Raw genomic sequence first — 113,893 nt, 5'->3', positions numbered from 1 at the left:
CGTTGACACCAGCCAGCATTTTTTTACGGCCAGCATCGCCGAATTTAACTTCTTTAGCAGCCATGATCGTTATTCCTTAAATACTTTGTAGTAACGGGAAATGGGGTATCAACTCAGCCTTCGACGACCGCGAGAATTTCGTTCTCGCTCATCACCAGCAGGTCTTCGCCGTCTACTTTCACAGTGTTGCTGCCGGAGTAAGGGCCGAACACCACTTTGTCACCCACTTTCACGGCCAGCGCGCGTACTTCACCGTTGTCCAGGATGCGACCGTTGCCGACGGCGATGATTTCGCCACGGTTAGGTTTTTCAGCAGCCGAACCAGGCAGCACGATACCGCCAGCAGTTTTTGTTTCTTCTTCGCTGCGACGGATTACGACGCGGTCATGCAGAGGACGAAGCTTCATTGTCGATCTCCTAATTATGGTTTTTAAACGCCCGGTGCGGACACCGGCGGGTTAAAACATCCGGGCTTGCCGGTTACGGTTCGCGAGCGAACCGCAGAATACGGTCTGACGAAACGCGCCAGAAACCTTGCGGTGACCCATACATAAGGGCGAGCAAGCCGATTTCAAGGCTGACCCGAGAAATTTTTTGCATGAATGGCGGTCGCGAAAACGAACACGGCACCCGCAGGTGCCGTGTCGTAGTGACGTTGAATCACTTTTTATCGAGGGGTTCGAACTCGCCTTCGATCACTTCACCCTCAATGACTTCAGGGCGACGTGCTTCAGGGCGGGCAGCACCGGGGTGCATGGGACCTGGCGAATTCGCCGCATGCATGTTCTCGGCAAACGCACGCTGGCGCGCGGCCTGAGCCTCGGCGCGGTTACGCACCTTGCCGACGATCATGCGACGGGTGAACGGCATGAGAAACAGCAGGCCCAGCACGTCGCTGATAAAACCCGGCAGCACCAGCAAACCGCCGCCAATGGTCATCATCAAACCGTCGAGCATCTGCTGGGCAGGCAGCTCGCCACGGGCCAGACTCTGCCGGGCACTCAACGCGGTGGCGACACCGGCGATCCGCACCACGAAAACACCGAGCATCGACCCGGCAACGACCAACAGGAAGGTCGGCAGAAAGCCGATCGACATCCCGACTTTCACCAGCACGAACAGCTCGAGCACCGGAAAAAGCAATAAAAGCAGAAGAAAAACGCGCATCAAAGTGAGTTCCTAGACGGAAGAAGGCTTCCAGTAGACCTTACGTGACGTCGCAAAGTCGTTAATTCAAGCCTCGGCCTGTTCAAGCGTGGGCCATTTTTCAGCGTGAGCCAGGTGAACCAAGGCCTGGCGGACGTGTATCGGCGTATTACAGGGCTCTGCGAAGGCCAACCAGTGCAGACTTTGACCCACGCGCAGGTGCATGCCCTCGCTGTCGATGCCCACCAGCGTGGCGGGCTCGGTCTGTGGCAAACCGGCCAGCTCGACGTAGTGGGCGATGGCCTTGGCGTGATCGGCATTCATGTGCTCGACCATGCTGATCTCCGCAGCCCCGGCGAAGGGATTGGCCAATGCCGCGTCGTCCAGCCAGTGAATCGCGCCAAACCCGCCAATAAACCGGTAGCGCACCGGCTTCAGCACCCAGAAATCAAAATCGTGAGCACTGTGGTAACTCTCGGATTCAGGGAAATAACGGTAGTAACGCTGAGCGGCCGCTTCAATCTGCGCCTCGTCGCTGATCTTCTCGGCTTCGGCCATCAGCGTGACGCGCCCCACCGCTTGCACATCCTCGGCGCCGCGCTCGCCCACAAGCAAGGAACACTTGGCGTCGAGCTGCAGATTGTGGGTGTGCTGCGCGATGCGGCTGATGAGGATCAACGGACGGCCCTGGTCGTCCAGGCAATAAGGCACCACCGAGCCAAACGGGTAACCGGGCATCGACTTGGAATGGGTCGACAACACGCCGCGGTATTCCTTGAGCAGCAAGGTACGGGCTTGCCGGTTGGCGCTGGCGCTCATGTGAGGCTCCTGAACAGTAAAACGAAGGCATCGAAGGACGCGAAGCAGCAGACGGCGACGCAGGCCCCACGATAATCGTTATCGTAGGAAGGTGCCAGATTGAGCGGGGGTGACGATTTCGCGGAGGATTCGCGTAAGAAGCAAACGCTTGAAAATGAAACAAGCCAACGCACGCAGATCAGGTCGTCATCTGCGCACGCTCAGGCATTGATAAGGCTGTTTTACCAGGAAACACCAAAACCGGCGGTGTAGCGGGTCTTGTCCAGGTCGCCGTTGTCGGAGCCGCTGATGATGTCTTTCTCGGCCTTGAGGTTGAGCGACGCCCATTCTGTGACTTTGTAGCGCAGGCCCACTTCTGTCTCGAGGCTGTAGTCAGCCACGCCGCTGATAGGCTTGCCGACTTCACCGTTGGTGAAGAACTCGACCTTCTTGCCGATCAGGTAACGGTTGTAGTCCCAGGTGCCGGACACGGAATAGAAGTTGTCCTTCTCGCCGTTGGAATATTCGAAATCGGTGCGGTTAAGCAGCGCGCCGATTTTGAATGCGCCCAGTTCGTCGTCCCAGAACTGGTAGCCCGGACCGGTACCCACGGTGCGCTGACGGGCCAGGTCTTCAATGGTGTCACGCTTGTAGGTGATACGACCGTCCCAGAACCACTTGTCCGTGAAGAACCGGTCGACCGAGTATTCGGCGTCCCAGTTATTGGTGGTGGTCAGGCTGTCCTGCGATTCGCGGTTGTACTCGCCCTTGGCGTTGTGGCGCCACTGGCCATGGGTCGCGGAGGTCTTGAAGGCGATGTTGTAATCGTCGGTGTCGTTCTCGGCGCGCTGGAAGTCCAGTGCAGCGTCGACGTTGCCCTTCCAGACCAGATCGGTGACCACCGGCTTGGGCTTGATGATCTGCTGGATGCTCGCCAGTTCAACCGTCTTCGGCGCATCGCCATTGGCCAGCGTGACCTTGCCATCCTCGGCCGGCTGCAACGACTTGGACACTTCGCCAGTGGTGGCGTCCTGCTTTACCAAAAGGTGCTGGTCACTTTCCAGCGTCTTGATTTCCTTCCAGTCCAGCGGGACGTCGCCTGCATATTTGGTATTGATCAGCAGCTTGCCGCCGTCGAAGAACTTGATGGTCCCGGTCATCTTGTCGCCGTTTTTCAACCAGACGGTGTCGGCGAGCAATGGGGTAGAAGCAGTAGCAACAGCAACGCACAACAGGGTTCTGGACAACATAAGCAACGACAAGGCTCTGGTTCGCGGAGAATCGGGCATTATCCGGATAGATAACGGGTTGGCAATCGGCAGACCGCCGACACAGGTAACACTGACAGTAGGAAGTTTCCCTAGTTCCTTATCGAAAATTCCCGTTCATCCCTTTTACAGGAACGAATGCGTGATCGAACAATCATCGGCTCAAAACGACCCTGCCGGCCTCTCTCCCGCTGAGGCACGGCGCACGGCGTTATATCTCACACTGCATCAAGTGCCGGAAGGCAAGGTGGTCAGTTACGGTCAGTTGGCCGAGCTGGCCGGTTTGGGACGAGCGGCGCGTTTCGTTGGCAGAGCGTTGAGCCAGTTGCCGGACGGCAGCAGCCTGCCCTGGCATCGCGTGATTGGCGCCGGCGGGCGCATCAGCCTGGCCCCCGGAACCGTGTCCGGCGAGGAGCAACGGGCGCGCTTGCGGGCCGAGGGCGTGACCATCCGTAACAATCGTGTGGATATGCAGCGTCATGGCTGGCGCCCGACAGAGCACAACGGTTAGAGTGCGCGCTTTGTTTACGTAACCTGAGGCAGATTCCAGCCCATGCCCCGCAAAACCTGGCGCGCCGCGCTCGCCGCATATGCCAGCCCCTCTACATTTGTGCTCCTGTTGCTCGGCTTTGCCGCGGGCATGCCCTACATGTTGGTGTTCTCAACGCTGTCTGTCTGGCTGCGCGAAGCCGGCGTTGCGCGTGAAACCATTGGCTACGCCAGCCTGATTGGCTTGGCCTATGCCTTTAAATGGGTCTGGTCGCCGCTGCTCGATCAATGGAGCCTGCCTTTGTTGGGCCGGCTCGGCCGACGCCGCTCGTGGCTGGTGCTTTCGCAATCGCTAGTGACCCTGGGCCTGATCGGCATGGGGTTCTGTGACCCGCAGCAGCATCTGTCGTGGCTGATCGCGATTGCCGTGCTGGTCGCGTTCTCCTCCGCAACCCAAGACATCGCCATCGACGCCTACCGCCTGGAAATCGCCAGCGACAGCCAGCAAGCGACTCTCGCCGCCAGCTACATGGCCGGCTATCGCGTCGCCGCCCTCCTCGCCACTGCCGGCGCGTTGTATTTCGCCGAAGGCTTCGGCTCGACCGGCTTTGCCTACAAGCACTCGGCCTGGGCCGGCACCTACGTGCTGTTCGGCCTGCTCATGGTGCCCGCGCTGATCACCAGCCTGATCATGCGTGAACCGTCCGTGCCGATCCGCACCCAGCTGTCGGCCGTGCGCTACGGCTTTGCCCATCAACTGGCCTCGGTGTTCGTGCTTATCATTCTGCTGGTCTCGGTGCCGGCGATGTTCACCCAGCTGTACAACACCGATTTCGCCAGCGTGCTGTTTCAGGGCACCACCTGGAAAGACCTGCTGATGGAAGACCGCGCCTTTCTGCGCGCGATCCTCTACACGCTGCTGACCGTGGCCTGCCTGTCGTCCATGGGCCGCCGCGGTCTGGCGCCGGTGCTGACGCCTATCAACGATTTCATCCTGCGTTATCGCTGGCAGGCCTTTCTGCTACTGGGGCTGATCGCCACCTATCGCATGTCCGACACAGTCATGGGCGTCATGGCGAACGTGTTCTATATCGACCAGGGCTTTACCAAGGATCAGATTGCCAGCGTCAGCAAGATCTTCGGGCTGGTGATGACGCTGGCCGGTGCGGCGTTTGGCGGTCTGGCGATCGTGCGCTTTGGCATTCTGCCGATCCTGTTCATCGGCGGCGTGACCTCGGCTGCGACCAACCTGCTGTTCCTGATGCTGGCCGACATGGGCCCGAACCTGAAGATGCTAATCGTGACGATCTCGCTGGACAACTTCAGCTCGGGCCTCGCGACATCGGCGTTCGTGGCCTACCTGTCGAGCCTGACCAACCTCAAGTTCTCGGCCACCCAATACGCGCTGCTCAGCTCGATCATGCTGCTGTTGCCGCGCCTGATCGGTGGCTACTCCGGGGTCATGGTGGAGAAGCTGGGGTACCACAACTTTTTCCTGGCGACCGCGCTGATGGGCGTGCCGACGTTGTTCATGATCGCCCTGCACTGGGCGCAGGAAGCACGCCGGGAAGCGCGGGAAGAAGCGGCAGAACCCGAAGAGCCGGCCAAGCCTGCGGATTCGGTTCTGTAAAAAGATTCGCTGGCGAACCCTATCCTGTGGGAGCGCGTTTATGCACCACAGCGCGGCGTCTGAACGAGAGTGAGCGCGTACAAAGCAGCGAGGTCCATCGACAGATAGCCTTTCCCACTCAACAAAAAGCCCCGCACTCTCACGAGTCGGGGCTTTTTGGTTTCTGCGATCGAGCGTTACGCCTTTGCGGGCTGCTCATCCTGCACCACACGAATCACCCGCTGCGGGAACGGGATGTCGATGTTGGCCGCGCGCAGGCGGTCGCGGATTTCAGCGTTGAAGCGGTTCGACACGTCACCGAAGTCACCAGTCTTGGTCCACACACGCAGGGACACGGTAATCGAGCTGTCGCCCAATGCCGCGACCACCGCCTGGGGCGCCGGATCCTTCAGGATGCGCGGATCATCCGCCATGTCCATCAGCACTTGCAGCGCCTGCTTCAGATCGGCGTCGTAATCGATGCCCACGTCGAAGGTGATCTTGCGCGTCGGCTGACGGTTGGTGTTGGTGATGATGCCGTTGGACAGGTTGCCGTTGGGCAGGATCACCGTCTTGTTGTCGCCGGTGCGCAGCACGGTGTGGAAGATCTGAATCCCGTCCACGGTGCCCGACACACCCTGCGCTTCGATCCAGTCGCCAATGCGGAACGGACGGAACAGCAGAATCAACACGCCGCCGGCAAAGTTCGCCAGGCTGCCCTGCAACGCGAGACCGATGGCCAGACCCGCCGCACCGATTGCGGCCACGAACGAGGTGGTTTCAACCCCGATCATCGAGGCAACGCTGACGATCAGCAGTATCTTCAAAATGATATTGGTGATGCTGCTGATAAAGCCCTGCAACGCCAGGTCGACGTGGCGCAGCGCCAACAGCGCGCCCACGCGGGACGTCAGTCTATTGATCAGCCACCAGCCGACCAACAGGACGACCACTGCCAGCAGCACTTTGCTGCCGTATTGCATGACCATCGGGATCCAGGCCTGAGACGCTTTCACCAGATGGTCTACCTGGCCGTTTAAATCCAAGTCCATCTATTTCTCCTCGGGGTCGCGACATGGAAGGCTGAAACAACGGCGCCGAGTGGGCCCGTTATTTCAGCCAGACCTGCATTCGGACGCACAGGAACCCCTCGGGTTCCTGAGCCAACATGAAATCGCAGGGCAAATCGCGGGGGAATCAGTCGCGGAAGTTGTTGAATTGCAGCGGCATACCGAACTCGTGACCACGCAGAGCAGCGATCGCCTCTTGCAGGTCGTCACGCTTCTTGCCGGTGACGCGCACTTGCTCGCCCTGAATCGCAGCCTGAACCTTGAGCTTGGCTTCCTTGATGTGAGCGACGATCTTCTTCGCCAGCTCCTTGTCGATGCCTTCCTTGAGCGTGGCCTCCTGTTTCATGACCTTGCCGGACGCGAAGGGGTCCTTCAGCTCCAGGCACTGCACGTCGATCTTGCGCTTGACCAAGGCCAGCTTGAGGATCTCGATCATGGCTTCGAGCTGAAAACCTTCTTCGGCGGTCATCTTGATCAGCAGGTCTTTTTCCGTGAACTCGAAGCTGCCTTTGCCTTTGAGGTCGTAGCGGCGGTCCAGCTCTTTGATCGCGTTGTCGACGGCATTCGTGACTTCGTGTTTATCCAGTTCAGACACTACGTCGAACGAGGGCATTTAGATTCTCCAATTGATACGGCGCGGCTCGACATGTGGATGGAGCACGCCTGACTTGACGGTATGAAAGCCCGGTCATTATAACGAGACTTTTCCCACGTTCATGTGAGCCTGCGATGTTGATTTGGTTTTCCTTGCGCACCGAGATCTTCGTCATCGGGCGTGATTTCTTTTGAGTCGCGTTTGCTGGCATGTGCTGGGCGCGGGCAGTCTGGGCAGTCTGTGGGCTACGCGACTGGCCAGGGCGGGTCTGCCGGTGCGGGTGATCTTGCGCGACGAGGCCCGACTGGCGGCCTACAACGCACAAGCCGGCCTGACGCTCAACGAAAACGGTCAGCGTCAGACGTTTGCCATTCCGGCGCAGACGGTCAGCGCGGATGAACCGATCCAGCGGCTGCTGGTGGCATGCAAGGCCTACGACGCTGAACATGCGGTTGCAGCCGTCGCCCATCGACTGACCGACAGGGCCGAGGTGCTCCTCCTGCAAAACGGGCTGGGCAGCCAGGACGCCGTGGCCGCCATGATTCCTGGGGCCCGCTGCATCTTTGTCTCCAGCACCGAAGGTGCCTACCGAGATGAAGACTGGAGCGTGGTGTTCGCCGGACAGGGTTTCAACTGGCTGGGCGACACGCCGCAAGGCGCGGCGCCGGCCTGGCTGGACGAACTCAAGCAGGCGGGCATCCCCCATCAGTGGACCGCTGACATCGCCGAACACCTCTGGCGCAAGCTCGCGCTCAACTGCGCCATCAACCCGCTGACCGTCTTGCACCAATGCCGCAACGGCGAGCTGCAGGCTCATGCCGAGGAAGTGACGGCGCTGTGTGCCGAGCTCGGCCATGTGCTGCACTGCTGCGGTCAGCCCGGCGCGGCTGAAGGGTTGCTGGATCAAGTGCAACAGGTGATTGCCGCCACCGCTGCGAATTATTCCTCGATGTATCAGGATGTCGCCCAAGGCCGCCGCACCGAGATCCGCTACCTGCTCGGGCATGTCTGCGCCACGGCGGCGGCGCTTGATTGCCCGGCACCCACACTGAACCTGTTGCGCCTGCGCCTGATCGAACACCTCAACGCCCGAGGTCTGCCCAGCGACTGACGGGTTTGCTCACGGGCGGAACAGCGCTAACCTGCCCGCTCCTCCTTCCGGTGACCTGCCCCATGCCATTGCGCCAGCGCCTCGAAAACCTGCCGGTCGGTCAAAAACTTCTGGCCGCCTTGCTGGTATTGCTCACCACCGTGCTGGTGGTCGCCAACCTGACCTTCATCAGCGCCGCCTACTACATCTCTCAGGAAGCGATGGCGCCCCAGGCGTTGCAAACGATCGGTCGACTGATCAGCAATCCGGGGCTGTCCGAGCAAGCCTTATCCTCGACCTACAACGCCCAGGCGCTGCTCAAGGAACTGAAAAATTACGGCCCGTTGCGGGCGGCGGCTGTTTACGACAGCAGCGGTACGCGTCTGGCGCAGATGCAGCAGGGCGACAAGTTGCGCATGCCCGACCACTATCGGGATCTGGAGAGCTGGCGCATTACCGAGTTTCGCAACACTCAGGTCATCCCCATCCCCAAAGCAGGGCAAGCGCCGGGGCATCTGTTGCTGGTCGCGAGCAGCGAACTGCCGACGGCGTTCTACACCGGCACGCTGACCGCCAGTATCGGCATTCTGATTTTCAGCATCCTGCTCTGGGCCGGTGTCGCCCGGCAGATTCGGCGCTTCATCACCGAGCCGATCTACCAGCTTGAAGATTTGTCCCGGCGGGTGACCCGCGAGGAGAACTACGCGCTGCGGGCGACCCCCGGCAACAAGGACGAGATCGGTTCGCTCGCCGAGGCGTTCAACACCATGCTCTCGCGCATGGAAGCCCGTGAACAGCAGCTCAGACGCGCGCGCGATGAGTCCCAGGAAGCCTACGATCAGGCGCAGGGTCTGGCGGAAGAAACCCGTCACACCAACCGCAAGCTGGAGCTGGAAGTGCAGGTGCGCAGCAAGATCGAGAAGAAGCTCACGGGGTTCCAGAACTACCTCAACAGCATCATCGACTCCATGCCTTCAGCGCTGATTGCCCTGGACGAGCAACTGTACGTCACCCAGTGGAATCAGGAAGCCGGCGCCCTGTCCGGCACCCCACTGGACGAGGCGCTGAACCAGCCGATTTATTCGGCATTCCCGCCGATGCGCGCGTTTTTGCCGCAGATCAAGCAGACCGTCGAGCGTCACACCGTCACCAAGATCGAGCGTGTCACCTGGGTCAAGGGCGAAGAGTCGCGTCATTACGCCCTCACCTTCTACCCTCTGACCGGCGATGCAGGCCGTGGCGCGGTGATCCGCATCGATGACATTACCCAGCGCCTGTCGCTGGAGGAAATGATGGTCCAGTCCGAGAAGATGCTCTCGGTGGGTGGCCTGGCCGCAGGCATGGCCCATGAAATCAACAACCCCCTCGGCGCGATCATGCACAACGTGCAGAACATCCGCCGTCGGCTGTCGCCCGATCTGCCGAAGAATCTGGAGCAGGCCCAGCAGGAAGGCATCGAACTGGCCGCGGTCAATCAATACCTGATCGCCCGCGAAGTGCCGCAGTTGCTGGACGGCATTCAGTCGGCCGGAGCGCGGGCGGCGAAGATCGTCAGCCACATGCTCAGCTTCAGCCGACGCAGCAACCGGCAGTTGGCGCCCTGTGATCTGCCGGCACTGATCGATCAGGCCGTGGAGATTGCCAGCAACGACTTCGACCTGACCATCGGCTTTGACTTCAAGGGCCAGAACATCATTCGCCAGTTCGATCCTGCTCTGGGCCCGGTGCCTGCGACGGCCAACGAACTGGAGCAAGTGCTGCTCAACCTGCTGAAGAACGCCGCTCAGGCTATTCACCAGCGCGAGAACGCCAGCGAGCCGGGGCGCATCATTTTGCGCACACGCCTGAACCCGCCCTGGGCGGAAATCCAGGTCGAGGACAACGGCATCGGCATGTCCGAGAGCGTGCGCAAGCGCACCTTCGAGCCGTTTTTCACCACCAAGGAAATCGGCCAGGGCACGGGCCTCGGACTGTCGGTGTCGTATTTCATCATCACCAACAACCACAAAGGCCAGATGGAAGTGCATTCCACCCTCGGCCAGGGCACCTGTTTCACCTTGCGCCTGCCGCTGGTGGACAATTCGATAGATATGCCTGCACCACAGGTCATTGGTCAGAACGACCGGGAGTAGAGCCATGGGATTTCGCTTGTCGAAAATTTACACGCGCACGGGTGACACCGGCGAAACGGGCCTGGGCGATGGTCGCCGAGTGCCGAAGGATCACCCGCGGGTCGAGGCCATCGGGGAAGTCGATTCGCTGAACAGTCAGGTCGGCGTGTTGCTGGCGGGCCTTTCGGCGGCGGTCGCGACTCATCCGGCGCTGCAGGAAGTCATCGACGTATTGGCGCCGTGTCAGCATCGGTTGTTCGACCTGGGCGGCGAGCTGGCGATGCCGGAATACAAGGCGCTGAATGCGGCGGAGATCGAGCGCCTGGAAACGGCCATCGATCACTGGAATGAGGAGCTGGGGCCGCTGGAGAACTTCATCCTGCCGGGCGGCTCGACGCTGATCGCCCAAGCCCACGTTTGCCGAAGCCTGGCGCGTACGGCGGAGCGGCGTTGTCAGCACCTGAACGCGGTCGAGCCGCTGGCCGGGGTTGGTCTGGCGTACATCAATCGGCTGTCGGATTTGCTGTTTGTCGCGGCACGCATCATTGCCCGGCGTGAGGGTGTAGCGGAGATTTTGTGGGAGCCTGCGAAGAAGCCGCAGTGATTGGGTTGGGAGTAGGCAGGACTGTGCTGCGGTGATGATGTGCTGATACACCGCAACTCAGCTGGCAAGCGCAAATCCTGTGGGAGTGACCGGGGTGGCGCTCCACCTTGCTCACGAAGACTGCATTTCAGCCACTAGAGATCCAGTGGATGTACAGACCTCTTCGCGAGCAAGCTCGCTCCCACAGTGACCGCATCAGCCGTTGAACAAGCGGTGCCTGATTGCTTGATGAGCGCAGAGCATCAAATGTGCTGCTACACCGCGATTGACTGGCAAAACAGGGATCCTGTGGGAGTGAGCTTGCTCACGAAGACGGCATTTCACCCACTGGAGATCTAGTGGATGTACAGACCTCTTCGCGAGCAAGCTCGCTCCCACAGTGACCGCACCAGCCGTTGAATAAGCGGTGCCTGATTGCTTGATGAGCGCAGAGGTCAAATGTGCTGCTACACCGCGATTGACTGGCAGAACAGGGATCCTGTGGGAGTGAGCTTGCTCACGAAGACTGCATTTCAGCCACTAGAAATCTGGTAGATGTACAGGCCTCTTCGCGAGCAAGCTCGCTCCCACAAGTTCTTTGCCAGCCGGTACATCTGTGGCATTGCTTTGTGCGCTGAGAGGCGGATCGCTGGCTCGTATAGCGATATAGGTATTGATTAGCCCTGCGGCCAGAACGCTCTGATCCCCGCCACACCCTGCGCGCCACATTCCCACGCGTGCTGACGCTCCGTCGGCCCTACCCCGCCCAGCAGATAAACCGGCTTGCTAAAGCCCTCGATCAAGTCGCGAGCCTTTTCCCAACCCAGCGGCTGTGCGTCCGGATGGCTTTGGGTCGGCAGCACGGGCGAGAGGGTGACGAAATCCACGCCCATCTGCTCGGCCAGACTCAACTCTTCAGCGTCGTGACAGGAGGCTGCCAGCCAGCGATCTTCAGGAAACGGACGGCCCTTGCTGGCGTATTTGCGCAGCTGTTCGCTGGTCAGGTGCCAGCCCGCCGCCGGAAAGTCACCCAGCCATTCCCTCGGCCCTTTGAGCATCAACTGCGCCTTGCCCGCGCACAGCCCGACCGCGTCCACCGCAACGTCACGGTATTTCGGGTCGTACATGTTCGGCGCCCGCAGTTGAACCAGCTTGATGCCGCCAGCCACCGCCGTGCGTATGCCACGCAGCAGCTCGGGCGTTTCCAGATCGTCCGGGGTGATGAGGTACTCGCCCGGCAAACGCGCAGCGGCCACGATCGGCCGATTGGCCGCCGGAAATTCATACTCGGCCAGTTCCCGCTGCGATACCCAGGCCAGCGGTTGCCCTTCGACACCGTGGGGCTCGCCGGTAAACGACGAGACTTCCCACACGTCCAGCAACACCTGTTTGTCCGGGTAGTCGTGCTTGATCTTGATCAGCGGACGCGCCGCCGTAACGACGATGCCGAGCTCTTCGTGCAGCTCGCGGGACAGCGCGGCCTCGACCGATTCATCCGGTTCAACCTTGCCGCCAGGAAACTCCCACAGACCGCCCTGATGCTGTTTGTCGGCGCGTCGGGCGATGAGGATCTTGCCGTCGGTGCCACGGATAACCGCCGCGGCCACATGGATGCGTTTCACGTTCAACCTTCCTCCAGACCTGCCTGCTGCCAGCGTTTGAACTCAGGCCACTGATAAATCGTTTCGACGTAGGCGGCCGCGTCCGCAGGCAGCTCAACGTGATAGGTACGAAAGCGCACGGCGACCGGTGCGAAGAACGCATCGACGATGCCCGGCGTGCCGAACAGGAACCCCTCGCTCACACCTGACACCGCGCGGCATTCACGCCACAGCGCAACCATGCGGTCGATATCGGCCTGAGCTTCGACTGCGATGACCTCCAGCGCCTCGTCCTGACGCAGGTCCATCGGCAAGCGCGAGCGCAGTCCGACAAAGCCGCTGTGCATTTGCGCGCACGCCGAGCGGGCCTGAGCGCGGGCGGCGATATCCGCCGGCCACAAGCCTGCATTCGGAAAACGCTCCGCCAGATACTCACAGATCGCCAGAGAATCAACGATGGTGCCGTGCTCGCACTTCAGCGCCGGGACTTTACCGGTCGGCGAATGCTCAAGAATCAGGCGCGTGGTGTCGGTCTGATTCAGGCGAATCACCTGATCGGTGAACGTCTCGCCGGTCAGCGCAAGCGCCAGCCACGGACGCAGCGACCAGGAGGAATAACGTTTGTCGCCGATGATCAGGTGCAGGCTCATGTCTTGGCTCCGTTGAGACCGGTGGACTCGCTCGTGACTCAGGTGCGGTATTCCGCGTTGATTTTCACGTATTCGTGCGACAGGTCGGTGGTCCAGATGGTTTCGCTGCAATCACCTCGACCCAGCTCGATGCGGATAGTGATTTCTTCCTGCGCCATCACCAGCGAGCCTTGCTCTTCAGTGTAGGTGCTGGCGCGGGCGCCTTTGCTGGCGATGCAGACGTCGCCCAGAAACACGTCGATCTTGCTGACGTCCAGGTTCGGTACGCCCGCACGGCCTACGGCCGCCAGGATCCGGCCCCAGTTAGGGTCTGACGCGAACAGCGCGGTTTTGATCAGCGGCGAGTGGGCCACGGTGTAACCCACGTCCAGGCATTCCTGATGATTACCGCCGCCGTTGACTTCGACGGTCACGAACTTGGTCGCGCCCTCGCCGTCACGGACGATAGCCTGGGCGACGTCCATGCACACCTCGAAGACGGCTTTTTTCAGCGCTTCAAACAGTGGGCCCTTGGCTTCAGTCACCGCGGGCAGGTCGGCCTGGCCGGTGGCAATCAGCATGCAGCAGTCATTGGTCGACGTGTCGCCGTCGATGGTGATGCGGTTGAACGACTTGTTGGCGCCGTCGCGAATCAGGTCCTGCAGCACGCTCGGCGCCACCTTGGCGTCGGTGGCGATGTAGCCCAGCATGGTCGCCATGTTCGGACGAATCATGCCCGCGCCTTTGCTGATGCCGGTCACGGTGACCGTGACGCCATCTAGCACGAACTGACGGCTCGCGCCTTTGGGCAGCGTGTCAGTGGTCATGATGCCGGTGGCCGCTGCGGCCCAGTTGTCGACGGACAAATCATCCAGCGCCGCCTGCAGCGCGCCTTCGATCTTCTCGACGGGCAACGGCTCACCGATCACGCCCGTGGAAAACGGCAGCACCGCGCTGGCGTCCACCCCGGTGATCTCGGCCAGCTTCGCGCAGGTGCGCTCGGCAGCGGCAAGGCCCGGTTCGCCCGTGCCAGCGTTGGCGTTGCCGGTGTTGGTCAGCAGATAGCGCACAGTGCCCTGCACGCGCTGTTTGGCGATGATCACCGGCGCCGCGCAAAACGCGTTCAGGGTGAATACGCCCGCGACACTGGAGCCTTCGGCGCAGCGCATCACCACAACATCTTTGCGCCCCGGGCGCTTGATGCCGGCGGAAGCGATGCCAAGTTCAAAACCGGGAACCGGGTGCAGCGTCGGCAAAGGACCAAGACCAACAGCCATGAAGTGCGCTCCTTGAAAGACAGTCACACCGCGCGGCCTCGCCGACACGGCTCGATTGATTGAAAAACGCCGCGACGGCTGAGCCGGTCGCGGCGTGATATTACAGGTCAGCTACAGCTCTTCGCGGTGGGCGAAATCAGCTGATCTGGCCGTGACAGTGCTTGAATTTCTTGCCCGAACCACACCAGCACAATTCGTTGCGACCCAGCTTCTGGTCGTTGCGTACCGGCGACAGTGCGGCGGCTGCAGCTACCGCGACGTCTTCGCCCTCTTCAGCGAGCAGGTCCGGCTGATCCAGGCCCGGCGCTTCGGCGTGCTGGAACTGCATGCGCTGCGCCAACTCCTCGGCTTCGCGACGCAGACGCGCCTCTTCCTCGGCCGGATCTTCGCGGCGAACCTGGACGTGGGACAGCACACGAATGGCGTCGCGCTTGATCGAATCGAGCAGCTCCTGGAACAGGGCAAACGACTCGCGCTTGTATTCCTGCTTCGGGTTTTTCTGAGCGTAGCCGCGCAGGTGAATACCGTGACGCAGGTGATCCATGGTCGACAGGTGGTCTTTCCACAGGTCGTCCAGCACGCGCAGGAGAATCTGCTTCTCGAAGGTGCGCAGCGCCTCGGCACTGGCCTGGTCTTCTTTCTCGTTGTAGGCCGCCAGAATGGCTTCCATCAACTTCGGACGCAGGGTGTCTTCGTTCAGGTGATCGTCTTCGTCGAGCCACTGCTGAATCGGCAGCTTCACGCCGAAATCGCTGTTCAGCGCGGCTTCCAGACCGGCCACGTTCCACTGCTCAGGCAACGACTGCGGCGGGATGTGCGCCGAGATGGTGGCATCCAGGACTTCTTCGCGGAACTCGGCAATGGTGTCACCAATGTTGGTCGCAGCCAGCAGGCTGTTACGCATGTGGTAGATCACTTTGCGCTGTTCGTTGGAAACGTCGTCGAACTCGAGCAGCTGCTTGCGGATATCGAAGTTGCGGCCTTCGACCTTGCGCTGCGCTTTTTCGATCGCGTTGGTCACCATACGGTGCTCGATCGCTTCACCGGACTGCATGCCCAGCGCCTTCATGAAGTTCTTCACCCGGTCAGAGGCGAAGATGCGCATCAGGCTGTCTTCCAGCGACAGGTAAAAACGGCTTGAACCGGTGTCACCCTGACGACCGGCACGACCACGCAACTGGTTGTCGATACGGCGGGATTCGTGACGTTCAGAGGCAATAACGTGCAGGCCGCCCGCCTCGATCACTTGCTGATGGCGCTTCTGCCAGTCGGCCTTGATCTGCGCGATCTGCTCTGGGGTCGGGTCTTCCAGGCTGGCCACTTCAACTTCCCAGTTGCCGCCCAACAGAATGTCGGTACCGCGACCGGCCATGTTGGTGGCGATGGTCAGCGCACCCGGACGACCTGCCTGGGCAATGATCTCGGCTTCTTTTTCGTGGAACTTGGCGTTCAGAACCTTGTGCTCGATACCTTCCTGCACCAGCAGGCGAGACATGTGCTCGGAGGTTTCGATGGTCGCTGTACCCACCAGCACCGGACGCTGCTCGGCTAGGCAGGCCTTGATGTCGGTGATGATCGCCGCGTACTTCTCTTCAGCGGTCAGGTACACGAGGTCGTTGAAGTCTTTCCGCGCCAACGGCTTGTTCGGCGGAATGACCATCACGGCCAGAGCATAGATCTGGTGGAATTCGAACGCTTCGGTGTCCGCCGTACCGGTCATGCCGGACAGCTTGTTGTAGAGACGGAAGTAGTTCTGGAAGGTGGTAGAGGCCAGGGTCTGGCTCTCGGCCTGAATATTCAGGCCTTCCTTCGCTTCGATGGCCTGGTGCAGGCCCTCGGACAGACGACGACCCGGCATGGTACGACCGGTGTGTTCGTCGACCAGCAGGATCTGGCCGTCCTGAACGATGTACTCGACGTTGCGATGGAACAGTTTGTGGGCACGCAGACCGGCATAAACGTGGGTCAGCAGGCCCAGGTTGTGCGCGGAATACAGGCTCTCGCCTTCAGCCAGCAAACCGACTTCGGTGAGCATCTCTTCGATGAACTGGTGACCGGACTCGTTCAGCTCCACCTGACGGGACTTCTCGTCGATGGAGAAGTGACCCTGCTGGGTGACCTGGCCTTCCACTTCCTCGATGTGCTGCTCAAGCTTGGGGATCAGCTTGTTGATTTCGGTGTAGAGCTTGGAGCTGTCTTCGGCCTGGCCGGAGATGATCAGCGGCGTACGCGCTTCGTCGATGAGGATCGAGTCCACTTCGTCGATCACGGCGAAATTCAGTTCACGCTGGAATTTGTCTTCCAGGCTGAACGCCATGTTGTCGCGCAGGTAATCGAAACCGAATTCGTTGTTGGTGCCGTAGGTGATGTCGGAGGCGTAGGCGGCGCGCTTCTCTTCCGGCGGCTGGAAAGGCGTGACCACGCCTACGGTCAGACCGAGGAATTCATACAGCGGGCGCATCCAGTTGGCGTCACGACGGGCCAGGTAGTCGTTCACCGTGACCACGTGCACGCCTTTGCCGGACAGTGCGTTGAGGTAGACCGCGAGGGTCGCGACGAGGGTTTTACCCTCACCGGTACGCATCTCGGCGATCATGCCTTCGTGCAGCGTCATGCCGCCGATCAGCTGTACGTCGAAGTGACGCATGCCCATGATGCGTTTACCCGCCTCGCGGCAGACCGCGAAGGCTTCTGGCAAGAGCTGGTCGAGGGTCTCACCTTTGGCTATGCGGGCCTTCAACTCGTCGGTCTTGGCGCGCAGCTGTTCGTCCGAGAGGGCGAGCATTTGCTCTTCGAAGCTGTTGACGACCTGGACCGTCTTGAGCATGCGCTTCACTTCGCGCTCGTTCTTGCTTCCGAAAAGTTTTTTTAACAAAGGTGCAAACATATCGAAAGGATCTTCCACACATAGGGATGGAGGGCGGCCCCGTGAGTCGCCCGAGCAGCCCTCATGGCCGCATGCGAACGAGCATTCTACCCGGAAATGGTGGTGAGGAAAGTGGCGTTATTCCACGATGCTGGCACAGCAATGTTACGGGGCAGAAGTACAATAGGGTCATTTCCCGTGACTTCAACCCATGGGAGTGAGAAGTTTTATTAATGTTTTTTCATGATTGCGCGGCTTGTTTGCACCCTGGGCGCCTGACGCAAAGGTGCTTCTACCGATTCTGCTAAGATCACGCCCAGGCAACACAAGGCACCTCATCATGGCATTCCGTCCCCTCCCCGCTCGCGCACCGGCTGTGCTTCTGCGCGAAGCCCGGCCCCTCAAAGCCATCTTCAACCACGCCCAACGCCTCGCGCACTTGCAGCGTCTGCTGGAAAGCCAGCTACAACCCGCCGCCCGCGAGCACTGCCACGTCGCGTCATGGCGCGAAGGTACACTGCTGCTCATCGTCACCGACGGCCACTGGGCGACACGACTGCGTTATCAACAGAAGCGTTTGCAACGGCAACTGGTCGCGTTCAAGGAATTTGCCAACCTCACCCGCTTGCAATTGAAGGTACAGCCCTCGAGAACCCACAGGACCGAAGCTGGGCATACGCGCGATCTGTCGGTCGCGGCGGCTGAGACCATCACCGCAACAGCGGAAGGCATCACCGACCCGAAACTGCGTGCTGCGCTCGAACGGCTGGCCGCGCATGCTGTGCCTAAAGAGGCTGGGGATTCGTAAACCTGCAGGATGCCGGCGTTTTCACTGACCCCTTCCCGGCTAAAGCCGGTCCTACTAAAAAGCACCGTGTACACCTGCGGGACCGGGTGCGCCCCCCCCCGTAGGACCGGCTTCAGCCGGGAAGCTTTTGATCTGTTCTTGATCTGCTTTTGATCTTGATCTTCATACGCAAAAAGCTCAGACGACAGCCATCGCGACTTGGGTGCAGGCTGAACGCAGTTCTCGCGCAGTGGGCCGAGCCGCATGGATGCGGCGAGAGCGCCGTCAGGGCATGGATGCCCGTTCGGCGCGGGCCCACGGAGCGAGACCGGAGTGAAGGTATTCCGACGAAGGAGGAACCCAACCAGGAGCACGGCCTTTTTGGTTACTTTTTTCTGGGCCGGCAATCCGGGCTGTTGGGAAAAGTGACCCGCCGTAAGGGCGGAACCATAACTCCAGTACACACAAAAAACGGATATGCCCGCTATCTAATCGACGATCCATAAAAAAGGCCACCCGAAGGTGGCCTGAAAACATCAAAACTAGGAAGAAGAGACTGTTTACACCGCCGCTACAGGGCGCATGTAAGAGATCGGTGCGGTGCTGGCATCTTCGAAGGTCACAACTTCCCAAGCGTCTTCCTGAGCGATCAACGCACGAAGCAAACGATTGTTCAGACCGTGTCCCGACTTGAAGCCCTGATACTCGCCGATCAGACTGTTGCCCAACAGATACAGGTCACCGATGGCATCCAGAATCTTGTGCTTCACGAACTCGTCTTCATAACGAAGACCGTCTTCGTTCAACACGCCGTCCTTGTCCACGACGATCGCGTTTTCAACGCTGCCGCCCAGAGCCAGGTTGTGCTTACGCAGATACTCGATGTCTTTCATGAAACCGAATGTCCGCGCACGGCTCACTTCTTTAACGAACGAAGTGCTGGAAAAATCCACACAAGCCGTTTGCGTGCGGTTCTTGAGATACGGGTGATCGAAATCGATCTCGAACCCGACCTTGAACCCTTCAAACGGTAAGAACTTGGCGGACTTGCCGTCTTCTTCTACGCACACTTCTTTAAGTATGCGGATGAATTTCTTCGGTGCGTCCTGTTCTTCCAGGCCAGCCGATTGAATCAGGAATACGAAGGGACCTGCGCTGCCATCCATGATTGGAACTTCGGAGGCAGAAAGTTCAACGTAGGCGTTATCGATGCCAAGGCCGGCCATGGCCGACAGCAAGTGCTCGACCGTATCGACCTTCACGTCGCCATTGAACAGCGTCGTGGAGAGCGTGGTGTCACCCACATTCAACGCGTGAGCGTTGATCTGGACCACCGGCTCAAGGTCGGTACGGAAAAACACAATGCCAGCGTTCACAGGTGCTGGTTTGAGGGTCAGGTAAACCTTCTCCCCCGAGTGCAGGCCGATACCTGTGGCACGGATAATATTTTTCAGGGTGCGTTGTTTAATCATGGCATTGGCCGCTTCAGCGCGTATCGCGAATTAGTATCAACAAAGGCTGGCGATGATAGCAGACCCCGCCTTTGCTGAACACCAATCACCCTTATACCCCTGATAGAACCCATTAATCAGCCTGACGACGCAGGAACGCTGGAATATCCAGGTAATCCAGATCGTCTTGGGGGTTCATCTTCGCTGCGGCTGTTGCGCCCGCGTGTGCCTGATTGCGCATCACGGTTGGACGGTCCAGATCGCGATAGTTGACCGAAGGCAACTCCTGGCGTGCGGCGTGCTGCTGCGCAGGTGCGGCTTGAGCGGTCTGCATGGTGTTGTCGATGACCTTCACAGGCTTCTCGATTTTTGCACCCAGGCCAGTAGCAACAACAGTCACGTGCAGCTCGTCGCGCATGTCCGGATCGATAACGGTACCGACCTTGACCATGGCGTGCTCGGAGGCGAACGCTTCGATGATGCTACCCACGTCGGAGTACTCACCCAGAGACAGGTCAGGACCGGCAGTGATGTTGACCAGAATGCCGCGAGCGCCTTGCAGGTTCACGTCTTCCAGCAGCGGGTTGCGGATGGCCGCTTCGGTGGCTTCACGCGCACGGTTCGGACCGCTGGCGCAGCCAGTGCCCATCATCGCCATGCCCATTTCGGACATCACGGTGCGTACGTCAGCGAAGTCGACGTTGATCATGCCCGGACGCTTGATGATGTCGGAGATACCCCGAACGGCACCGGCCAGTACATCGTCAGCCTTGGCGAAAGCCGACAGCAGGCTGGCGTCTTTACCGAGGATGGTCAGCAGCTTCTCGTTGGGAATGGTGATCAACGAGTCGACGCTTTCGGACAGCGCGCGGATGCCTTCATCGGCGATCTGCATGCGCTTGCGGCCTTCGAACGGGAACGGACGCGTCACGACCGCAACGGTCAGAATGCCCATTTCCTTGGCCACTTCGGCAATGATCGGTGCAGCACCAGTACCGGTACCGCCGCCCATGCCGGTGGTGATGAAGACCATGTTGGTGCCTTGCAGCACTTCAGCGATGCGCTCGCGGTCTTCCAGTGCAGCCTGACGGCCGACTTCAGGATTCGCACCTGCGCCCAGGCCTTTGGTCACGCCGGTACCCAGTTGCAGAATGGTACGTGCGCCAATGTTTTTCAGGGCCTGAGCATCGGTGTTGGCGCAGATGAACTCGACGCCTTCGATGTTGCTCTTGACCATGTGATTGACTGCGTTGCCGCCGCCACCACCAACGCCGATAACTTTAATTACCGGGCTTTGTGGGATGTTGTCTACGAGCTCGAACATGTTCCCTCTCCTTCAGTTCTCTAGTTTTATGTCGCCTGTTGCCTGCCTACCACTTTTTGAATCTTAGAAATTCCCCTGAACCCAGCGCTTGAGACGCTCTAACACTGGGGCCTTCGGTTCATCGCTATAACTGCTACCGGAGCCGGAAAGGCCGGACAGCGAGATGCCGTCAGACTGCTTTTGCAGTCCGTACAGCAACAGGCCGACGCCGGTTGAGTAGATCGGGTTGCGAACGACGTCCGCGAGCCCTTTGACGCTGTGCGGCACGCCGAGGCGGACCGGCATGTGGAAGATCTCTTCGGCCAGTTCGACCGCGCCTTCCATTTTCGAGGTGCCACCGGTCAGCACGATGCCGGCCGGGATCAAGTCTTCGTAGCCGCTGCGACGCAGTTCGGCCTGAATCAGGGTGAACAGCTCGTCATAGCGCGGCTCGACCACTTCGGCGAGGGCCTGACGGGACAGTTCACGGGGCGGACGGTCGCCAACGCTTGGCACTTTGATGGTCTCACCGGCACCGGCCAGTTTGGCCAGGGCACAGGCATAACGGATCTTGATTTCTTCGGCGTACTGAGTCGGTGTACGCAGCGCCATGGCGATGTCGTTGGTGACCTGGTCGCCGGCAATCGGGATCACCGCGGTGTGACGGATCGCGCCTTCGGTGAAGATCGCGATGTCAGTGGTGCCGCCGCCGATGTCCACCAGGCACACGCCCAGCTCTTTCTCGTCGTCGGTCAGCACCGAGTAAGCCGAGGCCAGTTGCTCGAGGATGATGTCGTCGACCTCAAGCCCGCAGCGGCGCACGCATTTTTCGATGTTCTGCGCCGCGTTCACCGCGCAGGTCACCACGTGAACCTTGGCTTCCAGACGCACGCCCGACATGCCCAGTGGCTCGCGAACGCCTTCCTGGTTATCGATGACGTAGTCCTGCGGCAGCGTGTGCAGCACGCGCTGGTCAGCCGGGATCGCCACGGCCTGGGCAGCGTCGAGCACGCGCTCAAGGTCAGCGGAGCTCACTTCGCGGTCGCGAATCGCCACGATGCCGTGGGAGTTCAGGCTACGGATGTGGTTGCCCGCCACGCCGACGAACGCCGAGTGGATGCGGCAACCGGCCATCAGCTGCGCTTCTTCTACGGCGCGCTGGATCGATTGCACGGTGGATTCGATATTCACCACCACGCCCTTCTTCAGACCGCGGGACGGGTGAGTGCCGATACCGACGATTTCCAGCGTGCCATCAGCCGCGACTTCGCCTACCAGCGCCACCACCTTGGAGGTGCCGATATCCAATCCGACGATCATTTTGCCGCTTTGCACGTTTGCCATGGGTCCTGCCTCTTATCAATTCTTCGCGACGGCGGATTTGTCCGTCGTTGGCGCCGCTGCCTGTTCGCGCCAACCAACGGCAAGGCCGTTGTTGTAACGAAGGTCGACGCGCGCAATGTTCGTGATCTGGTCTTTCAGTGTCTTGTCGTAGATGGCGATAAAGCGGCGCATCTTCTCAAGCAGATTGCCTCGTCCCAGCAGCAGCTCCAGGCCAGGGCCTGCAGTGCCTGCGCCGGTGGTCAGAAACCAGCTGCCTCGCTCACGCAGTTCCAGGCGAGCGATGGAGAACCCCAGCGGGCGCAACATCTGGCTCAGCACCTGGTACTGCTGCATCACCTGCTGTTGAGCCCGTTGAGGCCCGAACAACTGCGGAAGGTGTTCGTAGTTGGCCAGCTCACGCGGGGTGAATGCCTGACCCTGGTTGTTCAGCAGGGATTGATCGCCCCACCGCGCAACCGGTAATTGTTCTTCCAGACGGATCACCACCTGATCCGGCCAGACGCGGCGGACCTCGGCGTGGGCAATCCACGGCATTTGCTCGAGTTCGGTGCGCATGCCCGCCAAATCGATGTTGAAGAAGCTGGTCGCGACGAACGGCGCGATCCGCTGTTGCACGGCTTGCTGACTGATGTAGCTCAGATCGCCCTGCACGTTGATCCGCGAGATCGGCCGATCGGCGTAAGGCAGCAGGCGCTGGGCGGCTTCGTACGTACCAAAACCAAACACCACCAGCAGCACCGGCCACATGAGGCTGCGCAGGAAACCGAAATTCGGTCGTGGCATGCGCGACGACATGGGCTCCTTGGCAACCATGCGGCTGGCACCCCGCGGCACCGGCTTGTTGCGGCCGGTAGCGGATTGCTGATGACGAACCGTTGCGCCGTGCATGATCTACCCTCGCACCTGGACGCTGTCGGCCAGAATCGCTAACACCAACTGTTGGAAATCGAGCCCGGCTGCGCGTGCAGCCATAGGTACAAGGCTGTGATCGGTCATGCCGGGAACGGTGTTGACTTCCAGCAGCCAGAATTTGCCGTCGGCGTCCTGCATGACATCGGTGCGCGCCCAGCCGGCAATGCCGACCGCTTCACAGGCCCGGGCCGTGAGTGCCTTGAGTTCATCTTCTTTGGCTGCATCGAGGCCGCACGGAATCCGGTACTGGGTATCGGAGGCCAGGTACTTGGCGTCGTAGTCGTAAAAACTGTGGGGAGTACCCAGACCGATGGGAGGCAATACCTGCCCACGCAGAGAGGCGACGGTGAACTCAGGACCTTCGATCCATTGTTCGACCAACACTTGCGAATCGTAGGTACGGGCGGCGTTCCAGGCGGCGATCAATTCGTCGACGCCGGTCACCTTGGCCATACCGATACTGGAACCTTCATGGGCGGGTTTGACGATCAAAGGAAAGCCCAGTTCCGTCGCCGCAGAAATACAATCCGCCTCGCTGCTCAGCACGGCGTGGCGCGGCGTCGGCAAGCCGAGACTCTGCCAGACCTGCTTGGTGCGCAGCTTGTCCATCGCCAGCGCCGACGCGAGCACGCCGCTGCCGGTGTAGGGAATTTCCAGGCACTCAAGCAGACCCTGCATGGTGCCGTCTTCGCCGCCACGACCGTGGAGGACGATGAACGCCCGATCGATTTGTTCACTGACCAGCCGCTGCAGGAAATCCTCGCCCACGTCGATACCGAACGCGTCGACGCCTGCGCTTTGCAGGGCTTCAAGCACTGCGCTGCCGGATTTCAGGGACACCTCCCGCTCCGCGCTCTTGCCGCCGAACAGCACGGCGACGCGACCGAAGCGTTTCGGCTCCAGCGTCGAGAACAGGGCGGACTGCAGGGCGGCTGTCATTTCAGCTTACCTTCGGTTGAGGCCACGATGGCGCCGGTGAAGAGCGGGCTTTTCAGCAGCTGTGGTGCAAGGCCGCCAATGTCGCCGGCGCCCTGGCACAGCAGGATGTCGCCGGCGCGCAGCAGTGGTTTGACCAGCGGCGCCAGTTCGACGCCACGCTCGATGTAGATCGGATCAAGCTGACCGCGCTGACGAATGCTGTGGGCCAGCTGACGGCTGTCCGCACCGGGAATCGGTTCTTCCCCGGCCGGATAGACTTCCATCAGCAGCAACACGTTGGCCTCGTTGAGCACCTGCACGAAATCGTCGTATAGATCGCGGGTGCGGCTGTAACGGTGCGGCTGGTAGACCATGACCAGACGACGGTCCGGCCAGCCACCGCGCACGGCATTGATGACGGCAGCCACTTCACGCGGGTGGTGACCGTAGTCGTCGACCAGCATCACGTTGCCGCCTTCCACCGGCAGCTCGCCGTACACCTGGAAGCGACGGCCAACGCCCTGGAAGCCGGACAGCCCCTGAACGATGGCTTCGTCTGAGACGCCCTCGTCAGTGGCGATGGCAATGGTTGCCAGCGAGTTCAGCACGTTGTGCTTGCCCGGCATGTTGACCGACACATCCAGTGGCTCGCGGTCACGACGCAGCACGGTGAAGTGTGTGTGCATGCCGTCCTGGCGCACGTTGATCGCGCGCACGTCGGCGGCGTCATCGAAGCCGTAGGTCATGATCGGACGCTTGACCGAAGGCAGGATGTCGCGCACCACCGGATCGTCGATGCAGACCACGGCCAGACCGTAAAACGGCAGGTTGTGCAGGAATTCGACGAAGGTCTTCTTCAGTTTGTTGAAGTCGCCTTCGTAGGTCGCCATGTGGTCGGCGTCGATGTTGGTGACCACGGCCACCAGCGGCTGCAGGTGCAGGAAGCTGGCGTCGCTTTCGTCGGCTTCGGCGATCAGGTAACGGCTGGTGCCGAGCTGCGCGTTGGTGCCGGCAGCGTTCAGACGCCCGCCGATCACAAAGGTCGGATCAAGGCCACCCGCCGCGAACACCGAGGCGATTAGGCTGGTGGTCGTGGTTTTGCCGTGGGTACCAGCGACCGCGATACCGTGGCGATAGCGCATCAGCTCGGCGAGCATTTCAGCGCGTGGCACGACAGGAATGCGACGCTCAAGGGCGGTCGCCACTTCCGGGTTGGAGGTGTTCACAGCGCTGGAGACCACCAGCACGTCAGCCGTCGATGCGTTTTCTGCACGATGGCCGATGAAGATCTGCGCGCCAAACGATTCGAGGCGCTCGGTCACCGGCGAAGCCTTGAGGTCGGAACCGGACACGTCATAGCCCAGGTTCAGCAACACTTCGGCGATACCGCACATGCCCACCCCGCCGATGCCCACGAAGTGGATACGACGGATACGGCGCATTTCCGGCTGTGGCATGGCGCGTTGATTCTCAACCATGGGCCACCTCCAGGCAGATATCGACGACGGTGTTGGTGGCGTCAGGCTTGGCCAGTTGGCGAGCCGTGACGGCCATGCGGTTCAATTGTTCGGGTTGCATCAAAACCTCTTTCAGGCGAGCGGCCATTTCGGCGGCGCCAGTTGTCGCTTGCGGCATGACGAAGGCAGCGCCCTCGCGAGCCAGATAGTCGGCGTTGCGTGACTGGTGATCGTCGATCGCATGGGGCAAAGGCACCAGCAACGACGGCAGCCCGGCGGCAGCCAGTTCACTGACGGTCAACGCACCTGCGCGGCAGACCACCAGATCCGCCCAGCCATAGGCCTGGGCCATGTCTTTGATGAACGGGGCAACCTGCGCCTCGACACCGGCGACGCGATAACGCTCGGCGGTCACTTCATCGTGATGCTTGCCGGCCTGATGAAACACTTCAGGGCGGATATCGGCAGGCACTTGTGCCAGGGCTTCCGGCAGCAATTTATTCAGCGGCTCGGCGCCCAGGCTTCCGCCCAGCACCAGCAAACGAGGCCGGCGGCCAATCAGCGTCTGGCGCGGCGTTTCGAAAAACAGCTCGGCACGAACAGGGTTACCGGTGGTGCGACGCTTGGCCGACGCGGCGAAGGTATGCGGGAACGCTTCACAGACGCGTGCGGCGAACGACGCAAGACTGCGATTGGCCGTGCCCGCTACTGCGTTTTGCTCATGGATGATCAGCGGCACGCCGGCCAGTTTCGCCGCCAGACCGCCAGGGCCTGTCACGTAGCCACCGAAACCGACGACGCAGACCGGCTTCAACTCACCCACGATCTTGCGCGCCTGCAGCAAAGCCTTGATCAACATGAACGGCGCTTTCAGCAGCGACAGCCGGCCCTTGCCACGCAAACCGGTGACGTTGATCAGGTGCAGCTTCAACCCTGCGGCGGGCACCAGTTCGTTTTCGATGCCGCGCGGCGTTCCGAGCCAGTGCACGGTGTAACCGCGGGCCTGGAACTCACGGGCGCACGCCAGCGCCGGGAACACGTGTCCGCCGGTGCCGCCCGCCATGATCAAAACGTTACCGGCGGCCATGGGTCGGCTCCTCGGCAAAGTCGCTTTCCTGGAACTCGGCCTCTTCACTGCCCATGTTGTTGCGCGATTCCCACTCGATGCGCAGCAACAGGCCCAGGCTGGCGCAGCAGATGATCAACGAACTGCCGCCGTAGCTGAGGAACGGCAGGGTCAGACCCTTGGTCGGCAGCAGACCGACGTTCACGCCGATGTTGATCAGGAACTGACCAATCCACAGGAAGGCCAGGCCATACGCGGTGTACGCAGCGAAGAACTGCTTGGCGCGCTCGGCCCACATGCCGATGTACATCGCCCGGATACTGACGAACACGAACAGCGCGACCGTGGCGAGGGAACCCACCACGCCCAACTCTTCAGCCAGTACCGAGAACACGAAGTCGGTGTGCGCTTCCGGCAGGTAGAACTGCTTCTGCACGCTGTTGCCGAGGCCGACGCCGAACCATTCACCGCGACCGAAGGCGATCAGCGCCTGGGTCAGCTGGTAGCCGGAACCGAACTGATCGGACCACGGGTCGGTGAAGGTAATCAGACGCGCCATCCGGTACGGCTGCGCCTGAACCAGCACAAACACGGCACCCACTGCCAGCGCGACCATCAAGCTGAAACGGAACAGCCCGACGCCGCCGAGGAACAGCATCGCCGCCGCCGCGCCCATCATCACGACCGTGGCACCGAAGTCCGGCTCCATCAGCAGCAGACCCGCCATCGGCAGCAGCACGATGAACGGCTTGAAGAAGCCCATCCAGCTCTCGCGCACTTCCTGCTGGCGACGAATCAGGTAACCAGCCAGGAAAATCACCACGAAGACCTTGGCGATTTCCGACGGCTGCACGTTGAACATGCCGAAGCCGATCCAGCGCATCGAACCGTTCACCTCACGCCCGATGCCGGGCACGATCACCGCGATCAACAGACCGAACGCGCCAATCAGCATCAGCCATCCCAGGCGCTGCCAGGTAGCAACCGGCACCATCATGGTCGCGACGCAGGCGATCAGGCCCAGCACCAGATAGATCAGGTGACGGGTCATCATGTACAACGCGTTGCCCGACTGCACGGCGGCCACTTCCGACGACGCGGAAGTGATCATCACCAGGCCCAGGCCCAGCAACGCGAGGCAGCCGGCGAGCATCGGGAAATCGACGTCAACGCCACGACCGCTGATGATCGGCGACGGGTACGGCTTGATCACGCCAAAAATCATGACAAGTCCCCCACGGCCCGGGCGAACAGTTGTCCGCGCTCCTCGAAATTCTTGAACATGTCCAGGCTTGCGCAGGCGGGCGACAGCAACACGGCGTCCCCTTCCTGCGCGATATCAGCAGCACGTTGCACGGCTTCTTCCAATGTAGTGACGCGTACCAGAGGCACCGAATCGCCGAAGGTCGCGGCGAGCAAATCCGCATCGCGGCCCAGCAGGACGACGGCGCGGCAATGGGCGGCAACCGGGGCTTGCAGCGGGGTGAAATCCGCGCCCTTGCCATCGCCGCCGGCAATCAGCACCAGCTTGCCGTCGATGTCGGCGCCCAGGCCTTCGATCGCTGCCAGCGCGGCGCCGACGTTGGTCGCTTTGGAGTCGTCGTAGTAGTTCACGCCGTTGAGCTCACGCAGCCACTGGCAGCGATGAACCAGACCGGCAAATGTCTTGAGGCTGGCAAGCATGGCATCGAACGGCAGACCCACCGCATGACCCAGGGCCAGTGCGGCCAGGGCGTTGGCCTGATTGTGGCCACCACGGATTTTCAGCTCGCGGACCGGCATGAGGTTGTCGAACTGGAAGGCCAGATATTTCTCGCCGTTCTCTTCGCGCAAGCCGAAGCCGTTTCTGTCGGGCTTGTTCAAACCAAAGGTCCAGCACGGCACGCCTTCGCCGATCAACGGCCGGGTCAGCGCGTCCTGACGATTCACCACCACTTGGCGCGCGCCGCGGAAGATCCGGTGCTTGGCCAGGTGATAAGCCGGCAGGCCGCTGTAACGGTCCATGTGGTCTTCACTGATGTTCAGCACGGTCGCCACTTCAGCGCCAAGCTGATCGGTGGTTTCCAGCTGGAAGCTCGACAGCTCCATCACATACAGCTCGACGTCGTCGCTGAGCAGGTCCAGCGCCGGCGTGCCGAGATTGCCGCCGACCGCAACACGCTTGCCCGCTGCCGCCGCCATCTCGCCCACCAGCGTGGTGACCGTGCTTTTCGCGTTCGATCCGCTGATGGCCACGATGGGCGCCCTGGCATTGCGAGCGAACAGCTCGATGTCGCCGGACAGCTTCACGCCGCGCATGGCCGCTTGCTGCAGGGCCGGGGTTGCCAGCGCCAGACCGGGGCTGACATACAGCTCATCGGCGCGGCACAGGAATTCAACGTCCAGCTCGCCACAGCGCACTTCGACCTGCGGGTAGTCACGGCGCAAGGTCGCGAGTTCTGGCGGATGCTCCCGCGTATCGGCGACAGCAAACGACACACCCCGGTTCGCCAGAAAGCGAACCAGGGACATGCCGCTCTTGCCGAGGCCGACAACGATGCGGAAGTGGTCAGAAGCGATCAGTGACACTCGTTCTACCTCAGTTTCAACGTGGCAAGGCCGACCAACACCAGAATCACGGTGATGATCCAGAAACGGACGATCACGCGCGGCTCGGGCCAGCCCTTGAGTTCGAAGTGGTGATGGATGGGCGCCATGCGGAAAACGCGGCGGCCGGTCAATTTAAAGGATGCGACCTGAATGACGACTGACAGGGTCTCCATTACGAAGACGCCGCCCATGATGAACAGAACGATTTCCTGACGGACGATGACCGCGATGGTGCCCAAAGCCGCGCCCAGGGCCAGCGCCCCGACGTCGCCCATGAACACTTGAGCCGGGTAGGTGTTGAACCAGAGGAAACCCAGCCCCGCACCGATCAGCGCGCCACAAAACACGATCAATTCACCCGCGCCAGGCACGTAAGGGATCAACAGATATTCCGCGAACTTCACGTTACCCGACAGGTAGCAGAAGATCCCCAGTGCGCCGCCGACCATCACGGTCGGCATGATCGCCAGGCCGTCCAGGCCATCCGTGAGGTTCACGGCGTTGCTGGAGCCGACGATCACGAAGTAGGTCAGCACGACGAAGCCAATGCCCAGCGGGATGCTGAAGTCTTTGAGCATCGGGATCAGCAGCGTGGTTTCCACGGGCGATTGCGCAGTCATATAAAGGAAGATCGCCGCGCCCAGGCCGAACACCGATTGCCAGAAGTATTTCCAGCGGCTCGGCAGCCCGCGCGAGTTCTTCTCGATCACCTTGCGGTAGTCGTCGACCCAGCCGATGGCGCCGAACAGCAGCGTGACGATCAGCACGACCCACACATAACGGTTGCTCAGATCAGCCCACAACAACGTGGCGATGCCGATTGCAGACAGAATCAGCGCGCCACCCATGGTCGGCGTGCCGGATTTGGACAGGTGCGATTGGGGTCCGTCGTTACGCACGGATTGACCGATCTGCTTGCTCTGCAGGGCGCGGATCATCCACGGGCCCAGGCACAGGGAAAGTGACAGCGCAGTGAGCACGCCAAGGATCCCGCGCAGGGTCAGGTACTGAAAGACCGCGAAGCCTTTGTAGAACTGTTGCAGATACTCGGCCAGCAGCAGCAGCATTAATGTTTCTCCAGGCGTGTTCCGCATAAGGCCGCTACGACGTTTTCCATCGCAGCGCTGCGTGAACCTTTAATCAAAATGGTGGTGTTTTTATCGTGCTCGGCGCCAAGCGCTTCGATCAGCTCGGCCTGAGTTTCAAAATGGCGGGCATCCTGCCCGAAAGCCTTGACCGCATGGGCCATCAACGGACCGACGGCATACAGCGCGTCGACTTTGCCGACCGCGTATTCGCCGACATCGCGATGGCCCTGCTCCGCCCAGGCGCCCAGCTCGCCGATGTCGCCCAGCACCAGAACCCTGCGGCCCGGAAAACCGGTGAGGATGTCGGTCGCGGCAGCCACGGAAGTGGGGTTGGCGTTGTAGGTGTCATCAATGACGCGCATGCCGTTCGGCGCCAGTTGCGCGACGGTGCGGCCCTTGACCGGCTGTACGTCGTCAAGCCCGGTGACGATGCCCGCGAGCGAAACGCCCAGCGCATGGGCAGCAGCCGCCGCGGCCAATGCATTGGCAACGTTGTGCGTGCCCAGCAGATTCAACTGCACCGGCGCGGAGCCGTTAGGGGTGTTCAACGTGAATGCCGGGCAACCGCGCGCATCAATGCCCAGGTCGCTGGCGTAAAAGTCAGCACGGCTGTTGTTGAGCGCGAAGCTCAACACGTTGCGCGAGCCGGCGCGGGCCACCCAGATATCGAACGCCTTGTCGTCGAGGTTCAATACCGCAACACCGCGAGCGTCCAGGCCTTCGATGATCTCGCCCTTGGCTTCGACGATCTTGTCCGGGCCGCCGAACTCGCCCACATGGGCAGTCCCGGCGTTGGTCAGGACACAGACATGGGGCTTGGTCAGGCTTACCGTGAAAGCGATTTCGCCCACCCGGGACGCACCCAGTTCGATGACGGCGGCGTCGAATTCCGGCGCGAGCTCCAGCAGCGTCAACGGTACGCCCAATTCGTTGTTCAGGTTGCCGCGGGTCGCCAGCACGGGACCACGGGTGCGCAGGATGCTCGCCAGCATTTCCTTCACGGTGGTCTTGCCGCTGGAACCGGTGATCGCAGCGACCGGCTTGTCTATGAAGGCATTGCGGTTCATCGCGCCGAGTTGCGCGAGGGCTTTGCGGGTGTCGGTGACGATCAACTGCGGCAGCGAACTGCCCGGGACCTCGCGTTCAACCAACGCGCCGACTGCGCCTTTGGCAGCAACTTGATCGAGATAGTCGTGACCGTCGAAGCGCGGGCCGGTCAGCGCCACGAACAATTGGCCGGGCGTGATTGCGCGGCTGTCGATGCTGACACCGGAAAAACTGCAGTCATGGCCGACACGACGTGCGTCGAGCGGCACCAGCAGTTCGCTGAACGAGAGCGGCTTAAGCATGTGCAGCCTCCCAGGCGTCGAGCGCGTTGGTGGCTTCTTCCAGATCGGAAAACGGCTGACGCTGCCCGTTGATTTCCTGGTAATCCTCATGGCCCTTGCCGGCCAGCACGATCACATCGGCAGCGGACGCCTGGGCGATGATCTGCGCGATCGCCTGACCGCGACCGGCAACGAAATCGACTGCGTTTGCCGAGACGAAGCCAGCACGGATGTCATCGAAAATACGGGCCGGGTCTTCGCTGCGCGGGTTGTCATCGGTGACCAACACTTTGTCGGCCAGACGCTCGACCACTTCGGCCATCAGCGGACGCTTGCCGCGATCGCGATCGCCGCCGCAGCCGAACAGGCAGGTCAGCTGGCCTTTCGCATGTGGGCGCAACGCCGCGAGCACTTTTTCCAAGGCGTCAGGGGTGTGGGCGTAATCGACCACCACCAGCGGACGCGAGCCACCGCCCAGCCGCTGCATCCGGCCCGCAGGGCCTTCCAGCGTCGGCAGCACTTTCAAAATGTCGTCCAGCGGGTAATCGAGCCCCATCAACGCGCCGACCGCAGCCAGCACGTTGCTCAGGTTGAAACGGCCCAGCAGGCTACTGCGCAACGCATGGCTGCCCTGGGGCGTTACCAGGGTCGCGCGCACGCCGTCGTCATCGAACTGCGCATCACGGCAGAACAGGTAAGCGCTGCGGTCTTCCAGGCTGTAGGTAATCAGCCGTGAAGGGTGCGGCGCAGCGGCGAGCTGGCGACCAAACCCGTCGTCAAGATTGACCACACGGCAGCGCAGGTCATTCCAGGCAAACAGCTTGGCCTTGGCGGCCGCATAAGCCTCCATGGTGCCGTGGTAATCGAGATGGTCACGGGACAGGTTGGTCATCACTGCCACGTCGAAAGCCAACGCAGTAACCCGGCCCTGATCCAGCCCGTGGGACGAAACTTCCATGGCAACCGCTTTGGCCCCGGCCCTTTTCAGGTCGTACAGGGTCGATTGCACGGAGATCGGATCCGGCGTGGTGTGGATGCCGCTTTTCAGCTCGCTATAGAAGCCAGTGCCCAGCGTGCCAATGATGCCGCAGTGCTGGCCGAGCTTGTCTAACGCCTGTGCGACCAATTGAGTCACGCTGGTTTTGCCGTTGGTGCCAGTCACACCGATCAGGTTCAGGTTGCGGCTCGGGTCGCCATAAAAGCGCCCGGCAATGTCGGACAACTGCGCTGCCAGACCCTTGACCGGAATCATCGGGATATCGGTGATCGGCAGCACCTTGGCGCCTCCGACCTCGTAAGCAATGGCCGCCGCGCCGTGGGCGATGGCGTCGGTGATGTGCTCACGGCCGTCAACCTTGAGGCCCGGAATCGCCAGAAACAGATCGCCCGGACGCACTTTGCGGCTGTCCAGGGTCAGTTCGCGAATCAGCAGATCGCGGTTGCACTGCGCAAACAGCTTGCTCAAATTCAAAGACATCAGCCACGTCCTCCCTTGACTGGGGCGGCGGCGGGCACAGCGTTGGCTTGTTGCTCAGGCGGGATCGGCGCTAGGTTGTCCGGGCGCACGTTCATCAAGCGCAGCGTGCCCGACATCACTTTGCTGAAGACTGGAGCGGAAACCAGACCACCGAAGTAACCGCCTTTGCTTGGCTCATCAATGACCACAACGACCGCGTAACGCGGGTTGCTCATCGGGCCGAAACCGGCGAACAGCGAACGGTAAGAGTTTTCCGCGTAGCCCTTGGTGCCCACGGATGTCTTACGCGCGGTACCGGACTTGCCCGCCACGTGATACGACGGAACGCGCGCACGGTAAACGCCACGCGGGTCTTCGATCACTTGCTGCAACATGCCCTGCACCGTCTTGGCCGTTGCTTCGGGAATGGCCTGAACCGACTCGGCTGGATTATCAGTTTTGAGAATGGTCAGCGGCACGATCTTGCCGTTGTTGGCCAGCGCCGCGTATGCGTGGACCAACTGCAGCGCCGTCACCGACAGGCCGTAGCCGTACGACAGCGTTGCGGTTTCAGCCTTGCGCCACTCACGGTAGTTCGGCAGGTTGCCGACGCGCTCGCCCGGGAAGCCGAGGCCGGTGTATTGGCCCAGGCCCACACGCTGCATGGCGTGGAAAATCGCTTCGCCACCCACGTCGAACGCGACTTTACTCATGCCGACGTTACTGGAATTGATCAGAATGCCGGTCAGGTCGAGGATCGGGCCTTCGGTTTTGGTCACGTCACGGATGGTGTATTTGCCGATCTGCAACGTGCCCGGGTACACCTCGACCTTGTCGCTCGGCTTCCAGCGGCCGCTTTCCAGTGCGGCGGTCATGGAGATCGGCTTCATGGTCGAACCCGGCTCGAACACATCGATGATCGCGCGGTTACGCATCGCCGCCGGCACCATGGTGCGACGGTTGTTCGGGTTGTACGTCGGCTGATTGACCATCGCCAGTACTTCGCCGGTTTTCACGTCCATGATCACCAGGCTGCCGGCCTTGGCGTCGTTTTCCTGAATGGCGTTGCGCAGCTCGCGGGTCGCCAGGTATTGCAGGCGCAGATCAATAGACAAAGCCAAGGTCTTACCGGCCTTGGCGTTTTTCTTCACTTGCAGGTCTTTGATCATCCTGCCGCGCCGGTCCTTGATGACCTGCCGCTTGCCGGGGACGCCGGCGAGCCAGTCTTCGTAGGCCAGTTCTACGCCTTCACGGCCGTGATCGTCGAGGTCGGTAAAGCCGACCATGTGCGCGGTGACATCGCCCGCAGGGTAGAAACGGCGGAATTCTTCCTTGCCGTAAACGCCCGGGACTTTCAGATCAAGCACCGACTGACCCTGCTCCGGGGTCAGGCCACGGACCAGATAGATGAATTCTTTGCTTGCCTGTTCGTTGAGGCGATCCGTCAATGCCTTGGGATCCTGCCCCAAGGCTTGCGCAAGCTGGACCCATTTGGTCTTGTCGGCCTGCATTTCGGACGGGTTTGCCCAGATGGTGGTGACCGGCGTACTGACGGCCAGCGGCTCACCGTTGCGGTCGGTGATCAGACCACGGTGGGCAGGAATCGAAACGGTGCGCAGGCTGCGCGCATCGCCCTGCTCAATGAGGAAACGGTGATCGATGACCTGGAGGTCGACGATGCGGTAGCAGATCGCGATGACCATGACCGACAGCAGGCCGACCACGACGCGAAACCGCCACGGGTAGAGCGCCCCTTCGAGTTTCATCATGGCGACACCATCCGGATGTCGGCGGCGTTCGGGATGCGCATTTTCAGCTGATCAGTGGCCAGGGCTTCGATACGGCTGTGGGCAGTCCAGGTGCTTTGCTCAAGAATCAGGCGACCCCACTCGGCCTGCGCTTTGTCGCGCACGCTGAGTTCACCGTAAAGGGAGTTGAGCAGCTGACGGTTCCAGTGCGCGCTGTACGCCACACCGATCGCCGACACCAGCACGGCGATAAACAGCATCAGCATGAAGAAGCTGCCGCCCGGCAGGGGCTTGAAGAAACCGCGGTTCATCGGAGTTTCTCCGCGACGCGCATGACGGCGCTGCGCGAACGCGGATTGGCGCGGGTTTCATCATCGGACGCGAACTGCGCCTTGCCGATCAGTTTGATACGCGGCTCGAAGGCCTGATGACGGATCGGCAGGTTGCGCGGCAGGTTGTCGGCTTCGCCCTTGACCAGCTTGCGCATGAACAATTTGACGATGCGATCTTCCAGCGAGTGGAAGCTGATGACCACCAGGCGGCCGCCCACTTCCAAGGCGTCCAGCGCAGCGTCAAGGCCGGCTTCCAGATCACCCAATTCGTTGTTGACGTGAATGCGCAGACCCTGGAACGCGCGGGTCGCCGGGTTCTTGCCCTTTTCCCACGCCGGGTTGGCGACTTTCAGCACTTCGGCCAGATCGCCGGTGCGCTCGAACGGCTGAGTCTCGCGGCGGGCCACGACAGCACCGGCCATGCGGCGGGAGAAACGCTCTTCGCCGTATTCCTTGAAAACGCGGGCGATCTCTTCGGCGGGCGCAGTGTTGACGAACTCGGCTGCGCTGATGCCGCGGGACGGGTCCATGCGCATGTCGAGGGGGCCATCGTTCATGAAGCTGAAGCCGCGCTCGGGGTCGTCCAGTTGTGGCGACGACACACCGAGATCCAGCAGAATGCCGCTGACCTTGCCCGCCAACCCGCGTTCTTGAGCTTCGGCGCCCAATTCAGCAAAGCTGCGCTGCACAATGACAAAGCGGCCGTCTTCGGCCGCCAGCGTTTGCCCGGTGGCAATCGCTTGGGGATCTTTATCGAATCCGAGAAGCCGACCCTCCGGCCCCAGGTTCTGCAATATAAGGCGGCTGTGTCCGCCACGACCGAACGTGCCATCCAGATAGCAGCCATCGGCGCGCACCGCGAGAGCCTCGACGGCTTCTTCGAGCAGTACGGTGATGTGGGTAAAGCCGCTATTCGTAGTCACAGGATCAAATCACGCAGTTCATCGGGCATCGCACCCGGTTTTTGAATGGCCGCAAGGTCCGCATCAGCAAGTGCGTTCCAGGCGTCCTCATCCCACAGTTGAAACTTGTTGAGCTGGCCTACCAGCATCACTCGCTTATCGAGCTTGGCGTATTCACGCAAACGTGGCGGCACCAGGAAACGCCCGCTGCCGTCCAACTCCAGATCAACCGCATTACCGATCAACAGCCGCTGCAGGCGACGGTTTTCTTCACGGAACGTGGCGAGCTCGCGCAGCTTGGCCTCAATCAACTCCCACTCGGGAAGCGGATAGATGCACAAGCACGGGTCGACGGTATCAATGGTGACAATCATCTGGCCGGCGCTACGCGAATCCAACTCGTCACGGTACCGGCTCGGCATAGCGAGACGGCCCTTTGCGTCGAGATTGATTGCGTTTGCACCACGGAACACAGGCGCGATCTCCAAATATTATCTTTTTGCGGTCAAAAAACCCACTTCACGCCACTTTCCGCCACTTGCGCACACTATAGGAATGCGCCCACCACACCGTCAAGGCGACTTCACGAGGAAAACCCTTACAGGACGGATATTTAGGAGCACTTACGCAGGAGATGTAGCGGATTTCAGACCCGTCCTACGGATATTTCCGTGGATGAACAAACAGATGAGGTCTGAAGTTAAAGTGATTTGTGAGGTTTAAGATTTTTTTGGTATTACGGAAGGGGATAAATCGTACAAACGAGGGGAAGAAAAGGAGGTGGAGAGTCGATCTGTAAGCCGGGTTCTGTCGAGGACAGTCATTCCTCTACGATGGCCATCACTGGACATCTTTAGCAACCTACCCGGTTCCAGCGCGGGCCACGCCTTGGAACCCTATTTGGTCTTGCTCCGAGTGGGGTTTACCTAGCCACGAACTGTTGCCAGACGTGCGGTGCGCTCTTACCGCACCTTTTCACCCTTACCGGCACCGAAGTGCTTAGGCGGTTATTTTCTGTGGCACTTTCCGTAGGCTCACGCCCCCCAGGCGTTACCTGGCACTCCGCCCTATGGAGCCCGGACTTTCCTCCCCCCTCCATTGCAGAACAATGAAAGGCAGCGACTGTCCAATCGACTCTCCGCCGCCAAGGTTAATGGGAGGGCGGCTCAAGAACAAGCTTTAATCGGCTCTCGCGCCATTTGCAGAGCTGCCCGCGACATCCCGTCACACGCCTTTCTGTTTATCCAGCGCCACCTGATAGAGCAGGTTCTTACGCACCCCGGTGATCTCTGCTGCCAGTGCGGCGGCACGCTTGAGGGGCATTTCCTCCAGCAGCAGATCCAGCACCCGCCGCGCTTCGGCGCCAATCACATCTTCGCCTTCAGGCTCGCTCCAGCCCGCCACAAGCACCACGCACTCGCCGCGCTGCTGATTACTGTCGCCCTCAACAAAGGCACGAAGCTCGGACAGCGGCAGCCCCTTGAGGGTTTCGAACGTTTTGGTCAATTCGCGGCCCAGCACGGCGGGACGGTCCGGACCGAAGACTGCTTCCATGTCCTGAAGGCATTCGAGAATGCGATGGGGCGCTTCATAGAAGATAAGCGTGCGCGGCTCTTCCTTGACGAGTTCGAGCCGCGCCTTTCGGCCCACCGACTTGGCCGGCAAGAAGCCTTCGAAGATGAAGCGGTCCGAGGGCAACCCCGCCGCAGAGAGCGCCGCGATCAAGGCGCAGGCGCCAGGGACCGGGATCACTTGAATACCGGCTGCCCGGGCCTGACGCACCAGATGGTAACCGGGGTCGGAAATCAGCGGCGTGCCGGCATCGGAAATCAACGCAACGTTATCGCCGGCCAGCAGGCGCGTGATGAAGCGGCTCCCCTCCTCGCGCTCATTGTGCTCATGACAGGCCGCCAATGGCGTCGGAATGCCGAAGTGCTGCATCAGCCGTAACGAGTGGCGGGTATCTTCTGCGGCAATCAGCGAAACATCGCGCAGCACCTTCAAGGCGCGGGCGCTGATGTCATCCAGGTTGCCGATCGGCGTGGCCACCACATAAAGCGCGCCTGTAGTGGAATTCGAAGCACCCGGAGCAGTCAAAGCGCACACCTCATGTTGTGTAAAAGCCTGCATTGTACAGGCCGCGGCCGACAAAACAGGACGTCGCACCCCGTGAGTCCAGAAAAGCAGCTCGAACACCCGCAACATGGCAGCGACTCCGCGACAGTCCAACTCACGTCAACTGACGCGCCCGGAGACGATCAATATCGCCGCTTTAACGCCTTCAACGTCGCGCCCCGGCCAGTGCTTGGGTACACTTCCACGCTAATTTGCTCGAGTATCAGGAACATACACATGATCGCTTGCCTGCGGCTGTTCTCTGCCCTCTGCCTCGCTGCCCTTCTGGCTGCCTGTGCCGGTTCGCCCTCCTCCAGCCTTGGCGAATTGCCTCGCTCCCCCGATGCCAGCATCGAACAACTGCTCGAACAGGCCGCTGCGGCAAAATCGCCTGATCAGGCAGCGTTGCTGAAACTGACGGCGGCCGACCTGGCAGCGCGCCAGAACAACCCGAGCCGCGCTGCGAGCATTCTCGAGCAGGTCCAGATGGATCAGCTCAAGACCGACGAGCAAATCTACGCCAACACCTTGTCTGCCGAACTGGCATTGGGTCGCAGCCAGCCGAAAGCTGCGCTGACCGCCCTCAACCACCCGAGCATGCAGCATCTGGGCGAGATGCCGGTTGACCTGCAGACCCGCACCCATACCGTTCGCGCCCGGGCTTTCGAAGCAGATGGTCAGACCCTCGCTGCTGCGAGCGAGCGTGTGTTCATGGGCCCGTTGCTGCAAGGCGACGCCCTGAATGCCAACAACGACGCCATCTGGACGCTGGTTGCTGCGCTGCCACCCGAGCAGCTGCAAAGCTCGGCCAACGATGACATGGGCGGCTGGCTGAGCCTGGCCCGCGCGGTCAAAGGCGCCGGCACGCTGGAACAGCAACAGGCGGCCATCGACAACTGGAAGGCGCAGAATCCGCAACACCCGGCTGCGCGCCAGCTGCCGACTGCCCTCGCGCAGCTGCGCGACCTGAAGAGCCAGCCGTTGACCAAGATTGCGCTGCTGCTGCCGCAAGACGGTCCGCTCGCCTCGGTCTCCCGCGCCCTGCGTGACGGCTTCATGGCCGCGAACTACCAAGCGCAGCAGGCCGGCGAGAAGCCACCTGCGATCGAAGTATTCGACAGCTCCCGCGTGACCTCGATGGACGCCTTTTATGCGCAAGCCAAGGCTGCAGGCGTGCAACTGGTAGTGGGTCCGCTGGAGAAGCCACTGGTTAAACAGCTGAGCGCTCGCCCTCAACTGCCGATCACCACGCTGGCGCTGAACTACAGCGATTCCGGCACCCAGGGCCCTGCCGAGCTGTTCCAGTTCGGTCTGGCAGCGGAAGACGAAGCCCGCGAAGTGGCCCGCCGTGCCTGGGCCGATGGCAAGCGCAGTGCGGTTGCCATGGTGCCGAAGGGCGAATGGGGTGATCGCGTACTGGAGGCCTTCCGTCAAAGCTGGCAGGCCAAAGGCGGCACTTTGCTGGGTGCTGAACGCATCGATCAGCCGGTCGCACTCGCTCAACAGGTTGCCGATCTGTTCCAGTTGCGCAACAGCGAAGGTCGCGCCCAGCGCGTGCAAGGCGCCACTGGCACGCAGATGGCTGCTCAGCCTTCCCGTCGCCAGGACGTGGACTTCATGTTCCTCGCTGCAACGCCTCAACAGGCTCAGCAGATCAAGCCGACCATGGTCTTCCAGTACGCTGGCGATGTTCCGGTCTATGCCACTTCGCACCTGTTCACCAACAGCGGCGACCCGGCGATGTACAACGACCTGAACGGCGTGCGCTTCTGCGAAACCCCGTGGCTGCTGAACGCCAACGACCCACTGCGCCAGCAAGTGACAGCGCAATGGCCACAAGCCTCCGGCAGCCTTGGCCGTCTCTACGCCATGGGCATCGACGCGTATCGTCTGGCGCCACGACTGACGCAGTTGAAAACGCTGCCTGAAAGCCGCATCGACGGCCTGTCCGGCAGCCTGGCGATCGGCCAGGGCCAACGCATCGAGCGTCAACTGCCTTGGGCAGAGTTTGTGGACGGCAAGGTCCAGCGCCTGCCGGACACCGCGCCTTGACCTCAGGCACGACCCGTCAAACCGCAGGGCGCGAGGCCGAAGCCTACGCCCTGCGTCACCTGCAACAGCATGGGTTGCAGCTGATTACCCGCAACTGGTCATGCAAACGCGGCGAGCTTGATCTGGTCATGCTCGACGGCGATACAGTAGTATTCGTCGAAGTTCGGTATCGTCGCCACGCCGGCTGGGGTGGTGCGCTGGAAAGCGTCGATTTTCGCAAGCAGGAAAAGCTCACGCTGGCGGCTCAGTCCTTTCTGCAAAGCGAGGTGCGCTGGGCCGATTCGCCGTGTCGCTTCGACGTCGTCGCGATCAATGGCGACCCCGGCACATCACCCGCGCTTAACTGGCTGACCAACGCTTTCGATTGCTGAAAACGCGATGATTCCGTGGGATTGCAGCGTAAGATCGGCCGCCTTCCCGGCTAAAGCCGGTCCTACTGCACCAACCCAACGAACCACACTGGCTCTTTTGCTCTTTGCTTTGCGGGCTGCACAGTTTTGTGCCGGGACGCCGATGACTTATCGGACGCCGCCCCGACCAGCCGCCCCTATTAAGGTTTTCATAGATGGACATGCAATCCCGAATTCGCCAGCTTTTTCAGGCCAGCATCGACACCAAGCAACAGGCGATGGATGTTGTTGCACCCCACATCGAGCAAGCCAGCCAAGTGATGGTCAACGCCCTGCTCAACGAGGGCAAGATGCTCGCCTGCGGTAATGGCGGTTCGGCTGGCGATGCCCAGCACTTTTCCTCGGAGCTGCTCAACCGTTTCGAACGCGAGCGACCGAGCCTGCCCGCCATAGCGCTGACCACCGACACATCCACCATCACCTCCATCGCCAACGACTACAGCTACAACGAAATCTTTTCCAAACAGATTCGTGCGCTGGGTCAGCCGGGCGATGTGCTGCTGGCGATTTCCACCAGCGGCAATTCGGCGAACATTATTCAGGCCATCCAGGCCGCACATGATCGTGAAATGATTGTCGTAGCCTTGACTGGTCGCGATGGCGGCGACGTTGCGTCGTTGCTGTTGCCGGAGGATGTTGAAATCCGCGTCCCGGCGAAAGTCACCGCACGTATTCAGGAAGTCCACCTGCTGGCGATCCACTGCCTTTGCGACTTGATCGACAGCCAACTGTTCGGGAGTGAAGAATGATATCCAAACGTCTTAGCCTGCTGGCCCTGACGCTCTGCCTGGGCATCAGCGGATGCAGCTCGGTGATCAACGCTAGCCGTGAAGCGCCGATCGATGACGATCGCGGTACACGCACCTTCGGCAGCAAGATCGACGACTCGCTGATCGAGACCAAGGTCGCGGTCAACATCGCCAAGGCCAGCCCTGATCTGGACAACGCGTCGCACATCGTCGTGACCAGCTTCAACGGCATCGTCCTGCTGGCCGGCCAGACCCCGCGCGCCGACCTCAAGCAACTGGCCGAGCAAACCGCCAGCCAGGTGCAGAAGGTCAAGAAGGTCAACAACGAGCTGCAGGTCACCGGCCCGTCCTCGATGCTGGCGCGCAGCAATGACGCCTGGCTGACGAGCAAGATCAAAACCGAGATGCTCACCGACAGCGCCATCCCGGGCTCGCGCATCAAGGTCGTGACTGAAAACGGCATCGTCTACCTGCTGGGCCTGCTGACCCAGGCCGAAGCCACCCGCGCCACCAACCTGGTGCAAGGCGTCGGCGGCGTGCAGAAGATCGTGAAGCTGTTTGAGTACATTGACTGACGGTGTGGCAGATTTGCCGAAGGTTTTTAAGCCCTCCACGTGAGGGCTTTTTATTGCAGCGCTTTTGGTCCAGTGCCAGCAGCATTTAACGAGAAGTGGGTCTACATCGATGGTAGCCCTGGCAGACTGGCCGGAGCCGCTTCAGCCTCCAGACGCGTTCGCTACTCACCCGGATGGCAAGCAAATAGAACCGGCGCAGACGCGAGCTGGCAAATCTCCAGAAACAAAAACCCCGACTCGAGGCCGGGGTGGGTGTTTCGTGGTCTTTGCAAAAAGTCTTAAGCTTTCGCCCATTGGAGCTCATTGCCAACCTAATACGAATGATATGGGTGGTTGACCTGCAAATCACCCCTCATTCATACAGGCCCCTCGCGGAAAGCAAGTGCCCCACACTGTGCAGTACAGACCCATGCTGTTACATCTGGGCAATCCAGATACTACGTTGACAGCACCTCATCAGCGCCGGCCATATTGCATGGCTCGCGCCGTAACCACTTAAAGGACTAAGAACTGGCCATGAATGAACAGCAAAAGAAATTTTTCCGCGAGGCCTGGTTGAGTAGCACAGTGGTTTTTGCACTCATTGCCGCCATATTTATTTTCGATGACGGCGTTCTGGACGCGCCCAAGGGTGTCGTCTATTGCGTTGTGGTGGTGATAGTCAGCATCTGCCTGCGAGCTTTTAGCAAGCAGGAGGCGCTTAAACGAGATTTGTAAGTGCAAGCTGAAATTCCCGGTGCACGTACGCGTACACGGAATATGCCTTGCTTAGATCAGCCAGCCATCAACCCACTGATGCTGCATTAATAGGCGGACACCATCGCTTTTAATTCCGGTTTTCTGAAGGTGTGGTCGCTGGCCGCTTACGAACCTAGTATGAATGGGCAGCCGCCAATCGGCACACACAAAAAAGGCGATCCCTCGGGATCGCCTTTTTCGTTGTTGCAGCAGCGACTTACTTGACCACTTTCAGACTCGGCCGGCCCGTAGGGCGTGGTGGCTCGTCGTTCGGTGGCGGCATGTCGTCTTCGACGTCCAGATCTTCGTCTTCATCCACAGCAGGCTCCAGGTCGAAGACCATGCCCTGCCCGTTCTCGCGGGCATAAATGCCCATGATCGCGGCAATGGGCACGTACAGGCTGTGGGGAACGCCGCCGAAGCGGCCTTCGAAACTCACCGCGTCGTTGTCCATGTGCAAATGGCGAACGGCGCTCGGCGAGATGTTCAGAACGATCTGCCCGTCATTGGCGAAGCCTTGCGGGACTTGCACCGCCGGGTAATCGGCATTGACGAGTACGTGCGGTGTGCAATCGTTATCGACGATCCACTCATACAGCGCGCGGATCAGATAAGGGCGACTGGAGTTCATCAAACGGCTCCTAAGGCCTTAGCGCATGTCGCGTTCGACACCAGACAGACTTGCCTGAAATGCCTCACGCGCAAATTGGCGCTCCATGTAGTCAAGCAGCGGCTTGGCGGGCCGCGGCAATTCGATACCCAGAATCGGCAGGCGCCAGAGTATGGGCAATAGACAGCAGTCGACCAGACTTTGCTCGTCGCTCAGGAAAAAAGGCTTATCCGCGAACAACGGCGATACGCCGGTCAGACTTTCGCGCAGCTCCTTGCGCGCCTGAACACGTGCGGCTTCTTTGCTGCGCGGGTCCAGAATCAGATTCACCAGACCGCACCAGTCGCGCTGAATCCTGTGGATCAGCAAGCGGCTGTTGGCACGCGCCACCGGATAGACCGGGAGCAGCGGCGGATGGGGATAACGCTCGTCCAGGTATTCCATTACCACCGTCGACTCGTACAACGCCAGGTCACGATCAACCAGGGTCGGCACGCTGCCGTACGGATTCACCTCGATCAATTTGGGCGGATGACGGCCCTCGACAACTTCAATGATCTCGGCGCTGACACCTTTCTCGGCGAGCACAATGCGCACGCGATGGGAATAGTGGTCGGCGGGGTCGGAGTAACAGGCCAACCGATTGGTCACGCCCATGGCGGTCCTCCTCGCTTGTAGATATTCAAAAAGCAGAAATACGGATGCGCCGCGAGGGCGCTTTCGGCGACGTCCACGATGATCGGGTGTTCAACGCGGGCGACAAGATAGCTCATTTACTCAAGGTAGATTCTGCAATCTTCAGCCCGCCACTATACCCGCTCTGCCTCCATTACCTGAAACAGCGCAGCAGCAGGTGGCCGAGACACGCGAATCAGACGCCTGCTCAACGGATGTCTTTCCAGAATTCCCGCTTGAGCAGCCAGGCCAGGATGAACAACACGGCCAGGTAAAGCAGCACGTAGGTGCCGATGCGCTGATGCTGCAGCTTGTCCGGGTTGGCCGAATAGGCGAGGAAGGTGACGAGGTTCTTCACCTTCTCGTCGAACTGCGCGTTGGTCAGCGTGCCGGTGTTGGGCACGATGATCAGTTGATCGCAGGCTTCGTGATTCAGGGGCGTGTCGGTGTGTTTTTCCCCGTCTTCGACGCGCTGAACCTCTTTGCAACCGAGCCTCTGACGCCCCTGAAGCCCTTCCAGCACGTTGGGCATGGCCACGTTGGGGAAAACGGTGTTGTTCACGCCCCAGGGCCGCGTCGGGTCCTCGTAGAACGAACGCAGATAGCCATAGAGCCAGTCAGTTCCGCGAACGCGGGCGACAAGGGTCAGATCGGGCGGTGCTGCGCCAAACCAGGTTTTCGCATCCGCCGGCTGCATGCCGATGGTCATGTGATCGCCGATCTTCGCTCCGGCAGGCGCCAGCTTTTCCAGCATCCGCTCGTGGGAAATGCCCAAATCGTCCGCGACGCGCTCATAGCGCTGGAATTTGGCGCTGTGGCAACCCATGCAGTAATCAACGAACGTCCGTGCGCCATCCTGCAGGGCGGACTTGTCGGACACATCGATATCAACGCTCTCAAGGCCCGCGCCATGCTTATCCGCGAACGACAGCGCCGGCAACAGGGCCATGAGCAAAACAACGAGCAGCTTTTTCATCAGCTCGTCACCCTATCCGGCACCGGCTTCGTCCGCTCCATGCGCGTGTAGAACGGCATCAGGATGAAGTTGGCGAAATACGTGAAGGTGCAGACTTGTGACAGCAATGCGCGCCCGGGACTCGGCGGAAGAACGCCCAGCACCCCGAGCGTCACGAAGCACACGCAAAACACCGTTAGCCCCGCGCGGCTCAGCCAACCCTTGTACCGCATCGATTTGACCGGGCTGCGGTCAAGCCACGGCAGCACGAACAGCACCGCGATGGCCGCACCCATGGCCATGACGCCGAGAAGCTTGTCCGGGATGGCGCGCAAGATCGCGTAGAAGGGCGTGAAGTACCAGACCGGCGCAATGTGCTCCGGGGTCTTGAGTGGGTTCGCTGGCTCGAAGTTGGGCTGCTCGAGAAAGTAACCCCCCATCTCCGGGAAGAAAAATACCACCGAGCAAAAGATAAACAGAAACACCACGACGCCGAGCAGATCCTTGACCGTGTAGTACGGGTGGAAGGGAATGCCGTCCAGCGGGTTGCCGTTCTCGTCCTTGTACTTGTTGATGTCGACGCCGTCGGGGTTATTCGAGCCCACTTCATGCAGCGCCAGAATATGCAACACCACAAGCCCGAGGATCACGATTGGCAGCGCCACGACATGCAGCGCGAAGAAGCGGTTGAGGGTGATCCCGGAGACCAGATAATCGCCGCGGATCCACTGTGCGAGGTCGTTGCCGATCAACGGAATGGCGCCGAACAGGGAAATGATCACCTGCGCCCCCCAGTACGACATCTGCCCCCACGGCAGGAGGTAGCCTGTGAACGCCTCGGCCATCAGCGCCAGATAAATCAGCATGCCGAAGATCCAGACCAACTCCCGCGGCTTCTGATAAGAGCCGTACAGCAGGCCGCGAAACATGTGCAGGTAGATGACGATGAAGAACGCTGACGCGCCGGTCGAATGCAACAGCCGCAGGATCGAGCCGTATTCGACGTCGCGCATGATGGACTCGACCGAGGCAAAGGCGCCCTCTGCCGTGGGCGTGTAATTCATCGTCAGCCAGATGCCCGTGAGGATCTGGTTGACCAACACCAGCAAAGCCAGCGCGCCGAATATATAGAAAAAATTCAGGTTTCTGGGCACGTAGTACTTGCTGAGGTGGTTTTCCCACATTGAGGTCACGGGCAAGCGCGCATTGATCCAGTCCATGAGCCTGCTCATCACGCTTCCTCCTGATCCACGCCAATGACGATGATTGAGTCCGACTCGTAGGAATGCGGAGGCACTGGCAAATTCAGCGGTGCAGGCTGCGCCTTGTACACGCGTCCGGCCAAATCGTAACGGGAGCCGTGGCAGGGACAGAAATATCCGCCGACCCAGTCCTTGCCCAAGTCAGCGGGGGCGACTTCGGGGCGAAACGTCGGTGAGCAGCCGAGATGGGTACAGATGCCGACCAACAGCAGGATTTCCGGCCGGATGGAACGCACCACCGGATCGACGTAGCCAGGCTGGGTGGAGGCCTTTGACTCGGGGTCGGAGAGCTTGCCGGTAAGCTGGCCCAGACGGGAAAGGATCTCGGGCGTACGACGGACAACGAACACCGGCTGCCCGCGCCATTCGGCGATCATCTGCTGGCCGGGCTCGATCTTGCTGATGTTGACTTTGACAGGCGCTCCCGCAGCCCTGGCCTTGGCGCTCGGGAACCATGAGCCCACGAACGGCACGGCGGCGCCGACCGCCCCTGCTGCGCCCACCACAGACGTGGCCGTCACAAGGAAGCGACGCCGGCCCGTGTTTACGCCGTCATTGCCCATGGCGCCCTCTCCCGTCAGCATCCGAGATCTCCTTGACCAGGCCCTCGGAATCAATAAAAGACAGCCATAAAAAAACGCCCAGCTTCGTATAGAAACTGAGCGTTCTTTTTGAACGGAAGCGAATTAACGCTTCGAGTACTGCGGACGCTTACGCGCTTTACGCAGACCGACTTTCTTACGTTCAACTTCGCGAGCATCGCGAGTGACGAAGCCTGCTTTGCGCAGAGCGCCGCGCAGGGTTTCGTCGTACTGCATCAGAGCGCGGGTGATACCGTGGCGGATTGCGCCAGCTTGACCACTCACACCACCGCCGATGACAGTGACGTAGATGTCGAATTTCTCGACAGTCTGAGTCAGTTCCAGCGGCTGACGAACTACCATGCGGGCAGTTTCGCGACCGAAGAACGAGTCCAGGGAACGGTTGTTGATGGAGATGTTACCGGTGCCCGGACGCAGGAAAACGCGAGCGGTTGCGGTCTTGCGACGGCCAGTGCCGTAATTTTGAGTCGCCGACATAATGAACTATTCCGTTAAAACTTCAGTTCTTGGGGCTGCTGAGCAGTATGAGGGTGTGCAGCGCCCGCATAGACTTTCAGCTTACGATACATGTCGCGACCCAGCGGGTTCTTAGGCAGCATGCCTTTGACCGCGGTCTCGATCACGCGCTCAGGAGCTTTGGCGATCAGCTTTTCAAAGTTGATCGACTTGATCCCGCCCGGGAAACCGGAGTGAGAGTAGTAGATCTTGTCGGTGGTCTTGGCACCGGTCACACGGATCTGCTCGGCATTGATCACGACGATGTAGTCGCCAGTGTCAACGTGCGGAGTGTATTCCGGCTTGTGCTTGCCACGCAGACGGCTCGCGATTTCAGTGGCCAGACGACCCAGGGTCTGACCAGCAGCGTCGACGACGAACCAGTCGCGCTTTACTGTTTCCGGTTTAGCGGTAAAAGTTTTCATTCTTTATAGCCTCAAAGGCCGCCCTGAAAAATAGACGGCGGAGCATACTCATTAGTACGGTCTTTGACAAGTCAAAGGCCGCCGGGCACGAACGCTATAGGGGGCTCGGGTCAGCGCGTTCGATCGCAGCGGTTTCTTTTGGCGCGGGGCATCACTCCAGCGACAAAGAGGAGCGGAATTATGCAGATTGCGAAAAAAATTTCAACCTGCTTTTATGGCTCTTTTAAACAGGAGAGCCAAATGGACTACCGCCAACTGGGCAGAACCGACCTCAATGTCAGCGCAATCTGCCTCGGCACCATGACTTGGGGCGAGCAGAACAGCCAGTCCGAGGCCTTCGCGCAGATAGAACGGGCCAAGGCCGCCGGCATCAATTTCATCGACACCGCCGAGATGTATCCGGTGCCGCCGAAGAAAGAAACCTACGCCAGCACCGAGACCATCATCGGCAACTGGTTCAAGCAGAGCGGCGACCGCGCTGACTGGATCCTCGCCAGCAAGATCGCCGGTCCCGGCAACGGCATTGATTACATTCGTGACGGCCAGCTGAAATTCAACCGCGATCACATCGTCGCGGCGCTGGATGCGAGCTTGAAACGCCTGCAGACCGACTACCTCGATCTGTATCAATTGCACTGGCCTGAGCGCAGCACCAACTTCTTCGGCAAGCTCGGTTACAACCACAGCGAGGAGCACTTCACCCCGCTGCTGGAAGTGCTCGAAGCGCTGGACGAGCAGGTCAAGGCCGGCAAGATCCGCCACGTCGGTCTGTCCAACGAAACGCCGTGGGGCACCATGAAGTTTCTTGCTGAGTCCGACGCCCATGGTCTGACGCGGCCCGTGTCCATTCAGAACCCCTACAACCTGCTCAACCGCAGCTTCGAGGTGGGTCTGGCGGAAGTGGCGATTCGTGAGCAATGTGGCCTGCTAGCCTACTCGCCCATGGCCTTCGGGATGTTGTCTGGCAAATACGCCGACGGCGCCCGTCCTGCCAAGGGCCGTTTGAGCCTGTACAGCCGCTTCACGCGCTACTTCAATCCGCAATCGGAAGCGGCCTGCGCGCGTTATGTTGCGCTGGCTCGCGAGCACGGTCTTGATCCGGCTCAAATGGCCCTGGCGTTCGTGACCGGGCGCAGCTTCGTTACCAGCAACATTATCGGTGCAACGACGCTGGAGCAGCTGGAAAGCAACCTGGCGAGCGCGGAACTGGTGCTGTCGGATGAAGTGCTGGCGGGCATTGACGCGATTCACAAGGATCAACCGAATCCTGCGCCTTGATCGGTGATTGCGTGATCGCTGATTGACTGTGGAACCGCAGAGGGTCTTTACAAGGCCCCTCTGGGGTTCCGCACAGGATTACAGAGACCGGGCGATGATCTCTTTCATGATTTCGTTGGTCCCGGCATAAATCCGCTGCACCCGCGCATCGGCCCACGCCCGGGCGATCGGGTACTCCCACATGAAGCCGTAGCCGCCATGCAGCTGCACGCATTCATCCAGCACCTTGCACTGCAGGTCGGTTGACCAGTATTTCGCCATGGCTGCCGTCGGCACATCCAGCTTGCCTTCCAGATGCAACTCCAGGCACCGATCGATGAACGTACGACCAATCTGAACTTCGGTGGCGATTTCGGCCAGTTTGAAGCGGGTGTTCTGGAAGTCGATGATGGCCTTGCCAAAGGCTTTGCGCTCACGCGTGTAATCGAGCGTCCACTGCAAGGCCGCTTCGGCGGAGGCAATGGCGCCGATGGCGACCGTCAGACGCTCCTGGGGCAGTTCCTGCATCAGATACGCAAAACCCATCCCGGCCTGGCCGAGCAGGTTCTCCTTGGGCACTCTCACGTCCTGGAAGAACAGTTCCGACGTGTCCTGCGCCTTCATGCCGACCTTCTCCAGTCGCTTGCCCTTCGCGAAGCCGGGCGTGCCCGCTTCCACAACGAACAGACTGGTGCCCTTCGCGCCTGCCTTGGGGTCGGTCTTCGCGACCACGATCACCAGATCGGCGAGAAAGCCATTGGTGATAAACGTCTTCGAACCATTGATGACGTACTCGTCGCCATCCAGCACCGCAGTGGTCTTGACCCCTTGCAGGTCGGAACCCGCGCCAGGCTCGGTCATCGCGATGGCAGTGACCAGCTCCCCCGAAACCAGCTTGGGCAAATAGTTGAGCTTCAGCGCCTCGCTTCCGTAATGCAGGATGTACGGCGCGACGATGTCCGAATGCAGGGAGAAGCCGATGCCGGTCAGGCCGAGGCGGGAAATTTCTTCGATCACCACCGTGGTGTAGAGAAAATCCGCGCCCATGCCGCCGTACTCTTCCGGCAAATGCGAACACAACATGCCCTGCTCCCCGGCCCGGTTCCACAGCGTGCGGTCGATGTGGCCCTGCTTCTCCCACTGGGCATGAAAGGGCGCCGCGTGCTGTTCGAAGAACTTGCGCACGCTATTTCGGAAAAGCTCGTGCTCCGAGCTGAAGAGTGTTCTGGGAAGCATGGCTGCACCTGATGCGAAGAATTGTCGGACAAAACGTCAGCAGAGCGTAGGCGCAGCCGGTTGACGGCGACACTGGACACATCCGACAAAAAATAAGACGATCACGCCGTTGCTTGACCACTTTCCCATATAAGAACAAAAGACTATGTCTATCCAACCAAACGCGCCGTTGCGGCGTGTCAGCATTCTTGCGATCGATGGAATTTTTGCCTCCACGCTCATGCAAGCCAAAGACTTCTTTCACCTCGCCAGCCTGCGCTACGGCAAGCAGTTGGGACAGGGCTTCAAGCCGGCGTTTGAAACCCGACTGGTCAGCCCGGACGGCAAGGAAGTCCGCAGTTTCAGCGACGTCGTGATCCCTGTAGACGGCGTGCTTGAACACAGCGACATCATCATCCTTCCCGCCTTTGTCGAAGACTTCGACACCCTGCGCGAGCGCTATCCGCAAATCCTGCCGTGGCTGCGTGAGCAGCATGCGCGCGGCGCCGTGCTCTGCGGTGAAGCCAGCGGCGTATTCTGGCTGGGAGACGCTGGATTGCTCGACGGCAAGGAAGCGACCACCTACTGGCGGTTCTTCAACGAATTCGCCGAGCGCTTTCCGAACGTGCTGCTGAATCAGGAAAAGCACCTCACCGACGCCGATAACCTGTATTGCGCAGGCGGCACGATTTCAGCGTGTGATCTGTACATCTACCTGATCGAGCGCTTCTGCGGCGCCCATGTCGCGCAGACCGTCGCCCGCGACATTCTCTATGAAGTGCAGCGCAGCTACGCACCGGGACGGATTGGTTTTGGCGGGCAGAAGCTGCACCAGGACGTGATCATCCTGCAGATTCAGCACTGGCTTGAAGAGCACTTCGCCGACAAATTCCGTTTCGAGGATGTGGCCCGGGAGCACGGCATGAGCATCCGCAACTTCATGCGCCGCTTCCAGACGGCAACGGGCGACAAGCCACTGCATTATCTGCAACGGCTGCGGATCGAAACCGCAAAGGGCTTGCTGTCAGGCTCACGAAAGAGCATCAAGACCATCAGCTATGAAGTGGGCTACGACGACGCCAGCTTCTTCGCGCGCCTGTTCCGCCAACACACCGACCTGTCACCGAACCAATACCGGCAGCAGTTTCAGCAGGCGGCCTAGAGTCAGCTTCAAGCGGCAAGTCTCAAGCTGCAAGTGGCGAGATGACCTCTTGCAGCTTGTCGCTTGAAGCTTGCAGCTGCTCCCTAGGGCTTATGCGCCCGCGACAGGAACTCATGGGACTGCATTTCCAGCAAACGGCTGAGCGTGCGCTGGAATTCGAAGTTCAGGCGGCCGCCGGTGTACAGGTCTTTCAATTCGACTTCCGCCGAGATGATCAACTTGACGTTGCGGTCGTAGAACTCGTCGACCATGTTGATGAACCGGCGCGCGATGTCGTCGGTGGTCACGCTCATCTGCTCGACGCCGCTGAGCAGCACCGCATGGAAGATCTTGCCGAGTTCGATGTAGTCGTTCTGGCTACGCGGCCCGTCGCACAGCTCACGGAAGTCGAACCACGCCACGTCGTCGCAGGTACGGATGGCCTTGATCTGCCGATTCTCGATGATCAGCACATCGTTCTCGATGGCCTTGGTGCATTCAGGAGTCAGCGCGCGGAAGCTTTTGCGCAGGCTCTCCTCCGCCGCTTCGTTCAGCGGGAAGTGGAACAGCTCGGCTTGCTCCAGATGGCGCAGTCGATAGTCGACGCCGCTGTCGACGTTGACGATTTCGGTGTTTTGCTTGATCAGCGCAATCGCCGGCAGGAAACGCGCACGCTGCAGACCGTCCTTGTACAGACCGTCGGGAACGATGTTCGACGTCGCGACCAGGGTCACACCGTTCTTGAACAGCTCTTCCATCAGCGTGCCGAGGATCATCGCGTCGGTAATGTCCGATACGAAGAATTCGTCGAAACAGATCACCCGCGCTTCTTCAGAGAATTGCTTGGCAATCAGGGTCAGCGGGTTCTTCTCGCCCTTGAGGTTTTTCATCTCCTCGTGCACACGCTTCATGAAGCGGTGGAAGTGCGTGCGCGTCTTGTCTTCAAACGGCAGCGCTTCGAAGAAGGTGTCGACCAGGTAGGTCTTGCCCCGGCCCACACCGCCCCAGAAATACAGCCCCTTCACAATCGGGGCCTCTTTCTTGCCGAACAGCTTGCCCAGCAATCCCGGCTTGCGGTCATGGGCGGCGACCAGATCGTCGTACAGACGCTGCAGATGGCGCACCGCATTCTCTTGCGCGGCGTCGTGGAAAAAGTCCGGACGCTTCAGGTCAGCTTGGTATCGTTCTAGAGGGGTCATAGTCGCTTGCAAGGGAGCAAAAACGGGCCGTCACTGTAGCGATGGCCCATTGGAATGGCAATTAATCCTGTTGTGGCGCGAGCGCCAGTTTCAGGCTCTCGATCGCGGCGTCGCGGGCGGCGGCATCGGCGAACGCCGGGCTGTCGGCGACACAGGCATCACTCAGCCACAGGGTAAAGGCATCGCCTTCGGGCCGAATGTCCAGCTCACCGCCCTGCTGCAGCTGTTTGGTCACGGCGCCGGCCGCCTTGCCGTCTGTGAAACTGCGCGACAGCAGCAGTTGCTCGCCGTCGGCCGCCAGCAGGCGGAAGCGGAAGCTGCCGTCGTCTTCGCGGAAACTGATGAAGCGAGGGCCTTTGCTGGCCTTCTTCTTGGTCGCCGTGACGGTTTGCGCAGCGGTACGGAATGAACGCAGGCCAACCGCTTCACGCAGCTCGCCCAGAAACGGCGTGGCCACACGACGGGCCTTCTCGGCACCCGCTTGCAGAATATCTTCAAGGTCGGTTGGCCGCTCGATCAGGCGATGGTAATTCTCCCGTGCCTCGCCCAGCTCCGCGTCCAGCAACTGGAACAGGCGTTGCTTGGCATCGCCCCAACCCAACCCCTGGAGCAGGTCGGCGCGGAACTCGTCGCCCTGTTCCTTGGTAGCAAATGCCTGGTACAGCGTGAACAGATGCGAAGTGTCCGGATCCTTGGCCTCGCCCGGCAGACGAGAGTCAGTGACGATGCGGGATATTGCTTCCTTCATGTCTTTGGCGCTGGTGAACAGCGGCACGGTGTTGTCGTAGCTTTTCGACATCTTGCGGCCGTCCAGGCCAGGGAGTGTCGCGACGCTTTCCTCGATCAGCGCTTCCGGCATCACGAAGAATTCCTTGCCGTTGCCGAACAGGTGATTGAAGCGCTGACCGATATCGCGCGCCATTTCGACGTGCTGGATCTGGTCGCGGCCGACAGGCACTTGATGGGCGTTGAACATCAGGATGTCGGCGGCCATCAGCACCGGGTAGCTGAACAGCCCCATGGTGATGCCGGCGTCCGGGTCTTCACCGGCTTCGACGTTCTTGTCCACCGAGGCCTTGTAGGCGTGGGCGCGGTTGAGCAGGCCCTTGCCGGCAACGCAGGTGAGCAGCCAGGTCAGTTCGGGGATTTCCGGGATGTCGGACTGGCGATAGAACGTCACGCGCTCGACGTCCAGCCCTGCCGCGAGCCAGGTCGCGGCGATTTCCAGACGCGAGCGCTGAATGCGCAGCGGGTCATCGCATTTGATCAGCGCGTGGTAGTCGGCCAGAAAGTAGAAAGAGTCAGCGTCGCTCTGGCGGCTGGCAACGATGGCCGGGCGGATGGCGCCGGCGTAGTTGCCCAGGTGCGGCGTGCCGGTGGTGGTGATACCGGTCAGGATACGAGTGGTCATGGCTAGTCGCTTATTTGGGTGCTGCGATCAATTCGAAAGGCGCGGCAGAATCAGATCCTTGAGATCGGTCAGCTTGCCGTGAAAAAAGTGCCCGCATTCTGCCACTTTCAGCAGCTCATGGGGGCGCTGAAGCGTGTCAGACCACGCGTACACAAGTTGTGGGTCAACGACTTCGTCGGTTTCCGGCTGAATCAGCGTCAGCGCGCCCTTGTGCGGCAATGCGTCCACGTTGGCGATGCGCATCACGGCGGGTGCGACCATGAACACATGCTTCAGGGTTTCGCCCTCAGCCTCAAGACGCCCGCCCAAGGTAGCCGCCACGAAACCGCCGAAGGAGAAGCCGAACAACGTCATGGGCAGATCGGGATGTTTATCCCGCAGCCACTTTGCGGCAGCCTGTGCATCGTCGACTTCGCCTTCGCCCATGTCCGAGCTGCCAGCGCTGGCGCCGACGCCGCGATAGTTGAAGCGCAGCGTAATCAGACCAGCATCACGCGCGGTACGCTGCAGGGTCGAGATCACTTTATTGAGCATGGTGCCGCCCTGAACCGGGTTAGGATGGCATATCAGCGCGATGCCCTTGGGCTCGTCCAGATCGAGGTACAACGCTTCGAGTTGGCCCACCGGGCCGTCGATGAATACAGGGGTCTCACGCATGAGCAAGAATGAACTCCGTGACCTTCAATTGGGTCGACTCGTCTAGCTGATTGTCTGTGGCTGGCAGGCTGGCGACGCGTCGCCGCTATACAGCGCAGGTTCGAGCCGTTAACGTAAAGCAAAGCCGTTTATAGAGGAAGGACTCGTGGATTACTCGCTCTTAGTTTGGTTGCTGCCGACCATCGCCCTGGTGGTCGGTGTGATCATCGGTTTCTTCGTGGCGCGCGCGCTGCCCAATGCCGTGCCTAACGGGACTCAGCGCCAGCTGGATGACGTTCAGGAGCGTTTCGATACCTATCAGAACGAAGTGATTACTCACTTCAACAGCACGGCCAATCTGGTGCAGAAGTTGTCGCAAAGCTACCACGATGTTCAGGAGCATCTGGCCGAAGGCGCCAACCGCCTGGCCACCGACGACATCACCCGTCAACGCCTGCTGGCCGCGCTGCACCCGGAGGCGCTCCATCCGCACCGCGATCGCCTGACACCGCCGCGCACGGCCGCTGAACCACCGAAGGACTACGCGCCGAAGTCGCCAGACTCCCCCGGCATGCTGGATGAGCATTACGGTTTGAAGAAGTAAGAACACACGTTTCGCAAAAAGCCCGCCCCTGGGGTGATCAGGGGCGGGCTTTTTTGTGGGCGGCGGATTGATCCCGATCCGCAATGGCAAGAGAAACAAAAAACCCGCCATCACTGGCGGGTTTCTTGTTCGGCGACCGGCGCTTAGATCACGCCGCGGGTCCGCAGCAGGTCCAGCACCTGCTTGACGCTTTCTTCGACGTTCAGCGACTGCGTGTCGATGACCAGGTCGGCGTCCAGCGGGACGTCATACGGGAAGGATTCACCCGGGATGTTGTCCTTGTCGGCGGCGTAGAGCCCTTGCGGATCACGCTCACGACAGGCCTGCGGCGACGCCTGAACGTACACGGTGATCAGTCGATCATCGCCGATCAGCGCCTTGGCATTCTGCCGACCGCCCGCGTCCGGCGCGACGAACGCTGCGAGGGTCAGCAGGCCCGCTTCGTTGAACTGACGCGCAACGTGGGCGGCACGACGCCAGTTCTCGGTGCGACCGGCGCGATCCTGCGGCAAGCCCTTGTTGAGGTCGTGACGCAGGTTCTGGCCATCAAGGACGAACACCGCACGGCCCATGTCGAACAGCTTGCGCTCCACGGCATACGCCAGCGTGCTCTTGCCCGCACCCGACAAACCGCTGAACAGCACGGTCGCCGGCTTCTGGCCGAAGCGCTGAGCGCGCTCTTCTGCCGACACATGGGCCAGCGCGCCGTGATGACTCCCGCCACCCGCAACCACGGGTTTGGCGATGATCATGCCGGCCGCAACAGTGCCGTTGGTCAAACGGTCGATGACGATGAATGCGCCTGTCGTGCGGTTGCTGTCGTAACCGTCGAGGGCGATCGGCGCGTCCAGTGCGATCTTCACGCGGCCGATTTCATTCAGCTGCAGCGAGCTGGCAGGGCCTTCTTCCAGCGTGTTCACGTCAACACGATGAGTGATGCTGGCAATCGAACCCGGCACGTAGGACGTGGCGCGTTTGATGTCGTATTTCTTGCCCGGCAGCATCGGCTCTTCGGCCATCCACACCAGCATGGCGTCGAAGGCGTCGGCCACTTGCGGGACGTTGTCAGCATGCACCAAAAGGTCGCCACGAGAGATGTCGATCTCGTCTTCCATGGTCAGCGTCACGGCCTGACCCGGCCCCGCATGCTCCAGCTCGCCTTCGAAGGTGACGATGGATTTCACGCGGCTGCTCTTGCCGGACGGCAGCACAACGACTTCGTCGCCCTTGTGCACGATGCCGCTTGCCAGGGTGCCGGCGAAACCGCGGAAATTCAGGTTCGGACGGTTGACGTACTGCACCGGGAAACGCAGGTCGGTGAAATTGCGGTCGTTGGCGATCTCGACGGTTTCAAGAATTTCCATCAGCGACTTGCCGGTGTACCACGGCGAACGCTCGCTCCGGTTGACCACGTTGTCGCCCTTGAGGGCCGACATCGGCACGAATTCCATCGTGGTCGGCTTCAGCGCAATGCGGTCGGCGAACGCCAGGTAATCGGCCTTGATCTGCTCGAAGATGTTCTCGTCGAAGCCGTTGAGGTCCATCTTGTTGATGGCGACCACGATGTGCTTGATGCCCAGCAACGAGGCGATGTAGCTGTGGCGTTTGGTCTGGGTCTGCACGCCGTAGCGGGCGTCGACCAGAATGATCGCCAGGTCACAGGTTGACGCACCCGTGGCCATGTTGCGGGTGTACTGCTCATGGCCGGGGGTGTCGGCGATGATGAATTTGCGCTTGGCGGTGGAGAAGTAGCGGTAAGCGACATCGATGGTGATGCCCTGCTCCCGCTCGGCCTGCAGGCCGTCGACCAGCAGCGCCAGATCGACTTCGTCGCCGGTGGTGCCGGATTTTTTCGAATCGCGGGTGATGGCTTCCAGATGATCTTCGTAGATCATCTTGGAATCGTGCAGCAGACGCCCGATCAACGTGCTCTTGCCGTCGTCGACGTTGCCACAGGTCAGGAAACGCAGCATTTCCTTGCGTTCGTGCTGGCCCAGATAGGCGAGGATGTCCTCGCTGATCAATTCAGATTGATGCGACATGTTCAGACACCCTAATTAGAAATAACCCTGACGTTTCTTTTCTTCCATGGAGCCTGCGCCATCGTGGTCGATGACCCGGCCCTGGCGCTCGGAAGTTCGCGTCAGGAGCATTTCCTGAATGATGTCGGTAAGGCTGGTGGCCTCGGACTCGACAGCGCCCGTCAACGGGTAGTCGCCCAGTGTGCGGAAGCGGACCTTCTTCTTGACGATGCGCTTCTTGTCCTCGTCGGACAGGTGATTACGCAGGCGGTCGTCATCGATCATGATCCAGGTGCCATTCATCTCGATGACTTCGCGCTCGGCGGCGAAATACAGCGGGACGATCGGGATACCTTCGAGGTAGATGTACTGCCAGATGTCCAGCTCGGTCCAGTTGGAGAGCGGGAACACGCGGATCGACTCCCCTTTATTGACGTTGCCGTTGTACACGTTCCACAGCTCGGGACGCTGGTTTTTCGGGTCCCAGCGGTGCTTGGTGTCGCGGAAGGAATACACACGCTCTTTGGCGCGGGATTTCTCTTCGTCACGGCGGGCGCCGCCAAACGCGGCATCGAAACCGTGCTTGTCGAGGGCCTGTTTGAGGCCCTGGGTTTTCATGATATCGGTGTGCTTCGAGCTGCCGTGGGTCAGCGGGTTGATACCCTGCGCGACGCCGTCCGGGTTCACGTGCACGATCAGGTCCAGGCCCATTTCCTCGACCATCTTGTCGCGGAAGCGGTACATCTCCTGGAATTTCCAGCGGGTGTCGACGTGCATCACCGGGAACGGCAGCTTGCCCGGGAAGAAGGCCTTGCGGGCCAGATGCAGCATCACGGCAGAGTCTTTACCGACGGAGTACAGCATCACCGGGTTATCGAACTCGGCAGCGACCTCGCGGATGATGTGGATGCTTTCCGCCTCCAGCTGTTTCAGATGCGTCAGTTTGTCGACCATGGTTACTCACGGGATAACGTACGTGTATGGAGAGCCTGCGGGCTCTATCGAGCGAGGCACTTTATCATGGGGCCTGATTCTATTCAGCGGCGGGGATAGATCGAAACGATCTAACCATATACCTCATGCTTTGGACCCTCAGACGCTTTAAATCGGGTTCGGACAGTCGATGAACAGATGCTCCAGAGCAAAGCGCCGCGCCAGATAATCACCCAGGGCCTGCACACCATAACGCTCGGTGGCGTGATGGCCGGCGGCAATGAAGCTGATGCCGTTTTCCCGGGCGCTGTGAAAGGTCTGCTCGGACGCTTCACCGCTCAAATACAGGTCCACGCCGGCCAGCACGGCTTGATCGATGTAGCCCTGCCCGCCTCCGGTGCACCAGCCGACCCGGCGTATCATGCCGTCGCCTTCGATCAACAGCGGCTCGCGCCCCAGAGCGGTTTGGACGCGGTGGGCGAAATCCCGTGGGGTCATGGCCTCGCTGAGTGAGCCCACCAGCCCGACGATGCGCGGGTTGTCCGGGTCCAGCGGGCCTTCGACGGTGATCTCCAGTTGCTGGGCGAGTTGAACGTTATTGCCTACCTCAGCATGCAAATCGAGAGGCAGGTGATAGGACAGCAGGCTGATGTCGTGTTTGAGCAGCGTCTTCAGCCGACGCTGCTTCATGCCGGTGATGCAGGGATTCTCGCCTTTCCAGAAATAGCCGTGATGCACCAGCACCAGATCCGCATTGGCCTCCACGGCTGCGTCCAGCAACGCCTGACTCGCGGTGACACCGGAGACGATTCGGCTGACCTGCGGCCGGCCCTCGACCTGCAAGCCGTTGGGGCAATAATCCTGAATGCGTGCGCTACCGAGATAGCGGTCCGCTTCTTCCACCAGGGTGCTCAAGGCAACCGCCATAAAAGTCTCCTAAATATGCAGTCCAGACCGTGTCGGTCCTCGTATAATGCCGGCCATTATGGCGCAGCTAGGCGCTTCTACCTTCAGGACTCCGCTCAATGTTCAAAGCGCTGCGTTTTCTCGGCTGGCCCTTGCTCGCTGGTGTGCTTATCGCTTTATTGATTATCCAGCGCTATCCCCAATGGGTTGGGCTGCCAAGCCAGGACGTGAACCTGCAGCAAGCGCCGCAACAGACCTTCGTGCAACAGGGGCCGGTCTCGTACGCGGACGCTGTCAGCAACGCCGCCCCGGCCGTGGCCAATCTGTACACGACCAAGATGGTCAATAACAACAACAAACCCAACCATCCGCTGTTCGACGACCCGCAATTTCGTCGTTTCTTCGGCGACAACCTGCCCAAACAAAAGCGCATGCAGTCGAGCCTGGGTTCGGCGGTGATCATGAGCCCGGAAGGCTACCTGTTGACCAACAACCACGTGACCTCCGGCGCCGACCAGATTGTCGTCGCGCTTAAAGACGGCCGCGAGACGATAGCCAAAGTCGTCGGCAGCGACCCCGAGACCGACCTTGCGGTGCTGAAGATCGACCTCAAGAACCTGCCCTCCATTACCCTTGGCCGTTCCGACGCTATCCGCATCGGCGACGTTGCATTGGCCATCGGTAACCCGTTCGGCGTTGGCCAGACCGTGACCATGGGCATCATCAGTGCCACCGGCCGAAACCAACTGGGCCTCAACACCTACGAAGACTTCATTCAGACCGACGCGGCGATCAACCCCGGCAACTCGGGCGGCGCGCTGGTGGACGCCAACGGCAACCTGACCGGGATCAACACGGCGATCTTCTCCAAATCCGGCGGCTCCCAAGGCATCGGTTTTGCGATTCCGACCAAGCTGGCCTTGGAGGTGATGAAGTCGATCATCGAACACGGCCAAGTGATTCGCGGCTGGTTGGGCATCGAGGTACAGCCGCTGACTCAGGAGTTGTCGGAATCGTTCGGGCTGAAGGATCGTCCGGGCATCGTGGTCGCCGGGATCTTCCGCGACGGCCCGGCGCAGAAGGCAGGCTTGCAACTGGGTGATGTGATCTTGAGCATCAACGGCGAACCGGCGGGCGACGGCCGTCGCTCAATGAATCAGGTGGCCCGCACCAAACCCACTGACAAGATTGCCATTCAGGTCATGCGCAACGGCAAGGAATTGAAACTGACCGCCGAAGTGGGCGTGCGTCCACCGCAGACAACGGCGCCTGCGGCGGAGAATTGATCGGTTGCCGTTAGGCAACCGTCAACTCAGTTCGACAAGTCCCCCAACGCATCCACCAGCGCCTGATTCTGTTCGGGCGTGCCGATGGTGATGCGCAGGAATTGCGCGATGCGCGCCTGTTTGAAGTGGCGCACGATCACGCCCTGCTCCCGCACCTTCGCCGCCAGAGCCGCAGCGTCGTGCTGGGGGTGGCGGGCGAAGATGAAGTTCGCGGCCGAGGGCAGCACTTCGAAGCCCTTGCCCTCCAACTGCTCGACAAGCGCTTCACGGCTGGCAATGACGCGCTGGCAGGTGTGCTCGAAATACTCGCGGTCATCGAATGCCGCTGCTGCGCCGACAATGGCCATGCGGTCCAGCGGATACGAGTTAAAGCTGTTCTTGACCCGCTCCAGCGCTTCAATCAGGTCCGGATGCCCCACCGCGAGGCCCACTCGCAACCCGGCGAGGGAGCGCGATTTGGACAGCGTTTGAGTGACCAGCAGGTTCGGATAGCGGTCCACCAGACTGATCGCGGTTTCGCCACCGAAGTCGATATACGCCTCGTCGACGATCACCACTGAATCCGGGCTGTTCTTGAGTATCTGCTCGACGGCATCAAGGGCCAACAGACAGCCCGTGGGTGCATTCGGGTTCGGGAAAATGATGCCGCCATTGGGACGCGCGTAATCTTCGACGCGAATCTGAAACTGCTCGTCCAGCGGCACGGCTTCGTAGTCGACGCCATACAGGCCGCAGTACACCGGATAGAAGCTGTAACTGATGTCCGGGAACAACAGCGGTTTGTCCTGCCGGAAAAAGGCGTTATACGCGTGAGCCAGCACCTCGTCCGAGCCGTTGCCGAGAAACACGCGATTGGCGTCGACGCCGTAGTAACGCGCTACGGCTTGCTTCAGCACGTCACTGTTGGGATCGGGATACAGGCGCAGGTCGTCACTGACCGCAGCACGCATGGCGTCGATCGCTTTGGGCGACGGGCCATAGGGGTTTTCGTTGGTGTTGAGCTTCACCAGTTTGGTCAGCTTGGGCTGCTCGCCCGGCACATACGGCACCAGGTCGTTGACGAAGGGACTCCAGAATTTGCTCATGTTCAGTTGCCCTCTTGTTCGGTGTCGACGATGCGGTATTCGGCGCTGCGGGCGTGGGCAGTCAATGACTCGCCGCGTGCCAGCACCGAGGCCGTTTTGCCCAGTTCGGACGCACCCTGCTCCGAGCAGAAAATAATTGATGAGCGTTTCTGGAAATCGTACACGCCCAACGGCGACGAGAACCGTGCGGTGCCCGACGTCGGCAGCACGTGGTTGGGACCGGCGCAGTAGTCGCCCAGCGCTTCGGACGTGTGGCGGCCCATGAAGATCGCGCCGGCGTGGCGAATCTGCGGCAGCCAGGCCTCAGGATCAGCCACCGACAACTCCAGGTGCTCCGGCGCAATCCGGTTGGCGACTTCAATGGCCTGGGTCATGTCGGCCACCTTGATCAAGGCGCCGCGGCCATTGATCGAGGTCTGGATGATTTCCGCGCGCTCCATCGTCGGCATCAGTTTGGCGATGCTGGCGGCGACGCGATCAAGGAACTCGGCATCCGGACTGACCAGAATCGCCTGGGCGTCTTCATCGTGCTCGGCCTGGGAGAACAGGTCCATGGCGATCCAGTCGGGGTCGGTCTGGCCGTCGCACACCACCAGAATCTCCGACGGGCCGGCGATCATGTCGATGCCCACTTGGCCGAACACGTGACGCTTGGCGGTGGCCACGTAAATGTTGCCCGGCCCGACGACCTTGTCCACCTGCGGGACGCTTTCGGTGCCATACGCAAGCGCCGCAACCGCCTGGGCGCCGCCGATGGTAAACACGCGATCGACGCCAGCGATGCAAGCCGCCGCCAGTACCAGCTCATTGAGCTCACCGCGAGGTGTCGGCACGACCATGACCACCTCGCCTACGCCGGCGACCTTGGCCGGAATGGCGTTCATCAACACCGAAGACGGGTAAGACGCTTTACCGCCCGGCACGTACAGCCCGGCGCGATCCAGCGGAGTGACCTTCTGGCCCAGCACGGTGCCGTCGGCCTCGGTGTAGCTCCAGGAATCCTGCTTCTGCCGCTCGTGGTAACTGCGCACACGGTCAGCCGCTTTTTCGAGGGCCCGACGCTGGGCCGGCGTGATGCGGGTCAGTGCCAGCTCAAGACGCTCGCGCGGCAGAATCAGGTCGGCCATCGACGCAACGTCCAGGCCGTCGAAGCGACGGGTGTATTCCACCAGCGCCGCATCGCCGCGCTCGCGCACGTTCTTGATGATGTCGAGCACACGCTCATTGACCGAGTCGTCAGACACACTTTCCCAGCTCAGCAGATGATCCAGATGACGGGCGAAGTCCGGATCGGCAGCGTTGAGTCGGCGAATAGCGTTGGGAGTGGTCATAGCGTGGGCCTCAATGAATGGCGATTTCTCAGATGCCGCGTATAGGCAGATGCCTAAGCTAGCAAGCCATCCGCGCGGGCACCTGAGAAATTTGGCTATGACACGGATAGCTGGGCGTGATCCTGATGAGGGTCACGCGATGCAGTCAACCGCGGTGTCGCGACTCCACGGCAGCGCGCAGGGTGTCGATCAGCGACTGAATGCGGGCGTGTTGCATTTTCATGGATGCTTTGTTTACCACCAGCCGTGAGCTGATGTGGGCAATCATGTCCTGAGGTTCGAGGCCGTTGGCACGCAGCGTGTTGCCGGTGTCGACGACGTCGATGATCTTGTCGGCCAGGCCTACCAGCGGCGCGAGTTCCATGGAACCGTACAGCTTGATGATGTCGACCTGACGGCCCTGTTCGGCGTAGTAGCGCTTGGCAACATTGACGAACTTGGTCGCCACACGCAGCCGACCCTTGGGTTCGACGGCGCCGACTGCACCTGCAGTCATCAGCTTGCACTGGGCGATTTGCAGGTCGAGCGGCTCATACAGCCCCTGCCCGCCGTATTCCATCAGCACGTCCTTGCCCGCGACGCCGAGATCTGCAGCACCGTGCTCAACGTAGGTCGGCACGTCAGTGGCACGCACGATCAGCAGGCGCACGTCGGCCTGGGTCGTCGGGATGATCAGCTTGCGGCTCTTGTCCGGATTCTCGGTCGGCACAATGCCCGCCGCAGCGAGCAGCGGCAAGGTGTCGTCGAGGATGCGGCCCTTGGACAATGCGATGGTCAACATGGGAAACGTCAGTCCTTATCAGCAGCGCGTGCCGGGTCGCAACTGGCGCCCGACTACCTCCGGCTCAAGAAGCCAGAGTGGAACGAATCAGAAAATCCTGGCGCTATGGCCAGGCACGTCGCCCGCGTCGATCAGATCGACACGGGCGAACGCGCAGCTGCTGACTAGCCCGGAACGCGACGGATCTTCGCGCCCAGCATCTGCAGTTTTTCTTCGATGCACTCATAACCACGGTCGATGTGGTAAATGCGGTCGATCAGCGTGTCGCCTTCGGCAACCAGCGCCGAAATGACCAGGCTCGCCGAAGCACGCAGGTCGGTCGCCATCACTGGCGCGCCCTTGAGCTTGGTGCAGCCGGTGACGATCGCGGTGTTGCCTTCGACCTGGATCTGCGCGCCCATGCGGTGCATTTCATACACATGCATGAAGCGGTTTTCGAAGATGGTCTCGATGACCGCACCCGTGCCTTCGGCGATGGCGTTAAGCGAGATGAACTGCGCCTGCATGTCGGTCGGGAAAGCTGGATACGGTGCAGTGCGCACGTTGACCGCTTTCGGACGCTTGCCGTGCATATTCAGCTCGATCCAGTCCTTGCCGGTGGTGATCTCGGCGCCGGATTCACGCAGCTTCTCGAGTACCGCTTCGAGAATCGTCGGATCGGTGTCCTTGAGTTTCACACGGCCGCCGGTTGCCGCCGCCGCCACCAGGTAGGTGCCGGTTTCGATACGGTCGGGCATGACGCGATAGGTCGCCGAACCCAGGCGTTTGACGCCATCGATGGTGATGGTGTCGGTACCGGCGCCAGAGACTTTACCGCCCATGGCGTTGATGAAGTTCGCCAGGTCGACGACTTCAGGCTCACGCGCGGCGTTTTGCAGGACACTGCGGCCGTTTGCCAGGGCAGCGGCCATCATGATGTTCTCGGTGCCCGTCACGCTGACGGTATCGAAGAAGAAGTTGGCGCCACGCAGCCCGCCTTCCGGCGCCTTGGCCTTGATGTAACCGCCTTCGACGTCGATGACCGCGCCCATGGCTTCAAGACCACGGATGTGCAGATCGACCGGACGCGAACCAATGGCGCAACCGCCAGGCAGTGCCACTTCGGCTTCACCGAAGCGGGCAACCATTGGACCCAGAACAAGGATCGACGCACGCATGGTTTTCACCAGCTCGTACGGAGCGACCAGGGTCTTGATGGTGCGCGGGTCGATTTCGACGCTGAGCTTCTCGTCGATGATCGGCTCGATGCCCATGCGACCGAACAGCTCGATCATGGTGGTAATGTCGTGCAGGTGCGGCAGGTTGGCGACGGTCACAGGACCATCAGCCAGCAGCGTGGCTGCGAGAATCGGCAGGGCAGAGTTTTTCGCCCCGGAGATGCGGATTTCGCCATCAAGACGAATGCCGCCAGTAATAATCAGTTTGTCCATTGGAATCTCGACGCCGTGTTGGCTCAGGTGCGCTCGGCCCACGCAGCGCGGCTGAAAAATTTCATGGTGACCGCGTGGATGCTGCCATCGGCGATCCATGGGTTCAAATGCGTGTAAATCTGCTGCTGGCGCTTGACCGGGCTCAGTGCGGCCAGTTCGTCGCTGATCACGTTCAGCTGGAAATTACAGCCTTCGCCTTCAACTTCGACCTGGATATCTGGCAACTTAGCTTCCAGGAAGCTTTTAACTTCTACGGCCTGCATGCTTAACCTCAATCGGCGCCCTACGCGCGCGGGTCGGCCATCATACAAAAAAGCCCTCTCGTTGCGAACCCTACTTTGCAGGGGCCGGACAAGGGGCTTGATCGATGAAAGCAATTAATGATGCTGCAACAGCTCGGTCAGGCCGGAGACCTGGGCGATTTCCTGCATATCCTCAGGCAACGCGCGGACGGTGACCGACTTGCCTGCGGCCTGCGCATCACGCATGAACGCAAGGAGCAGAGCCAGGCCGACACTGCTGGACTTCTCGACGCCGGAGCAATCGAGCGTCAGGGCTGCAGCGGTATTTGACTTGATCAGCGCCGCGCCCTGCTCACGCAAGGCCGGGCCGGTCCGATAGTCGATCACGCCGGAGAGCATCAGCTCTCCGCCGCCAGCGGCAGTTACGGACGCTTGACTCATTTGACGACCTTGTCGCTGGAGCTTTCCGAGGTCTGCTTGGCTTTGGCGACTTCGCCAGCCCAGCCGTCGATGGTTTTGTCCAGGTTGTTACCGTTGCGCTGCATGGCGTCAGCGAACTGATCGCGGAACAGCTTGCCGATGTTGATGCCGTTGATGATCACGTTACGCACTTTCCACTCACCGCCGATTTTGACGAGGGTGTAGGAAACAGGGTAGACCGCGCCATTGTTGCCCTTGACCGACATGTCGACAGAAGTGCGATCAGCCGCTTCCTGCTTGGCCGGGGAAACGGTGATGCCCTGGTTGTTATACTCGAGCAGCGCGTTGCCATAGAACTGGATCAGGCTGCGCTTGAAGTTTTCCTGGAAGCGCTGCATCTGCGCCGGGGTGGCGTTGCGCGAATACTTCACGGTCATGATGCTTTTGGAGATGCCGTCAGCGTCGATAACCGGGCCAACGATGCCGTTAAGTGCATCGTAGAAGGCTTGCGGATTGGACTTGTAGGTTTCCTTGTTGGCGGACAGGTCAGCCAGCAACTGCTTGGTGGTGCGATCAACCAGATCGTGAGCGGAATCGGACGCGGCTGCGTTAGCAAACAAAGGCAGGGCGGCCAGTAGCACCAGAAGGCCACGGCGCAGAATCGAGATCATGAAAAAACTCCTCATTTGGCGTCTTTGCCCACTGAATTGAGCAGGAATTTACCGATCAGGTCTTCGAGTACCAACGAGGACTGGGTGTCATGGATGACGCCGCCGTCTTTCAACAGTTGGTCATCGCCACCGACACTGATGCCGATGTATTTTTCACCCAGCAGGCCTGCGGTCAGGATGGAAGCGGTGGAATCCGAAGGCAGGTTGTTGACCCGCTTGTTCACTTCCATCGTCACACGCCCCGTGAAGGTATCGTGATCCAGATCGATTGCAGTGACCTTGCCAATGTTCACACCGGCCATGGTCACTTTCGCTCTGACAGTCAAACCGGCGATATTGTCGAAATTTGCGTAAAGTTTATAAGTGTCGGTGTTGGCGCTAGCGCTCAGACCGCTGACGCGCAGGGCGAGCAGGAGCAAAGCCAGGATCCCGGCCAGCAGAAACAGGCCTACACCGGTTTCGAGGGTGCGGTTTTGCATCAGAAGTCTCCAAACATCAAGGCGGTCATAATAAAGTCCAGGCCCAGTACGGCCAATGAGGCGTAGACCACGGTCTTGGTCGTGGCGCGACTGATCCCTTCGGACGTGGGCTCGCAGTCATAGCCCTGGAACACGGCAATCCAGGTGACGACAAAAGCGAACACGACGCTCTTGATGACACCGTTGAGTACATCATCGGAAAACGAAACGCTGTTCTGCATGTTGGCCCAGAAAGAGCCTTCATAGACGCCCAGCCAGTCGACCGCCACCCATGAACCACCCCAGATGCCGACCACGCTGAAAATCAGCGCCAGCACTGGCAGCGAGATGAAGCCTGCCCACAGACGCGGTGCAACGATGTACTTGAGCGGGTCAACACCAATCATTTCGAGACTGGACAGCTGCTCGGTGGATTTCATGTTGCCGATTTCAGCGGTAAGCGCAGAGCCTGCACGACCGGCGAACAATAGAGCAGTGACCACCGGACCGAGTTCACGCAGCAACGTCAGGGCAACCATCTGCCCCACAGCCTGCTCGGAGCCGTACTTGGCGAGAATGCTGAAACCTTGCAGCGCCAGCACCATGCCGATGAAAACCCCGGACACGACGATGATGGCCAGGGACATGACGCCCACCGAGTGCAACTGACGAACCAGCAGCTGAAAACCGCCGCCGATTCCGCCGCGCCCAAGCAACGCATGAACCAGAAAAATCCCTGAACGACCCAGCACTGCAACCATATCGATCGTCGAACGCCCCATCAGGCGTACGCGATCCATTAAAGACTTTCTGCGCATCAGCGCTTCCCCAAAAGATCGTCGCGATAATCCGGCGCCGGATAATGGAAAGGCACCGGCCCGTCGGGATCGCCCGTCATGAACTGACGTATACGAGGGTTATCCGACTCCATCAGTTCCTGCGGCGTGCCCTGCCCCAGCACCTGACCGTCACCGACGACATATAAATAGTCGGCGATGCTGGCGGTCTCGGCGAGGTCGTGGGACACCACGATACTGGTGATACCCAGCGCATCATTGAGCAGCCGGATGAGCCGAACCAGCACGCCCATGGCGATAGGGTCCTGCCCCACGAAGGGTTCGTCGTACATGAGGATCTGGGGATCCAGCGCGATGGCGCGCGCCAGTGCAACACGGCGCTTCATGCCACCTGAGAGTTCGTCGGGCATCAGATCGACTGCGCCACGAAGTCCGACCGCCTGCAGTTTCAGCAGGACGATGTCGCGAATCATGTCTTCAGGCAGCTTGGTGTGAACCCGCAGCGGGAACGCCACGTTTTCGAAAACGTCGAGATCGGTGAACAACGCGCCGCTCTGAAAGAGCACGCCCATCTGCTTGCGCGCATCGAAAAGATCGCTGCGCGAGAGTTTCGGCAAATTCTGGCCATTGACCCAGACTTCACCTGCGCTCGGACGCAGTTGTGCTCCCATCAATCGCAGCAGAGTGGTTTTGCCACTGCCCGACGGCCCCATGATGCCGGTGACTTTGCCCCGGGGGATGCGGATGTCCACATTATTGAAGATGCTGCGCGCACCGCGCTTGAAGGAAACGCCCTTCAGCTCGACCGCGTAGGCGTTATCGGCACTCATCTAAACTCCTTGCGATGCAACCTGTCTCTCAGATGCCGCGTTCTTCACGAACGACACACTTTTGGAGGGGCCGAACAAGCGGCGGACTATACCACCGCTGTCGCACGCCGCCCAAGCTCCAACGTGTCGAGTCGCAAACAAAGAAGGGTATTAAGGACGGTGTGGAATTTTCGTACCCACCGCCAGCCTTTATCACGCTGTTGCTGAAGGACGTCTCCGTTCATTAAACAAACAGCAACGATGAAGCGTGAGGCTTTTGAACATTGCCGCTATAATCCCCGGCCTTTCACCATGCGACCCCTTCCGATATGTCCAATGCGCGCAACCTGATTGAATCGGCACAGAGCACCATCCGCCTTGAAATAGAAGCCGTGGAAGGTTTGCTTGCGCATATAGATGCCGATTTCGTCAACGCGTGCGACATGATTCTGGGCAGTCAGGGCCGCGTGGTCGTGGTAGGCATGGGCAAGTCGGGGCATATCGGCAAGAAGATCGCCGCTACGCTGGCCAGCACCGGCACCCCGTCCTTTTTCGTGCACCCCGCCGAGGCCAGCCACGGCGACATGGGCATGATCACCAGCGCCGACATTATTCTGGCCCTGTCCAATTCGGGCACGACGGCCGAAATCGTCACGTTGCTGCCGCTGATCAAGCGGCTGGGCATCAAGATGATCAGCCTCACGGGCAACCCGGAATCAACACTGGCCAAGGCCGCTGACGTCAACCTCAATGCGCGGGTCGAAAAAGAAGCCTGCCCGTTGAATCTGGCGCCCACCTCCTCCACCACGGCGGCGCTGGTCATGGGCGACGCCCTGGCCGTTGCGCTGCTGGACGCCAGAGGCTTCACCGCCGAAGACTTCGCGTTTTCCCATCCAGGCGGTGCACTGGGTCGTCGGCTGCTGCTGAAGGTCGAGCATGTCATGCACACTGGCGCCAACCTGCCGCAGGTTGCGCGCGGCACGCCGCTTCGCGATTCGCTGATGGAAATGACCCGCAAGGGGCTTGGCATGACCGCCATCCTCGAGAGCGACGGCCGCCTTGCCGGTATCTTCACGGACGGCGACCTGCGTCGCACCCTGGATCGCCCGATCGACATACGCCAGGCGACCATCGATGAAGTCATGACCGTCCACGGCAAGACCGTGCGCCCGGAAATGCTCGCGGCCGAAGCCTTGAAAATCATGGAAGACAACAAGATCGGCGCACTCATCGTGGTCGACGAGAACGATCGCCCGGTTGGCGCGTTCAATCTTCAAGACCTGCTCCGCGCAGGAGTCATGTAAATGAGCGCCGATATGAATGACCTGATGCAACGCGGCAAGAACATCAAACTGGCGATCTTCGACGTCGATGGCGTACTCACCGACGGACGCCTGTACTTCCTCGAAGACGGCAGTGAATTCAAGACCTTCAACACCCTCGACGGCCAGGGCATCAAAATGCTCATCAACTCGGGTGTGACGACTGCCATCATCAGCGGACGCAAGACCCCCGTGGTTGAGCGGCGCGCGAAAAACCTCGGCATCGCGCACCTTTATCAGGGCCGCGAAGACAAACTCGTGGTCCTCGACGAGCTTTTGCAGCAACTGAATCTAAGCTACGAGCACGTCGCGTATCTGGGCGACGATTTGCCTGATCTGCCGGTCATTCGCCGGGTGGGCCTGGGCATGGCTGTTGCCAATGCCGCCAGCTTTGTCCGCGAGCATGCCGACGGCATTACCCAGGCACGTGGCGGCGAAGGCGCTGCCCGCGAATTCTGCGAGTTGATCCTGAAGGCTCAGGGCAACCTCGAAGCGGCTCACGCCGCCTACCTATAGAAGTGCATTTATGCTGAGCAAAAAGTTTCGAACGTTTCTGCTGTTCGGTGTGCTGGCACTGCTGCTGGCAGCGGTCGGCTACTGGAACATCAGTCCGGAAAGTTTCCTCGATCAACCCAAGGCTGCCGTGGATGAGAGCGCCGTCGATTACTACGCGACCAACGCCCACAGTATTCAGTACCTGCCCGACGGGACGATGCAGTACGACATGACCGCGGACAAGGTCGAGCACTTGAAAGCCACCGACGTCACCCTGATGACCACGCCGGTGCTGCAGATGTATCGAGGTTCTACCTTCCCGTGGCACGTACAGAGCGTTCGCGCCGAAGTGTCGCCGGGGGGCGATCACGTCGAGCTGATCGACTCGGTGCGCATCAACCGCACCGACGAAAAAGACCGCACCACCATCATCACCAGCAGCCGCATGACTGTATTCCCGCAGAAGCAATATGCGGAGACTGCCCAACCCGTTAGAATCGACGGCCTTGGCGGTGTAACGACCGGCACGGGTATGAAAGCGTATCTGAAAGAAAGCAGGATGAACCTGCTATCCAACGTAAGAGGACAGTATGAGGCTCGTTAAAACCCTTCCTTTTTTGCTCGGCCTGGGCGCAGCACTGGGAAGCGCGAGCGCCTGGTCTCTGCCGACGGATCGCGATCAACCCATCCACATCCAGTCGGATGACGCGCAGCTGGACGACAAGCAAGGCATCGCCACCTACAAAGGCAATGTCATCATCACCCAGGGCACGATGAAGATCACCGGCAACACCGTGACCATCACCCGTACACCGCAGGGCGACGTGGACGTGTTCACGTCCGTGGGCAACCTGGCCTACTACGAGCAGAAGCCATCGGTGGACAAGCCGATCGTTCAGGCCTGGGGCGTCACTATCCAGTACTTCGCGGCCCAGAACCGCATCGTGCTGATCGACAAGGCCAAAGTGGTCAACGACGGCAACACGTCCGAAGGCGAGAAAATCGTCTATGACACCGTCAAGCAGGTCGTGAACGCCGGTCGTGCCAATGGCACCAAGGTCACCGCACCACGCCCTCGTATCGACATGGTCATCCAGCCGAAAAAGAAAACCGACCAGCAGAAGGCCCAGTAATGGCGACGCTGAAAGCCCAGCACCTGGCCAAGGCCTATAAAAGCCGCCAGGTCGTACGTGACGTCAGCCTGTCCATCGAGAGCGGCCAGATCGTCGGCCTGCTTGGCCCCAACGGCGCCGGCAAGACCACCTGTTTCTACATGATCGTCGGCCTGGTTCAAGCGGATCAGGGTCGCGTCCTGATCGACGACCAGGACGTCAGCCATCAGCCGATGCACGGCCGTGCACGCGCCGGTATTGGCTACCTGCCACAAGAAGCGTCGATCTTCCGCAAGCTCTCCGTCTCGGACAACATCATGGCGATCCTGGAGACCCGCAAGGAGCTCGATCGCGCTGCCCGCCGCAAGGAGCTGGAAAGCCTGCTGCAGGAATTCCACATCACCCACATTCGCGACAACCTGGGCATGAGCCTGTCGGGCGGTGAACGTCGCCGTGTGGAAATCGCACGCGCCCTCGCCACTTCGCCGAAATTCATTCTCCTCGACGAACCCTTCGCCGGTGTTGACCCTATTTCCGTAGGCGACATCAAGCAGATCATTCACCACCTCAAGGCCAAAGGGATCGGCGTGCTGATCACCGACCACAACGTGCGTGAGACGCTGGATATCTGCGAAACCGCTTACATCGTCAACGATGGACAGCTGATTGCCGAAGGCGACGCCGAATCCATCCTGGCCAACCAGTTGGTCAAGGAAGTGTATCTGGGTCACGAGTTCCGCCTGTAACCGCAGTGATGACATGAGGTTGTGCGGTTCCCGCAATGTGCGCCATCGCCAACCTCGTTTTTTAATTGTCATCACACTCTAGGCAAACCCTCCAGCTTCAGGCATATAATTTGCTTAAGTTGGCGCCCTCGGCGCCCTGCTAGTAAATGGCGCGCAGTGCGCCGGCGAATAAGGTGTTAAGCCCTGCCATGAAACCTTCGCTAGTCTTGAGAATGGGCCAGCAGCTGACGATGACACCTCAGCTGCAACAGGCAATCCGATTGCTTCAGTTGTCGACGCTGGATCTCCAACAGGAAATTCAGGAGGCGCTGGAGTCGAACCCGATGCTGGAACGGCAGGAGGAAGGCGACGATTTCGACAACGCCGACCCCTTGGCGGATAACGTAGAGCAAAAGCCCAACGCTGATGTTCAGGAACCCACCTACCAGGAATCGGCGCCTACCGTCGACAATCTGGAAGACGGCGACTGGAACGAGCGCATTCCCAACGAGCTGCCCGTCGACACCGCGTGGGAAGACGTCTATCAGACCAGTGCCAGCAGCCTGCCCAGCAACGACGATGACGAGTGGGATTTCACCACCCGCACCTCCGTTGGCGAGAGCCTGCAAAGCCACCTGCTGTGGCAACTCAACCTGGCGCCAATGTCGGACACCGATCGCCTGATCGCCGTGACGCTGATCGACTGCATCAACAATCAGGGCTACCTCGACGAAACACTCGAAGAAATGCTCGACGCCTTCGACCCTGAGCTCGATATCGAGCTAGACGAAATCGAAGCCGTTCTGCACCGCATTCAGCAGTTCGAGCCTGCCGGCATCGGCGCTCGCAACCTGAGTGAATGCCTGCTGCTGCAGCTTCGCCAGCTGCCCGCCAAAACCAAGTGGCTGGCGGAAGCGCAGAAGCTGGTCAGTGACTACATCGATCTGCTCGGCAGCCGCGACTACGCGCAACTGATGCGCCGCATGAAGCTCAAGGAAGACGACCTGCGTCAGGTCATCGAACTGGTCCAGAGCCTCAATCCGCGCCCCGGCTCGCAGATCGAGTCCAGCGAAGCCGAATACGTCGTCCCTGACGTCATCGTGCGCAAGGACAACGAGCGCTGGCTAGTGGAGCTGAACCAGGAATCCGTGCCGCGCCTGCGGGTCAATCCGCAGTACGCCGGTTTTGTGCGTCGCGCCGATACCAGTGCCGACAACACGTTCATGCGCAATCAGCTGCAGGAAGCTCGCTGGTTCATCAAGAGCCTGCAGAGCCGCAACGAGACGCTGATGAAGGTGGCCACGCAAATCGTCGAACACCAGCGAGGCTTCCTCGAGTACGGTGACGAGGCCATGAAGCCCCTCGTTCTGCATGACATCGCGGAAGCGGTCGGCATGCACGAATCGACGATCTCCCGGGTGACCACGCAGAAGTTCATGCACACCCCGCGCGGGATCTACGAACTCAAATATTTCTTTTCCAGCCACGTCAGCACCTCCGAAGGCGGCGAATGCTCGTCCACGGCGATTCGCGCGATCATCAAAAAACTGGTCGCTGCGGAAAATCAGAAAAAGCCGTTGAGTGACAGCAAGATCGCTGGTTTACTGGAAGCACAAGGCATTCAAGTGGCCCGTCGCACAGTCGCCAAGTACCGCGAATCCCTTGGGATCTCGCCGTCCAGCGAACGCAAGCGACTGATGTAAAGGTCACACGTCAAAGCGTTCCAGTGGCAGGCATTACGCCTGCCTCTTAATGCACTGGCAACGAAGGAGAAGCTGTATGCAAGTCAACATCAGTGGACACCAGCTGGAAGTGACTGAACCTCTGCGTACCTACATCGGCGAGAAACTCGCCCGATTGGAACGCCACTTTGACAAGATCACGAATGTGCAGGTCACCATGGAGGTCGAGAAGCTCAAGCAGAAAATCGAAGCCACCTTGCACGTTCCTGGCGCTGAAGTGGTTGCCAACGCCGAACACGACGACATGTACGCAGCCATTGACCTGCTTGCCGACAAGCTTGACCGCCAACTCAAAAAACATAAGGAAAAACAGCAAAGTCTGCTGCAAGGCGCGACTGCTCGCTGACACTCCCCACCCATGATCCGACTTGAAAATATCCTGACCCCTGGCCGTTCACTCGTGAACGTGCCAGGCGGCAGCAAAAAAGCCGTACTCCAATACATCGCCAGCATGATCGGGAAGCAAGTGCCCGATCTGGATGAGCAGGTCGTGTTTGAGAGCCTGATTGCCCGTGAAAAGCTCGGCTCCACCGGATTCGGTAATGGCATCGCCATTCCTCACTGCCGCCTGAAGGGCTGCTCAACGCCTGTCAGCGCCGTACTGCATCTCGAGAAACCCATCGATTTCGACGCCATCGACGGCGCACCGGTTGACCTGCTGTTTGTGTTGCTGGTCCCGGAAGCGGCCACCGATGCTCACCTTGAATTGCTGCGTCAGATCGCCAGCATGCTCGACCGTGATGATGTGCGTAAGCGCCTGCGCGGTGCCAAAACCGACGAAGAGCTCTACAGCGTCGTGCTCGACGTCCAGAACGGTCACTGATCATGCGGATGATCATCGTCAGCGGCCGCTCCGGCTCCGGCAAGAGCACGGCCCTCGATGTCCTTGAAGACAGCGGTTTCTACTGCGTCGACAATCTGCCCGCCGGCCTGCTTCCAGAGCTGGCGGAGCGCGCGCTGATCAACACCGAACTGGCTGAGCCCCTGCTGGCGGTCTCGATCGACGCGCGCAATCTGCCCAGTCACCTGACGCGATTCCCGCGCATGCTCGCCGAAGTTCGGGCCCGGCACATCCAGTGCGACGTGCTGTTTCTCGACGCCGATGAAGCCACCCTGCTAAAGCGCTTTTCAGAGACCCGCCGTCGTCACCCGCTGAGCACGGCAACCCGCTCGCTGGCCGAAGCGATTCGTGACGAAAAAACCCTGCTCGGTCCGATCATCGACTTGGCTGATCTGACGGTCGACACCACGCACCTGAATCTCTACCAGCTGCGCGACATTCTCAAACTGCGCCTGCTGAACAAACCCGAGCCGGGCACTGCCTTCCTCATCGAATCCTTCGGCTTCAAGCGCGGCATGCCCGTGGACGCCGACCTGGTGTTCGACGTGCGCTGCCTGCCGAATCCGTACTGGAAGCCCGAGCTGCGCGAGCAGTCCGGCCTCGACAAGCCGGTTGCCGATTACCTCGCGGCTCAACCGGACGTCGAAGAAATGTTCCAGGACATCTTTTCGTACCTCAATAAGTGGTTGCCGCGCTTCGCCGCCAGCAACCGCGCCTACGTTACTATTGCCATTGGCTGCACCGGCGGACACCACCGCTCCGTCTACCTGACCGAACGTCTGGGTCAGGTGCTGCAGCAATCGCTCAAGAATGTTCAGGTCCGCCACCGCGACCTAAGCTGAAAGGACCTCCATCGCGATGCCCGCTCTAGAAATCACCATCATCAACAAGCTGGGTCTGCACGCCCGGGCCGCCGCCAAATTCGTGGGCGTCGCCGGCAAGTACCCTTGCCAGATCAGGGTAGGTCGCACGCAGGAGACCATGGTCGACGGCAAAAGCATCATGGCCGTCATGATGCTCGCGGCCGGCAAGGGCACCCTGATTCACTTGGCCACCGAAGGTGAAGAAGCCGATGCCGCGCTGGCAGGACTGGTCGAACTGATCAATAACAAGTTCGACGAAGGCGAATAAGCCTTACCGCTGCCCGACGCGTCCATTACCGTCAGAGATGAGCGATGCCACTGACAGCCATGCCTCCATTAGCGCGAGGGGTCAGATCAAGGTCCGAGAAGATGCTGATGCTGGGGAGCACCCTGGCGGTGGCAGCCATCTTAGCCATCGTGACTTCGTTGCTGTTTCGGGAGCTGGGCACGGCCAACGAAGCCGCCGTGCGCTCCGCAAACAACGTGGTGCAGTTGATCGACGCAGATGTGCAGCGTAACGCCGAGCTGTACGACACCTCACTTCAGGGCCTGATCACTGCATGGCGACGACCCGACGTGATGACGATCTCGCCGGAGTTACGGCAACTGGTGCTCTTCGACCGGGCCACGGCGGCGCCCTTTAAGGGCGATGTGGTGCTGCTGGATGAAACCGGGCGCATCGTCGCCGACTCCACCTCGCTGACGCCTCGGCTGGACAACTTTTCCGACCGGCCGGGCTTTCAGAAACACCGGGACAGCGGTTCGCTGGCGCTGGTGGTCGACGGGCCCTTCCTGTCACGCTGGGGCTTCAAGGACCTGTGCATCAGTTTCAGTCGCCGCCTCCCCTCCGACAACGGCCAGTTCGTCGGCATTGCCAGTGCATCAATGCGCCTGTCGTACTTCGATCAACTGTTTCGCACCCTGGACATCGGCCCCACGAGCACCGTCAACCTGCTCAGCGCGGATGGCGTGATGCTGGCCCGGCAACCCGATGACAACAACCGGACTTTCATCGGCCAGAACTTCAGCATGCGGCCCAACTTCAAACGCATTCTCAGAGAGGTAAACGGCAGCTTTGCGGCGGTGTCCGAGCTCGACGGCGCACAGCGGCTTTACACCTTCTCACGGGTTGGAGACTTGCCGTTGATCGTCGTGGTCGCTCAATCGCGGGACGATGTCTACGCCGTGTGGAAACGCAACGCGTTGCTGGTGGCGGGCGCCACAGGTTTGCTGTGCATCGGGATTCTCTGGCTGTCGTGGCTATTGGGCCGCCAGCTGCGCCTGCGCCAGAATGCCGAGCGCGAGCTGGCCGCGCTGGCGTCAACGGACGGGCTGACCGGTCTGGCCAATCGGCGCAGGCTGGACCAAGTGTTCAAGCAGGAGTGGACTCGCGGGATGCGTTCGGGAAGGCCCCTGGCGTTGCTGATGATCGACGTGGACCACTTCAAGGCGTTCAATGACCGGCACGGGCATCATGGCGGCGACGTCGCCTTGCGCAGCGTTGCTCAGACACTGGCCGCCAGTATCCGCAGGCCCGGTGACCTGGCCGCGCGTTACGGCGGTGAGGAATTCATGGTGGTGCTTCCGGAAACCGACAAGGCAGGTGCCTGTGTCATTGCAGGCAAGCTGCGCCTGGCGATTGAAGCGCTGCCGCCGTTCGCTGACGACACAGCGCCCATCACTGTCAGCATCGGTGTCGCCACGCATCTGCCGGTAAACCATGACGTGCCCGAGCTGCTGTTTCAGGCCGCGGACCGGGCCCTGTACCGCGCCAAGAAAAATGGCAGGAATCGCGTGGAATTCGAACCTTACGTCGCGCCCTCCACCGAACTGCAGGCATAAAAAAACGCCAGACTGGCTGGCGTTTTTTCGAGCGGCTACAAATTACTTGTTGGCAGCACGAACGGTATCACGCAGGGCTTTGACCTTGTCGTGGTTCGCTTGCACGCCCTGCAGCTGACGCTGGATCAGGGTAGTGACGTTGACTGGGAGGTTCTTCTCAGTCGCTTCCTGTGCGGCCTTTTTGTAAGCCTTCAGCGCGTGATCTTCACCGCTTTCGACTTCATTCAGGACTGCTTCGTCGTTCTTGCCACTCAAAGCGCTTTTCAGGTTGACCCAAAGACGGTGTGCGCCGCCAGCAATGCTGGAGGAGTCTTCTGGATCGCCGCCCAGTGCACGCACTTCAGCTTGCAGCTCGGCAACGGAAGTCTTGCAGCCAGAAGAACGGGAGAGCAGGTAAGCCTTGATTTCCGGGTTCTTGGCGTCTTCAGCAGCAGTGTGAAAACCTTTCTCACCGTCAATGCTGGTTTCGATCAAGTCATTCAGAATAGAGATGGCTTCTTTGTTGATATCCGACATTTTGCGGTTCCTTTCTGGCAGGTTTATCAAAGGTCTTGTTAACGAAACACTCGATAGAGGGGATATTGCACTGTGCGTGCCAGCTTTAGCCGATAAATAATATCTATATTTTTCAATGACTTAACAATATCAAGCGACAGTTGCGCCGCGCTTTCTGCATGATCTGTGTGTATGAGCAATTGCAGAATGCACGTATCGTTCAAGTTCACTCGAACGGATAAACGGTTATTGGATGAATCCAGAGGAATTGAAGTTGTTAGTCACACGCGAAATGCCGTTCGGTAAGTATCAGGGAAGGTTGCTGGCAGACTTGCCAGGTGATTACCTGAACTGGTTCGCCCGACAAGGTTTTCCGGCTGGAGAGTTGGGCAGCCTGTTGGCCCTGATGCATGAAATCGATCACAACGGCCTCTCGGCATTGCTGGACCCGCTGCGCACGCGGCCCCGCGAGCCGCTGCGCCAGGGCATGCCGAAAGCCCCCATACGCTTCAACTAAACGCCCATAGATAAAAGCGAGCCGCTTGATGAACAGCACTGCATACGCAATAACGGAATTGGCGGATGAACAGGCTCGGGACGAAGCGTTCTGGCAGCAGGTTGCGGCGCAGTACGACGTCGAGCCCGGGCCGGTCAATTTCGAATACGGCTATTTCGGCCGTATGACCCGCGCAGCACTCAAGGATTACGAGCAGAACCTCGCTTACGTCAATCGGAGCAACTCGGTCTACGTGCGGCAGAAGTTCGATACCGAGGACAGCGAGACCATTCGCGCCGACCTTGCCGATCTGCTGAACGTGCCAGTCCGCGAAGTGGCCATCACCCGCTCCGCGTCCGAGTCGGTGCAAGCGCTGATTCGCAACTACAACGGCCTCGTGGCAGGTGACCAGGTGTTGGTAAGCGACCTGGATTACAACAGCGTGCAGACCGGCATGCGTTGGCTGGCGAAGAATCGCGGCGTGGAGGTCATTGAGGTCACTCACCAACACCCCGCCAGCCATGACGGGCTGCTGCAAACTTACCGCGACGCCTTTGCCGCACACCCGCGGCTTAAGCTGGTGGCGCTGACCTACGTCACTCATCGCACGGGTCTGGTAATGCCGGTGAAAGCGATCGCCGAGCTGGCCAAGGCCCACGGCATCGAAGTCATTCTGGATGGCGCCCACGCGCTAGGCCTGCTGGATTTCGAACTGGCTGACCTTGGCGTGTCGTTCGCCGGATTCAACCTGCAGAAATGGATTGGCGCACCGCTGAGCCTGGGTTTTATCTACGTGAAGGAGGAACGCCTGAGCGCCATCGACCCCGACATGGCCGACGAGCGCTACAGTGCTGACGATATCCTCGGTCGCGTACCTTACGGGACGCCGAACATTCCGGCCTTGATGACCCTGCCAAAAGTCTTCGCCGACCATCGCGCCATGGGCGGCGCACCCGCCAAAGGCGCACGTTTGGCCTATCTGCGAGACCTGTGGGTCACTCAGGCGCGGACCATCGAAGGCATCGACGTGCTGACGCCGGACGACCCTCGGCTCTATTGCGGCATCACGTCATTCCGCTTCAGCCGTCACGCGGATCAGGAACTCATGGTCAAGCGCCTGCTGGATGAGCACGGCATTTTTGCGGTGACGCGTGAAGGCTCGGCCTGCGGGACGTGCATCCGCATTACGCCCGGATTCACCACATCGGCAAGGGATGTCGAGCAGTTGGTGGCAGCACTTCGTGCGCTGGCATAGGGTCAGCTCCCGAGTGGCCGCGCCGGGATCAAAGCCTTCGGTGAGCCCGTAGAAAAAAAGACGGCGCCTTCATGACGAAGGCGCCGTAAATCCATCGAGAAACGAACTACAAAGGAGCGGCAAAGATAAGCGCTCCTGCCGCTGCCTGTGCGGTACATATGTATTACGTATGAAAGGCGCAAAAAAAACGGCGTTCCCGACCAAGGAACACCGTAAAAAAGCCATGCAACAACGACTTCTGCAGCAACGCCCCGACAGGGCGCCATAAACGGATCATGCTCAGCAGTTAACCAGCCTCCACTTGAACGGAAGCTGTCGAAAGCGGAGCCTGACCGGCAAATTCACACTCAGTCGAACAACGCGATGGCTTCGGCCGTGGCGTCGGTAATCCGCTGCCAGTCGCCGTTCTTCACCCACGCGTTATCGATCATCCAGGTGCCGCCGACGCACATCACGTTGGGCAGCGCCATGTAGCTTTTCAGGTTGGCCGCACTGACGCCGCCGGTTGGGCAGAAGCGCACTTCCGGGAATGGACCGCCCAGTGCCTTGATCGCACCAACACCGCCACTGATTTCCGCCGGGAACAGCTTGAAGCGGCGATAGCCCAGCGCGTAACCGATCATGATTTCCGAAGCGCTGCTGATGCCTGGCAGCAGCGGCAATTCGCTGAGCGCGGCGGCTTCCAGCAGATCCTGGGTGCTGCCGGGGGTGACGATGAACTGTGAACCCGCCTCCTCGGCCGCCTTGAGCATGTGGCGGTCGAGAATGGTGCCGGCGCCGACGCTCAGCTCAGGACGCGCATCACGCAGCATGCGAATGGCTTTGAGCCCGAACTCGGAACGCAGGGTTATTTCCAGCGCATTCAGGCCGCCAGCGGCCAGGGCATCGGCCAGCGGCAGGACATCCTGTTCGCGGGCAATGGTAATGACCGGCAGAATCTTCGCTTTCGCGCAGAGTGCGTCGATCTGGGCAATCTTGCTCGCCATGCTATTCAACGGCTGTTTCACTTGGGTATTTTCCATGGCGGCTGATCCTTTGCTTATGGGCACCAGTAGATCTCTAGAGACGGGTTGAGGAACGCGCGCACTGGCATTTCGGCGAGGTCATCGCCTGCCAGTGCAGCGCGCAATGTGTCGAGTTTGGCCTGACCGGAGACGGACAGGATGGTGGTCGCTGCCGACGCCAGGACCGGACGCGTCAGGGTCAGGCGCTGATGGGGGACGGTCGGTGCGAGCATGGGCAGGCAACGACGATCGCTGTGGAGGTCCAGCGCTTCTTGCAGATGCGGGCTGTTGGGGAACAGCGACGCGGTATGCCCGTCATCGCCCATGCCCAGAATCAGCACGTCAATCTTAGGCAGCGCCTTGAGCGCCTCGTCAGTCGCCGCTGCAGCTTCGTCCACCGTCGTGGTCGGACGATAGAGGCTGAAGAACTCCGCTTCCGCCGCTGGCCCCTGAAGCAGGAAACGCTTGAGCAGGCCTTCGTTGCTGTCGGCGTGTTCGACGGGCACCCAACGCTCGTCGGCCAGACTCACGCAGACTTTCGACCACTCGAGTGGCTTCTGCGCCAGCGCCTTGAAAAACGCCACCGGGCTTTTGCCGCCGGACACCACCAACGTGGCCGTGCCCTGGGGGTTGCTGGAAATCGCAGCTGTGAGTCGCTCGGCCACGTGATCGGCCAGCGCGTTCGCCAGCACTTCGGGGTTATCGAATTCGTGGGCCTTCAGGCCCGCCGGAAATTCAAGTTCACATATCGCCATACCAGGATCTCCCGTCACGCGTAATCAAAGCAATGGAGCTCATCGGCCCCCAGGAACCAGCGGGGTAAGGCTTGGGCGCATCGCCCGCCTTTTTCCAGCCAGCGATCAACTGGTCGCACCATTGCCAGGCGTATTCGATTTCGTCTTTGCGGACAAACAGGTTTTGATTGCCCCGCATGACCTCCAGCAACAACCGCTCGTAGGCGTCCGGCACACGGGCGCTGCGGTAGGCATCGGAGAAGCTCAGTTGCAAAGGGTTGCTGCGCAGCTGCATGCCTTTGTCCAGGCCCTGATCCTTGGTCATCACTTGCAGCGAGATGCCTTCATCGGGCTGCAGCCGGATGATCAGGCGGTTGCTGATCTGCAAGCGCTGCTCAGGGGCAAAGATGTAATGCGGCGGCTCTTTGAAGTGGATCACGATCTGCGACAGCTTCTGCGGCATGCGCTTGCCGGTACGCAGATAGAACGGCACGCCCGACCAGCGCCAGTTACGGATATCGGCACGAATGGCGACGAAGGTTTCCGTGTCGCTCTGGGTATTGGAGTTTTCTTCCTCCAGATAACCCGGCACCGGCTTGCCCTCGCTGTAGCCGGCGATGTACTGACCGCGCACCACCTGGGTGGCCAGACGCTCCGGGGTGAAAGGCGCCAGTGCCTTGAGCACTTTCACCTTCTCGTCACGAATACTGTCGGCGGACAGGTCGCTGGGCGGGTCCATCGCGATCAGGCACAGCAGCTGCAAAAGGTGGTTCTGGATCATGTCACGCAGCTGACCGGCCTGGTCGAAATAGCCCCAGCGCCCTTCGATGCCGACCTTCTCCGCCACGGTGATTTCCACGTGGGAGATGTGGTTCTGGTTCCACTGTGTCTCGAACAGGCTGTTGGCAAACCGCAGGGCAATGAGGTTTTGCACCGTGTCCTTGCCCAGATAGTGGTCGATCCGGTAGATGCGGGTTTCAGGCAGGAACTTGGCGACGGCATCGTTGACGCGACGGGAAGACGCGAGGTCATGTCCGATGGGTTTTTCCAGCACAGCGCGGGTGCGATCGGTCAGGCCGACCAGCGCGAGGTTTTCGCAGATGGCGCCATAGACCGACGCCGGTGTCGCGAAGTAGGCAATCATGGTCGGCGCGTCGCCCACGGCTTCGGCAAGCGCGACGTAGTCCTCGCCTTTGAGGAAGTCCACATGCAGGTAACTCAGGCGGGCCTGAAAACGCTCCACGTGTTCAGTCTCAAGCTGCGCCTCGGGGACGAAGCGACGCAGGCTTTTATCAATGTAAGCCAGGTGCTCCTCAGGAGTCCCCGGCTCACGGGCCAACGCAATAATTCGGGTCTCGGCATGCAGCAGTCCAGCTCGATCAAGCTGGTACAACGCAGGAAACAGTTTGCGTACCGCCAGGTCACCCAAGGCGCCAAACAACGCAAAAGTGCACGGTTCAACCGTAATCGAGAGCATAATGTTGGTTCTTTTATCAAGTTAAGCTACAAATACCTTTTTTAAAGGCGTTACTCAAGGCCGAATGTAGTAATAACCACAACATTCCCACCTTAACCACATTAGAGTGGTGATCACCACAGGCCCTCAGTACGATAGGCCACCTTTGCGACAGGCTAAAGGCCGAAATTCCCTCACTGCAAATAAAGGCCTGTCGACCGGCCTGTCGCCGTTTCATCAGAAGGACAAACAATGGACCGCGTACGCAATCTTCTGGAGCAGATCCAGAGTCGTCTGGAAGAGCTGAACAAGGCCGAGCGCAAGGTCGCCGAGGCGATTCTGAGCAATCCGCAGCAGGCCACCCGGTTCAGCATCGCTGCGCTGGCCCAGGCCGCGAAGGTCAGTGAACCGACGGTCAACCGTTTCTGCCGCTCGTTTGATGTCAGCGGCTATCCCGAGCTGAAGCTGCAACTGGCCCAGAGCCTGGCCAGCGGCGCCGCCTACGTCAGCCGCGCCGTGGAAGCCGATGACAACCCGGAAGCCTACACCCGCAAGATCTTCGGCAGCGCCATCGCGTCCCTCGACAGCGTGTGCCAGGTGCTTGACCCCAACCTGATCAGCAAAGCGGTCGACCTGCTGATTCAGGCTCGGCAGATTCACTTCTTCGGCCTCGGGGCTTCGGCGCCGGTGGCATTGGACGCGCAGCATAAATTCTTCCGCTTCAATCTCGCCGTCACGGCCCACGCCGACGTGCTGGTGCAGCGCATGCTGGCCTCGGTGGCCCACACCGGCGAGCTGTTCGTGATCATTTCCTACACCGGGCGCACACGCGAGCTGGTCGAAGTGGCGCGCATCGCCCGTGAAAATGGCGCGTCGGTGCTGGGCCTGACCGCTGCCGACTCGCCGCTGGCGAAGGCCAGCACGTTGAGCCTGAACATTCCGCTGCCGGAAGACACCGACATCTATATGCCCATGACGTCGAGGATCGTCCAGCTGACAGTGCTGGATGTGCTGGCGACCGGCATGACCCTGCGTCGGGGCGTCGACTTCCAGCCGCACCTGCGCAAGATCAAGGAAAGCCTGAACGCGAGCCGGTACCCGGCGGACGATGAGCTGAATTAAGGGAACGCCTCATTTGCAGGCGATCCCCCGCTCCCACACTCAATGAACCAGGCTTGCCTGCAGGCTTAAGCTGGCGTGCTGCCCGGGCGCCAGGCTCAAGCAATCATCCACACCCGACGCCGCCTCGACGCGCAAGAAACCCATCGCTTCATCGCAGCCCACGCCAAGCAAGGGTCGGCTGCCGGGGTGCCAGACGACGGTGCTGTCGCTGTCGCCGGTGTCGATGCTCAACCGCCGCTGCCAGGCGTCGTCTTGTAGTTCCAACAGGCCTGCATGCTCGAACACCCGCTGACAACTGCCATGAACCCGAAGCTCGCCCCGCTGCTCGCAAGCGCTGCGACTGAGTTCGTCATAGCCGTGGGCACCGTCGAGCCCCTGCAAAGCGACGTCCGCCACATCACTGATGCGCCAGTAGGCGTGCAAGCCATGGCCGAAGTGACAAGGCTCGCTGTCGTCGTGACGCGTCTCCAGGCGCAGGTCCATCGAATGCCCGAGCTCGGCATAAAGATCGGCCTGCCAGTCCCACAGCTTGAGTTGCCAGCGCAATGTGACGCCCGCCTCGTGCTCGTGGCTTTCGACCAGTTTCCAGTCGAGGAGTCGGCCCCAGCCGTTGGCCGGCCAACCACTCTCCCCCGGATGACGTCCGACCCAGGGCCAACTAACCGGCACGCCACCGCGGATCGCGCCGACCAGAGGCCAGTGGGCGGCACACCACAGCCAAGGCTTCTGCCCGGCAGGTTCAAAATGCAACAGCTGAGCGCCCTGCCGACTGAACACGGCCTGGCACTGCGCATGATTGATCACCAGCACATCACGCTGTTGGTAACGTTCCCACTGAAAGGTCGGTTGCGGTCGCACCGAGGTGAAGAAACGCTGAAGAGGGTGCTCGGTTGAGCCGGGGTCCCTGAAGGGCATCGTTGTCGCACTCCAGATGGCGGTCACTCGTCACGCGAGAAAAAATGCCCCGAACGCGGAGCCATTGCTACGGATTAAATAGCGCGAAAAAAAACGGGCAGCTTGGCTGCCCGTAAAGCACACACGACCCTTGATCGTTTGTGGAGCGCGGAGGAGCGTCCGCTTAACTTAGAACTTCGATTGAATCTTGATACCGGCAACCAGTGCGTTCTGAACGTCGTCCACACCGCCCGGGCTCTTCACGTACTGCAGGTTAGGACGCACGGTCAGCCAGTCGGTTACGTGCACGCCGTAGTAGATTTCCGAGTTGTATTCGGTCTTCTGGATCGGCAGGTAGCCTGGGTTGTCGTAGTCTTCGATGCCGTTGACGGCGTTGACCAGACGACGGTTGTCCTGGGCATCATCGTTCACGTGGATACGCGCGACGCCGATACCGATGTCATCCTTCGGACGTGCATCGAACGGGCCTTTGTAGACGAAGCCGACCTGCTGGTAGTTGTCGACGAAGTTGGTGGCTTTGTCATGCACAGTCGCGTTGGCGAAAATGCTCAGACCACGGGATGCGTCGCCGTTGTGCGCGGTCAGCTGTTGCTGAGCCACGACCCACCAGCCGTGCTTGTCTTTGTGGGACTTGAAGTCACCGCCGGCGATTGCCTGTGGCTGACCGTTTTCGTTCTCGTAGAGATCGTCGGCGCTCGGGTTACTCACGTAGTAGCCCAGACGGTATTCGCCTGGCAGAGAGTTGACGTTTGGCGACCACACCACTTCAACCGGTACGACGGTGCCTTTGGAGCCGCTGCCGCTGAGTTTGAAGCTGTTGCCGGTTTCGAGGTACGAAGGGTTCTGCTCGTAGACGCCGATCTGGGCGAACAACTCAGGCGTGATGTTGTACTTCACGCGGGCAGCCCACTGGCTGACAGGCCAGTTGTACCAGGTGTTGACGTAGTTACCGACTTGCGAGCCGCAGAACGAAAGGTTCTGGAAGTCGCAAGGGAAGCTGTTGAAGTCTTCGCCTTCACCGAAACGACCAACCTTGATGTCCAGCTTGCCGTCGAAGTACTTCTGCTTGACCCACATCTGGGTCAGACGCCAGGTCTGGCCACGGCCCCAGACTTCCTGGGAGGAACTGAGCGTGCCGGCACGCGGATCGCCGATACGGTCGTTGGAGATGTTGTTGCCGCTACGCTCGGTGATCGCGAGCTTGAACTCTGCGTCGTGCCAGCCGAGGATTTTTTGCAGGTCCATTTGTACGCCGAACGCAAACTGGTCGCTGTAGCGGCCGGTTCTGTCGTCGTTATAACCACCGTTGAGGTTGGAGGCGGCTTCGCCCACGTACTCGATCGGGAAGTCGTAACCCTTGTCGTACAGCTCTTGACGCAGACCACCCCAATCGCCGGTCATGTGCTCGCTGGCTTTGAAAGGCTCCATTGCAGACGCCGTTCCGGAAATCGTCAACGCGCTCAGGACAGACAACCCACCGATCAGCTGAAACTGGTTAAGCGACTTGTTACGTACCTTTTTCATCCCTTGGATCCTCGTTTTATTGTTATTAGCTTTTGAACAGCGTTGTAACCACGTACATCGTGTGCATGACGGGTTTTGTACGGCAGACATCCACCCGTCACAGGTGCTCGTTTGTGCAGTGCTCCTGCACATCGGGATCAGTTGCGGTTGAGCCGCGTGACATTCCCCATGTTCTCCACCGACTGACTCGGTGCCAGGACGCCAAGGCGCTCGCCGGTTTTGGCGTCGAACAGCAGAACCTTCGCCGGATCGAACTGCAACGTCAAGGTCTCGCCCACAGCGGGTGCAATATCCGGCGCCAGACGGCAGCAGACCTTGCTCTCGTTGAGGGTAACGAATACCAGCGTATCCGGGCCAGTCGGCTCGGTCACCTGGACTTCGGCGCGAATGGTCGGCAGACCGGCAGCATCACCGGACGCTAGCACGATCTGCTCGGGACGCAGGCCCAGAATCACCTCACGGTCCTCAAGACCGGCGTCGTTCATGCTCATCGGCAGCTCGCAACGGGCCTGACCGCTGTCGAGCAGCGCGACGAGGCGACCGTCCTTGCGTTGCAGGCGCAGCGGGATGAAGTTCATCGGCGGCGAGCCGATGAAGCTGGCCACGAACAGGTTGGCCGGATCGTTGTAGATCTGCTTTGGCGTGCCGAACTGCTGAATGATGCCGTCCTTCATGACCGCCACTTTGTCGCCCAGTGTCATCGCTTCGATCTGGTCGTGGGTCACGTAGACCGTGGTGGTCTTCAGGCGCTGGTGCATCAGCTTCATTTCGGTACGCATCTCGACGCGCAGCTTGGCATCGAGGTTCGAAAGCGGCTCGTCGAACAGGTAAATCTTCGGCCGACGGGCCAGCGCCCGGCCCATGGCCACGCGCTGTTGCTGACCACCGGAGAGCTGCCCCGGCTTGCGATTGAGCAGGTGTTCGATCTGCAGCAGCTTGGCGACCCGCGCCACTTCGGCGTCGATGTCGGCCTGATTCATCTTGCGAATCTTCAGCCCGAACTCGATGTTCTCGCGCACGCTCATGGTCGGGTACAGCGCGTAGGACTGGAAGACCATCGCGATGTCGCGATCCTTCGGGCTCATGCCGCTGACGTCCTGATCACCGATCATGATCGCGCCGCCGGTAATGTTTTCCAGCCCGGCGATGCAGTTCATCAGGGTCGACTTACCGCAGCCCGAAGGGCCGACCAGAATCAGGAACTCGCCTTCTTTGATGGAGAGTTCGATGTTCTTCAGGGTGTCCGGCAAACCGGCCCCGTAAGTCTTGTTTACATTGCGTAGTTCAAGCGTTGCCATGATTACCCCTTGACTGCGCCGGCCGTGAGCCCGCGCACGAAATACTTGCCTGCGACCACGTAGACCAACAGGGTGGGCAGACCGGCGATCATCGCCGCCGCCATATCAACGTTGTATTCCTTGACGCCTGTGCTGGTGTTGACCAGGTTGTTCAGCGCGACCGTGATCGGCTGCGAATCACCGCTGGAGAACACCACGCCGAACAGGAAGTCGTTCCAGATCTGGGTGAACTGCCAGATCAGGCAGACCATGATGATCGGCGTCGACATCGGCAGAATGATCCGACGGAAGATGGTGAAGAAGCCGGCGCCATCCAGACGTGCCGCTTTCACCAGTGCGTCCGGAATACTGACGTAGTAGTTGCGGAAGAACAGCGTGGTGAACGCCAGACCGTAAACGACGTGGACGAACACGAGACCTGTGGTGGTGCTGGCCAGGCCCATTTTGCCCAGCGTGAAAGACGCCGGCAGCAGGACGGTCTGGAACGGCAGGAAGCAACCGAACAGCAGCAGACCGAAGAACAACTGCGAACCGCGGAAGCGCCACATCGACAGCACGTAGCCGTTCAGCGCACCAATGGTGGTGGAGATCAGCACCGCCGGAACGGTGATCAGGAACGAGTTCCAGAAGTAACCTTTCACCGTCGCCCAGGCTTTGATCCAGCCGATGGCCGTCACTTCGGTCGGCCAGCTGAGCAGGTTGCCGCTGCCGATGTCTTCCGGCGACTTGAAGCTGGTCAGCAGCATCACCACCAGCGGCACCAGATAAATGAATACCGCAACGATCAGCACCGCATAGATGGCGACGCGGCTCAGGCTGAGGGCGGGCTTGTTGGCGAGACTAGTCATTGCGCTTGGCCCTCAGCTCGGAATACAGATAAGGCACGAGGATGGCGAGAATCGCGCCGAGCATCAGGATCGCACTGGCGGAACCCATGCCCATCTGGCCACGGCTGAAGGTGAACGAGTACATGAACATCGCGGGCAGGTCAGACGAGTAGCCCGGGCCACCGGCCGTCATGGCCGCGACCAGGTCGAAGCTTTTGATGGCGATGTGCGCCAGAATCATGACCGCACTGAAGAACACCGGACGCAGGCTTGGCAGCACGACCTTCCAGTAGATTTTCGGCATGCTCGCGCCGTCGATCTGCGCAGCACGGATGATCGACTGATCAACGCCACGAAGGCCGGCCAGGAACATCGCCATGATGAAGCCCGACGCCTGCCATACCGCAGCGATCACCAGGCAGTAAACGACGCGGTCCGGATCGATCAGCCAGTCCAGGCGGAAGCCTTCCCAGCCCCAGTCACGCAGCAGTTTGTCCAGGCCCATGCCCGGGTTGAGCAGCCATTTCCAGGCCGTACCGGTCACGATCATCGACAGCGCCATCGGGTACAGATAAATGGTGCGGATAAAGCCTTCGCGGCGGATGCGCTGATCCAGGAAGACCGCCAGCAGCACGCCAACCACCATGCTGATGCCGATGAACATGCCACCGAACACCGCGAGGTTTTTGCTGGCTACCCACCAGCGGTCGTTGTCGAACAACCGCGCGTATTGCGCCAGACCCACGAATTTGTAGGTCGGCAGGAAAGTCGAGTTGGTGAACGACAGAACGAACGTCCACAGGATATAGCCGTAGAAGCCCACCAATACGATGAACATGCTGGGCGCCAGCACCAGTTTGGGTAGCCAGCGCTGCAGTGCATCGAACGGCGAGGCTTTGCTGAACACAGCAACAGAACTCATGGTGAAATCCAGTACAGAAGAATGAAGAGTGCAAACACGCCGCCGTCTGTGGGAGTGAGCTTGCTCGCGAGGCGGTGTGTCAGTGCCGTCTGTATTGGCTGACATGACGCCATCGCGAGCAAGCTCACTCCTACATGGAGCAAGGGGTGTTACGGCTTACTTGGCAGACTTGATCGCAGCGCCCAGCTTCTTCGCCGCGTCGGCCGGATCGGCTTTCGGGTCGTTGATGAAGTTGGTCACGACGTCAAAGAAAGCGCCCTGCACGGCCAGTGTGGTGGCCATGTTGTGCGCCATGCTTGGTTGCAGGCCGCCGGTTTTGGCGTCAGCCAGGAAGTCCTTGGCAGCGGTCTGGGCGCACGAGTCAAAACCGTACTTGCCCATGTCAGCCAGCATGTCGTTGCGAACCGGGATCGAGCCCTTGTTGATGCTGAAGACTTTCTGGAAGTTTTCACCCAACACGACCTTGGCGATGTCCTGCTGACCGGCAGCAGTACCTGCATCCTTCTGCTTGAACACAGCCAGGGAGTCGATGTTGTAGGTGAACGCCTTGTCGGTGCCCGGGAACGCTACGCACTCGTAGTCCTTGCCGGCGACTTTCTTGGCAGCGGTCCATTCACTCTTGGCCCAGTCACCCATGATCTGCATGCCGGCCTTGCCGTTGATGACTTTGGCGGCTTCCAGGTTCCAGTCCTGGCCTTTGCCGTCGGCATCCATGTAGGTGGCGACTTTCTTCAGCTCGGTGAGCGACTTGACCATTTCAGGGCCGGTCAGCGCAGCGTTGTCGAGGTCGACCAGTGCCTTTTTGTAACCATCAGCGCCCATGACAGAGAGAACGACGGCTTCAAAAACAGTGCTGTCCTGCCAAGGCTGGCCACCGTGGGCCAGAGGGATGAAGCCTGCCGCTTTGAGCTTGTCGCCCGCTGCGTAGAATTCTTCGAGGGTGGTAGGGGCTTTTTCGATACCGGCTTTCTTGAAGACTTCCGGGTTGATCCACAGCCAGTTGACGCGGTGGATGTTCACCGGCACGGCGACGTAGTCACCGTCGTACTTCACGGTGTCGGAGACTTTCTTGTCCAGCAGGCTGTCCCACTTCTCCTCTTTGGAGACGTTTTTAAGCACGTCGGTATCAAGCAGGCCGGTAGAGGCCCATTCCTGGATGTCCGGGCCTTTGATCTGGGCAACGCCAGGCGGGTTGCCAGCAACGGCGCGGCTCTTGAGCACGGTCATTGCGGTTGCACCGCCGCCGCCTGCGACGGCGCCGTCTTTCCAGGTGAAACCGTCTTTTTCAACTTGCGCGCGGAGCACATCGACAGCGGCTTTTTCGCCACCGGACGTCCACCAGTGCACAACTTCGACGGTGCCTTTGGCATCAGCTGCCATGGCGCTCAGAGGGAACAACGAGGCGAGGGAAATAAGTGCAGCGAGACGGGAAATCGAATTCATATCTGACCTTTCTTGTTGTTATGCATGAGCAAGTCGTGGCGCTTGCGCTGCGTGGATTCTAACCAAGGGGTTAGAGCGGACGGTAACGAAGGGATGCGCAAATGTCACAGGGCTGTGACATTGGGGAAAGGGACCGGATTACTCCACACCACGCGGCAGATAGAGCGTGACCCGCAACCCGCCCTCGCGCATGTTCTGCAACGTCACTTCGCCGCCGTGGCTGTGGGCAATATTGCGGGCGATCCCGAGCCCCAGCCCGTAACCCTGCTGGTGTTTGCCGGCCAGCCGGAAGTGCGGTTCGAAGACTTGTTCCATTCGCTGTTCAGGCACGCCCGGGCCTTCGTCCTCGACGTGAAGAATGAACGCATCGGCGTCGTCTTCAACGAACAGGTGCGCACGGTCGCCGTATTTGATGGCGTTATCGATCAGGTTGCCCATGCACCGGCGCAGCGCCAGGGGCTTGCCGTAGTACATCGACATCGCCTTGCCGTGCAACGTGACACGGCCTGCACCGTCAGCGGAGAGATAGGGCTCGATCAGGCAATCCAGCGCGTGATTGAGGTCGACCGGCTCGATGTTCTCGTGAATGTCGGTGTCCTTCACGCACTGCAACGCGCCTTTGACCAGCAACTCCAGCTCATCCAGGTCACGGGTGAATTTGGCCTGCATCTGTTCGTCTTCGAGCAGCTCGACGCGCAGCCGCAAGCGAGTGATCGGGGTGCGCAGGTCGTGGGAAATCGCGCTGAAGAGCTGGCCGCGTTCGGTCAGGTAACGGCTGATGCGATCGCGCATGGTGTTGAACGCGCGGGTCACTTCCACCACTTCACTGCCGCCGCCCTCCACCACCGGCTCGACGTCGGCACCCAACGACAGATCCCGCGCGGCATGGGCCAGACGCTTGAGCGGGCCGCTCTGCCAGTGCACCAGCAGACCGATGAAGACCAGCAGAAAAATACTGGTCAAAGCAATGAACCAGACTTGCTGCGAGGGCAGGCCTTCCGCTTCGAGCATGGTGTAGGGCTCAGGCAGCAGCGAGGCGATGTACAGCCATTCGCCGGGCGACAGCTCGATTTGCGTGACCAGCACGGGCGGATTGACCGGTTCAAGGGTCAGCGCGTAATGGGCCCATGAGCGTGGAAGTTCGTCGAGTCTGAGACCGCTGTTGAAAATGCGCAGGTCTTCGGGACGCACGAAGCGCACGAGGATGTCGGGATCAGCGCCGAGGTTTTGCCGCAGCACCTGACCGACCACATCGATGACCGCCGTCTTGCGCACGGTGGGCTCAAGCACCTGCATTTCCAGCGGCCGATCGTTGAGCGACACAAAGAAACGCGTGCCGCCCATGCTGCGCAATTGATCGAGCACCAGCGGCCGAAACGCAACGGGGAGCGAGCGGAAGTAACTCACACTCGCCGCCATGGAAAAACCCAGACTGCGGGCGCTGGTGACCAGGCCTTCCATCTGCGTGGCGCGCAGTTGCGAAAGCCAGATCAGGCTGGACAGGGTTTGCGCCAGCAACACGGCGAGCAAGGTCAGCAGCAGCATGCGTCCGAGCAGCGAACGCGGCACCGGCAAGCGGCGTTTCCTGTCGGTCACCATTGAGTATCAGTAACCGTTGCCGGCTTGGGGGAGGACATTGGCTGCCAGCAGATAACCACTGCCTCGCACGGTGCGGATCAATCGCGGGGCCTTGCCAGTGTCACGCAAACGCTGACGCAGGCGGCTGACCGCCATGTCGACGATGCGCTCCAGCGGCATCAGCTCACGGCCACGGGTGGCGTTGCCGATGGTGTCGCGATCGAGAATCTGTTGGGGGTTGTCGAGAAACAGTTTGAGCAGCGCGAAATCAGCGCCGGACAAAATCACTTCTTCACCATCGTTGTGAAACAGCCGATGACTGACCATGTCCAGCCGCCATTCATCGAACACCAGCACTTCACCGCCGCTGCGTTCCTGGCCGAACTGGGCACGGCGCAACAGGGCTTTGATCCGGGCCTGAAGCTCACGGGGGCTGAAGGGTTTGGCCATGTAATCATCGGCGCCGAGCTCCAGACCAATGACGCGATCAGCCTCGTCGGAGCTGGCGGTGAGCATGATGATGGGAATATGCGGTTGACGCGGATGCTGCCTGACCCAACGACACAGGCTGAAGCCATCTTCATCAGGGAGCATCACGTCGAGAATCAGCAGGTCGCTGGCCTCTTCGTTGAATGCCTGACGAAACTCCGCCCCATCGCCGACCGTGCGCACCTGAAAACCGGATCGGCTCAGGTAGGCTTGCAGCAACTCGCAAATCTCCTGGTCATCGTCGACCACCAGAATCGATTTACTGACAGCGTTCACATGGTCGTCCTTGTGAGCAATGGATTGTTGTTATAGGTGGAGCAGTTGCGAGCTTCAAGCTTTAAGCCGCAAGCCAGCCATGCGCGGCATTGACTTGCAGCTTATAGCTTGCCGCTTGCGCTCGCCGCGAACTGATCCAGCGCCACGCCTGCGCCCATCAGGCCGGGGTACTCGGCCGTGACCAGCCAGACCGGCACGTCATTGAAGTAATCCTTCATCAGTCCCTTCTCGGCGAACGCCTTGTTGAAGCCGCTCTGCATGAAGAAATCAACGAACCGCGGGATCACGCCACCGGCAATATACACGCCGCCGCGTCCGCCGACAGTCAGTACGTTGTTGCCCGCCACCCGGCCGAGGAATACACAGAACTGCTCGAGCACCGCGCTGGCGACCGGATCGCCCTTGAGCGCCGCCGAGGTAATGGCCGCGGGGGATTTGAGTTCAGGCTCGATCTCGTCCAGCCCGCAGCTGACTTGATACAGCAGCAACAGCCCGGCGCCACTCAGAATCGTCTCGGCGCTGACATGCTCGTGGGTCGCCATCAACCGCATCCACAGCAGGGCTTCGCGAGGCGTGCCGATCGGCAAATCAACGTGACCGCCCTCCCCCGGCACCGCAGTCCATCGCGCTTCGCCGCTGCGGATCAACGTGCCGACGCCAAGGCCGGTGCCTGGCCCGATCACCACCCGCGCACCACGAGGATCGCCCTTGCCATGACGCACGGTCAGGTACTCGTCGTCCTTCAGGCGGGTCATGCCCAGCGCCATGGCGGTGAAGTCGTTGACCAGGATCAGGTGGTCGATCTTCAGCTCGGCGCAGAACGCCTGCCGGTTGATCTTCCAGTGGCTGTTGGTGAAGTGGAAATCGTCGCCGGTCACCGGCCCGGCCACCGCCAGACAAATGGAGGTGACATCACCGCGCTGCAATTCCAGGTCCTGCAGATAGACCGTCAGGGCCTTTTCAGGACTCGCGTAATCGACCGTTGCGAACACGCGGATCGAATGCAACTGATCGTCTTCCCAAATGGCAAACCGCGCATTTGTGCCGCCGATATCACCCACCATCGCCAATGTCACTTGAGCGTCTCCAGATTCGAAGTAAAGGCGCTGGCGCCCTTCTCTGCCGAGCTGAAGGCCATGCGCATGAAGCCGAACAATTCGCGCCCGCTGCCCACGTTATGGGACAAGCGACCGATGGCCGGCTCTCTGGCGGCCAATTCTGCCGGTTCGACCAGAACTTGCAACGTTCCTTTCACGCCATCGACACGAATGAGATCCCCATCACGTACCAACGCCAGCGGTCCGCCGTCGGAGGCTTCCGGGCAAACGTGAATCGCCGCCGGGATTTTCCCGGACGCGCCGGACATGCGCCCGTCAGTAATCAGCGCTACTTTGAACCCACGGTCCTGCAGCACGCCCAGGAACGGCGTCATCTTGTGCAGCTCCGGCATGCCGTTGGAGCGCGGCCCCTGGAAGCGCATCACCGCCACGAAATCGCACTCCAGTTCGCCCGCCTTGAAGGCGTCGGCGAGGTCCTGCTGGTCTTCGAATACTTTGGCGGGCGCTTCGACGATCTGATGCTCCAGCGCAACGGCAGAGACCTTCATCACGCCACGGCCCAAGTTGCCTTCCATCACCCGCAGGCCGCCCTCGGCCGAGAACGGACGGGCAATCGGGCGCAGGACGTTTTCGTCGAGGCTTTCGATCGGGCCATCGCGCCACACCAGTGTGCCTTCTTCCAGGAACGGCTCCTGGGTGTAGCGACGTAGACCACGGCCCATAACCGTGTTGACGTCTTCGTGCATCAGGCCCGCGTCGAGCAGCTCGCGGATCAGGAACGACATGCCGCCGGCAGCCTGGAAGTGGTTGATGTCGGCTTTGCCATTCGGGTAGACGTGGGAAAGGGTCGGCACGACTTCCGACAGATCGGCCATGTCCTGCCAGGTCAGCTGAATGCCCGCGCACTGGGCAATCGCCGGCATGTGCAGCGTGTGGTTGGTGGAACCGCCCGTCGCGTGCAGGGCAACAATCGAGTTGACCAGCGAACGTTCGTCCACAATCTCTCCGAGAGGGATGAAGTCGCCGCTTTGTTTGGTCAGACGCGTGACCTGGAACGCCGCCTCGCGTGTCAGGGCATCGCGTAGCGGTGTGTAGGGATTGACGAAAGAGGCACCCGGAAGATGCAGACCCATGACTTCCATGAGCAACTGGTTGGTGTTCGCCGTGCCGTAGAACGTGCAGGTGCCCGGGCCGTGGTAGGACTTCATTTCCGAGTCCAGCAGCTCTTCGCGGGTTGCCTTGCCTTCGGCGTAGCGCTGACGCACGTCGGCTTTCTCTTTGTTGGAGATGCCCGAGACCATCGGCCCGCCCGGTACAAAAATCGTCGGCAGATGACCGAAACGCAGCGAGCCCATCAGCAAGCCCGGAACGATCTTGTCGCAGATGCCCAGCATCAGCGCGCCGTCGAACATGTTGTGGGACAACGCCACCGCCGTTGCCATCGCAATGACTTCTCGGCTGGCGATACTCAATTCCATGCCCGGCTCGCCCTGGGTGACACCGTCACACATGGCCGGAACGCCACCGGCAAACTGTCCCACCGAGCCGATTTCGCGCAGCGCTTTTTTGATCTGTTCGGGGAAGTGTTCGTACGGCTGATGCGCCGAGAGCATGTCGTTGTAGGAAGAGACGATGGCAATGTTGGCCGCATTCATCATGCGCAGGCTGTTCTTGTCTTCGGGACCACATGCCGCGACGCCGTGGGCGAAGTTGGCACATTGCAACTTGCCGCGCATCGGCCCGTCGCTCGCCGCACCCCGGATCAATTGCAGGTAGCGTTGACGGGTTTCACGGCTGCGAGCAATCAGCCGTTCGGTTACCTCAAGGACGCGGGGATGCATGTCATGGACTCCAGGCTAGCGATGTGGTCACTCGTTCAGGCGCTTTCACCAGGCTGCGATCAAATCCGGGGCTCAGACGAGAGCGACGGCAAGCACTTGATTTTCAGCCAGTTGTGACGGCCAGACGGGTTTCTATTTGTAGATAAAACAAAATACTGCCACTAAAAGGGGTTGTTTTCTATTTTTATGAGAATAATCTTGTAATTCCAACAACAAATTCTTGAGGACGGGTGTATGACTCTCCGCATCGCAATTAATGGCTTTGGCCGAATCGGCCGCAACGTCCTACGCGCACTCTATACCCAAGGCTACCGTCAGGACCTGCAAGTCGTCGCCATCAACGACTTGGGCGACAGCGAGATCAACGCCCACCTGCTGAAATTCGATACGGTTCACGGGCAATTCGACGGCTCCGTTGAACACGATCAGGAAAGCCTGACCGTCAATGGTGACCGAATTGCGGTCAGTGCGATCCGCAACCCGGCCGAGCTGCCGTGGAAATCCCTGGACATCGACGTGGTGTTCGAATGCACCGGCCTGTTCACCGACCGCACCAAAGCCGCCGCACACATCACTGCCGGTGCCAAGAAGGTCATTATCTCGGCTCCGGCCAAAGGCGCCGATGCGACGATCGTCTACGGCGTTAACCATGATGTACTTCGCCAATCCCATCAGGTCATCTCCAACGCATCCTGCACCACCAACTGCCTGGCGCCGGTCGCCCAGGTGCTGAACCGTGAGCTGGGCATCGAGAGCGGTCTGATGACCACCATCCACGCCTACACCAACGACCAGAACCTGATCGACGTCTACCACACCGACCCGTACCGCGCGCGTTCGGCGACTCAGTCGATGATCCCGAGCAAGACCGGCGCTGCCGAAGCGGTCGGCCTGGTGCTGCCGGAACTGGCGGGCAAGCTGACCGGCATGGCCGTGCGTGTGCCGGTGATCAACGTTTCGCTGGTCGACCTGACCATTCAGCTCAAGCGCGACGCGACGGCCGAAGAAGTCAACGCGATCATGAAAGAAGCGGCCCAGCATTCGAAAATCCTCGGCTACAACACCCTGCCGCTGGTTTCCCACGACTTCAATCACAACCCGCTGTCGTCGATCTTCGATGCGAACCACACCAAAGTCAGCGGTCGCCTGCTGAAGGTCTTGGCGTGGTACGACAACGAATGGGGCTTCTCCAACCGCATGCTGGATAACTGCCTGGCGTTGATGAACGCCGAGTAAGCAAGTAACGGGATCCCCTCAATGTAGGAGCGAGCTTGCTCGCGAAGACGGAATTCAAGCCGCTGGACCGTCAGCGGATTTACCAGGCTCTTCGCGATCAGCTCCCTCCCCGGTAATGACTGCCGTCCCGGCGAACGGCCCTTACAATCTGTGCAAATCCCTACCTTGACCTGACGTCTAGATGATAAGCATTATCATCTGCTGAATTCTGGTCGGGTGTCCCCGTGACTCAGTCGCACTTCAATACTGTCTTTCTCGCCCGGCGAACCATGCTGTTGCGCACGCTTCAGCGCATGGTCCGCAGCCACACCACCGCCGAAGACCTGCTCCAGGAAACCTACCTGCGTGTCACCCGCGCACTCACCGAGCGAGCCATCGAGCACCTCGAACCCTTCGTCTTCCAGACCGCGCGCAATCTGGCCCTGGATCATCTGCGCGCCCGCCGCGTTCACGCGCGCACCATCAATGACGATGCGCCGATCAGCGATCTTCATAATGTCGTCGCCCCCCACTCCGCGCTGGAGGACGCCGCCCACGCCAACCGTCTGCTGGAAAGCCTGAGCGCAAGCCTGGAAACCCTGTCACCCCGGCAGCAGAAAATCTTCACCCTCAGTCGGCTTCACGGCGCAAGTTATCTGGAAATCGCCGAGCAACTGGGCGTGTCCACCAGCACCGTGCAAAAAGAATTGAAGCTGATCATGACGCTCTGCCTGAGTGTCGCGGCGCGCCTGGATCACTGAGTTTCATCCGCAAGAATTCGTCAGTGGGTGCTTCTGAGTGACGCTACAATGCCGGCCAAACCGTGGACCTGAGGACGCTCCTTGACGGACTCCCAATCACCCCGCCGCGCTCAAGCCGATGCATCGGGCACTGCCGAGACGATGGACCAGGCCCTGACCTGGCTGATCGAGCTGGAAATCGCAGATGCCGCAACCCACGCGCGCTTTCTGGAATGGCTCGAAGCCGATCCCGCCCACCGAGAAGCGTTTGCCAGCGCCGAGACCGTGTGGCACTCGCAAACGGTATTCGATGCAGCAGCGGTGCTGGCTGTGCGGAAAAAAACCTGACGCCGGACTGCGCTCGCCAAGCTGCGGCGCCATGGCTTCAAACCTGATGATCTGACACTCACCGAAATTATTTTTACGCGATAGCCGCGACCCGCACGTCTAGTCATAGCCAATGCAACTGATTCCTATTTGAATCATCTCGCAACAACTATGACGACCCGCACGACAGGGAGCGCTATCCATGCTGTCCAGCTTCAACCCCGCCTCATACGCCTCGGCAAACGCCACTCACCACCTCGGGCTTTCCCTGCTGACCATCGCCGTTTTAGCGGCCGCGGTGCACAGTCCCGCCGTCGCTGCCGCCGAGCAAACCAGCGCGCTGGAACTGGAGCAGATCACAGTTAGCGCCACGCGTCAGGCGCAGTCGGTGGATTCGGTACCCGGCACGGTGACCGTGCAGGACCGAGCGTCGCTGGATCGTCGCAACGTCAACAGCATTCGCGACCTGGTACGCGACGAGCCTGGCGTGTCCGTGGGCGGGGCCGGCCAGCGTGCGGGCACCAGCGGCTACAACATCCGCGGCATCGATGGCGACCGGATCCTGACGCAGGTGGATGGCGTCGAAGTGCCGGACAACTTCTTCCAGGGCCCTTTCGCCAACACCCATCGCAATTACGTGGATCCGGAGATCATCAAGCGCGTCGAGATCCTGCGCGGGCCTGCGTCGGCGCTGTATGGGAGCAGCGCCATCGGCGGGGCGGTGAGCTATTACACCCTCGACCCCGAGGACATCATCAAGCCGGGCAAAGATGTCGGTGCCCGTCTGAAAACCGGTTACAGCTCGGCGGACAACAGCTGGTTGAATTCATCTACGGTTGCCGGCCGCGCGGGGGATGTCGACGGTTTGCTGCACGTCAGCCAGCGCAACGGCCACGAGACCGAGTCCTACGGTGAGCATGGCGGCACCGGGCTGTCCCGCACGGCAGCCAACCCGGAAGACGCCCGCGCAACCAATGTGCTGGCCAAGCTGGGCTGGAACTACGGCGACAATGATCGTCTGGCGTTCACTTACGAGAAGTACAAGGACGATACCCATACGAATCAGAAGAGTGTGGTGGGTGGGCCTTTCAATGCCGGTGTTGGCTTCGGCTACTACGGTTCACGCGAAGGAAACGACGTTATCACCCGAGAGCGGTTTGGCCTGGAAAACAGCTTTGCGCTGGACAGCGTGTTGGCTGACAACGCCAAGTGGAGCTTGAACTACCAGATTGCCAAGACCGATCAAAATACGCTTGAAAGGTATCTTCCCTCTAACCCCAGAAGCGGGGCGGTTTTGCGAGATGTCTGGCGCACCCGCGACACCCACTACAATGAACGCCAGTGGATCCTCGACGCACAGCTGGATAAAGCGTTCGACCTTGGCGACACCCAGCACTTGCTGACGTATGGCACGACCCTCAAGCAACAGAAGGTGACAGGGCTTCGGACAGGATCAGCCACCTGTGCGTCGGTTGTCGGAACCTGCCGCACCATCGGTGCAGTCAGCACCACTGCCTCCGACATCGTGGCACCTACCCACGACTTCCCGAACCCGACGATCACCACCTACGGGCTTTTCGCTCAGGATCAGATCAAGTGGGGCGACTGGACCTTCATGCCCGGCGCCCGCTACGACTACACCACGCTCGAACCAGACGCCACAGATTCATTCCTCAAAAGCGTCAACCTGAAAAGCAAGAGCGAGTTCGACGACAGCACCAAAAAATGGCATCGCCTGTCACCCAAGCTGGGCCTGACGTATGCGTTCAACGACGCCTACACCTGGTACGGCCAGTACGCCGAGGGCTTCCGCACGCCGAGCGCCAAAGCCTTGTATGGCCGCTTCGAAAACACCCGGGGCAATTACGTCGTCGAGCCCAATCCCGACCTGAAACCGGAGACCAGCAAGAGCTACGAAACCGGGCTGCGCGGTCACTTCGACGAGGGCACGTTTGATCTGGCGGTGTTCTACAACACGTATCGCGACTTCATTAATGAGGACGCAGTGATTCCAGCCAACTCCACCACCACGACCTTCCAGTCCAACAACATCAGGCACGCCACGATCAAGGGCGTTGAGCTCAAGGGCCGGCTGAACCTGGACAGCTTCGGCGCACCCGAAGGCCTCTACACCCGAGGCTCGCTGGCCTATCTGTACGGTCGCAACAACGACACCGGCCAGCCCCTCAATAGCATCAATCCGCTCACCGGCGTATTAGGGCTGGGTTATGACCAGAACAACTACGGCGGTTTGCTGAACTGGACGCTGGTCAAGCGCAAGACGCGGGTCGACACCAGCAACTACTACGCCCCCGACGGTGCCACCCGGTTCAAGACGCCGGGCTTTGGCCTCGTCGATCTGACGGGCTATTACAAAGTCACTAACGACGTCACGGTCAGCGGTGGCCTGTACAACCTCGCGGACAAAAAATACTGGCTGTGGGATGACGTGCGCGGTTACGACAGCGTTGGCGAAGCCGGTGCCACCGCCCCCGCCAACCTCGACCGACTGACCCAGCCAGGCCGCAATTTTGCCGTGAACGTGGTGTGGGATATCTGACCGACCCCCGTTACAGGTGCGTGATTTTTTATGCGCCTGCAACGCTCGTTCGTCTTGTTAACAAACGCCTCATTTACAAGGAAGACCCTATGACCGGCAACGCCATTCGTCGCTCGCCACGACTGAACCAGATTACCCATGCCCCCCATGAACAACTGGACAAGGCGGTGAAAGCCAACGCGCCGTTCGAGACACTGGCCAGCTACCGCCGATTCCTCAGCGCCCAATACCTGTTCCAGGAAGAGCTGAAAACACTGTACACGCACCCGCAGTTGATCGAGCTGATTGCCGACCTGGCCGATCGATGCCGCGCCGAACAGGCCAAAGCCGATCTGCTTGATCTTCAGGCTGACATCCCTGCCCCGGTCGCCGGCGCGGTCGATGGGCCCAGCCTTGCCGAGGCGCTGGGCTGGCTGTTCGTGTCGGAGGGTTCGAAGCTGGGCGCCGCCTTTCTGATCAAACGCGCCGTGGCCTTGAACCTCAGCGAGACGTTCGGCGCGCGCCATCTGGGTGAACCGTCAGGCGGTCGCGCCGAAGGCTGGAAACGCTTTGTCCGGATCATTGACGATCTGCCGTTCAACGCCGAACAGGAGCGCGAGATAGACCGTGGCGCAGTGGCGGCCTTCGAACGTTTCAACGTGCTGCTGCAGCACGCCTACGCTCCAGCGTCTGAAGCGGAACCCGCCTGACGCCGGGCCTTTTGCGCCCGGCACTGATAAGCTGAGCGCCTTTGCGGGACCTGAAAATCCCGCAACACCTGTTCACTCTGCATTACCGAGACCATGACCCGTACTCCACCCGGCAGTAAACTGTCCCGCATCCTGTTTGGCATTCTCGCCTACGTGAGCCTGACCATCGGCATCATCGCGATTTTCATTCCGGGCCTGCCCACCACCGAATTCATTCTGCTGGCGGCGTGGGCGGCGACGCGTAGCTCGCCACGCTTGAGCGCCTGGCTCGAGAATCATCGGGTGTTCGGACCGATGCTGAGCAACTGGCGAAACGGCAAGATGATTGCGCGCAAGGCCAAGATCAGCGCCACGGTCACCATGCTGATCTGCGCGGTCATGATGCTGGTGCTGCTGAAACACAATTGGTGGATCTACTTCGCGGTAGCCGGCATGGTGCTGGTCAATCTGTGGATCTGGTCACGGCCTGAGCCTTCGCGCCTTTCGCCCGCACAGCCGCCGTCGCCGTCGCCGTCGCCGTCGCCCAATCGTAACGACACTCCCGGACACTGAAATGCAGGACCGGCTTCAGCCGGGAAGAGGCCGGTTTGAACGCCGCGGGTAAAGCGCTGCGGCGCCTGACGCTTTCCCGGCTAAAGCCGTCCCACCAACAGCGCGCCGCATATGAACCTGAACCCGAGGCAGCCCCCGGCGGTCTGTCCTCTTAGGTCCATCACCTTTCCCCGGAGCCATTGCCATGTTCGAGCCAGGTCATCTGCACATCGTCCACCCCGCTCTGCAACCACACGATGTCGGCTACGACCTTCACATTCGTTACGAAGTCAGCCAGACCGATTCGGGGCCGGGCATGCAGTTCACCCTGGAAGGCGACATCAATGGCCAGGCGGTCAGCGAAACATTCGAGCTGCCGAAGGACAAGGCCTACAACTTCGCCAGTGATGCCTCGCGCAGACTCGAAAAGCATGGCCTGCCGAGAACCACTGACCTGCACGCGATGCACGGCGAGTACGACCGGATGTTCGAAGACATCCGCCACACGCTCGACATGAAATCCGGTGATCCGGTGAAGCCGGAGCATCTGGAATAGACCAGCACGCTGACCCGTCTCGGGACCGCGATGGGTGATGAGATTACTGGCATAATCGCCCCCCTCACTCCCGCGGGTCCTTTCACTCCCCATGCGCATTCACGTCACGTTCATCGACCGCGTCGGCATCACTCAGGAAGTGCTTGCCATCCTCGGCGCACGCAACCTGAACCTCGATGCCGTGGAAATGGTGCCGCCCAACGTCTATATCGACGCGCCGACGCTGAGCCATGACGTGCTTGAAGAACTCAAGGACCGGCTGTTTCGCGTGCGCGGCGTGGAAGCGATCACAGTGGTCGACATCCTTCCCGGCCAGCGCCGCCACTTGCAGTTGGATGCCCTGCTGGCAGCAATGACCGACCCGGTGCTTGCCCTCGACAGCGCCGGCCATGTGCTGCTGGCGAACCCTGCCCTGGTCGCGTTGTATGGCCGGGAACCGACGGGGGAATCGATTGGCGAACTGTTCTCCGATGATGGCCTGCAATCGGCGCTGCTGGAAAACGGCTTTCGTCTGCCACTGCGCGAAGTCACGCTCAACGGCGAGGCCTTGCTGCTCGATGCCACACCAATCACCGACGCGGGCGCATTGCTGACCCTTTACCAACCGAGCCGAATCGGCGAACGCCTGTCGGCACTGCACCACGATCACGCCGAAGGGTTCGATGCGCTGCTGGGCGACTCCGCGCCAATCCGCACACTTAAAGCCCGCGCCCAGCGGGTCGCGGCACTGGATGCGCCGCTGCTGATTCAGGGCGAAACCGGGACGGGCAAGGAACTGGTGGCGCGGGCGTGTCATGCCGTGAGCGCGCGCAATGGAGCGCCTTTTCTCGCGCTGAACTGCGCGGCGCTGCCGGAGAACCTCGCCGAGAGCGAACTGTTCGGCTACGCCCCTGGCGCCTTTACCGGTGCGCAACGGGGCGGCAAACCCGGGCTGATGGAACTCGCCAACAAAGGCACCGTGTTTCTCGATGAGATCGGCGAGATGTCGCCGTATCTGCAAGCAAAACTTCTTCGATTCCTTAATGACGGCAGTTTTCGGCGGGTCGGCGGCGACAAGGAAGTGCAGGTCAACGTGCGCATCTTGAGCGCTACCCACCGCGACCTGGAGAAAATGGTTGCCGAGGGCACCTTTCGCGAAGACCTCTTTTATCGCCTCAACGTGCTCAATCTGGACGTGCCGCCTTTGCGTGAACGCGGTCAGGACATCCTGATGCTGGCGCGCTATTTCATGGAGCAGGCCTGCACGCAGATTCAGCGACCGGTCTGCCGCCTCGCCCCGACCACCTACCCTGCTCTCCTTGGCAATCGCTGGCCCGGCAACGTTCGCCAGTTGCAGAACGTGATCTTCCGCGCGGCGGCCATTTGCGACAGCTCGCTGGTCGACATCGGCGACCTCGACATCGCCGGCACGTCGGTGGCGAGGGGCAGTGATGGCGAAATCGAAAGCCTTGAAGCGGCGGTCGAGGATTTTGAAAAGTCGCTGCTGGAAAAGCTCTACAGCCAATACCCATCGACGCGGCAACTGGCCGCGCGGCTGCAAACATCCCACACTGCGATCGCGCACCGGCTGCGCAAATACGGCATTCCCGGAAAAAGCTAAAAAGATCGACGGAGATTCACGGTCGCTCAAGCGCCGCCATCTCGGATCAATCCCCGGTCGGGTGGGAGCGAGCTTGCTCGCAAAGACATTATCCCTGCCGCTGCATATTCGGCGACTGTACCTGCCCCTTCGCGAGCAAGGTGGAGCGCCATCCCGGTCGCTCCCACAAGTCCGAGACATTCCACGCACCCACTGCGGCCGTAACGGAATCGAAACACCGTATTGAAATCATTCCGCTCTTCTCATTCCAGGACTCTCCGGCGTGGCAACGCGCCGTTCAGCCCGAGGTACTAAAAATGCGTATCGATTTCGTTCCAGAAGCCCGCGCGACCCACACTAAGCCAACTCGCGCAGCCCAACGTTTACGCCCCCTTCCCCACTTTGGCCGCAAACTTGCTATGCACTCACCCCATCACGCCCGGGCATAACGGGCGATTTATCATCTGGGGAGATTTCATGAGCGAGTTGCGCTTTACCGAAGACCACGAGTGGCTGCGCGCCGAAGCTGACGGCAGCGTCACAGTCGGCATCACCGCCTTTGCGCAGGACGCACTGGGTGACGTGGTTTTCGTGCAACTGCCGGAGCTGCAGTCCTACGACAAAGGCAACGAAGCCGCCACCGTCGAATCGGTTAAAGCCGCCAGTGGCGTGTACATGCCCCTTGATGGCGAAGTCGTCGAAGCCAACTCCGCGCTGGATGCCAACCCGGAGTTGGTCAACAAAGACCCGCTCGGCCAGGGCTGGTTCTTTCGCTTTATTCCCTCCAATCCCGATGCTGTCGGCCAACTGCTGACTCAAGACGCCTATGATCGTCTGATCAAAGCCAACGCCGAAGCCTGAGGAGCGCGCAATGACTGACCGTATTGAACTGAGCACCGCCAACGAGTTCATCGCCCGCCACATCGGCCCGCGTGCCGCTGATGAAAAAGCCATGCTCACCACGCTGGGCTATGACTCCCTCGACGCGCTGACCGCCAGCGTCATCCCTGAATCCATCAAAGGCACCAGCGTTCTTGGCTTGTCCGCCGGGCAAAGCGAAGCCGACGCGCTGGCCGATATCAAAGCCATCGCCGGCAAGAATCAGCTGTTCAAAACGTACATCGGCCAGGGTTACTACAACACCCACACGCCAGCGCCGATCCTGCGCAATCTGCTGGAAAACCCGGCCTGGTACACCGCTTACACGCCGTATCAGCCGGAGATTTCCCAAGGCCGTCTGGAGTCGCTGCTGAACTTCCAGACCCTGATCAGTGACCTGACCGGCCTGCCGATCGCCAATGCCTCTCTGCTCGACGAAGCCACCGCCGCTGCCGAAGCCATGACCTTCTGCAAACGCCTGAGCAAGAACAAAAGCAGCAACAAGTTCTTCGCTTCCGCCCATTGCCATCCGCAAACCCTCGACGTGCTGCAAACCCGCGCCGAGCCGCTGGGCATTGAAGTGGTCGTCGCGGACGAAGCTCAACTTACCGACGTCAGCGAGTTCTTCGGCGCGCTGCTGCAATACCCGGCCAGCAATGGCGACGTGTTCGACTACCGCGAACTGGTCGAGCGCTTTCATGCCGCCAATGCCCTGGTCGCCGTGGCAGCGGATCTGCTGGCCCTGACCCTGCTCACCCCGCCCGGCGAATTTGGCGCTGACGTGGCCATCGGCAGTGCGCAGCGCTTCGGCGTGCCACTGGGTTTCGGCGGCCCGCACGCGGCCTATTTCTCTACCCGTGACGCCTACAAGCGCGACATGCCCGGCCGGCTGGTCGGCGTGTCCATCGACCGCTTCGGCAAGACCGCCCTGCGTCTGGCCATGCAAACCCGCGAGCAACATATTCGTCGCGAGAAGGCCACCAGCAACATCTGCACCGCGCAGGTGCTGCTCGCCAACATCGCCAGCATGTACGCCGTTTACCACGGCCCGCGCGGCCTGACCCGCATCGCCAACCGCGTGCATCACCTGACCGCGATTTTCGCCGAGGGCTTGAATCAGCTGGGCTTGAAGGCCGAGCAGTCGTTCTTCTTCGACAGCATCACCCTGAACACAGGCGCGAAAACGGCCGACCTGCACACCAAGGCACGCGCCCACGAAATCAACCTGCGTGAAGTAGACGCCGAGCGTCTGGGCGTTTCGCTGGACGAAACCACCAAGCCAGCCGACGTCGAAGTGCTGTGGTCTCTCTTCGCTGCAGAAGGCCAGGCCCTGCCTGACTTCGCCGCGCTGGCAGACAGCGTCCAAGCGCGCCTGCCTGCAGAGCTTAAGCGCCAGTCGGCGATCCTCAGCCATCCTGTGTTCAATCGCTACCACTCCGAAACCGAGCTGATGCGCTACCTGCGTCGCCTGGCGGACAAGGACCTGGCGCTGGACCGCACGATGATCCCGCTGGGCTCGTGCACCATGAAGCTCAACGCCGCCAGCGAAATGATCCCGGTGACATGGGCCGAATTCGGCAACCTGCACCCCTTCGCCCCGGCCGAGCAAAGCGCCGGTTATCAGCAACTGACCGACGAACTGGAAGCGATGCTCTGCGCCGCCACCGGTTATGACGCGATCTCCCTGCAGCCAAACGCTGGTTCCCAAGGCGAGTACGCCGGTCTGCTGGCGATCCGCGCTTACCATCAGAACCGTGGCGATGAGCGTCGCGACATCTGCCTGATTCCGTCCTCGGCCCACGGCACCAACCCGGCAACCGCCAACATGGCCGGCATGCGCGTGGTCGTGACCGCTTGCGACGCCCGCGGCAACGTCGACATCGAAGACCTGCGCGCCAAGGCTATCGAGCACCGCGAACACCTCGCGGCACTGATGATCACCTACCCGTCGACCCACGGCGTGTTCGAAGAAGGCATCCGCGAAATCTGCGGCATCGTTCATGACAACGGCGGCCAGGTGTACATCGACGGCGCCAACATGAACGCCATGGTCGGCCTCTGCGCACCGGGCAAGTTCGGCGGCGACGTGTCTCACCTGAATCTGCACAAAACCTTCTGCATCCCCCATGGCGGTGGCGGCCCGGGCGTTGGCCCGATCGGCGTGAAATCGCACCTGGCGGCGTTCATGCCGGGTCACGCGAAGATGGAGCGCAAGGAAGGCGCGGTCTGCGCGGCGCCGTTCGGCAGCGCGAGTATCTTGCCGATTACCTGGATGTACATCCGCATGATGGGCGGCGAAGGCCTCAAGCGCGCTTCGCAACTGGCGATCCTCAACGCCAACTACATTTCCCGTCGTCTGGAAGAGCACTACCCCGTGCTGTACACCGGCAGCAACGGCCTGGTCGCCCACGAATGCATTCTCGACCTGCGCCCGCTGAAGGAAACCAGCGGCATCAGCGTTGATGACGTTGCCAAGCGCCTGATCGACTTCGGTTTCCACGCCCCGACCATGTCCTTCCCGGTCGCGGGTACGTTGATGATCGAGCCGACCGAAAGCGAATCGAAAGAGGAGCTGGACCGCTTCTGCGACGCGATGATCAAGATCCGCGAAGAAATCCGCGCGGTCGAAAGCGGCGCGCTGGACAAGGACGACAACCCGCTGAAAAACGCGCCGCACACCGCTGCAGAACTGGTGGGCGAATGGAGCCATCCGTACAGCCGCGAGCAGGCCGTCTACCCGGTGGCGTCGTTGATCGAAGGCAAATACTGGCCGCCGGTGGGTCGCGTTGACAACGTGTTCGGCGACCGCAACCTGGTCTGCGCCTGCCCGTCGATCGAAGACTACGCTTAAAAAAGCCACGAGCCCCAAGCCGCGAGCGACAAGTAAAGGCCGATCAGCCTTTGTTTGCGGCTTGTAGCTTGCGGCTTGCTACTGCTTTACCTCCCGGAACCCCATCATGTCGCTGAGCGTATTTGACCTGTTCAAGATCGGCATTGGTCCCTCCAGCTCTCATACGGTGGGCCCGATGCGAGCCGCGGCGCGTTTTGCCGAAGGCTTGCAGCGCGATGGCCTGCTGGAAACCATCATCTGCGTCAAAGTCGAGCTGTACGGCTCACTCGGTGCCACCGGCAAAGGCCACGGCAGCGACAAGGCCGTGTTATTGGGCCTAGAAGGTGAGCACCCGGACACCGTCGATACCGAAACCGTTGCGGCGCGCCTGCAGCAGATTCGCAGCAGCGAGCGCCTGAACCTGCTCGGCCAGCACAGCATCGAATTCATCGAAAAGCATCACTTGGCGATGATTCGCAAGCCCTTGGCCTACCACCCCAATGGCATGATTTTCCGTGCCTTCGATGCCTCCGGCATACAGGTCCGGAGCCGCGAGTACTACTCCGTCGGCGGCGGCTTCGTGGTGGATGAGGACGCGGCTGGCGCGGATCGCATCGTGGAAGACCAGACACCGCTGGTGTATCCCTTCAAAACCGCACGGGACCTGATGGTGCATTGCACTGCCAGCGGTCTTTCCATCAGCCAGATCATGCTGGCCAATGAAGCGGCGTGGCGCCCCGAAGCCGAAACCCGTCAGGGCCTGTTGCACATCTGGCAGGTCATGCAGGACTGCGTTGAGGCGGGTTGCCGCAACGAAGGCATTTTGCCGGGTGGCCTGAAGGTCAAAAGGCGTGCGGCGGCGCTGCATCGCCAGCTGTGCAAAAACCCGGAAGCCGCGCTGCGCGATGCGTTGTCGGTGCTCGACTGGGTCAACCTGTACGCGCTGGCGGTCAACGAAGAAAACGCCAACGGCGGCCGTGTGGTCACCGCGCCCACCAACGGCGCGGCCGGCATCATTCCTGCGGTGCTGCATTACTACATGCGTTTCATCACCGGGGCCAACGAGGACGGCGTCGTGCGTTTCCTGCTCACGGCGGCGGCCATCGGCATTCTTTACAAGGAGAACGCGTCGATCTCCGGCGCCGAAGTTGGCTGTCAGGGCGAAGTCGGCGTGGCCTGTTCCATGGCGGCTGGCGCCCTGTGCGAAGTATTGGGTGGCAACGTTCAACAAGTGGAAAACGCCGCTGAAATCGGCATGGAACACAACCTCGGCCTGACCTGCGACCCGATTGGCGGCCTGGTTCAAGTGCCATGCATCGAGCGCAACGCCATGGGCTCGGTGAAGGCCATCAACGCGGTGCGCATGGCCTTGCGCGGCGACGGCCAGCACTTTGTCTCGCTGGATAAAGTGATCCGCACGATGCGCCAGACCGGCGCCGACATGAAAAGCAAATACAAGGAAACAGCCCGTGGCGGGCTGGCCGTGAACATCATCGAGTGCTGACATCAGCCCGAATTCATAGGGTCCCCTGCCCTGGGCGGGGAACCCGGAACTGCTTTCAAGGAGTGACCCATGACCATCGAATTACTGAAGACCCCGCTCAACGCACTGCACCGTGAACTCGGCGCGAAGATGGTCGAGTTCGCCGGCTACGACATGCCCGTTCAGTACCCCGCTGGCGTCATGAAAGAACACCTGCACACCCGCGATCAGGCCGGCCTGTTCGACGTTTCGCACATGGGTCAGATCCTGTTGACCGGCGCGAACGCAGCGAAAGGGCTGGAAACCCTGGTGCCCGTAGACATCATCGATCTGCCGGTCGGCATGCAGCGCTACGCGATGTTCACCAACGAGAACGGCGGCATTCTGGATGACCTGATGGTCGCCAATCTGGGTAACGACCAGCTCATGCTGGTGGTCAACGCCGCCTGCAAGAACCAAGACCTGGCGCACCTGCAGCAACACATCGGTAGCCAGTGCGAGATCACGCCGCTGTTCAACGAACGCGCATTGCTCGCGCTGCAAGGCCCGCACGCCGTCACCGCACTGGCGCGGCTGGCGCCGGAAGTCGCGAAAATGACTTTCATGCAGTACACCTCGGCGAAAATCGACGGCATTGACTGCTACGTCAGCCGCTCGGGCTACACCGGTGAAGACGGCTATGAGATCTCAGTGCCGGCAGATCAGGCAGAAGCCCTTGCACGTCGACTGCTCGCGGAGCCCGAAGTGGCGCCGATCGGCCTGGGCGCGCGCGACTCGCTGCGACTGGAAGCCGGGTTGTGCCTCTACGGCCATGATATGGACACCGACACCACGCCGATCGAAGCCAGCCTGCTGTGGGCGATTTCCAAGGTTCGTCGTGCCGATGGTGCACGTGCAGGCGGCTTCCCCGGTGCTGACAAGATCTTCGCCCAGCACCAAAGCGGTGCGGCGCGCAAACGTGTCGGCCTGCTGCCACAGGAACGCACACCCGTGCGAGAAGGCGCTGAAATCGTCGATACCGATGGAAAGACCATCGGGACTGTCTGCAGCGGCGGTTTTGGCCCGACGCTGAGCGCGCCATTGGCGATGGGCTATGTCGACGCCAGTTTCACCGCGCTGGAAACACCGGTGTGGGCAATCGTCCGCGGCAAGAAAGTCCCGATGCAAGTGACGAAAACTCCTTTCGTTCCGCCACGTTACTTCCGCGGCTAAGTAACATCGTCAAAAAATGCGGCACCGCAACAGTGCATAAAACTGTGCGAATGCCGCAGTCGGGCGCCAATGTTTACAACCGTTAAACTGTCAAAATATTGAACTTAGATACCCCTCTAAACATTAAAAACTATCGATCTTGCGAACGTGGTTAATGTTTTCAAAAAAGCCGAAAACCCCCATGAACACAGGCCCAGCCGGGGCTTGTTTTTTCGACGAGAGTTAGCGTAGAGTTTCCCGGACTGTGTTTGCATGGGTCGCTGGGATCGTGACCCGGGCAGTAGCGCCAAAAGCAATGCTACATCCCGCTCTACGTTTCTTCTTCCTGCAACCAGCCCAGTACTCTTTCCCGTGAAAGAGGCTGTCATTAATTTAATGCGTCAAGGAATAAGAAAATGTCTACACGTCAGAGCGGCACCGTTAAGTGGTTTAACGATGAAAAAGGTTTTGGTTTTATCACTCCTGAAAGCGGTCCGGATCTGTTCGTCCACTTCCGCGCTATTCAGGGCAACGGCTTCAAAAGCCTGAAAGAAGGCCAGAAAGTGACGTTCGTCGCAGTGCAGGGCCAAAAAGGCATGCAGGCTGACGAAGTACAAGCTGAAGCCTGATCAGCCGACGCAAAAAGCCCCTGATGGCCAACATCAGGGGCTTTTTTGTGCCTGCGATTCCGTAAACTGCCGCTCCCGTGTGAATGAGCGCCGCCATGACCTCAGTTAACGATGATGCGCAGATGTTACGCCCTCGGGGCGACTTTCCCCCGGCTGGATTGGGCCGGCGCATGGCTGCGATCAGCTACGACGCGCTGCTGTGCGTGGCATTGCTGATGGTCATTACGTTTATCTACAAGCTGGCCTGGATGGGCTTTATCGGCGAAGCCAGACTGCGCCAGCTCTCCGAGTCCGGTGCGCTCGACGCCGACCCGCTGCTGTCCTCGATTCTGCTGGTGACGCTGTTCGGCTTCTTCGCCAAATTCTGGACCCATGGGGGCCAGACGCTGGGCATGCAGGTCTGGGGAATACGCGTGCAGAACGCCGACGGAACGGCCATCAGCCTGTGGCAAGCGCTGCTGCGCTTCGTCGTCGCCATCGCATCGTGGCTGTGTGTCGGGCTGGGTTTCTTCTGGAGCCTGATCGACAAACAGAAACGCTGCTGGCATGACCTGTATTCCGAGACGCAACTGGTGCGGGTGCCCCGCACCAGGAAGTGAACCCTCTGCATCTCGCCCACAAAAAAGCCGACCCAAGGGTCGGCTTTTCATAACGCGGTGAGTATCAGCCCGCGCGGCGCAGCAACCAGATCCCCGCCAGGGCGCACACACCCGCCGGCACCAGCACCGCGAAGAGTGGCGAGAAACCGAATACAAGGCTCGACGGGCCCAGCAGATCCTGAGCGATGCGGAAGGTGAAGCCCACGAGCACGCCCGTGAACACCCGTTGGCCCAGCGTCACCGAGCGCAACGGACCGAAGATGAAGGAAATCGCCATCAGCACCAGCGCCACGGTCACCAGCGGCTGGAGAATCTTTGTGTAGAACGCCAGCCAGTAACGACCGTTGTTCAACCCCTGATCGGCCAGATAACGCGCGTAACCATAAAGGCCCGTCATCGACAGCGACTCCGGCGGCAGCACCACCGTGCTCAGCAACTGCGGGCTCAACGCGACGTTCCAGCGCTCTTCGGGTGCGGTGACCACTTCGGTGCGACCGTCGTGGAAGACCGTCGTGGTGACGTCCTTCAGCAACCAGTAATCGGTCTTGAAGTTGGCTTGCTTGGCAAAACTCGACGTCAGCATGTGGCGCTGGTCGTCGAAATGGTAACGGGTCACGCCATACAGCAGGCCGTTCGGTTGCACCGTGTTGATGTGGATGAACTCCTCACCCTGACGGTGCCACAGACCGTGTTTGGCGCTCTGGGCGTCGCCGGTGCCTTGAGCCAGCGAGCGCGCGGCCTGGGCTGAGGCTTCGGTCACCGGCGCGACGTACTCGCCGATCAACAGCCCGGCCACCATCAACACCAGCATGGGTTTCATGACCGCCCAAACGATACGGCCGATCGACACACCGGCGGCACGCATGATCGTCAGTTCGCTGCTGCTCGCCAGCGCGCCGAGACCGATCAGGCAACCGATCAGCGCAGCCATCGGCAGCATGTCGTAGAGGCGACGCGGCGCCGTCATCACCACAAAACTGCCAGCGTCCCAGAAGGTATAGGTATCGCTGATGTCGGCCATTTCATCGATGAAGGCAAACAGCGAGGCGAGCCCGAGGATGATCCCCAGTACCGCCAGAATCGCCATGAACACGCTTTTGCCGATGTAACGATCGAGCTTAACCATGAGCCACCCCCGACACGCTGCGGCGACTCGCGATCTTCAGGCGCAGAGGCTCCCAGTAAAGCAACCCCAGTCCGATGGACAGAAACAGCGCATGCACCCACCACAGGCCGAGGCCCATCGGGATCTTGCCCTTCTCCAGCGCACCGCGCGCGGCGATGAGGATGGTGAGATAGGCCATATAAAGAAGAATCGCCGGAAGGAGCTTGAGGAAGCGGCCCTGACGCGGGTTGACCCGTGCCAGCGGCACCGCCATGAGCGTCACGATGAACACCAGAATCGGCAGCGAGACCCGCCATTGCAGCTCGGCCCGGTTGCGCAGGCTGTCTTCGCCGGTTAGCAATTCGCTGGTGGAGATGGCATCGCGGTCAGTGACCTCATCGCTGATGTCCGGCTTGGGCAGCAAAGCGCCGTAGGTGTCGTATTTGATCGCGCGGTAATCGGCCTGGCCGGGGTTGCCGTCGTAGCGATAGCCGTTATCGAGAATCAGGTAGCGCGTGCCGTCAGGCTTGATTTCCTGCCGGCCTTTTTCCGCGACCAGCACGGTGATGCCGTGGTCTTTCTTCTCGTCGAGCTTCTTCTCGGAGATGAACACGCCGCCCAGGTTGATGCGATCGTCGCTCATGGTCTCGGTGTAGGTCACCCGGCTGCCGTCACGCAGAAGCTGGAAACGACCCGGCACCAGCGTGTCGAATTCGGTCATCGCGTCCTGCTTGTTGATCAGCAACTGGAACTGGGTCGCGCCTTGGGGGGCGAGGCTGAAGCTGAGCCAGGCCACCAGCAGTGACACCAGCGCAGCCGGCGCGAGGGTAATCAGCAGCAGGCGTTGCTGGCTCATGCCAGTGGCGGCCAGCACGGTCATTTCGCTTTCGAGGTACAACCGGCCATAGGCCAGGAGAATCCCGAGGAACAACCCCAGAGGAAGGATCAGTTGCAGGAAGCCCGGCAGACGGAAACCCATGATCAGAAACAGGACACCCGGATCGAGTGCGCCCGATGCAGCCTGGGCCAGGTATTTGATGAAGCGGCCACTCATGATGATTACCAGCAGCACGGCACTGACAGCGCTCAGGGTAACCAGCACTTCTCGGGACAGGTAACGGAAGACAATCAAACCAGACACTCCAGGGTTGTCACGCTAAGGCGGCATGACAATGAAATGAATCAGCCATGATGCG

Annotated in this window: 111 protein-coding genes and 1 other RNA gene (1 of these 112 only partly in view); 43 read left to right on the top strand and 69 right to left on the bottom strand. The window is 60.4% G+C overall.

Annotated features, from left to right (window positions below):
- From groL to AC07RO_RS01370, 5 genes are all read right to left on the bottom strand, one after another.
- Positions 1–64 carry the 5' portion of a chaperonin GroEL gene (gene groL, locus AC07RO_RS01390; protein WP_133772246.1) on the bottom strand. The gene continues 1,580 nt to the left of window position 1, outside the view, so the window shows 64 of its 1,644 coding nt (coding positions 1–64); it begins with the start codon at positions 62–64; its stop codon lies off the left edge, out of view.
- 49 nt (positions 65–113) lie between these two features.
- A complete protein-coding gene (locus AC07RO_RS01385) occupies positions 114–407 on the bottom strand; it encodes a co-chaperone GroES (protein ID WP_065992178.1) in 294 nt (97 codons plus the stop codon).
- A gap of 253 nt (positions 408–660) precedes the next feature.
- The gene (locus tag AC07RO_RS01380) at positions 661–1,167 is read right to left on the bottom strand and encodes an FxsA family protein (RefSeq protein ID WP_192171743.1); all 507 of its coding nucleotides are present in this window, start codon (positions 1,165–1,167) and stop codon (positions 661–663) included.
- Positions 1,168–1,233: 66 nt separating this feature from the next.
- Positions 1,234–1,965 carry a HugZ family pyridoxamine 5'-phosphate oxidase gene (locus AC07RO_RS01375; protein WP_495085087.1) on the bottom strand — a complete coding sequence of 244 codons (732 nt, stop codon included), beginning with the start codon at positions 1,963–1,965 and terminating at the stop codon, positions 1,234–1,236.
- Between the two features lie 221 nt (positions 1,966–2,186).
- Entirely contained in the window at positions 2,187–3,194 is a 1,008-nt protein-coding gene (locus AC07RO_RS01370) for a DUF481 domain-containing protein (RefSeq protein ID WP_065992174.1), read from the bottom strand.
- Positions 3,195–3,354: 160 nt separating this feature from the next.
- Here AC07RO_RS01370 and AC07RO_RS01365 point away from each other — a divergent pair, with 160 nt between their 5' ends.
- The gene (locus AC07RO_RS01365; RefSeq protein WP_192171745.1) at positions 3,355–3,723 is read left to right on the top strand and encodes an MGMT family protein; all 369 of its coding nucleotides are present in this window, start codon (positions 3,355–3,357) and stop codon (positions 3,721–3,723) included.
- Between the two features lie 42 nt (positions 3,724–3,765).
- Positions 3,766–5,331, top strand: a complete 1,566-nt coding sequence (locus AC07RO_RS01360; protein WP_369305562.1) for an AmpG family muropeptide MFS transporter — start codon at positions 3,766–3,768, stop codon at positions 5,329–5,331.
- A gap of 176 nt (positions 5,332–5,507) precedes the next feature.
- Here AC07RO_RS01360 and AC07RO_RS01355 read toward each other — a convergent pair whose 3' ends face one another.
- The gene (locus AC07RO_RS01355; protein WP_346627122.1) at positions 5,508–6,356 is read right to left on the bottom strand and encodes a mechanosensitive ion channel family protein; all 849 of its coding nucleotides are present in this window, start codon (positions 6,354–6,356) and stop codon (positions 5,508–5,510) included.
- Positions 6,357–6,507: 151 nt separating this feature from the next.
- Positions 6,508–6,993 carry a YajQ family cyclic di-GMP-binding protein gene (locus tag AC07RO_RS01350; protein WP_065992166.1) on the bottom strand — a complete coding sequence of 162 codons (486 nt, stop codon included), beginning with the start codon at positions 6,991–6,993 and terminating at the stop codon, positions 6,508–6,510.
- Between the two features lie 172 nt (positions 6,994–7,165).
- Between AC07RO_RS01350 and AC07RO_RS01345 the strand changes: the two genes are divergently transcribed.
- The 3 genes from AC07RO_RS01345 to AC07RO_RS01335 all read left to right on the top strand — a co-directional run bounded on the left by AC07RO_RS01345 (position 7,166) and on the right by AC07RO_RS01335 (position 10,780).
- Entirely contained in the window at positions 7,166–8,086 is a 921-nt protein-coding gene (locus tag AC07RO_RS01345) for a putative 2-dehydropantoate 2-reductase (RefSeq protein WP_495085086.1), read from the top strand.
- Between the two features lie 62 nt (positions 8,087–8,148).
- Complete coding sequence (locus AC07RO_RS01340; RefSeq protein WP_495085085.1) at positions 8,149–10,197, top strand: sensor histidine kinase; 2,049 nt, start codon at positions 8,149–8,151, stop codon at positions 10,195–10,197.
- A gap of 4 nt (positions 10,198–10,201) precedes the next feature.
- Positions 10,202–10,780: a cob(I)yrinic acid a,c-diamide adenosyltransferase gene (locus AC07RO_RS01335; protein WP_065992164.1), complete on the top strand. Its 579-nt coding sequence runs from the start codon at positions 10,202–10,204 to the stop codon at positions 10,778–10,780.
- A gap of 656 nt (positions 10,781–11,436) precedes the next feature.
- On the opposite strand, the gene AC07RO_RS01330 is transcribed toward AC07RO_RS01335, so the two are convergent.
- From AC07RO_RS01330 to secA, 4 genes are all read right to left on the bottom strand, one after another.
- Positions 11,437–12,381, bottom strand: a complete 945-nt coding sequence (locus AC07RO_RS01330) for a Nudix family hydrolase (protein ID WP_495085084.1) — start codon at positions 12,379–12,381, stop codon at positions 11,437–11,439.
- Between the two features lie 2 nt (positions 12,382–12,383).
- The gene (locus tag AC07RO_RS01325; protein ID WP_495085083.1) at positions 12,384–13,010 is read right to left on the bottom strand and encodes a glutathione S-transferase family protein; all 627 of its coding nucleotides are present in this window, start codon (positions 13,008–13,010) and stop codon (positions 12,384–12,386) included.
- 38 nt (positions 13,011–13,048) lie between these two features.
- Positions 13,049–14,266 carry a bifunctional glutamate N-acetyltransferase/amino-acid acetyltransferase ArgJ gene (gene argJ, locus AC07RO_RS01320; RefSeq protein WP_463583399.1) on the bottom strand — a complete coding sequence of 406 codons (1,218 nt, stop codon included), beginning with the start codon at positions 14,264–14,266 and terminating at the stop codon, positions 13,049–13,051.
- 136 nt (positions 14,267–14,402) lie between these two features.
- Complete coding sequence (gene secA / locus AC07RO_RS01315; RefSeq protein WP_192171753.1) at positions 14,403–17,153, bottom strand: preprotein translocase subunit SecA; 2,751 nt, start codon at positions 17,151–17,153, stop codon at positions 14,403–14,405.
- A 319-nt stretch (positions 17,154–17,472) separates the two neighbouring features.
- Here secA and AC07RO_RS01310 point away from each other — a divergent pair, with 319 nt between their 5' ends.
- Positions 17,473–17,940 carry a DUF721 domain-containing protein gene (locus AC07RO_RS01310; RefSeq protein ID WP_346630813.1) on the top strand — a complete coding sequence of 156 codons (468 nt, stop codon included), beginning with the start codon at positions 17,473–17,475 and terminating at the stop codon, positions 17,938–17,940.
- 539 nt (positions 17,941–18,479) lie between these two features.
- On the opposite strand, the gene lpxC is transcribed toward AC07RO_RS01310, so the two are convergent.
- The 18 genes from lpxC to rsmI all read right to left on the bottom strand — a co-directional run bounded on the left by lpxC (position 18,480) and on the right by rsmI (position 37,943).
- Entirely contained in the window at positions 18,480–19,391 is a 912-nt protein-coding gene (gene lpxC, locus AC07RO_RS01305; protein ID WP_065992158.1) for a UDP-3-O-acyl-N-acetylglucosamine deacetylase, read from the bottom strand.
- Positions 19,392–19,503: 112 nt separating this feature from the next.
- Positions 19,504–20,694: a cell division protein FtsZ gene (ftsZ, locus tag AC07RO_RS01300; RefSeq protein ID WP_074884474.1), complete on the bottom strand. Its 1,191-nt coding sequence runs from the start codon at positions 20,692–20,694 to the stop codon at positions 19,504–19,506.
- Between the two features lie 63 nt (positions 20,695–20,757).
- Entirely contained in the window at positions 20,758–22,017 is a 1,260-nt protein-coding gene (ftsA, locus tag AC07RO_RS01295) for a cell division protein FtsA (RefSeq protein WP_037014678.1), read from the bottom strand.
- Positions 22,018–22,032: 15 nt separating this feature from the next.
- Entirely contained in the window at positions 22,033–22,905 is an 873-nt protein-coding gene (locus AC07RO_RS01290; protein ID WP_495085082.1) for a cell division protein FtsQ/DivIB, read from the bottom strand.
- A gap of 3 nt (positions 22,906–22,908) precedes the next feature.
- A complete protein-coding gene (locus AC07RO_RS01285) occupies positions 22,909–23,868 on the bottom strand; it encodes a D-alanine--D-alanine ligase (RefSeq protein ID WP_192171756.1) in 960 nt (319 codons plus the stop codon).
- The gene (murC, locus tag AC07RO_RS01280) at positions 23,865–25,325 is read right to left on the bottom strand and encodes a UDP-N-acetylmuramate--L-alanine ligase (protein ID WP_133772215.1); all 1,461 of its coding nucleotides are present in this window, start codon (positions 25,323–25,325) and stop codon (positions 23,865–23,867) included. The genes AC07RO_RS01285 and murC overlap by 4 nt, the downstream gene beginning before the upstream one ends.
- Positions 25,318–26,391, bottom strand: a complete 1,074-nt coding sequence (gene murG, locus AC07RO_RS01275; RefSeq protein ID WP_495085081.1) for an undecaprenyldiphospho-muramoylpentapeptide beta-N-acetylglucosaminyltransferase — start codon at positions 26,389–26,391, stop codon at positions 25,318–25,320. The genes murC and murG overlap by 8 nt, the downstream gene beginning before the upstream one ends.
- Complete coding sequence (gene ftsW, locus AC07RO_RS01270) at positions 26,378–27,595, bottom strand: putative lipid II flippase FtsW (RefSeq protein WP_133772211.1); 1,218 nt, start codon at positions 27,593–27,595, stop codon at positions 26,378–26,380. The genes murG and ftsW overlap by 14 nt, the downstream gene beginning before the upstream one ends.
- Positions 27,592–28,938, bottom strand: a complete 1,347-nt coding sequence (gene murD, locus AC07RO_RS01265) for a UDP-N-acetylmuramoyl-L-alanine--D-glutamate ligase (protein WP_346630818.1) — start codon at positions 28,936–28,938, stop codon at positions 27,592–27,594. Before murD ends, ftsW begins: the two co-directional genes overlap by 4 nt.
- 5 nt (positions 28,939–28,943) lie before the next feature.
- Complete coding sequence (gene mraY / locus AC07RO_RS01260; RefSeq protein ID WP_037014691.1) at positions 28,944–30,026, bottom strand: phospho-N-acetylmuramoyl-pentapeptide-transferase; 1,083 nt, start codon at positions 30,024–30,026, stop codon at positions 28,944–28,946.
- Positions 30,026–31,396 (bottom strand): UDP-N-acetylmuramoyl-tripeptide--D-alanyl-D-alanine ligase, encoded by a 1,371-nt coding sequence (locus AC07RO_RS01255; RefSeq protein ID WP_495085080.1) that lies wholly within the window; start codon positions 31,394–31,396, stop codon positions 30,026–30,028. Before AC07RO_RS01255 ends, mraY begins: the two co-directional genes overlap by 1 nt.
- Positions 31,389–32,852: a UDP-N-acetylmuramoyl-L-alanyl-D-glutamate--2,6-diaminopimelate ligase gene (locus tag AC07RO_RS01250; RefSeq protein ID WP_495085079.1), complete on the bottom strand. Its 1,464-nt coding sequence runs from the start codon at positions 32,850–32,852 to the stop codon at positions 31,389–31,391. Before AC07RO_RS01250 ends, AC07RO_RS01255 begins: the two co-directional genes overlap by 8 nt.
- Entirely contained in the window at positions 32,852–34,597 is a 1,746-nt protein-coding gene (locus AC07RO_RS01245; protein WP_407073217.1) for a peptidoglycan D,D-transpeptidase FtsI family protein, read from the bottom strand. The genes AC07RO_RS01250 and AC07RO_RS01245 overlap by 1 nt, the downstream gene beginning before the upstream one ends.
- Positions 34,597–34,890, bottom strand: coding sequence for a cell division protein FtsL (gene ftsL / locus AC07RO_RS01240; protein ID WP_192171762.1), 294 nt, complete (start codon positions 34,888–34,890; stop codon positions 34,597–34,599). Before ftsL ends, AC07RO_RS01245 begins: the two co-directional genes overlap by 1 nt.
- Positions 34,887–35,834, bottom strand: a complete 948-nt coding sequence (gene rsmH, locus AC07RO_RS01235) for a 16S rRNA (cytosine(1402)-N(4))-methyltransferase RsmH (RefSeq protein ID WP_423574142.1) — start codon at positions 35,832–35,834, stop codon at positions 34,887–34,889. The genes ftsL and rsmH overlap by 4 nt, the downstream gene beginning before the upstream one ends.
- Positions 35,831–36,286, bottom strand: coding sequence for a division/cell wall cluster transcriptional repressor MraZ (gene mraZ, locus AC07RO_RS01230; RefSeq protein WP_192171890.1), 456 nt, complete (start codon positions 36,284–36,286; stop codon positions 35,831–35,833). The genes rsmH and mraZ overlap by 4 nt, the downstream gene beginning before the upstream one ends.
- A gap of 307 nt (positions 36,287–36,593) precedes the next feature.
- Positions 36,594–36,951: RNase P RNA component class A (rnpB, locus tag AC07RO_RS01225), an RNA gene on the bottom strand.
- Positions 36,952–37,037: 86 nt separating this feature from the next.
- Positions 37,038–37,943 carry a 16S rRNA (cytidine(1402)-2'-O)-methyltransferase gene (gene rsmI / locus AC07RO_RS01220; protein WP_423574143.1) on the bottom strand — a complete coding sequence of 302 codons (906 nt, stop codon included), beginning with the start codon at positions 37,941–37,943 and terminating at the stop codon, positions 37,038–37,040.
- A gap of 222 nt (positions 37,944–38,165) precedes the next feature.
- Between rsmI and AC07RO_RS01215 the strand changes: the two genes are divergently transcribed.
- The 5 genes from AC07RO_RS01215 (at position 38,166) to AC07RO_RS01195 (ending at position 42,431) form a co-directional block, all read left to right on the top strand.
- Positions 38,166–39,980 carry a penicillin-binding protein activator gene (locus tag AC07RO_RS01215; RefSeq protein WP_495085078.1) on the top strand — a complete coding sequence of 605 codons (1,815 nt, stop codon included), beginning with the start codon at positions 38,166–38,168 and terminating at the stop codon, positions 39,978–39,980.
- Entirely contained in the window at positions 39,977–40,351 is a 375-nt protein-coding gene (locus AC07RO_RS01210) for a YraN family protein (protein WP_265388465.1), read from the top strand. Before AC07RO_RS01215 ends, AC07RO_RS01210 begins: the two co-directional genes overlap by 4 nt.
- A 194-nt stretch (positions 40,352–40,545) precedes the next feature.
- Positions 40,546–41,139, top strand: a complete 594-nt coding sequence (locus tag AC07RO_RS01205) for a phosphoheptose isomerase (RefSeq protein WP_065992135.1) — start codon at positions 40,546–40,548, stop codon at positions 41,137–41,139.
- Entirely contained in the window at positions 41,136–41,714 is a 579-nt protein-coding gene (locus tag AC07RO_RS01200; protein WP_192171767.1) for a BON domain-containing protein, read from the top strand. The genes AC07RO_RS01205 and AC07RO_RS01200 overlap by 4 nt, the downstream gene beginning before the upstream one ends.
- Before the next feature lie 516 nt (positions 41,715–42,230).
- On the top strand, positions 42,231–42,431 hold the full coding sequence (locus tag AC07RO_RS01195) for a hypothetical protein (protein WP_410934851.1): 201 nt from the start codon (positions 42,231–42,233) through the stop codon (positions 42,429–42,431).
- Between the two features lie 238 nt (positions 42,432–42,669).
- On the opposite strand, the gene AC07RO_RS01190 is transcribed toward AC07RO_RS01195, so the two are convergent.
- The 7 genes from AC07RO_RS01190 to rplM all read right to left on the bottom strand — a co-directional run bounded on the left by AC07RO_RS01190 (position 42,670) and on the right by rplM (position 47,476).
- Positions 42,670–43,083: a ClpXP protease specificity-enhancing factor gene (locus AC07RO_RS01190; RefSeq protein ID WP_192171768.1), complete on the bottom strand. Its 414-nt coding sequence runs from the start codon at positions 43,081–43,083 to the stop codon at positions 42,670–42,672.
- 18 nt (positions 43,084–43,101) lie between these two features.
- Positions 43,102–43,719 (bottom strand): glutathione S-transferase N-terminal domain-containing protein, encoded by a 618-nt coding sequence (locus AC07RO_RS01185; RefSeq protein WP_495085077.1) that lies wholly within the window; start codon positions 43,717–43,719, stop codon positions 43,102–43,104.
- Positions 43,720–43,945: 226 nt separating this feature from the next.
- Positions 43,946–44,713, bottom strand: coding sequence for a cytochrome c1 (locus AC07RO_RS01180; RefSeq protein WP_495085076.1), 768 nt, complete (start codon positions 44,711–44,713; stop codon positions 43,946–43,948).
- The gene (locus AC07RO_RS01175) at positions 44,713–45,924 is read right to left on the bottom strand and encodes a cytochrome b (RefSeq protein WP_346627040.1); all 1,212 of its coding nucleotides are present in this window, start codon (positions 45,922–45,924) and stop codon (positions 44,713–44,715) included. The genes AC07RO_RS01180 and AC07RO_RS01175 overlap by 1 nt, the downstream gene beginning before the upstream one ends.
- Entirely contained in the window at positions 45,924–46,517 is a 594-nt protein-coding gene (petA, locus tag AC07RO_RS01170) for a ubiquinol-cytochrome c reductase iron-sulfur subunit (RefSeq protein WP_192171891.1), read from the bottom strand. The genes AC07RO_RS01175 and petA overlap by 1 nt, the downstream gene beginning before the upstream one ends.
- A 123-nt stretch (positions 46,518–46,640) precedes the next feature.
- A complete protein-coding gene (gene rpsI / locus AC07RO_RS01165) occupies positions 46,641–47,033 on the bottom strand; it encodes a 30S ribosomal protein S9 (RefSeq protein WP_065992123.1) in 393 nt (130 codons plus the stop codon).
- A gap of 14 nt (positions 47,034–47,047) precedes the next feature.
- A complete protein-coding gene (rplM, locus tag AC07RO_RS01160) occupies positions 47,048–47,476 on the bottom strand; it encodes a 50S ribosomal protein L13 (RefSeq protein ID WP_019693576.1) in 429 nt (142 codons plus the stop codon).
- 240 nt (positions 47,477–47,716) lie between these two features.
- On the opposite strand from rplM, the gene AC07RO_RS01155 reads away from it, so the two are divergent.
- Entirely contained in the window at positions 47,717–48,754 is a 1,038-nt protein-coding gene (locus AC07RO_RS01155) for an NADP(H)-dependent aldo-keto reductase (protein WP_495009087.1), read from the top strand.
- 78 nt (positions 48,755–48,832) lie between these two features.
- On the opposite strand, the gene AC07RO_RS01150 is transcribed toward AC07RO_RS01155, so the two are convergent.
- Positions 48,833–49,969 carry an acyl-CoA dehydrogenase family protein gene (locus AC07RO_RS01150; RefSeq protein WP_282368981.1) on the bottom strand — a complete coding sequence of 379 codons (1,137 nt, stop codon included), beginning with the start codon at positions 49,967–49,969 and terminating at the stop codon, positions 48,833–48,835.
- Between the two features lie 220 nt (positions 49,970–50,189).
- Between AC07RO_RS01150 and AC07RO_RS01145 the strand changes: the two genes are divergently transcribed.
- The gene (locus tag AC07RO_RS01145; protein WP_172612965.1) at positions 50,190–51,110 is read left to right on the top strand and encodes a GlxA family transcriptional regulator; all 921 of its coding nucleotides are present in this window, start codon (positions 50,190–50,192) and stop codon (positions 51,108–51,110) included.
- 83 nt (positions 51,111–51,193) lie between these two features.
- On the opposite strand, the gene zapE is transcribed toward AC07RO_RS01145, so the two are convergent.
- From zapE to AC07RO_RS01130, 3 genes are all read right to left on the bottom strand, one after another.
- Entirely contained in the window at positions 51,194–52,288 is a 1,095-nt protein-coding gene (zapE, locus tag AC07RO_RS01140) for a cell division protein ZapE (protein ID WP_065992112.1), read from the bottom strand.
- Between the two features lie 61 nt (positions 52,289–52,349).
- Positions 52,350–53,699: a tryptophan--tRNA ligase gene (locus tag AC07RO_RS01135; RefSeq protein WP_463583386.1), complete on the bottom strand. Its 1,350-nt coding sequence runs from the start codon at positions 53,697–53,699 to the stop codon at positions 52,350–52,352.
- A 27-nt stretch (positions 53,700–53,726) separates the two neighbouring features.
- Positions 53,727–54,356 carry an alpha/beta hydrolase gene (locus tag AC07RO_RS01130; RefSeq protein ID WP_423574151.1) on the bottom strand — a complete coding sequence of 210 codons (630 nt, stop codon included), beginning with the start codon at positions 54,354–54,356 and terminating at the stop codon, positions 53,727–53,729.
- 145 nt (positions 54,357–54,501) lie between these two features.
- Here AC07RO_RS01130 and AC07RO_RS01125 point away from each other — a divergent pair, with 145 nt between their 5' ends.
- Positions 54,502–54,939 (top strand): Z-ring associated ZapG family protein, encoded by a 438-nt coding sequence (locus AC07RO_RS01125; protein WP_133772171.1) that lies wholly within the window; start codon positions 54,502–54,504, stop codon positions 54,937–54,939.
- Between the two features lie 143 nt (positions 54,940–55,082).
- Here AC07RO_RS01125 and cysN read toward each other — a convergent pair whose 3' ends face one another.
- The 3 genes from cysN to AC07RO_RS01110 all read right to left on the bottom strand — a co-directional run bounded on the left by cysN (position 55,083) and on the right by AC07RO_RS01110 (position 58,820).
- Positions 55,083–56,981 (bottom strand): sulfate adenylyltransferase subunit CysN, encoded by a 1,899-nt coding sequence (gene cysN / locus AC07RO_RS01120; RefSeq protein ID WP_282368989.1) that lies wholly within the window; start codon positions 56,979–56,981, stop codon positions 55,083–55,085.
- Positions 56,982–56,996: 15 nt separating this feature from the next.
- Positions 56,997–57,914 (bottom strand): sulfate adenylyltransferase subunit CysD, encoded by a 918-nt coding sequence (cysD, locus tag AC07RO_RS01115; protein WP_065992104.1) that lies wholly within the window; start codon positions 57,912–57,914, stop codon positions 56,997–56,999.
- Between the two features lie 147 nt (positions 57,915–58,061).
- On the bottom strand, positions 58,062–58,820 hold the full coding sequence (locus AC07RO_RS01110) for a Nif3-like dinuclear metal center hexameric protein (protein ID WP_192171776.1): 759 nt from the start codon (positions 58,818–58,820) through the stop codon (positions 58,062–58,064).
- A 98-nt stretch (positions 58,821–58,918) separates the two neighbouring features.
- Between AC07RO_RS01110 and algW the strand changes: the two genes are divergently transcribed.
- Positions 58,919–60,085, top strand: coding sequence for a Do family serine endopeptidase AlgW (algW, locus tag AC07RO_RS01105; protein ID WP_192171777.1), 1,167 nt, complete (start codon positions 58,919–58,921; stop codon positions 60,083–60,085).
- Between the two features lie 26 nt (positions 60,086–60,111).
- On the opposite strand, the gene hisC is transcribed toward algW, so the two are convergent.
- From hisC to AC07RO_RS01055, 10 genes are all read right to left on the bottom strand, one after another.
- On the bottom strand, positions 60,112–61,170 hold the full coding sequence (hisC, locus tag AC07RO_RS01100; protein WP_282368994.1) for a histidinol-phosphate transaminase: 1,059 nt from the start codon (positions 61,168–61,170) through the stop codon (positions 60,112–60,114).
- Between the two features lie 2 nt (positions 61,171–61,172).
- Positions 61,173–62,501 (bottom strand): histidinol dehydrogenase, encoded by a 1,329-nt coding sequence (gene hisD, locus AC07RO_RS01095; protein WP_282368997.1) that lies wholly within the window; start codon positions 62,499–62,501, stop codon positions 61,173–61,175.
- Between the two features lie 145 nt (positions 62,502–62,646).
- Positions 62,647–63,282 (bottom strand): ATP phosphoribosyltransferase, encoded by a 636-nt coding sequence (gene hisG, locus AC07RO_RS01090; protein ID WP_192171780.1) that lies wholly within the window; start codon positions 63,280–63,282, stop codon positions 62,647–62,649.
- 164 nt (positions 63,283–63,446) lie between these two features.
- On the bottom strand, positions 63,447–64,712 hold the full coding sequence (murA, locus tag AC07RO_RS01085; RefSeq protein WP_122536135.1) for a UDP-N-acetylglucosamine 1-carboxyvinyltransferase: 1,266 nt from the start codon (positions 64,710–64,712) through the stop codon (positions 63,447–63,449).
- Between the two features lie 23 nt (positions 64,713–64,735).
- On the bottom strand, positions 64,736–64,975 hold the full coding sequence (locus AC07RO_RS01080) for a BolA family protein (RefSeq protein WP_065992095.1): 240 nt from the start codon (positions 64,973–64,975) through the stop codon (positions 64,736–64,738).
- 114 nt (positions 64,976–65,089) lie between these two features.
- Complete coding sequence (locus tag AC07RO_RS01075) at positions 65,090–65,395, bottom strand: STAS domain-containing protein (RefSeq protein WP_282369005.1); 306 nt, start codon at positions 65,393–65,395, stop codon at positions 65,090–65,092.
- Complete coding sequence (locus AC07RO_RS01070; protein ID WP_282369007.1) at positions 65,392–66,045, bottom strand: MlaC/ttg2D family ABC transporter substrate-binding protein; 654 nt, start codon at positions 66,043–66,045, stop codon at positions 65,392–65,394. The genes AC07RO_RS01075 and AC07RO_RS01070 overlap by 4 nt, the downstream gene beginning before the upstream one ends.
- Before the next feature lie 11 nt (positions 66,046–66,056).
- Entirely contained in the window at positions 66,057–66,524 is a 468-nt protein-coding gene (gene mlaD, locus AC07RO_RS01065) for an outer membrane lipid asymmetry maintenance protein MlaD (protein WP_192171783.1), read from the bottom strand.
- Complete coding sequence (gene mlaE, locus AC07RO_RS01060; RefSeq protein WP_192171784.1) at positions 66,524–67,321, bottom strand: lipid asymmetry maintenance ABC transporter permease subunit MlaE; 798 nt, start codon at positions 67,319–67,321, stop codon at positions 66,524–66,526. The genes mlaD and mlaE overlap by 1 nt, the downstream gene beginning before the upstream one ends.
- The gene (locus tag AC07RO_RS01055) at positions 67,321–68,130 is read right to left on the bottom strand and encodes an ATP-binding cassette domain-containing protein (RefSeq protein ID WP_122535907.1); all 810 of its coding nucleotides are present in this window, start codon (positions 68,128–68,130) and stop codon (positions 67,321–67,323) included. Before AC07RO_RS01055 ends, mlaE begins: the two co-directional genes overlap by 1 nt.
- 308 nt (positions 68,131–68,438) lie before the next feature.
- Here AC07RO_RS01055 and AC07RO_RS01050 point away from each other — a divergent pair, with 308 nt between their 5' ends.
- The 11 genes from AC07RO_RS01050 (at position 68,439) to AC07RO_RS01000 (ending at position 77,051) form a co-directional block, all read left to right on the top strand.
- A complete protein-coding gene (locus AC07RO_RS01050; RefSeq protein ID WP_282369013.1) occupies positions 68,439–69,413 on the top strand; it encodes a KpsF/GutQ family sugar-phosphate isomerase in 975 nt (324 codons plus the stop codon).
- Entirely contained in the window at positions 69,414–69,947 is a 534-nt protein-coding gene (kdsC, locus tag AC07RO_RS01045; protein ID WP_346630830.1) for a 3-deoxy-manno-octulosonate-8-phosphatase KdsC, read from the top strand. It abuts the gene before it with no gap.
- A 10-nt stretch (positions 69,948–69,957) separates the two neighbouring features.
- Entirely contained in the window at positions 69,958–70,530 is a 573-nt protein-coding gene (gene lptC, locus AC07RO_RS01040; protein WP_192171786.1) for an LPS export ABC transporter periplasmic protein LptC, read from the top strand.
- Positions 70,517–71,059, top strand: coding sequence for a lipopolysaccharide transport periplasmic protein LptA (gene lptA / locus AC07RO_RS01035; RefSeq protein ID WP_037014791.1), 543 nt, complete (start codon positions 70,517–70,519; stop codon positions 71,057–71,059). Before lptC ends, lptA begins: the two co-directional genes overlap by 14 nt.
- Positions 71,059–71,784 (top strand): LPS export ABC transporter ATP-binding protein, encoded by a 726-nt coding sequence (lptB, locus tag AC07RO_RS01030; protein ID WP_074884367.1) that lies wholly within the window; start codon positions 71,059–71,061, stop codon positions 71,782–71,784. Before lptA ends, lptB begins: the two co-directional genes overlap by 1 nt.
- Positions 71,785–71,972: 188 nt before the next feature.
- Positions 71,973–73,466, top strand: coding sequence for an RNA polymerase factor sigma-54 (locus AC07RO_RS01025; protein WP_192171787.1), 1,494 nt, complete (start codon positions 71,973–71,975; stop codon positions 73,464–73,466).
- A 76-nt stretch (positions 73,467–73,542) separates the two neighbouring features.
- Positions 73,543–73,851, top strand: a complete 309-nt coding sequence (gene hpf, locus AC07RO_RS01020) for a ribosome hibernation-promoting factor, HPF/YfiA family (protein WP_037014798.1) — start codon at positions 73,543–73,545, stop codon at positions 73,849–73,851.
- Positions 73,852–73,863: 12 nt separating this feature from the next.
- Positions 73,864–74,328, top strand: a complete 465-nt coding sequence (gene ptsN, locus AC07RO_RS01015) for a PTS IIA-like nitrogen regulatory protein PtsN (protein WP_463583381.1) — start codon at positions 73,864–73,866, stop codon at positions 74,326–74,328.
- A 2-nt stretch (positions 74,329–74,330) separates the two neighbouring features.
- Positions 74,331–75,188 (top strand): RNase adapter RapZ, encoded by an 858-nt coding sequence (rapZ, locus tag AC07RO_RS01010; RefSeq protein ID WP_192171789.1) that lies wholly within the window; start codon positions 74,331–74,333, stop codon positions 75,186–75,188.
- Between the two features lie 16 nt (positions 75,189–75,204).
- Positions 75,205–75,477 (top strand): HPr family phosphocarrier protein, encoded by a 273-nt coding sequence (locus tag AC07RO_RS01005; protein WP_192171790.1) that lies wholly within the window; start codon positions 75,205–75,207, stop codon positions 75,475–75,477.
- A gap of 44 nt (positions 75,478–75,521) precedes the next feature.
- A complete protein-coding gene (locus AC07RO_RS01000) occupies positions 75,522–77,051 on the top strand; it encodes a sensor domain-containing diguanylate cyclase (RefSeq protein WP_495085075.1) in 1,530 nt (509 codons plus the stop codon).
- Positions 77,052–77,093: 42 nt separating this feature from the next.
- Here AC07RO_RS01000 and AC07RO_RS00995 read toward each other — a convergent pair whose 3' ends face one another.
- Positions 77,094–77,567 carry a PA2169 family four-helix-bundle protein gene (locus AC07RO_RS00995; protein WP_192132711.1) on the bottom strand — a complete coding sequence of 158 codons (474 nt, stop codon included), beginning with the start codon at positions 77,565–77,567 and terminating at the stop codon, positions 77,094–77,096.
- 232 nt (positions 77,568–77,799) lie between these two features.
- Here AC07RO_RS00995 and AC07RO_RS00990 point away from each other — a divergent pair, with 232 nt between their 5' ends.
- Positions 77,800–78,063: a DUF3820 family protein gene (locus AC07RO_RS00990; RefSeq protein WP_495085074.1), complete on the top strand. Its 264-nt coding sequence runs from the start codon at positions 77,800–77,802 to the stop codon at positions 78,061–78,063.
- A gap of 28 nt (positions 78,064–78,091) precedes the next feature.
- Positions 78,092–79,297: an aminotransferase class V-fold PLP-dependent enzyme gene (locus AC07RO_RS00985; protein ID WP_495085073.1), complete on the top strand. Its 1,206-nt coding sequence runs from the start codon at positions 78,092–78,094 to the stop codon at positions 79,295–79,297.
- Positions 79,298–79,644: 347 nt separating this feature from the next.
- On the opposite strand, the gene AC07RO_RS00980 is transcribed toward AC07RO_RS00985, so the two are convergent.
- From AC07RO_RS00980 to zwf, 3 genes are read right to left on the bottom strand one after another with little or no spacing between them, the layout of a single operon-like run.
- Entirely contained in the window at positions 79,645–80,319 is a 675-nt protein-coding gene (locus tag AC07RO_RS00980) for a bifunctional 4-hydroxy-2-oxoglutarate aldolase/2-dehydro-3-deoxy-phosphogluconate aldolase (protein ID WP_122535897.1), read from the bottom strand.
- A gap of 17 nt (positions 80,320–80,336) precedes the next feature.
- Positions 80,337–81,056, bottom strand: coding sequence for a 6-phosphogluconolactonase (gene pgl / locus AC07RO_RS00975; RefSeq protein ID WP_463583378.1), 720 nt, complete (start codon positions 81,054–81,056; stop codon positions 80,337–80,339).
- The gene (gene zwf, locus AC07RO_RS00970) at positions 81,043–82,512 is read right to left on the bottom strand and encodes a glucose-6-phosphate dehydrogenase (RefSeq protein ID WP_122535895.1); all 1,470 of its coding nucleotides are present in this window, start codon (positions 82,510–82,512) and stop codon (positions 81,043–81,045) included. Before zwf ends, pgl begins: the two co-directional genes overlap by 14 nt.
- 231 nt (positions 82,513–82,743) lie before the next feature.
- Between zwf and AC07RO_RS00965 the strand changes: the two genes are divergently transcribed.
- A complete protein-coding gene (locus tag AC07RO_RS00965; protein WP_065992054.1) occupies positions 82,744–83,613 on the top strand; it encodes a MurR/RpiR family transcriptional regulator in 870 nt (289 codons plus the stop codon).
- A 39-nt stretch (positions 83,614–83,652) separates the two neighbouring features.
- Here AC07RO_RS00965 and AC07RO_RS00960 read toward each other — a convergent pair whose 3' ends face one another.
- The 10 genes from AC07RO_RS00960 to edd all read right to left on the bottom strand — a co-directional run bounded on the left by AC07RO_RS00960 (position 83,653) and on the right by edd (position 95,784).
- Positions 83,653–84,528, bottom strand: coding sequence for an aldose epimerase family protein (locus AC07RO_RS00960; protein WP_495085072.1), 876 nt, complete (start codon positions 84,526–84,528; stop codon positions 83,653–83,655).
- A 168-nt stretch (positions 84,529–84,696) separates the two neighbouring features.
- Positions 84,697–86,052, bottom strand: coding sequence for a carbohydrate porin (locus AC07RO_RS00955; protein WP_192171796.1), 1,356 nt, complete (start codon positions 86,050–86,052; stop codon positions 84,697–84,699).
- Positions 86,053–86,189: 137 nt separating this feature from the next.
- A complete protein-coding gene (locus AC07RO_RS00950; protein ID WP_122535892.1) occupies positions 86,190–87,350 on the bottom strand; it encodes an ABC transporter ATP-binding protein in 1,161 nt (386 codons plus the stop codon).
- A gap of 2 nt (positions 87,351–87,352) precedes the next feature.
- Positions 87,353–88,198 carry a carbohydrate ABC transporter permease gene (locus AC07RO_RS00945; protein ID WP_133772127.1) on the bottom strand — a complete coding sequence of 282 codons (846 nt, stop codon included), beginning with the start codon at positions 88,196–88,198 and terminating at the stop codon, positions 87,353–87,355.
- Positions 88,191–89,099 carry a carbohydrate ABC transporter permease gene (locus tag AC07RO_RS00940; RefSeq protein WP_037014845.1) on the bottom strand — a complete coding sequence of 303 codons (909 nt, stop codon included), beginning with the start codon at positions 89,097–89,099 and terminating at the stop codon, positions 88,191–88,193. The genes AC07RO_RS00945 and AC07RO_RS00940 overlap by 8 nt, the downstream gene beginning before the upstream one ends.
- 156 nt (positions 89,100–89,255) lie before the next feature.
- On the bottom strand, positions 89,256–90,542 hold the full coding sequence (locus tag AC07RO_RS00935) for an ABC transporter substrate-binding protein (RefSeq protein WP_122535890.1): 1,287 nt from the start codon (positions 90,540–90,542) through the stop codon (positions 89,256–89,258).
- A 138-nt stretch (positions 90,543–90,680) separates the two neighbouring features.
- Positions 90,681–92,141: an ATP-binding protein gene (locus AC07RO_RS00930; protein ID WP_282369619.1), complete on the bottom strand. Its 1,461-nt coding sequence runs from the start codon at positions 92,139–92,141 to the stop codon at positions 90,681–90,683.
- A 6-nt stretch (positions 92,142–92,147) separates the two neighbouring features.
- Positions 92,148–92,885 (bottom strand): response regulator, encoded by a 738-nt coding sequence (locus tag AC07RO_RS00925; protein WP_122535887.1) that lies wholly within the window; start codon positions 92,883–92,885, stop codon positions 92,148–92,150.
- A 101-nt stretch (positions 92,886–92,986) separates the two neighbouring features.
- Entirely contained in the window at positions 92,987–93,961 is a 975-nt protein-coding gene (locus tag AC07RO_RS00920) for a glucokinase (protein WP_346627024.1), read from the bottom strand.
- Complete coding sequence (edd, locus tag AC07RO_RS00915; protein WP_192171800.1) at positions 93,958–95,784, bottom strand: phosphogluconate dehydratase; 1,827 nt, start codon at positions 95,782–95,784, stop codon at positions 93,958–93,960. The genes AC07RO_RS00920 and edd overlap by 4 nt, the downstream gene beginning before the upstream one ends.
- Before the next feature lie 234 nt (positions 95,785–96,018).
- Between edd and gap the strand changes: the two genes are divergently transcribed.
- The 14 genes from gap (at position 96,019) to AC07RO_RS00845 (ending at position 111,592) form a co-directional block, all read left to right on the top strand.
- Complete coding sequence (gene gap, locus AC07RO_RS00910; protein ID WP_122535884.1) at positions 96,019–97,020, top strand: type I glyceraldehyde-3-phosphate dehydrogenase; 1,002 nt, start codon at positions 96,019–96,021, stop codon at positions 97,018–97,020.
- A 224-nt stretch (positions 97,021–97,244) separates the two neighbouring features.
- Positions 97,245–97,760, top strand: coding sequence for an RNA polymerase sigma factor (locus AC07RO_RS00905; RefSeq protein WP_495085071.1), 516 nt, complete (start codon positions 97,245–97,247; stop codon positions 97,758–97,760).
- Positions 97,761–97,841: 81 nt separating this feature from the next.
- A complete protein-coding gene (locus tag AC07RO_RS00900) occupies positions 97,842–98,087 on the top strand; it encodes a FecR/PupR family sigma factor regulator (protein WP_244655872.1) in 246 nt (81 codons plus the stop codon).
- A gap of 181 nt (positions 98,088–98,268) precedes the next feature.
- Positions 98,269–100,626 carry a TonB-dependent hemoglobin/transferrin/lactoferrin family receptor gene (locus AC07RO_RS00895; RefSeq protein ID WP_495085070.1) on the top strand — a complete coding sequence of 786 codons (2,358 nt, stop codon included), beginning with the start codon at positions 98,269–98,271 and terminating at the stop codon, positions 100,624–100,626.
- An 89-nt stretch (positions 100,627–100,715) separates the two neighbouring features.
- Complete coding sequence (locus tag AC07RO_RS00890) at positions 100,716–101,315, top strand: biliverdin-producing heme oxygenase (protein ID WP_495085069.1); 600 nt, start codon at positions 100,716–100,718, stop codon at positions 101,313–101,315.
- Positions 101,316–101,408: 93 nt separating this feature from the next.
- Complete coding sequence (locus AC07RO_RS00885; protein ID WP_495085068.1) at positions 101,409–101,867, top strand: YbaN family protein; 459 nt, start codon at positions 101,409–101,411, stop codon at positions 101,865–101,867.
- A 184-nt stretch (positions 101,868–102,051) separates the two neighbouring features.
- Positions 102,052–102,402: a DUF5064 family protein gene (locus tag AC07RO_RS00880; RefSeq protein WP_346627019.1), complete on the top strand. Its 351-nt coding sequence runs from the start codon at positions 102,052–102,054 to the stop codon at positions 102,400–102,402.
- 91 nt (positions 102,403–102,493) lie between these two features.
- Positions 102,494–104,002: a transcriptional regulator GcsR gene (gene gcsR, locus AC07RO_RS00875; protein ID WP_192171806.1), complete on the top strand. Its 1,509-nt coding sequence runs from the start codon at positions 102,494–102,496 to the stop codon at positions 104,000–104,002.
- Positions 104,003–104,458: 456 nt separating this feature from the next.
- Positions 104,459–104,842 carry a glycine cleavage system protein GcvH gene (gene gcvH, locus AC07RO_RS00870; protein WP_495085067.1) on the top strand — a complete coding sequence of 128 codons (384 nt, stop codon included), beginning with the start codon at positions 104,459–104,461 and terminating at the stop codon, positions 104,840–104,842.
- Positions 104,843–104,852: 10 nt separating this feature from the next.
- Entirely contained in the window at positions 104,853–107,711 is a 2,859-nt protein-coding gene (gene gcvP, locus AC07RO_RS00865; protein ID WP_495085066.1) for an aminomethyl-transferring glycine dehydrogenase, read from the top strand.
- Between the two features lie 106 nt (positions 107,712–107,817).
- Entirely contained in the window at positions 107,818–109,194 is a 1,377-nt protein-coding gene (locus tag AC07RO_RS00860; protein ID WP_192171809.1) for an L-serine ammonia-lyase, read from the top strand.
- A gap of 69 nt (positions 109,195–109,263) precedes the next feature.
- On the top strand, positions 109,264–110,385 hold the full coding sequence (gene gcvT / locus AC07RO_RS00855; protein ID WP_495085065.1) for a glycine cleavage system aminomethyltransferase GcvT: 1,122 nt from the start codon (positions 109,264–109,266) through the stop codon (positions 110,383–110,385).
- 395 nt (positions 110,386–110,780) lie between these two features.
- Positions 110,781–110,993 (top strand): cold-shock protein, encoded by a 213-nt coding sequence (locus AC07RO_RS00850; protein ID WP_003227496.1) that lies wholly within the window; start codon positions 110,781–110,783, stop codon positions 110,991–110,993.
- A gap of 95 nt (positions 110,994–111,088) precedes the next feature.
- Complete coding sequence (locus tag AC07RO_RS00845) at positions 111,089–111,592, top strand: RDD family protein (RefSeq protein WP_495085064.1); 504 nt, start codon at positions 111,089–111,091, stop codon at positions 111,590–111,592.
- 64 nt (positions 111,593–111,656) lie between these two features.
- On the opposite strand, the gene lptG is transcribed toward AC07RO_RS00845, so the two are convergent.
- Entirely contained in the window at positions 111,657–112,718 is a 1,062-nt protein-coding gene (gene lptG / locus AC07RO_RS00840) for an LPS export ABC transporter permease LptG (protein WP_192171812.1), read from the bottom strand.
- Complete coding sequence (gene lptF / locus AC07RO_RS00835) at positions 112,711–113,829, bottom strand: LPS export ABC transporter permease LptF (protein WP_192171813.1); 1,119 nt, start codon at positions 113,827–113,829, stop codon at positions 112,711–112,713. Before lptF ends, lptG begins: the two co-directional genes overlap by 8 nt.
- Positions 113,830–113,893: the final 64 nt, after the last annotated feature.

Source organism: Pseudomonas sp. GW821-FHT07F05, assembly GCF_059418765.1.
The sequence above is the reverse complement of the archived record's forward strand: the minus strand, read 5'-3'. Positions and strand labels throughout refer to the sequence as shown.

Excerpts from the sequence above, each read along its gene's own strand:
- AC07RO_RS00965 (WP_065992054.1), top strand. The coding sequence starts at position 82,744 with ATGGACCGCGTACGCAATCTTCTGGAGCAGATCCAGAGTCGTCTGGAA.
- AC07RO_RS00895 (WP_495085070.1), top strand. The coding sequence starts at position 98,269 with ATGCTGTCCAGCTTCAACCCCGCCTCATACGCCTCGGCAAACGCCACT.
- AC07RO_RS00850 (WP_003227496.1), top strand. The coding sequence starts at position 110,781 with ATGTCTACACGTCAGAGCGGCACCGTTAAGTGGTTTAACGATGAAAAA.
- gcvP (WP_495085066.1), top strand. The coding sequence starts at position 104,853 with ATGACTGACCGTATTGAACTGAGCACCGCCAACGAGTTCATCGCCCGC.
- ptsN (WP_463583381.1), top strand. The coding sequence starts at position 73,864 with ATGATCCGACTTGAAAATATCCTGACCCCTGGCCGTTCACTCGTGAAC.
- AC07RO_RS01350 (WP_065992166.1), bottom strand. The coding sequence starts at position 6,993 with ATGCCCTCGTTCGACGTAGTGTCTGAACTGGATAAACACGAAGTCACG.
- AC07RO_RS00940 (WP_037014845.1), bottom strand. The coding sequence starts at position 89,099 with ATGAGTTCTGTTGCTGTGTTCAGCAAAGCCTCGCCGTTCGATGCACTG.
- murA (WP_122536135.1), bottom strand. The coding sequence starts at position 64,712 with ATGGACAAACTGATTATTACTGGCGGCATTCGTCTTGATGGCGAAATC.
- AC07RO_RS01150 (WP_282368981.1), bottom strand. The coding sequence starts at position 49,969 with ATGCTTCCCAGAACACTCTTCAGCTCGGAGCACGAGCTTTTCCGAAAT.
- AC07RO_RS01175 (WP_346627040.1), bottom strand. The coding sequence starts at position 45,924 with ATGAGCAGGCTCATGGACTGGATCAATGCGCGCTTGCCCGTGACCTCA.
- AC07RO_RS01110 (WP_192171776.1), bottom strand. The coding sequence starts at position 58,820 with ATGGCGGTTGCCTTGAGCACCCTGGTGGAAGAAGCGGACCGCTATCTC.
- AC07RO_RS00935 (WP_122535890.1), bottom strand. The coding sequence starts at position 90,542 with ATGAATTCGATTTCCCGTCTCGCTGCACTTATTTCCCTCGCCTCGTTG.
- AC07RO_RS01290 (WP_495085082.1), bottom strand. The coding sequence starts at position 22,905 with ATGCACGGCGCAACGGTTCGTCATCAGCAATCCGCTACCGGCCGCAAC.
- AC07RO_RS01375 (WP_495085087.1), bottom strand. The coding sequence starts at position 1,965 with ATGAGCGCCAGCGCCAACCGGCAAGCCCGTACCTTGCTGCTCAAGGAA.
- AC07RO_RS00985 (WP_495085073.1), top strand. The coding sequence starts at position 78,092 with ATGAACAGCACTGCATACGCAATAACGGAATTGGCGGATGAACAGGCT.
- murG (WP_495085081.1), bottom strand. The coding sequence starts at position 26,391 with ATGGCCGCCGGTAACGTTTTGATCATGGCGGGCGGCACCGGCGGACAC.
- AC07RO_RS00990 (WP_495085074.1), top strand. The coding sequence starts at position 77,800 with ATGAATCCAGAGGAATTGAAGTTGTTAGTCACACGCGAAATGCCGTTC.
- AC07RO_RS01370 (WP_065992174.1), bottom strand. The coding sequence starts at position 3,194 with ATGTTGTCCAGAACCCTGTTGTGCGTTGCTGTTGCTACTGCTTCTACC.
- AC07RO_RS01360 (WP_369305562.1), top strand. The coding sequence starts at position 3,766 with ATGCCCCGCAAAACCTGGCGCGCCGCGCTCGCCGCATATGCCAGCCCC.
- AC07RO_RS00890 (WP_495085069.1), top strand. The coding sequence starts at position 100,716 with ATGACCGGCAACGCCATTCGTCGCTCGCCACGACTGAACCAGATTACC.
- AC07RO_RS01215 (WP_495085078.1), top strand. The coding sequence starts at position 38,166 with ATGATCGCTTGCCTGCGGCTGTTCTCTGCCCTCTGCCTCGCTGCCCTT.
- AC07RO_RS00995 (WP_192132711.1), bottom strand. The coding sequence starts at position 77,567 with ATGTCGGATATCAACAAAGAAGCCATCTCTATTCTGAATGACTTGATC.
- ftsW (WP_133772211.1), bottom strand. The coding sequence starts at position 27,595 with ATGATTTTTGGCGTGATCAAGCCGTACCCGTCGCCGATCATCAGCGGT.
- AC07RO_RS01025 (WP_192171787.1), top strand. The coding sequence starts at position 71,973 with ATGAAACCTTCGCTAGTCTTGAGAATGGGCCAGCAGCTGACGATGACA.
- AC07RO_RS00860 (WP_192171809.1), top strand. The coding sequence starts at position 107,818 with ATGTCGCTGAGCGTATTTGACCTGTTCAAGATCGGCATTGGTCCCTCC.
- ftsL (WP_192171762.1), bottom strand. The coding sequence starts at position 34,890 with ATGAACCGCGGTTTCTTCAAGCCCCTGCCGGGCGGCAGCTTCTTCATG.
- AC07RO_RS01000 (WP_495085075.1), top strand. The coding sequence starts at position 75,522 with ATGCCACTGACAGCCATGCCTCCATTAGCGCGAGGGGTCAGATCAAGG.
- AC07RO_RS01310 (WP_346630813.1), top strand. The coding sequence starts at position 17,473 with ATGGCATTCCGTCCCCTCCCCGCTCGCGCACCGGCTGTGCTTCTGCGC.
- pgl (WP_463583378.1), bottom strand. The coding sequence starts at position 81,056 with ATGGCGATATGTGAACTTGAATTTCCGGCGGGCCTGAAGGCCCACGAA.
- algW (WP_192171777.1), top strand. The coding sequence starts at position 58,919 with ATGTTCAAAGCGCTGCGTTTTCTCGGCTGGCCCTTGCTCGCTGGTGTG.
- AC07RO_RS01385 (WP_065992178.1), bottom strand. The coding sequence starts at position 407 with ATGAAGCTTCGTCCTCTGCATGACCGCGTCGTAATCCGTCGCAGCGAA.
- AC07RO_RS01145 (WP_172612965.1), top strand. The coding sequence starts at position 50,190 with ATGCAAGCCAAAGACTTCTTTCACCTCGCCAGCCTGCGCTACGGCAAG.
- AC07RO_RS01050 (WP_282369013.1), top strand. The coding sequence starts at position 68,439 with ATGTCCAATGCGCGCAACCTGATTGAATCGGCACAGAGCACCATCCGC.
- ftsA (WP_037014678.1), bottom strand. The coding sequence starts at position 22,017 with ATGGCAAACGTGCAAAGCGGCAAAATGATCGTCGGATTGGATATCGGC.
- AC07RO_RS01075 (WP_282369005.1), bottom strand. The coding sequence starts at position 65,395 with ATGAGTCAAGCGTCCGTAACTGCCGCTGGCGGCGGAGAGCTGATGCTC.
- AC07RO_RS01195 (WP_410934851.1), top strand. The coding sequence starts at position 42,231 with ATGAATGAACAGCAAAAGAAATTTTTCCGCGAGGCCTGGTTGAGTAGC.
- AC07RO_RS01380 (WP_192171743.1), bottom strand. The coding sequence starts at position 1,167 with ATGCGCGTTTTTCTTCTGCTTTTATTGCTTTTTCCGGTGCTCGAGCTG.
- rplM (WP_019693576.1), bottom strand. The coding sequence starts at position 47,476 with ATGAAAACTTTTACCGCTAAACCGGAAACAGTAAAGCGCGACTGGTTC.
- AC07RO_RS00980 (WP_122535897.1), bottom strand. The coding sequence starts at position 80,319 with ATGGAAAATACCCAAGTGAAACAGCCGTTGAATAGCATGGCGAGCAAG.
- lptG (WP_192171812.1), bottom strand. The coding sequence starts at position 112,718 with ATGGTTAAGCTCGATCGTTACATCGGCAAAAGCGTGTTCATGGCGATT.
- AC07RO_RS01080 (WP_065992095.1), bottom strand. The coding sequence starts at position 64,975 with ATGCAGGCCGTAGAAGTTAAAAGCTTCCTGGAAGCTAAGTTGCCAGAT.
- gcvT (WP_495085065.1), top strand. The coding sequence starts at position 109,264 with ATGACCATCGAATTACTGAAGACCCCGCTCAACGCACTGCACCGTGAA.
- AC07RO_RS00930 (WP_282369619.1), bottom strand. The coding sequence starts at position 92,141 with ATGGTGACCGACAGGAAACGCCGCTTGCCGGTGCCGCGTTCGCTGCTC.
- AC07RO_RS01190 (WP_192171768.1), bottom strand. The coding sequence starts at position 43,083 with ATGAACTCCAGTCGCCCTTATCTGATCCGCGCGCTGTATGAGTGGATC.
- argJ (WP_463583399.1), bottom strand. The coding sequence starts at position 14,266 with ATGGCTGTTGGTCTTGGTCCTTTGCCGACGCTGCACCCGGTTCCCGGT.
- AC07RO_RS01335 (WP_065992164.1), top strand. The coding sequence starts at position 10,202 with ATGGGATTTCGCTTGTCGAAAATTTACACGCGCACGGGTGACACCGGC.
- ftsZ (WP_074884474.1), bottom strand. The coding sequence starts at position 20,694 with ATGTTCGAGCTCGTAGACAACATCCCACAAAGCCCGGTAATTAAAGTT.
- AC07RO_RS00950 (WP_122535892.1), bottom strand. The coding sequence starts at position 87,350 with ATGGCAACGCTTGAACTACGCAATGTAAACAAGACTTACGGGGCCGGT.
- AC07RO_RS01005 (WP_192171790.1), top strand. The coding sequence starts at position 75,205 with ATGCCCGCTCTAGAAATCACCATCATCAACAAGCTGGGTCTGCACGCC.
- AC07RO_RS00880 (WP_346627019.1), top strand. The coding sequence starts at position 102,052 with ATGTTCGAGCCAGGTCATCTGCACATCGTCCACCCCGCTCTGCAACCA.
- AC07RO_RS01250 (WP_495085079.1), bottom strand. The coding sequence starts at position 32,852 with ATGTCTTTGAATTTGAGCAAGCTGTTTGCGCAGTGCAACCGCGATCTG.
- murC (WP_133772215.1), bottom strand. The coding sequence starts at position 25,325 with ATGGTTGAGAATCAACGCGCCATGCCACAGCCGGAAATGCGCCGTATC.
- edd (WP_192171800.1), bottom strand. The coding sequence starts at position 95,784 with ATGCATCCCCGCGTCCTTGAGGTAACCGAACGGCTGATTGCTCGCAGC.
- hisC (WP_282368994.1), bottom strand. The coding sequence starts at position 61,170 with ATGAGCAAATTCTGGAGTCCCTTCGTCAACGACCTGGTGCCGTATGTG.
- AC07RO_RS01245 (WP_407073217.1), bottom strand. The coding sequence starts at position 34,597 with ATGAAACTCGAAGGGGCGCTCTACCCGTGGCGGTTTCGCGTCGTGGTC.
- AC07RO_RS00955 (WP_192171796.1), bottom strand. The coding sequence starts at position 86,052 with ATGAAAAAGGTACGTAACAAGTCGCTTAACCAGTTTCAGCTGATCGGT.
- rpsI (WP_065992123.1), bottom strand. The coding sequence starts at position 47,033 with ATGTCGGCGACTCAAAATTACGGCACTGGCCGTCGCAAGACCGCAACC.
- AC07RO_RS01180 (WP_495085076.1), bottom strand. The coding sequence starts at position 44,713 with ATGAAAAAGCTGCTCGTTGTTTTGCTCATGGCCCTGTTGCCGGCGCTG.
- AC07RO_RS01070 (WP_282369007.1), bottom strand. The coding sequence starts at position 66,045 with ATGATCTCGATTCTGCGCCGTGGCCTTCTGGTGCTACTGGCCGCCCTG.
- AC07RO_RS00960 (WP_495085072.1), bottom strand. The coding sequence starts at position 84,528 with ATGCCCTTCAGGGACCCCGGCTCAACCGAGCACCCTCTTCAGCGTTTC.
- AC07RO_RS01055 (WP_122535907.1), bottom strand. The coding sequence starts at position 68,130 with ATGAGTGCCGATAACGCCTACGCGGTCGAGCTGAAGGGCGTTTCCTTC.
- AC07RO_RS01205 (WP_065992135.1), top strand. The coding sequence starts at position 40,546 with ATGGACATGCAATCCCGAATTCGCCAGCTTTTTCAGGCCAGCATCGAC.
- mlaE (WP_192171784.1), bottom strand. The coding sequence starts at position 67,321 with ATGCGCAGAAAGTCTTTAATGGATCGCGTACGCCTGATGGGGCGTTCG.
- lptC (WP_192171786.1), top strand. The coding sequence starts at position 69,958 with ATGCTGAGCAAAAAGTTTCGAACGTTTCTGCTGTTCGGTGTGCTGGCA.
- AC07RO_RS01285 (WP_192171756.1), bottom strand. The coding sequence starts at position 23,868 with ATGACAGCCGCCCTGCAGTCCGCCCTGTTCTCGACGCTGGAGCCGAAA.
- AC07RO_RS01130 (WP_423574151.1), bottom strand. The coding sequence starts at position 54,356 with ATGCGTGAGACCCCTGTATTCATCGACGGCCCGGTGGGCCAACTCGAA.
- lpxC (WP_065992158.1), bottom strand. The coding sequence starts at position 19,391 with ATGATTAAACAACGCACCCTGAAAAATATTATCCGTGCCACAGGTATC.
- mlaD (WP_192171783.1), bottom strand. The coding sequence starts at position 66,524 with ATGCAAAACCGCACCCTCGAAACCGGTGTAGGCCTGTTTCTGCTGGCC.
- AC07RO_RS01325 (WP_495085083.1), bottom strand. The coding sequence starts at position 13,010 with ATGAGCCTGCACCTGATCATCGGCGACAAACGTTATTCCTCCTGGTCG.
- zapE (WP_065992112.1), bottom strand. The coding sequence starts at position 52,288 with ATGACCCCTCTAGAACGATACCAAGCTGACCTGAAGCGTCCGGACTTT.
- gap (WP_122535884.1), top strand. The coding sequence starts at position 96,019 with ATGACTCTCCGCATCGCAATTAATGGCTTTGGCCGAATCGGCCGCAAC.
- lptA (WP_037014791.1), top strand. The coding sequence starts at position 70,517 with ATGAGGCTCGTTAAAACCCTTCCTTTTTTGCTCGGCCTGGGCGCAGCA.
- cysN (WP_282368989.1), bottom strand. The coding sequence starts at position 56,981 with ATGTCGCATCAATCTGAATTGATCAGCGAGGACATCCTCGCCTATCTG.
- hisG (WP_192171780.1), bottom strand. The coding sequence starts at position 63,282 with ATGTTGACCATCGCATTGTCCAAGGGCCGCATCCTCGACGACACCTTG.
- hisD (WP_282368997.1), bottom strand. The coding sequence starts at position 62,501 with ATGACCACTCCCAACGCTATTCGCCGACTCAACGCTGCCGATCCGGAC.
- kdsC (WP_346630830.1), top strand. The coding sequence starts at position 69,414 with ATGAGCGCCGATATGAATGACCTGATGCAACGCGGCAAGAACATCAAA.
- AC07RO_RS01340 (WP_495085085.1), top strand. The coding sequence starts at position 8,149 with ATGCCATTGCGCCAGCGCCTCGAAAACCTGCCGGTCGGTCAAAAACTT.
- AC07RO_RS00845 (WP_495085064.1), top strand. The coding sequence starts at position 111,089 with ATGACCTCAGTTAACGATGATGCGCAGATGTTACGCCCTCGGGGCGAC.
- AC07RO_RS01155 (WP_495009087.1), top strand. The coding sequence starts at position 47,717 with ATGGACTACCGCCAACTGGGCAGAACCGACCTCAATGTCAGCGCAATC.
- AC07RO_RS01200 (WP_192171767.1), top strand. The coding sequence starts at position 41,136 with ATGATATCCAAACGTCTTAGCCTGCTGGCCCTGACGCTCTGCCTGGGC.
- AC07RO_RS01255 (WP_495085080.1), bottom strand. The coding sequence starts at position 31,396 with ATGCTTAAGCCGCTCTCGTTCAGCGAACTGCTGGTGCCGCTCGACGCA.
- AC07RO_RS01135 (WP_463583386.1), bottom strand. The coding sequence starts at position 53,699 with ATGACCACTCGTATCCTGACCGGTATCACCACCACCGGCACGCCGCAC.
- lptB (WP_074884367.1), top strand. The coding sequence starts at position 71,059 with ATGGCGACGCTGAAAGCCCAGCACCTGGCCAAGGCCTATAAAAGCCGC.
- AC07RO_RS01185 (WP_495085077.1), bottom strand. The coding sequence starts at position 43,719 with ATGGGCGTGACCAATCGGTTGGCCTGTTACTCCGACCCCGCCGACCAC.
- hpf (WP_037014798.1), top strand. The coding sequence starts at position 73,543 with ATGCAAGTCAACATCAGTGGACACCAGCTGGAAGTGACTGAACCTCTG.
- petA (WP_192171891.1), bottom strand. The coding sequence starts at position 46,517 with ATGGGCAATGACGGCGTAAACACGGGCCGGCGTCGCTTCCTTGTGACG.
- zwf (WP_122535895.1), bottom strand. The coding sequence starts at position 82,512 with ATGCTCTCGATTACGGTTGAACCGTGCACTTTTGCGTTGTTTGGCGCC.
- gcsR (WP_192171806.1), top strand. The coding sequence starts at position 102,494 with ATGCGCATTCACGTCACGTTCATCGACCGCGTCGGCATCACTCAGGAA.
- AC07RO_RS00945 (WP_133772127.1), bottom strand. The coding sequence starts at position 88,198 with ATGACTAGTCTCGCCAACAAGCCCGCCCTCAGCCTGAGCCGCGTCGCC.
- rsmI (WP_423574143.1), bottom strand. The coding sequence starts at position 37,943 with ATGCAGGCTTTTACACAACATGAGGTGTGCGCTTTGACTGCTCCGGGT.
- secA (WP_192171753.1), bottom strand. The coding sequence starts at position 17,153 with ATGTTTGCACCTTTGTTAAAAAAACTTTTCGGAAGCAAGAACGAGCGC.
- AC07RO_RS00885 (WP_495085068.1), top strand. The coding sequence starts at position 101,409 with ATGACCCGTACTCCACCCGGCAGTAAACTGTCCCGCATCCTGTTTGGC.
- rapZ (WP_192171789.1), top strand. The coding sequence starts at position 74,331 with ATGCGGATGATCATCGTCAGCGGCCGCTCCGGCTCCGGCAAGAGCACG.
- mraY (WP_037014691.1), bottom strand. The coding sequence starts at position 30,026 with ATGCTGCTGCTGCTGGCCGAGTATCTGCAACAGTTCTACAAAGGCTTC.
- gcvH (WP_495085067.1), top strand. The coding sequence starts at position 104,459 with ATGAGCGAGTTGCGCTTTACCGAAGACCACGAGTGGCTGCGCGCCGAA.
- cysD (WP_065992104.1), bottom strand. The coding sequence starts at position 57,914 with ATGGTCGACAAACTGACGCATCTGAAACAGCTGGAGGCGGAAAGCATC.